The organism is Parasphingorhabdus sp. JC815 (assembly GCF_040717415.1).
Taxonomy (GTDB): Bacteria; Pseudomonadota; Alphaproteobacteria; order Sphingomonadales; family Sphingomonadaceae; genus Parasphingorhabdus.
Map to the genome: position 1 here is coordinate 230,687 of NZ_JBFEFM010000004.1, position 100,727 is coordinate 331,413.

General features: G+C 52.5%; 100 protein-coding genes and 1 tRNA gene (1 of these 101 cut by a window edge). 43 read left to right on the forward strand and 58 right to left on the reverse strand.

Going from position 1 to position 100,727, the window contains the following annotated elements; all coding sequences use genetic code 11:
• Positions 1-135 carry the 5' portion of a hypothetical protein gene (locus AB1K62_RS11025; RefSeq protein ID WP_367003589.1) on the reverse strand. It extends 48 nt beyond the left edge of the window, so only the first 135 of its 183 coding nucleotides appear in the window; it begins with the start codon at positions 133-135; the stop codon falls past the left edge of the window.
• Positions 136-204: 69 nt separating this feature from the next.
• A complete protein-coding gene (locus AB1K62_RS11030) occupies positions 205-1,542 on the reverse strand; it encodes an isoprenylcysteine carboxylmethyltransferase family protein (protein ID WP_367003590.1) in 1,338 nt (445 codons plus the stop codon).
• A gap of 156 nt (positions 1,543-1,698) precedes the next feature.
• Between AB1K62_RS11030 and AB1K62_RS11035 the strand changes: the two genes are divergently transcribed.
• Positions 1,699-2,904 (forward strand): PQQ-dependent sugar dehydrogenase, encoded by a 1,206-nt coding sequence (locus AB1K62_RS11035; protein WP_367003591.1) that lies wholly within the window; start codon positions 1,699-1,701, stop codon positions 2,902-2,904.
• A 103-nt stretch (positions 2,905-3,007) separates the two neighbouring features.
• On the opposite strand, the gene AB1K62_RS11040 is transcribed toward AB1K62_RS11035, so the two are convergent.
• Positions 3,008-3,868 carry a DUF1499 domain-containing protein gene (locus AB1K62_RS11040; protein ID WP_367003592.1) on the reverse strand — a complete coding sequence of 287 codons (861 nt, stop codon included), beginning with the start codon at positions 3,866-3,868 and terminating at the stop codon, positions 3,008-3,010.
• A 173-nt stretch (positions 3,869-4,041) separates the two neighbouring features.
• On the opposite strand from AB1K62_RS11040, the gene AB1K62_RS11045 reads away from it, so the two are divergent.
• From AB1K62_RS11045 to AB1K62_RS11060, 4 genes are all read left to right on the forward strand, one after another.
• Positions 4,042-4,566 carry an N-acetyltransferase gene (locus AB1K62_RS11045; RefSeq protein WP_367003593.1) on the forward strand — a complete coding sequence of 175 codons (525 nt, stop codon included), beginning with the start codon at positions 4,042-4,044 and terminating at the stop codon, positions 4,564-4,566.
• Positions 4,567-4,659: 93 nt separating this feature from the next.
• Positions 4,660-5,220 (forward strand): DUF1285 domain-containing protein, encoded by a 561-nt coding sequence (locus AB1K62_RS11050; protein WP_367003594.1) that lies wholly within the window; start codon positions 4,660-4,662, stop codon positions 5,218-5,220.
• A 56-nt stretch (positions 5,221-5,276) separates the two neighbouring features.
• On the forward strand, positions 5,277-5,828 hold the full coding sequence (locus AB1K62_RS11055) for a CoA pyrophosphatase (RefSeq protein ID WP_367003595.1): 552 nt from the start codon (positions 5,277-5,279) through the stop codon (positions 5,826-5,828).
• Positions 5,825-7,036 carry a CCA tRNA nucleotidyltransferase gene (locus AB1K62_RS11060; protein ID WP_367003596.1) on the forward strand — a complete coding sequence of 404 codons (1,212 nt, stop codon included), beginning with the start codon at positions 5,825-5,827 and terminating at the stop codon, positions 7,034-7,036. Before AB1K62_RS11055 ends, AB1K62_RS11060 begins: the two co-directional genes overlap by 4 nt.
• A gap of 66 nt (positions 7,037-7,102) precedes the next feature.
• On the opposite strand, the gene AB1K62_RS11065 is transcribed toward AB1K62_RS11060, so the two are convergent.
• The 3 genes from AB1K62_RS11065 to AB1K62_RS11075 form a co-directional block, all read right to left on the reverse strand.
• Positions 7,103-8,221: a diguanylate cyclase gene (locus tag AB1K62_RS11065; protein ID WP_367003597.1), complete on the reverse strand. Its 1,119-nt coding sequence runs from the start codon at positions 8,219-8,221 to the stop codon at positions 7,103-7,105.
• Between the two features lie 194 nt (positions 8,222-8,415).
• Positions 8,416-10,689: a DNA topoisomerase IV subunit A gene (gene parC / locus AB1K62_RS11070; RefSeq protein ID WP_367003598.1), complete on the reverse strand. Its 2,274-nt coding sequence runs from the start codon at positions 10,687-10,689 to the stop codon at positions 8,416-8,418.
• Positions 10,690-10,731: 42 nt separating this feature from the next.
• The gene (locus tag AB1K62_RS11075; protein ID WP_367003599.1) at positions 10,732-11,172 is read right to left on the reverse strand and encodes a hypothetical protein; all 441 of its coding nucleotides are present in this window, start codon (positions 11,170-11,172) and stop codon (positions 10,732-10,734) included.
• A gap of 190 nt (positions 11,173-11,362) precedes the next feature.
• Here AB1K62_RS11075 and purC point away from each other — a divergent pair, with 190 nt between their 5' ends.
• From purC to purQ, 5 genes are all read left to right on the forward strand, one after another.
• The gene (gene purC, locus AB1K62_RS11080) at positions 11,363-12,142 is read left to right on the forward strand and encodes a phosphoribosylaminoimidazolesuccinocarboxamide synthase (RefSeq protein WP_367003600.1); all 780 of its coding nucleotides are present in this window, start codon (positions 11,363-11,365) and stop codon (positions 12,140-12,142) included.
• 164 nt (positions 12,143-12,306) lie between these two features.
• Positions 12,307-13,548, forward strand: coding sequence for a transferrin-binding protein-like solute binding protein (locus AB1K62_RS11085; RefSeq protein ID WP_367003601.1), 1,242 nt, complete (start codon positions 12,307-12,309; stop codon positions 13,546-13,548).
• A 10-nt stretch (positions 13,549-13,558) separates the two neighbouring features.
• Positions 13,559-14,989 carry a surface lipoprotein assembly modifier gene (locus AB1K62_RS11090; protein WP_367003602.1) on the forward strand — a complete coding sequence of 477 codons (1,431 nt, stop codon included), beginning with the start codon at positions 13,559-13,561 and terminating at the stop codon, positions 14,987-14,989.
• A gap of 128 nt (positions 14,990-15,117) precedes the next feature.
• A complete protein-coding gene (purS, locus tag AB1K62_RS11095; protein ID WP_367003603.1) occupies positions 15,118-15,372 on the forward strand; it encodes a phosphoribosylformylglycinamidine synthase subunit PurS in 255 nt (84 codons plus the stop codon).
• Between the two features lies 1 nt (position 15,373).
• Entirely contained in the window at positions 15,374-16,027 is a 654-nt protein-coding gene (gene purQ / locus AB1K62_RS11100; RefSeq protein WP_367003604.1) for a phosphoribosylformylglycinamidine synthase subunit PurQ, read from the forward strand.
• A gap of 39 nt (positions 16,028-16,066) precedes the next feature.
• Here the strand turns inward: purQ and AB1K62_RS11105 are convergent, their stop codons facing one another.
• The 21 genes from AB1K62_RS11105 to AB1K62_RS11205 form a co-directional block, all read right to left on the reverse strand.
• Complete coding sequence (locus tag AB1K62_RS11105; RefSeq protein WP_367003605.1) at positions 16,067-16,606, reverse strand: AHH domain-containing protein; 540 nt, start codon at positions 16,604-16,606, stop codon at positions 16,067-16,069.
• Between the two features lie 184 nt (positions 16,607-16,790).
• On the reverse strand, positions 16,791-17,894 hold the full coding sequence (locus tag AB1K62_RS11110; protein WP_367003606.1) for an OmpA family protein: 1,104 nt from the start codon (positions 17,892-17,894) through the stop codon (positions 16,791-16,793).
• A gap of 182 nt (positions 17,895-18,076) precedes the next feature.
• On the reverse strand, positions 18,077-18,529 hold the full coding sequence (locus tag AB1K62_RS11115; protein ID WP_367003607.1) for a DUF2793 domain-containing protein: 453 nt from the start codon (positions 18,527-18,529) through the stop codon (positions 18,077-18,079).
• A 46-nt stretch (positions 18,530-18,575) separates the two neighbouring features.
• Positions 18,576-20,774: a phage tail protein gene (locus AB1K62_RS11120; RefSeq protein WP_367003608.1), complete on the reverse strand. Its 2,199-nt coding sequence runs from the start codon at positions 20,772-20,774 to the stop codon at positions 18,576-18,578.
• A gap of 16 nt (positions 20,775-20,790) precedes the next feature.
• Positions 20,791-21,234, reverse strand: coding sequence for a peptidoglycan endopeptidase (locus tag AB1K62_RS11125; RefSeq protein ID WP_367003609.1), 444 nt, complete (start codon positions 21,232-21,234; stop codon positions 20,791-20,793).
• On the reverse strand, positions 21,231-22,061 hold the full coding sequence (locus tag AB1K62_RS11130; RefSeq protein WP_367003610.1) for a DUF2163 domain-containing protein: 831 nt from the start codon (positions 22,059-22,061) through the stop codon (positions 21,231-21,233). The genes AB1K62_RS11125 and AB1K62_RS11130 overlap by 4 nt, the downstream gene beginning before the upstream one ends.
• Positions 22,058-24,409, reverse strand: coding sequence for a DUF2460 domain-containing protein (locus tag AB1K62_RS11135; protein ID WP_367003611.1), 2,352 nt, complete (start codon positions 24,407-24,409; stop codon positions 22,058-22,060). Before AB1K62_RS11135 ends, AB1K62_RS11130 begins: the two co-directional genes overlap by 4 nt.
• 112 nt (positions 24,410-24,521) lie before the next feature.
• Positions 24,522-24,986 (reverse strand): tail tape measure protein, encoded by a 465-nt coding sequence (locus AB1K62_RS11140; RefSeq protein WP_367003612.1) that lies wholly within the window; start codon positions 24,984-24,986, stop codon positions 24,522-24,524.
• The gene (locus AB1K62_RS11145) at positions 24,979-25,182 is read right to left on the reverse strand and encodes a phage tail assembly chaperone (RefSeq protein WP_367003613.1); all 204 of its coding nucleotides are present in this window, start codon (positions 25,180-25,182) and stop codon (positions 24,979-24,981) included. The genes AB1K62_RS11140 and AB1K62_RS11145 overlap by 8 nt, the downstream gene beginning before the upstream one ends.
• Before the next feature lie 129 nt (positions 25,183-25,311).
• The gene (locus AB1K62_RS11150) at positions 25,312-25,626 is read right to left on the reverse strand and encodes a gene transfer agent family protein (RefSeq protein ID WP_367003614.1); all 315 of its coding nucleotides are present in this window, start codon (positions 25,624-25,626) and stop codon (positions 25,312-25,314) included.
• Positions 25,619-26,026, reverse strand: coding sequence for a phage tail protein (locus AB1K62_RS11155; protein WP_367003615.1), 408 nt, complete (start codon positions 26,024-26,026; stop codon positions 25,619-25,621). Before AB1K62_RS11155 ends, AB1K62_RS11150 begins: the two co-directional genes overlap by 8 nt.
• 41 nt (positions 26,027-26,067) lie before the next feature.
• Positions 26,068-26,481, reverse strand: coding sequence for a DUF3168 domain-containing protein (locus AB1K62_RS11160; RefSeq protein WP_367003616.1), 414 nt, complete (start codon positions 26,479-26,481; stop codon positions 26,068-26,070).
• On the reverse strand, positions 26,478-26,696 hold the full coding sequence (locus tag AB1K62_RS11165; RefSeq protein ID WP_367003617.1) for a hypothetical protein: 219 nt from the start codon (positions 26,694-26,696) through the stop codon (positions 26,478-26,480). Before AB1K62_RS11165 ends, AB1K62_RS11160 begins: the two co-directional genes overlap by 4 nt.
• Positions 26,696-27,040, reverse strand: coding sequence for a head-tail adaptor protein (locus tag AB1K62_RS11170; protein ID WP_367003618.1), 345 nt, complete (start codon positions 27,038-27,040; stop codon positions 26,696-26,698). The genes AB1K62_RS11165 and AB1K62_RS11170 overlap by 1 nt, the downstream gene beginning before the upstream one ends.
• Entirely contained in the window at positions 27,037-27,579 is a 543-nt protein-coding gene (locus tag AB1K62_RS11175; RefSeq protein WP_367003619.1) for a head-tail connector protein, read from the reverse strand. Before AB1K62_RS11175 ends, AB1K62_RS11170 begins: the two co-directional genes overlap by 4 nt.
• Positions 27,580-27,945: 366 nt before the next feature.
• A complete protein-coding gene (locus AB1K62_RS11180; protein ID WP_367003620.1) occupies positions 27,946-29,157 on the reverse strand; it encodes a phage major capsid protein in 1,212 nt (403 codons plus the stop codon).
• Between the two features lie 142 nt (positions 29,158-29,299).
• Positions 29,300-29,695: an HK97 family phage prohead protease gene (locus AB1K62_RS11185; RefSeq protein WP_367003621.1), complete on the reverse strand. Its 396-nt coding sequence runs from the start codon at positions 29,693-29,695 to the stop codon at positions 29,300-29,302.
• Positions 29,692-30,000 (reverse strand): DUF6127 family protein, encoded by a 309-nt coding sequence (locus AB1K62_RS11190; protein WP_367003622.1) that lies wholly within the window; start codon positions 29,998-30,000, stop codon positions 29,692-29,694. Before AB1K62_RS11190 ends, AB1K62_RS11185 begins: the two co-directional genes overlap by 4 nt.
• Before the next feature lie 310 nt (positions 30,001-30,310).
• Positions 30,311-31,450 (reverse strand): phage portal protein, encoded by a 1,140-nt coding sequence (locus AB1K62_RS11195; RefSeq protein ID WP_367003623.1) that lies wholly within the window; start codon positions 31,448-31,450, stop codon positions 30,311-30,313.
• Positions 31,451-31,697: 247 nt separating this feature from the next.
• Entirely contained in the window at positions 31,698-33,134 is a 1,437-nt protein-coding gene (locus tag AB1K62_RS11200; RefSeq protein WP_367003701.1) for a terminase family protein, read from the reverse strand.
• Between the two features lie 49 nt (positions 33,135-33,183).
• Positions 33,184-33,732, reverse strand: a complete 549-nt coding sequence (locus AB1K62_RS11205) for a hypothetical protein (protein WP_367003624.1) — start codon at positions 33,730-33,732, stop codon at positions 33,184-33,186.
• A 681-nt stretch (positions 33,733-34,413) separates the two neighbouring features.
• On the opposite strand from AB1K62_RS11205, the gene AB1K62_RS11210 reads away from it, so the two are divergent.
• Complete coding sequence (locus AB1K62_RS11210; RefSeq protein WP_367003625.1) at positions 34,414-36,261, forward strand: P-loop NTPase fold protein; 1,848 nt, start codon at positions 34,414-34,416, stop codon at positions 36,259-36,261.
• A gap of 187 nt (positions 36,262-36,448) precedes the next feature.
• On the opposite strand, the gene AB1K62_RS11215 is transcribed toward AB1K62_RS11210, so the two are convergent.
• The 3 genes from AB1K62_RS11215 to AB1K62_RS11225 form a co-directional block, all read right to left on the reverse strand.
• Positions 36,449-37,114 carry a DUF6151 family protein gene (locus AB1K62_RS11215; RefSeq protein ID WP_367003626.1) on the reverse strand — a complete coding sequence of 222 codons (666 nt, stop codon included), beginning with the start codon at positions 37,112-37,114 and terminating at the stop codon, positions 36,449-36,451.
• Between the two features lie 250 nt (positions 37,115-37,364).
• Positions 37,365-39,161, reverse strand: coding sequence for a cyclic nucleotide-binding and patatin-like phospholipase domain-containing protein (locus AB1K62_RS11220; protein ID WP_367003627.1), 1,797 nt, complete (start codon positions 39,159-39,161; stop codon positions 37,365-37,367).
• The gene (locus tag AB1K62_RS11225; RefSeq protein ID WP_367003628.1) at positions 39,148-40,227 is read right to left on the reverse strand and encodes a DUF2855 family protein; all 1,080 of its coding nucleotides are present in this window, start codon (positions 40,225-40,227) and stop codon (positions 39,148-39,150) included. Before AB1K62_RS11225 ends, AB1K62_RS11220 begins: the two co-directional genes overlap by 14 nt.
• Before the next feature lie 194 nt (positions 40,228-40,421).
• On the opposite strand from AB1K62_RS11225, the gene AB1K62_RS11230 reads away from it, so the two are divergent.
• From AB1K62_RS11230 to AB1K62_RS11240, 3 genes are all read left to right on the forward strand, one after another.
• The gene (locus tag AB1K62_RS11230) at positions 40,422-41,993 is read left to right on the forward strand and encodes an alanine/glycine:cation symporter family protein (RefSeq protein ID WP_367003629.1); all 1,572 of its coding nucleotides are present in this window, start codon (positions 40,422-40,424) and stop codon (positions 41,991-41,993) included.
• Between the two features lie 12 nt (positions 41,994-42,005).
• Positions 42,006-42,587, forward strand: coding sequence for a YqaA family protein (locus tag AB1K62_RS11235; RefSeq protein WP_367003630.1), 582 nt, complete (start codon positions 42,006-42,008; stop codon positions 42,585-42,587).
• A gap of 123 nt (positions 42,588-42,710) precedes the next feature.
• The gene (locus AB1K62_RS11240; protein ID WP_367003631.1) at positions 42,711-44,099 is read left to right on the forward strand and encodes a glutamate--cysteine ligase; all 1,389 of its coding nucleotides are present in this window, start codon (positions 42,711-42,713) and stop codon (positions 44,097-44,099) included.
• A gap of 18 nt (positions 44,100-44,117) precedes the next feature.
• On the opposite strand, the gene dinB is transcribed toward AB1K62_RS11240, so the two are convergent.
• Positions 44,118-45,221: a DNA polymerase IV gene (gene dinB / locus AB1K62_RS11245; protein WP_367003632.1), complete on the reverse strand. Its 1,104-nt coding sequence runs from the start codon at positions 45,219-45,221 to the stop codon at positions 44,118-44,120.
• A complete protein-coding gene (locus tag AB1K62_RS11250) occupies positions 45,218-46,828 on the reverse strand; it encodes a pentapeptide repeat-containing protein (protein ID WP_367003633.1) in 1,611 nt (536 codons plus the stop codon). Before AB1K62_RS11250 ends, dinB begins: the two co-directional genes overlap by 4 nt.
• Positions 46,829-46,908: 80 nt before the next feature.
• Here AB1K62_RS11250 and AB1K62_RS11255 point away from each other — a divergent pair, with 80 nt between their 5' ends.
• Entirely contained in the window at positions 46,909-48,141 is a 1,233-nt protein-coding gene (locus tag AB1K62_RS11255; RefSeq protein WP_367003634.1) for a multidrug effflux MFS transporter, read from the forward strand.
• A gap of 102 nt (positions 48,142-48,243) precedes the next feature.
• Here the strand turns inward: AB1K62_RS11255 and AB1K62_RS11260 are convergent, their stop codons facing one another.
• From AB1K62_RS11260 to AB1K62_RS11290, 7 genes are all read right to left on the reverse strand, one after another.
• Positions 48,244-49,266, reverse strand: a complete 1,023-nt coding sequence (locus tag AB1K62_RS11260) for an SO2930 family diheme c-type cytochrome (protein WP_367003635.1) — start codon at positions 49,264-49,266, stop codon at positions 48,244-48,246.
• Positions 49,266-50,453 (reverse strand): parallel beta-helix domain-containing protein, encoded by a 1,188-nt coding sequence (locus AB1K62_RS11265; RefSeq protein WP_367003636.1) that lies wholly within the window; start codon positions 50,451-50,453, stop codon positions 49,266-49,268. Before AB1K62_RS11265 ends, AB1K62_RS11260 begins: the two co-directional genes overlap by 1 nt.
• Positions 50,454-50,546: 93 nt before the next feature.
• Positions 50,547-51,242 carry an amino acid racemase gene (locus tag AB1K62_RS11270; protein WP_367003637.1) on the reverse strand — a complete coding sequence of 232 codons (696 nt, stop codon included), beginning with the start codon at positions 51,240-51,242 and terminating at the stop codon, positions 50,547-50,549.
• Between the two features lie 127 nt (positions 51,243-51,369).
• Entirely contained in the window at positions 51,370-52,854 is a 1,485-nt protein-coding gene (locus AB1K62_RS11275; protein WP_367003703.1) for an NAD(P)(+) transhydrogenase (Re/Si-specific) subunit beta, read from the reverse strand.
• The gene (locus AB1K62_RS11280) at positions 52,851-53,147 is read right to left on the reverse strand and encodes a proton-translocating transhydrogenase family protein (protein ID WP_367003638.1); all 297 of its coding nucleotides are present in this window, start codon (positions 53,145-53,147) and stop codon (positions 52,851-52,853) included. The genes AB1K62_RS11275 and AB1K62_RS11280 overlap by 4 nt, the downstream gene beginning before the upstream one ends.
• 11 nt (positions 53,148-53,158) lie before the next feature.
• Positions 53,159-54,289: a Re/Si-specific NAD(P)(+) transhydrogenase subunit alpha gene (locus tag AB1K62_RS11285; RefSeq protein WP_367003639.1), complete on the reverse strand. Its 1,131-nt coding sequence runs from the start codon at positions 54,287-54,289 to the stop codon at positions 53,159-53,161.
• 12 nt (positions 54,290-54,301) lie between these two features.
• Entirely contained in the window at positions 54,302-54,424 is a 123-nt protein-coding gene (locus AB1K62_RS11290; RefSeq protein WP_367003640.1) for an aa3-type cytochrome c oxidase subunit IV, read from the reverse strand.
• Between the two features lie 190 nt (positions 54,425-54,614).
• Here AB1K62_RS11290 and AB1K62_RS11295 point away from each other — a divergent pair, with 190 nt between their 5' ends.
• Together AB1K62_RS11295 and AB1K62_RS11300 are read left to right on the forward strand one after the other, a co-directional pair.
• On the forward strand, positions 54,615-56,042 hold the full coding sequence (locus AB1K62_RS11295; RefSeq protein ID WP_367003641.1) for a sigma-54 dependent transcriptional regulator: 1,428 nt from the start codon (positions 54,615-54,617) through the stop codon (positions 56,040-56,042).
• Positions 56,043-56,215: 173 nt separating this feature from the next.
• The gene (locus AB1K62_RS11300) at positions 56,216-56,806 is read left to right on the forward strand and encodes a hypothetical protein (protein ID WP_367003642.1); all 591 of its coding nucleotides are present in this window, start codon (positions 56,216-56,218) and stop codon (positions 56,804-56,806) included.
• Positions 56,807-56,930: 124 nt separating this feature from the next.
• Here the strand turns inward: AB1K62_RS11300 and AB1K62_RS11305 are convergent, their stop codons facing one another.
• Both AB1K62_RS11305 and AB1K62_RS11310 read right to left on the reverse strand, forming a co-directional pair.
• Positions 56,931-58,307 carry a DEAD/DEAH box helicase gene (locus AB1K62_RS11305; RefSeq protein WP_367003643.1) on the reverse strand — a complete coding sequence of 459 codons (1,377 nt, stop codon included), beginning with the start codon at positions 58,305-58,307 and terminating at the stop codon, positions 56,931-56,933.
• A gap of 162 nt (positions 58,308-58,469) precedes the next feature.
• Complete coding sequence (locus AB1K62_RS11310) at positions 58,470-58,964, reverse strand: hypothetical protein (RefSeq protein ID WP_367003644.1); 495 nt, start codon at positions 58,962-58,964, stop codon at positions 58,470-58,472.
• Positions 58,965-59,102: 138 nt separating this feature from the next.
• On the opposite strand from AB1K62_RS11310, the gene AB1K62_RS11315 reads away from it, so the two are divergent.
• Genes AB1K62_RS11315 through AB1K62_RS11325 form a run of 3 tightly spaced genes read left to right on the forward strand, consistent with a single transcriptional unit; the run spans position 59,103 to position 61,945 of the window.
• Positions 59,103-60,554, forward strand: a complete 1,452-nt coding sequence (locus AB1K62_RS11315; RefSeq protein ID WP_367003645.1) for an FAD-binding oxidoreductase — start codon at positions 59,103-59,105, stop codon at positions 60,552-60,554.
• A gap of 51 nt (positions 60,555-60,605) precedes the next feature.
• Positions 60,606-61,385: a SapC family protein gene (locus AB1K62_RS11320; protein ID WP_367003646.1), complete on the forward strand. Its 780-nt coding sequence runs from the start codon at positions 60,606-60,608 to the stop codon at positions 61,383-61,385.
• 26 nt (positions 61,386-61,411) lie between these two features.
• Positions 61,412-61,945, forward strand: a complete 534-nt coding sequence (locus AB1K62_RS11325) for a cytochrome b (protein WP_367003647.1) — start codon at positions 61,412-61,414, stop codon at positions 61,943-61,945.
• A gap of 262 nt (positions 61,946-62,207) precedes the next feature.
• On the opposite strand, the gene AB1K62_RS11330 is transcribed toward AB1K62_RS11325, so the two are convergent.
• Complete coding sequence (locus AB1K62_RS11330; protein ID WP_367003648.1) at positions 62,208-63,128, reverse strand: N-formylglutamate amidohydrolase; 921 nt, start codon at positions 63,126-63,128, stop codon at positions 62,208-62,210.
• 117 nt (positions 63,129-63,245) lie between these two features.
• Here AB1K62_RS11330 and AB1K62_RS11335 point away from each other — a divergent pair, with 117 nt between their 5' ends.
• The 4 genes from AB1K62_RS11335 (at position 63,246) to AB1K62_RS11350 (ending at position 65,054) form a co-directional block, all read left to right on the forward strand.
• Positions 63,246-63,638 carry a response regulator gene (locus AB1K62_RS11335; protein ID WP_367003649.1) on the forward strand — a complete coding sequence of 131 codons (393 nt, stop codon included), beginning with the start codon at positions 63,246-63,248 and terminating at the stop codon, positions 63,636-63,638.
• Positions 63,639-63,681: 43 nt separating this feature from the next.
• Positions 63,682-63,756: transfer RNA gene (locus tag AB1K62_RS11340), tRNA-Val, on the forward strand.
• Positions 63,757-64,043: 287 nt separating this feature from the next.
• Positions 64,044-64,397 (forward strand): hypothetical protein, encoded by a 354-nt coding sequence (locus AB1K62_RS11345; protein ID WP_367003650.1) that lies wholly within the window; start codon positions 64,044-64,046, stop codon positions 64,395-64,397.
• Between the two features lie 45 nt (positions 64,398-64,442).
• Positions 64,443-65,054 (forward strand): hypothetical protein, encoded by a 612-nt coding sequence (locus AB1K62_RS11350; protein ID WP_367003651.1) that lies wholly within the window; start codon positions 64,443-64,445, stop codon positions 65,052-65,054.
• A gap of 75 nt (positions 65,055-65,129) precedes the next feature.
• Here the strand turns inward: AB1K62_RS11350 and AB1K62_RS11355 are convergent, their stop codons facing one another.
• Together AB1K62_RS11355 and AB1K62_RS11360 are read right to left on the reverse strand one after the other, a co-directional pair.
• On the reverse strand, positions 65,130-66,494 hold the full coding sequence (locus AB1K62_RS11355; RefSeq protein WP_367003652.1) for an FAD-binding protein: 1,365 nt from the start codon (positions 66,492-66,494) through the stop codon (positions 65,130-65,132).
• A gap of 188 nt (positions 66,495-66,682) precedes the next feature.
• Entirely contained in the window at positions 66,683-69,226 is a 2,544-nt protein-coding gene (locus tag AB1K62_RS11360) for a TonB-dependent receptor (protein ID WP_367003653.1), read from the reverse strand.
• A 562-nt stretch (positions 69,227-69,788) separates the two neighbouring features.
• On the opposite strand from AB1K62_RS11360, the gene gspG reads away from it, so the two are divergent.
• Together gspG and AB1K62_RS11370 are read left to right on the forward strand one after the other, a co-directional pair.
• Entirely contained in the window at positions 69,789-70,235 is a 447-nt protein-coding gene (gene gspG, locus AB1K62_RS11365) for a type II secretion system major pseudopilin GspG (RefSeq protein ID WP_367003705.1), read from the forward strand.
• Positions 70,236-70,394: 159 nt separating this feature from the next.
• Positions 70,395-70,724 (forward strand): cupin domain-containing protein, encoded by a 330-nt coding sequence (locus AB1K62_RS11370; protein WP_367003654.1) that lies wholly within the window; start codon positions 70,395-70,397, stop codon positions 70,722-70,724.
• A gap of 12 nt (positions 70,725-70,736) precedes the next feature.
• On the opposite strand, the gene AB1K62_RS11375 is transcribed toward AB1K62_RS11370, so the two are convergent.
• The 4 genes from AB1K62_RS11375 to rpmF form a co-directional block, all read right to left on the reverse strand.
• The gene (locus tag AB1K62_RS11375; RefSeq protein WP_367003655.1) at positions 70,737-71,711 is read right to left on the reverse strand and encodes a helix-turn-helix domain-containing protein; all 975 of its coding nucleotides are present in this window, start codon (positions 71,709-71,711) and stop codon (positions 70,737-70,739) included.
• Between the two features lie 267 nt (positions 71,712-71,978).
• Complete coding sequence (locus AB1K62_RS11380) at positions 71,979-72,950, reverse strand: beta-ketoacyl-ACP synthase III (RefSeq protein WP_367003656.1); 972 nt, start codon at positions 72,948-72,950, stop codon at positions 71,979-71,981.
• The gene (gene plsX, locus AB1K62_RS11385) at positions 72,947-73,990 is read right to left on the reverse strand and encodes a phosphate acyltransferase PlsX (RefSeq protein ID WP_367003706.1); all 1,044 of its coding nucleotides are present in this window, start codon (positions 73,988-73,990) and stop codon (positions 72,947-72,949) included. Before plsX ends, AB1K62_RS11380 begins: the two co-directional genes overlap by 4 nt.
• Before the next feature lie 69 nt (positions 73,991-74,059).
• A complete protein-coding gene (rpmF, locus tag AB1K62_RS11390) occupies positions 74,060-74,239 on the reverse strand; it encodes a 50S ribosomal protein L32 (protein WP_367003657.1) in 180 nt (59 codons plus the stop codon).
• Between the two features lie 216 nt (positions 74,240-74,455).
• Here rpmF and AB1K62_RS11395 point away from each other — a divergent pair, with 216 nt between their 5' ends.
• Positions 74,456-74,890 (forward strand): MAPEG family protein, encoded by a 435-nt coding sequence (locus AB1K62_RS11395; protein WP_367003658.1) that lies wholly within the window; start codon positions 74,456-74,458, stop codon positions 74,888-74,890.
• Between the two features lie 5 nt (positions 74,891-74,895).
• Here the strand turns inward: AB1K62_RS11395 and AB1K62_RS11400 are convergent, their stop codons facing one another.
• Complete coding sequence (locus tag AB1K62_RS11400; protein ID WP_367003659.1) at positions 74,896-76,470, reverse strand: DUF389 domain-containing protein; 1,575 nt, start codon at positions 76,468-76,470, stop codon at positions 74,896-74,898.
• A gap of 225 nt (positions 76,471-76,695) precedes the next feature.
• Between AB1K62_RS11400 and AB1K62_RS11405 the strand changes: the two genes are divergently transcribed.
• Positions 76,696-77,466: a sulfite exporter TauE/SafE family protein gene (locus AB1K62_RS11405; protein ID WP_367003660.1), complete on the forward strand. Its 771-nt coding sequence runs from the start codon at positions 76,696-76,698 to the stop codon at positions 77,464-77,466.
• An 87-nt stretch (positions 77,467-77,553) separates the two neighbouring features.
• Here the strand turns inward: AB1K62_RS11405 and acnA are convergent, their stop codons facing one another.
• A complete protein-coding gene (acnA, locus tag AB1K62_RS11410) occupies positions 77,554-80,232 on the reverse strand; it encodes an aconitate hydratase AcnA (protein ID WP_367003661.1) in 2,679 nt (892 codons plus the stop codon).
• 247 nt (positions 80,233-80,479) lie between these two features.
• Between acnA and AB1K62_RS11415 the strand changes: the two genes are divergently transcribed.
• Together AB1K62_RS11415 and AB1K62_RS11420 are read left to right on the forward strand one after the other, a co-directional pair.
• Complete coding sequence (locus AB1K62_RS11415; protein ID WP_367003662.1) at positions 80,480-82,648, forward strand: SEC-C metal-binding domain-containing protein; 2,169 nt, start codon at positions 80,480-80,482, stop codon at positions 82,646-82,648.
• A 121-nt stretch (positions 82,649-82,769) separates the two neighbouring features.
• Positions 82,770-83,126 (forward strand): hypothetical protein, encoded by a 357-nt coding sequence (locus AB1K62_RS11420; RefSeq protein WP_367003663.1) that lies wholly within the window; start codon positions 82,770-82,772, stop codon positions 83,124-83,126.
• On the opposite strand, the gene AB1K62_RS11425 is transcribed toward AB1K62_RS11420, so the two are convergent.
• The 5 genes from AB1K62_RS11425 to AB1K62_RS11445 form a co-directional block, all read right to left on the reverse strand.
• Positions 83,042-83,767, reverse strand: coding sequence for a FliA/WhiG family RNA polymerase sigma factor (locus tag AB1K62_RS11425; protein WP_367003664.1), 726 nt, complete (start codon positions 83,765-83,767; stop codon positions 83,042-83,044). The two genes, AB1K62_RS11420 and AB1K62_RS11425, sit on opposite strands and share 85 nt — an antisense overlap.
• Entirely contained in the window at positions 83,764-85,923 is a 2,160-nt protein-coding gene (gene flhA, locus AB1K62_RS11430) for a flagellar biosynthesis protein FlhA (RefSeq protein ID WP_367003665.1), read from the reverse strand. Before flhA ends, AB1K62_RS11425 begins: the two co-directional genes overlap by 4 nt.
• A gap of 144 nt (positions 85,924-86,067) precedes the next feature.
• Entirely contained in the window at positions 86,068-86,376 is a 309-nt protein-coding gene (locus tag AB1K62_RS11435; RefSeq protein WP_367003666.1) for a hypothetical protein, read from the reverse strand.
• Complete coding sequence (flgM, locus tag AB1K62_RS11440) at positions 86,373-86,684, reverse strand: flagellar biosynthesis anti-sigma factor FlgM (RefSeq protein ID WP_367003667.1); 312 nt, start codon at positions 86,682-86,684, stop codon at positions 86,373-86,375. The genes AB1K62_RS11435 and flgM overlap by 4 nt, the downstream gene beginning before the upstream one ends.
• 111 nt (positions 86,685-86,795) lie before the next feature.
• On the reverse strand, positions 86,796-87,296 hold the full coding sequence (locus AB1K62_RS11445) for a flagella basal body P-ring formation protein FlgA (protein WP_367003668.1): 501 nt from the start codon (positions 87,294-87,296) through the stop codon (positions 86,796-86,798).
• Positions 87,297-87,657: 361 nt separating this feature from the next.
• On the opposite strand from AB1K62_RS11445, the gene AB1K62_RS11450 reads away from it, so the two are divergent.
• The 13 genes from AB1K62_RS11450 (at position 87,658) to AB1K62_RS11510 (ending at position 97,643) form a co-directional block, all read left to right on the forward strand.
• On the forward strand, positions 87,658-87,993 hold the full coding sequence (locus AB1K62_RS11450) for a flagellar basal body protein (protein WP_367003669.1): 336 nt from the start codon (positions 87,658-87,660) through the stop codon (positions 87,991-87,993).
• Positions 87,994-88,410 (forward strand): flagellar basal body rod protein FlgC, encoded by a 417-nt coding sequence (gene flgC / locus AB1K62_RS11455; RefSeq protein WP_367003670.1) that lies wholly within the window; start codon positions 87,994-87,996, stop codon positions 88,408-88,410.
• Entirely contained in the window at positions 88,410-89,042 is a 633-nt protein-coding gene (locus AB1K62_RS11460) for a flagellar hook capping FlgD N-terminal domain-containing protein (RefSeq protein ID WP_367003671.1), read from the forward strand. Before flgC ends, AB1K62_RS11460 begins: the two co-directional genes overlap by 1 nt.
• A gap of 36 nt (positions 89,043-89,078) precedes the next feature.
• Positions 89,079-89,909 (forward strand): flagellar hook-basal body complex protein, encoded by an 831-nt coding sequence (locus AB1K62_RS11465; protein ID WP_367003672.1) that lies wholly within the window; start codon positions 89,079-89,081, stop codon positions 89,907-89,909.
• 18 nt (positions 89,910-89,927) lie between these two features.
• Positions 89,928-90,674 carry a flagellar basal body rod protein FlgF gene (gene flgF / locus AB1K62_RS11470; protein ID WP_367003673.1) on the forward strand — a complete coding sequence of 249 codons (747 nt, stop codon included), beginning with the start codon at positions 89,928-89,930 and terminating at the stop codon, positions 90,672-90,674.
• 29 nt (positions 90,675-90,703) lie between these two features.
• Positions 90,704-91,492, forward strand: a complete 789-nt coding sequence (flgG, locus tag AB1K62_RS11475; protein ID WP_367003674.1) for a flagellar basal-body rod protein FlgG — start codon at positions 90,704-90,706, stop codon at positions 91,490-91,492.
• Between the two features lie 11 nt (positions 91,493-91,503).
• A complete protein-coding gene (locus tag AB1K62_RS11480) occupies positions 91,504-92,193 on the forward strand; it encodes a flagellar basal body L-ring protein FlgH (protein ID WP_367003675.1) in 690 nt (229 codons plus the stop codon).
• A 13-nt stretch (positions 92,194-92,206) separates the two neighbouring features.
• Complete coding sequence (locus AB1K62_RS11485) at positions 92,207-93,331, forward strand: flagellar basal body P-ring protein FlgI (protein ID WP_367003676.1); 1,125 nt, start codon at positions 92,207-92,209, stop codon at positions 93,329-93,331.
• The gene (locus AB1K62_RS11490; protein ID WP_367003677.1) at positions 93,328-93,663 is read left to right on the forward strand and encodes a rod-binding protein; all 336 of its coding nucleotides are present in this window, start codon (positions 93,328-93,330) and stop codon (positions 93,661-93,663) included. The genes AB1K62_RS11485 and AB1K62_RS11490 overlap by 4 nt, the downstream gene beginning before the upstream one ends.
• Positions 93,660-94,991: a flagellar hook-associated protein FlgK gene (gene flgK, locus AB1K62_RS11495; protein WP_367003678.1), complete on the forward strand. Its 1,332-nt coding sequence runs from the start codon at positions 93,660-93,662 to the stop codon at positions 94,989-94,991. The genes AB1K62_RS11490 and flgK overlap by 4 nt, the downstream gene beginning before the upstream one ends.
• A 14-nt stretch (positions 94,992-95,005) precedes the next feature.
• Complete coding sequence (locus AB1K62_RS11500) at positions 95,006-95,821, forward strand: hypothetical protein (protein WP_367003679.1); 816 nt, start codon at positions 95,006-95,008, stop codon at positions 95,819-95,821.
• An 89-nt stretch (positions 95,822-95,910) separates the two neighbouring features.
• Positions 95,911-96,774: a flagellar motor stator protein MotA gene (gene motA / locus AB1K62_RS11505; RefSeq protein ID WP_367003680.1), complete on the forward strand. Its 864-nt coding sequence runs from the start codon at positions 95,911-95,913 to the stop codon at positions 96,772-96,774.
• A 2-nt stretch (positions 96,775-96,776) separates the two neighbouring features.
• Entirely contained in the window at positions 96,777-97,643 is an 867-nt protein-coding gene (locus AB1K62_RS11510) for a flagellar motor protein MotB (RefSeq protein ID WP_367003681.1), read from the forward strand.
• Here the strand turns inward: AB1K62_RS11510 and AB1K62_RS11515 are convergent.
• The 3 genes from AB1K62_RS11515 to AB1K62_RS11525 form a co-directional block, all read right to left on the reverse strand.
• Positions 97,640-99,049, reverse strand: a complete 1,410-nt coding sequence (locus AB1K62_RS11515) for a HAMP domain-containing sensor histidine kinase (RefSeq protein WP_367003682.1) — start codon at positions 99,047-99,049, stop codon at positions 97,640-97,642. The genes AB1K62_RS11510 and AB1K62_RS11515 overlap by 4 nt on opposite strands.
• Positions 99,046-99,762 (reverse strand): response regulator, encoded by a 717-nt coding sequence (locus AB1K62_RS11520; protein WP_367003683.1) that lies wholly within the window; start codon positions 99,760-99,762, stop codon positions 99,046-99,048. Before AB1K62_RS11520 ends, AB1K62_RS11515 begins: the two co-directional genes overlap by 4 nt.
• A 103-nt stretch (positions 99,763-99,865) precedes the next feature.
• On the reverse strand, positions 99,866-100,486 hold the full coding sequence (locus AB1K62_RS11525) for a hypothetical protein (RefSeq protein ID WP_367003684.1): 621 nt from the start codon (positions 100,484-100,486) through the stop codon (positions 99,866-99,868).
• Between the last annotated feature and the right edge of the window lie 241 nt (positions 100,487-100,727).

Below are 100,727 nucleotides of genomic sequence, written 5' to 3' on the forward strand. Positions count from 1 at the left end.
GACTGATTCCTCACTGCGGGTAAGAGCTTTTGCTATGGCCTTCAGGGTCATACCCTTTTTGGCAAAGCCATGCAGCTTCTGGATTTCTTCACTGGTCCATGGTTGCTTGTGGCGCTCAAAATGTTCTTTTCCCATAACCCGCCTTTATCACAGTCTTGGGAAATATTGCCAATAATATAGCGTCGATCAATGATCAGCCGCATATCACTCGGCAGGCTGTATTTCCTGCCCCTTGCCTGCCCCCACAGGTGGCCACCAGCCAATTTTTACCTTTAGCCAGTTTATTGCGCGCGGAATCGGGGCGTTGCGGTCCATCCACTCGGCATATTGCTTATAAGCGGGATCACTAAGCAGATGCTTTTCCTCAGTCTTTGCCCGCCAAAAATAAACACCGCTGACCACCGCCATAATCACTGTATTACGCACCATATCGGTCAGGCTATTCGATGTCGCCAGAAAGGGTAGCGTTGCAAGCCACCAATAGATGTTTTTGGCGACATAGGCGGGGTGCTTGGTAAACCGGTAAGGACCGTGGGTCAGAATACCACGATGTGTAAGGTTGGAAAAACGCAAACCAAAAGCAACCGTCGACCAAGCATAGACCGCGGTAAGTATGACCAGCATGCCTCCCCAAATAGTCAGAATAGTCTGATGCCCTGCAAACCAATAAGCCCAGTCAGCCGTGTTGACATGATAATCAAGCGGACCGTCCATGAGGATGAAGGGCGGATAACAGATTAAAGCTGCGACCCATCCGGCAAGATAAGGATTGGCCGTCCGGATATGCGAGTCTAGCGGCTTCATGGTAAGCAGATAACCGACCGTGGCAAACTGCACATCGACAACAAACATCGCTATGATTAACCAGCGGGCGATGGCAACCGGATCGTCGATGATCTGCGCTATATCAAGCCGGATAAGCTCGCCAAACCCGCCGGGCAAAATGGAAATCATGAACGCGAGGAAAAAGCCTTTCACCCCCCATGCGCGTAAGTGGTGATAGATTTGCTCCGGCTCATAAGCACGGACCAAATTCCTGTGCCCCATGGCGATAACGAACTGCCCGAAATGCCAGGCACCGTCACGCGGCTCGACAATTCGCCGGTCCATCCACATCACATAGGGCACAGACAAACCAAGGAGAAACGGGGCGACAGCCTTCATCACGGTCATTGAAAATTGATATTGCCCTGTCCAATACCAGCGGCCAACGCAATAAATGGCAGCAATAATCGCCCATGTAATCCACAAACCGGCCAGCTTGGCGACGCTGGTATCAAATGTCTGTTTTAACGGCTTGGGATTATGCCAATCTATACCGGTAGAAGCACGCAGATGGACTTTATCATAGAGCAGCGACCAGATCACCATTGGCACCGCGCAGGCGAGACAGGCCGCCAGAGCAGAATAAGGCCCGTCCATAGCATATTGCCGGGCGATCATGATCCACAATATCAACCCGGTTAGACCTGCCACTCCCACGCCGCCGGAAACCGCGGATTGTGAACGCGGATCTTGGGTATCAGATTGGCGTGCAAACATGAATTGGCCTTAACCGGAAATAGTAAGCAACCCGTGAACGCAGGGATTTTTGACCCGAATATTCTAGGAAATCTGCATGCTATCCGCTATATTTCCATCAAAAGGGTCCACGGGCAACTTATTGGATCGACATATAAATTTGTTATGGGAACAAAAATGAGGAATTATACACTCGTCGCCGGGTTAGCCATTGCCCTTGTCGCTTGTAATAATGGCAATGATGCTCAGGCCATACAGGGCACCGAGGAAGAGGCGCACGCTTTAGCAGATATTTCCCCGGTTGATCGCAAAGCATTTCAGGAAACTATAGTCGCCAGTTTTGATGAACCATGGGCGATGACCTTCCTGCCTGATGGCCGGATGCTGGTTACAGAGAAAAAGGGCAAATTGCTTCTCGTCGATCAAAAAGGCCGGAAAACACCGGTCGGGGGTGTTCCAGAAGTGGACTATGGCGGGCAAGGCGGTTTTGGTGATGTCATATTGGCTCCCGACTTTGAAACAAGCGGACGGATTTACCTCAGCTGGGTTGAAGAGGGGGAAAAGGATATAAGAGGAGCAGTTGTAGCATATGCAGACTTGAGCTTACCGCCACTCCCTTCAAAAGATAGCGAACCTGATGACGCGACAAACACAGCGAAAATTTCCAACATCAACATCATCTGGAGCCAGAAGCCGAAAGTCACCGGTCGTGGTCATTTCTCGCATCGCATGACATTTTCGCCGGACGGCAAATATCTGTTTATCGGATCGGGAGATCGCCAGAAATTTGATCCGGCACAGGATATGTCCAGCAATCTGGGAAAAATTATCCGTCTTTTGCCCGATGGCAGCATCCCGCAAGACAATCCATTTGCCGATCAGGAAGATGCGCTTGCGGAAATATGGTCACTGGGACACCGCAATATCCTTGGCATAGCCTTTGATAGTGAAGGCAGGCTGTGGAATCAGGAAATGGGGCCAAAGGCAGGTGACGAGCTAAATCTGGTTCAGCGCGGAGCCAATTATGGCTATCCGATTGTTTCTGAGGGCAACCATTATGATGGCAAGGAAATCCCGAACCATGATACCCGCCCTGAATTTGTTGCACCAAAACTCTCGTGGGACCCGACAATTGCCCCATCCGGCCTGATATTTTATTCCGGCGATCTTTTCCCGTCATGGAAAAACAGTGCCTTCATTGGCGGACTGGCAAGCGAGGCCATTATTCGCGTATCGTTTGACGACGGAAATGTGAAAGAAGCCGAGCGCTTCGCCATGGGGCAACGTATCCGCGAAATTGAACAGGGACCAGGCGGCGCTCTGTGGGTGCTGGAAGATGCCCCGGGCGGGCGGCTGATCAAACTGACTCCTGCTAAACGATAAGACGGATATACTGTTTTGCGGCGCATGATCCGAAGTTCCTGTTGGCCGGAAACCTTTATTGCCCAAAAACCCTAACGGCCTGTAATCTTATCGGCCTGAAATCTTATTGAGAAGCCGTCGTTGTAGTGCCGGAAAGGTCGCTTAAAAACTGACGCACATGTTTTGCGTTGACGCCATAATCATGGACACCGACCCGTGACACCGAACGCATATCTATGATGCTGGCCTCTCCGTTTTCGGCAGGGCGTGCGCGGATGACGATGTCATTCTTGAATCGGAATAAAGAGATGGTCGCCGTTGCCTCCAAATGGCCGGATACAGGATCGGCACGAACCACTTCCCATCCGCGATCGTCCGCCAGACGTTTTGCTTTTTCGATGACTTGCGGCACCGGCTGATTAAGCCGGACCGAACGAATGTCCGGATAGGCGCGTTGATGCAATATTGCCCAGCGTTGACGCGGGTTCATACCGCGCATTTTATTGTCATCTGCACCGGGGATTTTGTCCAGATTATCAGAGCGCAACTTCAAGGCAGAAAATTGTGGCGGATCAGCCAGATCTGTAGTGATGTCATGGATCGCGGGCAGTGATATTCTTGTGACTATATAGCTCCCCAGATATCCAATAAAAACAAGCGAAACGAAGATACCAAGTCCCAACAGTGGCCAACGTGTTTTGCGTGCCTTGCGCCGGTCCCATATAATCCCGATGACAGCTAGGCTCAGCGCGACAAGCGCCATCACTCCCGTCCACGGCAAAATCGCTAGCCCGCTATCCACGCTCCACAGACCGATGCCAGAGCCAAAAGCAGCAGTAAAAAACACAATAACTGCAAGCACGGCCAGAATCAGAACGATCCAGCCTTTCGGATCTTTACGTAAAACAGCCAGTTTCCTGATCACCGCTCCGCTTTTATCCGCCTTGTGACCGCTTTGTTGTGGCTGCTCTTGGTGGCTGTTCACGCGCGTAACTCCCCGATATATAGCTATGTTTTATACATACTGCCATCATAGTGCAATCGGCATGGTGCGCGCTGCTTCCTTGCGTGTATTGATGCGCTCGACAGCGTCGGCCAATGGCGTTAAATGCCCTTTTCAAGACGATAGATTCCTCTCCATAGAACTGGACCAATAATTTGACGACGATCATCCCGCTTGCCGAAATCGACCCGGCCCTGGTCGAAGACTTGCTCGACGCTGCCTTTGGCAAGCAGCGCACCGAGCGTACGGCATATAAAGTGCGCGAAGGCACGGACATGCTGGAAGGATTAAGTCTGGCAGCGGTCAATATGGCGGAAAATATATTGCTTGGCTCGCTCCAGTGTTGGCCAGCGGCATTGACCGATGATGCGGGCAAGAAACACCCGATGATCATGGTCGGCCCGGTCGCGGTTCATCCTGAATGTCAGCGTCAGGGCATTGGCCAAGCTCTGCTTACCGCATTGATCAAGGAATTACACGAAGATGAAAGCCTGCCATTGGTGATGATTGGCGATCCGGCCTATTATGATCGTTTCTTTGATTTCTCGCCAGAACGGACTGGAGGATGGACACTCCCGGGACCATGGGATCCCGAGCGGCTGTTAGTACGCGCGCCAAAGAATGTGGTGCTACCTGAAAAAGGTAAACTCGGGCCGTGGAAAGCCAATAAAGCAGCATGAAGCGCGCGCATATCCTGTCCTGAGCACCCTTAGCCTGTTAGCGCGTTTTAGCCGCTACTTTACAGGTCAGCTTATTCTTAATAGGCATTTATTATGCCTTACACACCGCCGCCCGAACTTGCCGATCTATCCATTTCCGAAATTGCGGAGATGGTTCAAACGCAAAAATTACCGCCCGTCGATCAGTGGGAACCGAATGAAACGGGGGACAGCGAAATGCGTATCGACGCCAACGGTGTCTGGTTTCATCAAGGTTCACCGATAAACCGGCCAGCTATGGTGCGCGCATTTTCTACCTTGTTAAGACGAGAAGCCGATGGCGGTTTTGTTTTGGTTACGCCCTATCAGAAGCTTGATATTTCGGTGGAGGACGCACCGTTTATTGCGGTTGAAATGGAAAATGAGGGGAACGGCAGGGACCGCAAAATGGCCTTTCGGCTTAACACCGATCATCTGGTAATCGCGGGAGAAGAAAACCCGTTGCGCTTTCCTGCTGATGCTCCCCAACCTTATGTGCGGGTTCGCGGCGGGCTGGAAGCCAGATTGTCCCGGCCAGTCTATTACGAACTCGCCGAATATGCTTTAACCGATAATCTCGACCCCTTTGGACTTTGGAGCAACGGTGCATTTTTCCCGATTGATAAGCCGGTATGACAAATTCTTCTGATCTGAGTATAAAAATTTCACAAGCACTGCGAAGCGGCCACGCTATGGATTTGGATCAAAGCTTACTCGATGAGCGTGATTTGATTACCGACATGAATAGCCTGCGTAGCGCGGCGGTGCTGATTGCAATTACCGACCGGCCTGACCCTGGCGTGATTCTGGTCCAGCGGCCTGATTATATGCGTAATCATCCGGGCCAGATCGCTTTTCCCGGCGGCAAAGTTGACCCTGGTGACAAAGACACGACACATGCGGCCTTGCGCGAAGCACAAGAGGAAGTCAGCCTTGATCCCGCGCTCGTTGATGTAATCGGCCCAACCGACCCCTATCATTCAGGAAGCGGCTATAACATCCAGCCGATCGTCGGCGTAATCCCGCCCGACCTGCCTCTGGTTTCGTGCCCCGAAGAAGTGGACGACTGGTTTGAAGCGCCGCTTGATTTCATTTTTGACCCCAAAAACCACCATGCCCATGTCACCGAGTGGCGCGGGGTAGAGCGCGAATATTATGAAATTAACTGGCAGAATCGACGCATCTGGGGAATCACCGCGGGGATTATCGTTAATCTGTCGAAGCGGCTGGATTGGCTTTCATGAAGCTGCCGGACGCCCGATGGCATCAGCGGCAATCGCTGCAAAAACTGGTCGCCGCGCTTGATAGCAAGACCGGCATGATCCGTTTTGTGGGTGGCGCGGTGCGTGACAGCTTGCTGGGCGTAGCAGTAAAAGATGTTGATCTTGCGACAATTTTGAAACCTGCCGAGGTTATGGAGCGACTTACAGAAGCCGGGTTCAAGGTCATTCCTACTGGCATCGACCATGGGACTGTTACCGCTGTCACCGAAGATGGCCCGGTAGAAATCACCACGTTGCGCCGTGATGTCTCCACAGACGGACGGCGGGCGACGGTGGCTTATAGCGATGATTGGAAAGAGGATGCCGCACGGCGCGATTTCACGATCAATGCGTTGTCTGCTGACCCGGGAACACTGGAAATTTATGATTATTTCGACGGGCTGGATGATCTGGAAGCCCGTCAAATCCGCTTCATTGGCTCAGCACAGCAACGGATTGCCGAAGATCATTTACGGATCATGCGATACTTCCGCTTTGTCGCCCGTTTTGCCGACGAAAAAGTGGACGAAGACGCTTATGCCGCGTGCGTGAATGCCGCCGCGAGCATCCAAGCCTTGTCACGCGAACGGGTCGCCGATGAACTGATGAAGCTGCTCGCCACATCCAATCCGGTGTTTGCAGTTGGAAAAATGCTGGAAGGCGGTATTTTCAACCATGTTTTTGCTGGAGCGGATGACGATGCCGCTACATTACTCGATAGACTTGTCCGACGCGAACATGCCTGTGACATTGCTCCCACCGCCATTAGACGGCTGATCGCCCTGCTCCCCAAAGTTACGGACAAAGCGAGCAAGATTGTAACCGGATTAAAATATTCAAAAAAGATTCGGCGCGCTGTCGCAGACCGATTGAGCGAGCAAAATCCGTCCGCAAGGGACATGCAAGCTATCGCTTATCATTATGGTCCAGAAACCGCGCAAGACATCGCTCTGCATTTCGCGGCTGATACAGACCTTTGTGCATGCCTGAAGGCGCTGGAAGACTGGCAAACGCCGATATTCCCGATTTCCGGCGGCGACCTCATCTCCATGGGGTTAAAGCCCGGCCCGATTGTAGCGAAAACATTGGCCAAGGTGGAAAGGGCATGGATTGCCGAAGGCTTTCCCGATTATGAGCGGGTGATACAATTAGCCAAGGAAGCCATTTCACCGGCTTCATCCCATCATTGAGATACTGGAACACTGGCTTGCGTAACAAGCGGAGTGACTGGTTTCAAAGATGAAGTTCAAAAGCCATCAATGAACAAATTCATCTTCATGGATCACAACCTGATTACGACCGTTTCTTTTAGCCAGATATAAAGCGGAATCTGCTCTTCGAAGCATAATCCGGGGATCTCGATCACCTGCAAGCGAAGCAATCCCTGCGGAAAAACTTACCGTTCCAATCGCTTTGTTCGTTTCCCTATTCATGAAATTATGCTCGCAAAGTTCCGCTCTTACATTGTCGATAATCTCGAAGACTTCGTGCGCGTTTTTATCAAGAAACAGGACAACAAACTCTTCTCCCCCATGCCGTGCGAGATGACATTTACTGTCAGACATGCTGTCCAGGCATTTTGCCACGCGCTTAAGAATCCTGTCACCAACTTCATGGCCGTGATTGTCGTTTATCAATTTGAAATTATCGATATCAATAAAGGCTACGGTCAAAGGCTCGAATGCTTCCTGCGAACGTAAAAGTGCATCTTTCAGATGGTCTTCAAATGCCCACCGATTAGGCAAACCAGTCAGCTGATCTGTCTCTGCTTTCTGTGTCGCATCATCCAGTTTGTTCCGCATTTCAGCAATTTGTGTTTCGGCGTCTTTTAATTGTCTTTCAGCTTCTTCAGATTTTTCAACAATTGCATTTGTCAGACTGATTAACGTCCTCAACTGGCTTTGATTGCCTTCCAATTGATCAAAACTCTCGACTTCCTGTTCCAACGCGCGGCTATAGTGACGATTATCGCTACGGTTATCAGAAATTATTTTATGTCCGGTTCGCAAAGCGCGCTTGCCGTTCGTAATCAGCTCGGACAATTGCGATGAATCGCCACCAATTAAATAAGTTTTGGTCAGCTGTTTAACTAATGAGGTCGGTATACATCCGTGTCTCTCGATCATTTCATCTACGGCCAGACAAAGTTGAAAACTCGCGCCATATTTATATTCCCAGGCGAGCTTATAAGCTTCCGGTGTCGGCTCAAGCTGAACAGATTGCAGAAAATTGGAAATCTCTATTAACTTGTCGTTATATAAAGGCTCCGGTTCCGGATCAGGCTTCCTCCTATTAAAGGATTCAAGAAACCATCGGCCAATATTAAACGTGTCTTTTACGGGACGATCGACTTGAAAATGAGTTTGAGTTGCCATTATTATCCGCCTTTCTAATCAGAAAGAGTTACGGCACTTTGATTTGACAATTAAGGCAATGGTTAATTGAACCGGAAACAGAACCGCAAAGAGGACCGTTTTCCCCAGAACAGGCGCAAGCGCACTTAGCTTAGTAATAACCGTGTTTTTTAAACAACTTATCAGGTCGATAAGCTGAGTCTATCTGCACTGCGTCAATCAAATTTTCCGGTTTTGGGGAAACCCGTCGGTGGCAAGCGGCCTGCTGCTCCGCGGGCGACACGCCACATGGTCAGGTCGTTTTCAGTGCGCGTGCGCCCGGTTTCACCGCCCATGGGCCAGCTTAAACCCTCTTCCAGTTTAAAAACGGTCGCGTCCGACAATCCGCCATCTTTATAGCGTTGCAGCATCACGCCCTGCCCTTTGGCCATTTCGGGCATTTCGGACAGTGCAAATACCACCAGCTTACGGTTTTCGCCAATCGCTGCAATATGGTCCGCGCCTTCGGGCACAGGGCGCACAACCAGCAATTTGGCATCGCCTTTCAAGTTCACGACTTGACGCCCTTTTTTGGTTTCTGCGACCACATCGGCAATATTGGTAATGAAACCACGGCCCCAGGTAGAAGCGATCAGTAATTTGCCCTTCATGTCCGCAACCATCAATGCAATCGGCTCGGCGCTTGGATCCAGATCGACCATCGATCCAACCGGCTCACCAAAGCCGCGTGCACCGGGCAGCTTGTCCGCGCCCAATGTATAGAAACGCCCGTTGTCGCAGCACATGAGCAGCTTGTCCGTCGTTTGTGCATGGAAAGCAAACTTTGGCCCGTCACCTTCCTTGAACTTGAATGATTCGGAAGCGCTGAGGTCTGCATGACCTTTCATCGCCTTTATCCAGCCGCGTTTGGACATGATCACCGTAACCGGCTCTTTCTCGATCATCGCTTCCAATGGTATTTCACGCGCCGGTGCAGCCTCCACCAGTGTCGTACGGCGTTTGCCAATTCCGGTATCCTCGGCATAAAGTTTACGCATGGCAGCAAGGTCTTTTTTCAACCGCGTTTTTTGCCGCGCGGGGCTTTCGATCAGGCTTGCAAGCCCTTCGCGTTCTTCTAGCAATGTATCCCGCTCGGTCCGCAGCTCCATTTCTTCAAGTTTGCGAAGCGAACGCAAACGCATATTGAGAATTGCTTCGGCCTGACGGTCGGTAAGCTTAAACTCATCTATCAACATGGGTTTAGGCTCGTCATTATTACGGATAATCTCGATCACCCGATCAAGGTTAAGATAGGCAATAATATAGCCTTCAAGCAGTTCCAGCCGCGCATCAATCTTGTCCATACGATGCTGCGAACGGCGCACCAACACTTCGATCTGGTGGACAATCCAATGTTGCAGAACCTCGGTGATGCCCATGACTTTGGGCGTGCGGTCCTTGTCGAGAACGTTCATGTTCAACGAGAAACGGTTTTCCAGATCGCTCATCCGGAATAATGCATTCATCAGGTCATCGGGGTCAACTGTGCGGGTTCTGGGTTCCAGAACGATGCGAATCTGTTCATCCGATTCGTCGCGAATATCGGCCAGTATCGGCAATTTTTTGTCTGCTATAATCTGGGCAATCTGCTCGATCAGCTTGCCCTTTTGCACCTGATAAGGGATTTCGGTTACGACAATCTGCCACGCACCGCGCCCTTCGGCGTCTTCCTTTTTCCACTTGGCCCGAACACGCATCGCGCCGCGTCCGCTTTCATAGGCGGCATCAATAACGGATTTGGGATCAACGAGCGTTCCCCCGGTGGCAAAATCAGGCCCTTTGATAATCTCCATAATCGCGGCATGTTCGGCGTTTGGCGTGTCGATCAACAGCGTCGCCGCGTCGATAATCTCTGCCACATTATGCGAGGGGATACTGGTCGCCATGCCCACCGCGATACCGCTAGCCCCGTTGGCGAGCAGATTGGGGAACAGGCCGGGCATGATTTCCGGCTCTTCATCTTCACCATTATAAGTCGGCTTGAAATCTACCGTGCCTTCGTCAAGCCCGTGCATCAGCTCAATCGCCGTGCGGGTCAAACGAGCCTCGGTATATCGGTAGGCAGCGGCATTATCCCCGTCTATATTGCCGAAATTGCCCTGCCCGTCGACCAAGGGGTAACGCATGGCGAAACTCTGCGCGAGGCGGACCATAGCGTCATAGACCGACTGGTCACCATGGGGGTGATATTTACCGATCACGTCACCCACAACGCGCGCGCATTTCTTATACCCTTGTGAAGGGTCAAGTTTTAACAATCGCATCGCCCACAACAGCCGCCGATGCACAGGCTTCAGGCCATCACGCAGATCCGGCAACGACCGCGCGGTAATCGTAGACATGGCGTAGATCAGATACCGCTCGGACAGGGCCGCATCAAAGGGCGCGTCAACAATCGAGTCAAATTCGTCTTCTGGCGCCGATTCAGGCGCATCGGTTACATCATTCATGTAAAAAGCGATAGCAGGGTCGATTTAGCTTGTAGAGAGGGATTATTTATTCAACCACTCTTTCGGCAAAACGACACTCTCCCGTTCATTGTCCCAAATGATACTCATGATCCACCAGCGGCTGCCGTCATTCCACAAATGCACCATATTCACACCGCGAAACTGGATTTCCGGATGTCTCGGAGTTTCGCGCGCTTCATAAGTGGAAAAGACATGAGCAATCTGACCGAAAACATCTGTTTTGCGGCCAATTTCAATCTCGTAAAATGAGCGCCCTTCAAGCATCGGAACCGTCGCTTCGACAAATTCGTCAAAATTGAACGTGTAAGCGACCGGCTTGTCCTGTTCGATACGGGTGCGGGTGATCAGCGCGCGGGGATGATAGATTTCACGGTCACGCTCCCAGTCCTGCCCGCCCGGCGGCCCGGAAATGCTCTCGTAAAGAGTGTCCATGACTTCATTTATTGTGTCATATTTGGCCAAAACCCGTTCCTTTTTAACGCGCAATCTTTTGCTCTCGGATAGCTACAATCCTTTGCTGGCAGAGGATAGATTGCACCGGCTTCAGCTTTGGCTTATAGGGACAAATCGGTGCCCCGATTGGTTCGAATGTTTTTGATTCGCGCGGTCGGGGCTTGTTTTTTGAAGCTTCTTCCTGAGTTAGGAACCCATTATGTCCCGTCGCCGCCAAATCTATGAAGGCAAGGCCAAGATTCTCTATGAAGGACCGGAACCTGGCACAATCATCCAGTATTTCAAGGATGACGCCACAGCTTTCAATGCAGAGAAAAAAGGCACGATCAGCGGCAAAGGCGTGATCAACAACCGTGTGAGCGAGCATATTTTTACCATGCTCGGCAATATTGGTATCCCCAGCCACTTCATCCGCCGTTTGAACATGCGTGAACAATTGGTCAAACAGGTGGAAATCGTTCCGATCGAAGTCATAGTGCGCAACGTCGCCGCCGGTTCATTAACCAAGCGTCTTGGTATTGAAGAAGGCACGCCGCTGCCGCACACCTTACTGGAATATTGTTACAAGGATGACGCGCTTGGCGATCCGCTCGTGGCCGAAGAGCATATTGCCTGTTTCGGATGGGCCACACAGGAAGAAATGCAGGATATCTCCGCAATGGCTATCCGCATCAATGATTTCATGGCGGGTATGTTTGCCGGAATCGGCATTAAGCTGGTTGATTTCAAACTGGAATTCGGGCGGCTTTTTGATGGTGATTTTTCCCGCATCATATTGGCCGATGAAATCAGCCCGGATGGTTGCCGCTTGTGGGATATCGAGACGAATGAAAAGCTCGACAAAGACCGCTTCCGTCGTGATCTGGGCGGGGAAGTGGAAGCTTATCAGGAAGTCGCGCGGCGGCTTGGCCTGTTCCCCGAAGGCGGCCCGAGCGAAGTGCATGACCTGGACAGCGAACGGAAAAAACGCGGCAAATAATCCCGCGTTCTCGCCCTCGCGCTCATCAGATGTGTTTATATCCGCAGATGGAACCGGACGAGCACTAAGCTGTGCGTTATAATTACCGGTAATGGTTTACGCGAATTTAACCATTAGACTGATAACACCGCCTTCACTCAAAAATCATGTGAGGGTTTTGTCCGATGCGCCTTTTGATCCTGTTAGCCAGTACAACGATGCTTGCCGCGTGCGGCGGCTCCGGACCGCAATCCGTAGGTAGCATCGCACCTCCAACCGGTGGAGGCTCAGGCGGGTCTGATGGAAGCGGACAAAGCCACACGTTCGTTAATCCGACGGAGCCGAAAACCTATAAGGGGGTTGGCAGCACACATAGCTATAAATATTCGGTCGAAAATGCAGGCGCAGCAGGAGCAGCGCAAGACGGCCAACTTTATCAAGGCAATGCCACCACTGTCCGCGATTCCAATCTTACCATTAAATATAACCCGCGCGATGCCATCTTCGACGTCAGCTTCGCCAATAATTTAGCAGGAACTGCCAGTCCAGTCCGGTTTCAGGATCCACTGCACCGCACCGATTTCGGCGGCGTGATTGAACCCCAAATCGGCACGCCCGATCTGGAATCAGCTGCATTTGGACTGCAAGGAATCAATTATCTTGAGGCGGGTTCTTCCAGTAACATACGCATCAGACCCGGCGGCGAATTTATTTTCGATCTGATCAATACTGCCGAACCTGGTAGCTATAACCAGACCACCTTCTTTTATCAGACGCCCGGGACCGAAACCCAATATGTAACATTTGCCGGATATATGCGTAATAGCGCTGGCCTGGAGCAAATAGAAATCACCAATCCTGACGGCAGTACAAGTATCGTCTTGAATCAGGCAAATACATTCGAACGCGGCGCCTTGGCCTATGGTGAGGTCTCAGCAAACGACCGTGTCCCTACTAGCGGGACTGGTTCGTTCGAAGGCGCAATGCTGGCGACTATGGTTTTCAATGACCAACCTGACATATCAGGCAACACTGACACTTATTTCCAATGGATCGCCGGACGCGCAGCAACCGAAGTTGATTTCAGCACAAATACATTCTCTCTTTCACTCGATGGCACGGTTGGTGCGCCTTTGTTTGATGGCACAAGCGGTATTCATAGTGTCCGCGAAGACGCCCGTTTCCAGGCCAATGGGTCAGGCCAGATTGATCTGGTCGCCGCAGGTGGTTTCCTTGGCCAGTTTAATGAAGCGTGGTTCGTCAATCCCGGCGGCAACCGTCTTGATGTGAACATTGTCGGTTCTTCCGTAGACGGCGCCTTCTATGGTCCGAATGGTGAAGAGATCGGCGGTGGATACCGCATCGTTGGCGGTACTCCGGATGAACGGATCGACATTTTGGGGACATTTGTCGGCAAAGGAAACTAGGAATCCGGCCATGACAATGCCGGTAAAAACCATAAAAGCTCTCTTCATCTGCGGGGGGCTTGCCATGTCACTATATATTACCCCGGTATCAGCCGAAGATAGGGCAGACGCCGAAACGACTATCAGCGCGGCTGTGCCAAAATGTGATGACACCGGGACTTGTCATTTCCAGATCACACCGGCGCAGTTGCTGGCGCAGGCCGAAGCTTATGTTCACGCCAAACAATATGACCGGGCTCTGCCGCTTATCGACGCTTTAAGCCAGGTTCCCGCAATGCGTATGCAACAGCAATTTCTTTCCGGATATATTGCCGTTGAAACAGGTGATCTTAAGGGGGCTATCTCGAACTTTCGTACCATACTCGATGACAACCCCGGGCAAACGCGTGTGCGTTTGGAGCTGGCACGGACATATTTGATGAGCGGCAAAGAAGCCAGCGCCGACTATCATTTCCGGCTCGCGCAAAATGATGATAATTTACCAGACGAAATTGCCCGCACGATCCGCAACACCCGTAGCATATTACGGGACCAGCGGGTTTGGCGGTTCAGCTTTGATTTCGGCTTTGCGCCCGATACCAATATCAACGGTGCGACCAATGCCGAAACAGTTGATGTCAATTTCGGAGCAATTTTTCCGCTATTGGGCGATGCCCAAGGCCAATTAGAGCTTGATGAAAATGCCAGACAGAAATCCGGCATCGGTCAGATCGCCGGTTTTTCTGGAGGTGTCCGACTAAAAGCAAGCAATAAGCTGGCTTTTTTATTTGATGCAGATAGCAAGCTCATCAATTATCAGGGCCAAGCCGCTGATGATATTGTGGCACAGATTGCTGCTGGCCCCGAAGTTCGCATTGCCCGTTATGCCAGCGTTTCACTTCAGGCTGTGGGGCTGCAACGCTGGTATGGCGGCAGTTTGGCGACCCGTGAATATGGTGCGCGAATCGGTTTTCAGGCTGCTCTGAGCCAAGGACAGCGGATAGGCATCGAACTGGATGGGCGCAGGACGGACTCGAAATTAAACGATAGCTTCAGTGGCTGGCAGCTGGGTGCCAATGCGACTTATGAACATTTGATCGGCAAGTCGCTCATTGCTTCGGCCAGCTTGTTCACACGGAGGGATTTGCTTAATTCCGACGGCTATTCCAGCATCAACTATGGCGTGAATCTGGGCATAGGTGGAGAGCTGCCATTGGGGCTGAACGCCGGGGTATCCGGCAGTATCAGCCGATCCACATTTGACGAAGCTTTACTGCTATATTCCACTGCGAAACGGAAAGACTGGCGGAGCTTTGCGCGTGCCTATATCGGCAGCCGCCAGATTAAGCTTCTCGGTTTCTCGCCATCTGTCGACTATAATTATTCCCGGGTCGATAGCAATTACGGCCTTTATAAAATGGACCGGCACCGCGTGAATTTCAAATTGGCGAAATTTTTCTAGGTTTGAACGGGACTTGAGCCAATTCAGCCGTTGGTACTGCAACCATCCCTTGCTCCTTTTGCAGACAACGTTATAGGAAAGCACTATAGGAAATAGCCATACTGTCGGCCATTTGAAAAGCGAGATTCATGAAGATAAGAATTTTTGTGACACTGAAAAACGGTGTCCTCGACCCACAGGGGAAAGCCATTCATCACGCACTGGAAAACCTTGATTTCAAAGGTGTGAATGATGTGCGCGCCGGTAAACTCATCGAACTGGATGTTGATGAGAGCACAACAGACAGCGACATTGAAAAAATGTGCACGAAGTTGCTCGCCAATACGGTCATCGAGAATTTCGAGATTCAAAAGCTGACCGAACAGACTATAGAAAAATCCTGATATGAAATCTGCTGTTCTCGTTTTCCCCGGCTCTAATTGCGATCGCGATATGGCGGTTGCGCTGGAGACAGTGACAGGCAAGAAGCCAGAGATGGTATGGCATGGCGACAGCGCTTTACCGGATGTTGATATTATCGCCTTGCCGGGCGGTTTTTCTTATGGCGACTATTTGCGTTCTGGCGCAATGGCAGCGCGGTCCCATATCATTAGTGAAGTTATAAAGGCCGCTGACAAAGGTGTAAAAATCCTGGGTGTCTGTAACGGGTTTCAGGTTCTAACCGAAATCGGTCTATTGCCTGGCGCGTTGATGCGTAACCAGAATATTGAATTTATTTGTAAAGATGTTCCCTTGATCGTCGCCCAGAACCGTTCAGTATTTACTTCCGCTTATGAAGAGAATGAAACGATTACCATTCCGGTTGCCCATCATGATGGCAATTTTTTTGCGGATGAAGCGACGCTGGATAGTCTGGAAAATGAAGATCGTATCGCTTTCCGCTATGGTGAAAATATTAACGGATCAACCCGTGATATTGCCGGAATTTTGAACGCCAGTGGAAATGTTCTTGGCATGATGCCGCACCCTGAACGCGCTATTGATCCTATACATGGCGGGACAGATGGATTGAAACTGTTTGAGGGCTTATTGGGTTAAGGCTCACAAGGGACGCATTAACAATTTGAGAGCTGTTAACTATCTTTTTATCGGCGGCCATTGGGTTGCCATATAAAGCGCATCAACACAGCTATCCAGCTCGGCAAAATCCGATGACGAAAGTCCGGGATCTCTTCGGTTCAACCGGAATACCGGCAAGGCTGATCCTACAAGAGCCTTACGCAATACCAGTTGGAGGATTCTTATTCTCAGACGAAAGAACACTATGCGCTGGACCTGATTGTCGATCTGGTTACTGAGCCGGATGATATGGAGCAATCGCTCAATGACCAGCTCATTATAGCGTGGATGCGGCCCGCGGTGCAGCGGATAGCCGGTTTGAAGCGCCATTTGCTCGTCAGATGGTAATAAAACACCGTTTTTTTCGAAATTGTCGAAATCAAATCCGCTCTGATTGCTATCGGTGTCACGACTATTGCAGCTGTCTCCACCCATTGCATTCAGCGGTTTGTTAATTTCCGGGATCGACGCCGCTTGTAATGGAATCAAATGGTGCCGTTGGTAACGGGGATTATAACCATCGCCGTTTTTCCGGTTAACCATAGAAAAACGCATCATATCCTCCCGACAGAACAGCATATAATCTATGCCGTCATCGGAACGATATAAGCGCTTCATGTAGATTATTGATTGGTAACAATGGTTTAGGCTGATTTATCCTTATTCCGGATATAGATGCGGATTCCAGACAAAAAAAGGGCCGGTCCGAAGACCAGCCCTTTTCTTTATATCAAAATTGAAATTAGTTTCCTGAACCAGGACCATACATAATTTCAACACGACGGTTCTGTGGCTCACGAACACCATCGGCAGTATCAACGCGTGGGCGTGATTCACCGAAGGCTTCGCTGGAGATAACACCAGCGCCGATACCGCGTGATTCGAGATATGCCCGAACCGAAGCGTTACGACGTTGAGACAGACCAACGTTATAGCTTGCAGGACCAGATTTATCAGCGTGACCCGCCAACATAACCTGAGCCGAACCACAGTCACCATATGCTGTAATCGCGTTATCCAGAACTGTAGCAGCTTCTGGTGTGATGTCTGACTGATCAAAGTCAAAGAACACAATATACGGTCCAGGTGCACATTCCGCAGCAGGTGGCGGAGGAGGTGGTGGTGGTGGTGGAGGTGGTGGTGGAGGCGGTGGCGGTGGTGGTGCCGCTGGTTCGCCGCCAAAGTTGTAGATCAAGCTACCCAGGATGGAGTGGGTACGCAAACGCGTGCTCACATCTCTGCCATTCTGGTCTACAAGATCAATCTTGTCAGCATTGAAGAAGCGATACTTCAAACCAACGTCCCAGTTGCTGCTCAGAGGAGCGCGGACACCCGCAATCGCCTGCCATGCAAAACCGGTATCCGAATCATCAAGATAGGGACCAGCGAAAATATTGGTGATCTCGGTACGAGCTACACCAACACCGCCGCCGACAAAGCCTTGAATGCCGTCATCATCGCCAAAGTCGAGCATACCATTGAGCATGAAGCTCAGAGCATTAACTTCACCGTTAATATCCGTTGTGCCAGTGAAGGTACCTGTTCCATTTGGATTTGTTGGAATCCCTGGTGCACCGATCTGAACAGAATCCGCTGATGCTGCTTTATAGGCAATTTCCGTTTCCAGACGAAATCCGCCGAAGTCATAACCGACAATACCGTCAAAATCATAACCAGCGTCATGATCAACTTTTGACGCATTATTAAATGTACCGATGTCGGATTCAATATCCTCAACCAGCATCGCGCCGCCTTCTACGCCCACATACCACTGGCCATCACGGGCCAGAGCAGGTGAAGCGAGAGCCGTGGAGGCAAGCGCCAGTCCTATGGCAAGCTTCCGCATTTATATTCCCCTTCTCATTTAGGTTCTGAATTCACGCCGCTTTGTACCCCGTCACTATAATCAGTGCAAGCGCACAAATTGCAGAACTGTTGCGAAAATGTCGCCATTTTCGTGATTTAGCCGAAAATCATGCCTCTCAATTGTGGTAAATCGGGAATATTTCCAATGAAATCAGAATCAAATCAGATGATTTGAGGTAAAATTCCAGCCCTTCTCAATAGGTCGAGAATCGAATCAATTGCCAAACGGGCCTCCGGATCAATTGTCGTACCGCCGGTCGGTGCATCTATCTGGCTCGGAAAATGCCAGACAGCATTGCGATATATAGCTGGGCTATTGCTGCCTGATATAATAATCCGCATAGATTCCTGTGGCTTGATGAAATGCCAGCCACCGCCGGACCAACCTGCAATCCGACCGGCCTTGCCGCTCCATCCGGAAACAGGAGCAGTCCCGACCAGCCAACAATCGCCCTCTACCGGCTGCAAAATATCCGGATCATTAGTCACGGCCTTCACCACCGGATTTATCAAAAAATCCAGTAACAGCAATGCGTCATTATGGAATAATTCCTTATGGGCCTGCCCAACAGCTAGTAATGGAAGGCCAAAACGCGAGGTTTCCAATGTTGTCATATCATAGTCCTTAAATTCATCTGTAATATTACCAGGGAATAGTTGGTCATATTTCCACGGCCAGAGTCAGCGGATCGGAAATATTATGCTGGCCGATCTGCCGGACATCCACCGTCAGACTTGAAAGACCCTGATCCCGATACGCCTGAACAGTGGCTATAGAGAGGAGCAACGCTGGCTCAGCGGGCTCGGCGACAATCTGGCCGTCGATCATCACGCGATATTTTTCTGTTTCTTCCGCCAGCGGTATTTCCACATAATCCGGCCACATCAGCCCGCCCCTCGATCGGCGTGTCCAGCCGATTTCAAGGCCGCCGTTCTGATGAAATACTGCACGCGGATGGACGGGGGACCATGGTTTTAATGCCCGGCCCGGCTCATCAATGGAGCGAAATACCGGGCTTTCATCTCCCCGGCCAAGCGCGGACAGGGTTACAGGTTGGAACGGTGTATAATGGCGGGCATCAATTTCCGTCAGTTCGCCATCTTTTAACAGGACAAAATCTTCACCCGGCAAATGCTCGCCCATCTCCGTTTCGGTTCCCGCTAACCCCCTTAGCAGATAGGATAAAATGTAGCGGTTATTGCCAATCGGCATGGCATAACCAAATTGCACGATCTCACGCCCGATGGCGGCAATGTTATGACCCGCGAGCAGTTGGTTGTGGTCCGCATCACCCAGCGTCATTCTCCCATTATGCATTTGCACCAGCAGTGTGTTTTGCCGGTCGATGACATGCGGTTTGCTGCTACCCAGCGGGTCCGGTGCTGTCCCGATAATTGCGGGGGCTGGTATCTGTCCGATATACTCACTGGTTACACCATCTGCCTGGGTTATAAACAATTGTGCATGGCGCCATCCCGCATCTCCAGCCGCAGCGGCATAGAGCCGGGAACTTTCGGAAACCTCGCTCGGCGCACCCAGCGCAAAGGGCAGATCAACCAGCGTCAAACGCGTTTGCCCTGCCAGCAAATCCTTTTCCCTTATGGGGCGGCCATTATCTGTTCCTGTCGCAACATCCGGCAATATGCTCCCCGCTTTTGACAGCATCAGGGCGATACTGCCCCTGCTCATTTCCCATTGCCTCACCCGCCATATATCGCCGCTGTCATCCCATTGGACCAATGCTCCGGGCGTCAACACCGTCGCGCTACGCTGGACATGCAATTTTGCCGTGCTGCGCTCCTGATAGAGCGTCCATAATCTGGCTTGAGCAATATTTTTGGCCTGTGCCGCACTCATAGCAGCGGGAAAATCATGATTGATGATCACCCGGCTTCGCCCGGGCCGGAACGCATTTTGCATGCCGGATTGATAATCCCGCCCCGGGTCATAATAGCGCAAGGCCTGTTGCCTTGCTATTTTGGTTTCGGGTAAAATCTGCGATTCTGGCCGCTCCACGGCGCGGCCATTCTGGTTGGATAGGATATAACTATTTAGCGCTATTGCAGCCGCTTGCGGATCAAATTGACGCGGTTTTGCATGGATAGTCCCTGACACAGACGGGAAGGATAGTGAAAAACTGTCGCTTATCGCGGTTAGTGCATCCCGGCGGTCTTGACCCGCCGCAGCAAAGCCGTGAAGAGTCTCATCGCCAGAAGCCGTAATCGAACCACCGGATATATCATCGATTATCGTGCCGAGGCTGACCACGCCGTCATCGGCAATAACCTCAAACGTCAGAGACGGGATACGATTGCCATAATCGCTCAACTCCATATCCTCAAACACAGCCAGCGCCAGACCCCGATAGGCCGGAGTTTTGCCCGCGCCTTCTGCGCTGGCTATCAGGCCATCAGGTGCCTGATCTTCGTCGCCAGTGTAAAATCGGAATCCGGTTTCGGTCTTGAAATCCCCGGCGCTACCCCGGAATATTTTTCCATCAGCCCAAATCCGGCCAATGCTTTTCACTTTCCGGCTGGACAATGCCACCGCCAAAGACGTGGAATAGCTATAGGTCGTGCTTTTGGGACGGCCTTTGCCACCGCCGCTCGACTGGCGTGTTTCTTTAAGGTCGGTTGCCCAGATGACGGTTCCAGCGACGCGCATTTTGCCGTAAAGTCGCGGTATTTGTGATCCATAGCTGGAGGTTTGCACTGCCAGTTCCTGTAACCGCGGGCCTTCACGGCCTTTGGGTTTGAACAGGATATTCTGGTCAATTTGCTGTCCCAGCATCGCGCCCAGCGCGCCGCCAATCGGTCCACCGAAAGCCGTGCCAACAGCCGTCAAAACCAAGGTCGCCATCTAGCTCTCCTATAATTTAGGCCAATATTCTGAATAGTTTAATGACCGGCCATGGGGCCGGACCGGGGGTAAAAACGACGCGCCCCAGTCCGGCATGGGCATGGACAAATCCGTCTGACACCCGCACCATGAGATGCCATTGCACCGGACTGGGCCGCGCCAGCACAATGTCTCCTTCGCATAGCGGTATTTTGTCGTGCCCCACATCGCGGGACAGGACTATAAACCCCGCCCGCTCCATCACCGCCACTATCTGCTCCGCGCTACCACCGCGGATCGAATAGCCGGTAGGAACTTCGCAAGAGACATCTGCTGCGGCCAGACATTGCGCGACAAGGCCGATACAATCCAGACCATGATCGGCGCTGCGCCCGTGCAGGCGAAAATTACTGCCGCATAGTTGCAATGCTCTTTCGGCGATAATCTCTGCGGGCATCTCTGGCCGATTTAAGCCCATCATGCTCCTGGATAGCGGGTAAGCAGATCATTGCCCGGTAGATGGGGTTCCCCGCGAAAATTGATGCTGTTGGCAAAACGGTCGCGGCAGGTGGCAAAATTTTTGTCACATCCGGCGGTCAACACCGCTTTATCGCCAATGGAAACGGGCTGCGCGGGTTGATCTGTCAACCGGATATTATTGCCCGCGCCGCTGATAATCGCAAAGCCCAGCCCGCAATTTTTGCCGCTCAGCCAGCGTAATTCTCCATAAGAATAATCAGCGCCCTGCCCGCCAAGCCCGGCAAATTCCAGATGCGGGTCCATAATTGCGGTCACGGCCAATTCGGCCCGGTGCAGGGCGAGACTGACCTTGCAGGCCCGGTCCCCCAATCGCGCGCGGCACGTAGGGGATGTTAGCGGCGCAATCGCTTCGTCGAGAAACGATGTGCCGCCCAGCATCTCGACCCTAAACGCATCACCGGTGCGGGTGATCTCGCCAAATTCGCCGCTGACCAGATGAAGCGGATCAACATCCGGACTTTCCCAGTTGACCAGCGACATGTGCAGCCGCGCCCCGTTCCAACGGCCCGCGATCAAATCCGCCTCGGCAATCGCCGTGCTGGTCATCACCCCCTCAATATCCACGCTGTCTACATCCAGAGAATCCGACAGCGCGATAGTGGAAGGCACCATTCCCGGCGCTGCGCGATAGCGCAAATTATCAATCACCAGATCACGGTCATGCGAGACAAAACCTAATGTCACACCGTCTGCCCGCTCCAGCCGCCACGCATAGCAGCTGGTGGTCAAAAGCTGGTCCAGCCATGTTGCACTTCCCGGCACGTTCATGGCGCATCCCGCACTTCGATCAAGGGAACCTCGGCAATATCACCGGCCAGAAACGTGCTGGCGCTCATGTCGATCCGGTCGCTGGCGAAACGGACAGGAACATCAAACAGGAAACCGGCGGTTATCTGGCTGTTAGCAGCGGGCGGCAGGTCAAAAATTATTTGCCCTAATGGACCAAGTGTCCAATTGCTGGCGAGCATCCCATTGACGGCGACAAGAACGGATGATGGCACCGGCCTGGTAATCAACCGCGTTTGCGCGCCAGCTTCATAGGTTTTTACCAGTTGGAAACTGGCTTTCTCGCCATCTCCTGTCCCGATAATCTGGTCCATTGCCGTTGGCGGGGCGTCCGGATTTTCTGCCATATCGTTGCTGCTATGATCATAGGGATCGGTAAAACGAAACGCCTTTGCTGCCCCTCTCCGCGCCCGGAAAAATGCGATCAGGCTGCGTAATTCCTCTTCCGATCGCACACCCGGCCCGGCATCAAATTGCAGCCGCGCATCGGCCCAGTCGCTATTGCGTTTTTCATGGCCCGAAAGCGTGGTGATAATATCAGTCGAAAATTGCGGTGACACCATCGCATTGCGCCCGATAGAAATCGGAAATTGCACATCGTCAAAAGCGTCCATTTCATCCTCCTGTTCGTGAAAAAAGGTAAAACCGTCGCGTGCCACCTGCGGCAGTGCCCAGATGAAGGTTTCCGGCGTGCCGCGTCTTTGTGCCGCGGCAATGGCATCGACCATATTGGCCCAGATGAAGCGCGTATCGCTGGTCAGGACAAATCCGGCAAAATAATGCTGTGCGCTCGCCGGATAACCCAGCCGCTGGGTCGTCAGATCAATGCCGCGCTGCGTTGCAGCATGATTACCCGCAATCACCCAGTCATAATCCTCCAGCTGCAAAATATCGAAGGCCGGACTGGCCCAGCCCACTGGCAGATTGGCGCGTTTCGCCTCTGGTGCTGTCTCGTCCAATATGCTTGGTAAATAGGCAAGGAGCAGCGTTTCAACCGGCGCGCCTAACGCTTCGTCTTTTACCGCCGCCATCAAATCTGCCGTGGATTGCGCCAGCATTGCTCCGGCTTGATCCAGCATCGCATTTTGCACCGCGGTTTTCGGGCCTTTAATATCCGCTATGCTCACCAGAGCAGCGCCAAATTCCGCCTTCGCCGCCGCGTCATACAAGCAGATACGCCCGTCGGGCATGGTCCACCACCACGGCTCACCCACCTGAAATTTTATCGCCGTTCCGGCATCACGGGCAATGGCGGTAAAAGCGCGCGCGACCGCTTGTAAATAGGCCATGGCCGCTGGCTGGGCGGGGGAAAGAAGAGTCGATGGAGGGTCCCATCCGGTCAGGGCCGGATCACCATTTTCCGCCCGCTGCTTCCACGCGCTCCAGCAATGGGCATCGAACAATTCATAGGACAGCGAAAATATGATGGTGAAATCCATCGCTTTTGCCCGCACGGCCAGATCGCGGTGCCAGACGGTGCAAGGCTGGTTAATCGCGGCAAATTCTTCGCCGGGCTGCGGCGCGGACAAGCTGGCATATAGTCCGGCCCCGCTGGTTTCGAGGCGGAAATAATGGCTCATCCCGACATAATGGTTGATCGCCCCGCGGTAGCCGAGGCTACGGATAGAGCGTAGCAGGCGTTCGGGCGTCTGGTTGAAACTGTCATCATAGCCGCTCGCCATCGACAGACCGTTTTCCGGAACCATGACATCGCCAATTTCCAGCACCGCGCCGCCGCCATCGGCCTTGATGCCGCTCATCTCTACCCAGCCGTTACGGGGGGCGGGAAGCCGCGTTCCTATGCCGTCATAATCGGGCGGCATGATGGAAATGAACAGGCGGTCAATATCATGCGGATAGACCCGCTCCGCCTCCCCCGGCAGCATGAACCCGCCGTCCAGCGCGGAAAATTCAAGGTTTATCTGCGCGTCGGTCGGCGTTCCGCTGGCATAGTTCCACAGCCGGACATACCAGTTTTTGGGATTGCCCAGCGCATCGCGCCCCTCAATCGTCAGCGTCGGACCATTGATTTGATCTAGCGCCATAATCCCCGACGAGCGCCAGCGGAATTGCAGGCTGAGCCGCGCATAATCGGCGCAAGTTTCATAAGCCAAAAGAGGATGATCGAGCGTGTCTTTCGTGTCCCAGATCAGCCCGGCCAGATCATCGCTATTATAGAACACCGCATCAACACGCAGGGCGTCAGCCGCCGTCGTCACCACCGAAGCCATAGCCGGACGCGGGAAATTGACGGTCCAGAAACGCGGATCAAACCTTTGGATAAAATCCGTTTGTTGTCCTGTGCGCTCGCTCGCTAACCAGAAACCCATGATTACCCCTCCTTGTGGACCAGAGCGCTGCGTACGGCGCGCGCGACCTGTCTGCTGGACCGGCGCACCTGATCGGGCGCACTGGCGTGGCCATTGTCCGATATGTTGATAGTCAGACGGATGTCGGGCTGAGCGGACGTTCCGTTACGCTCACCCGCCCCGATGATGTGGGCACAAACAGCTCCGGCCCCTGCTCCCCCACCATATAGGCGCGGCCACCCGTCACCGGCCCGCCCGTCGCGCGGCCCGGTGCGCCCAGCGCCGCGCCCAGTAACGATGTTCCGATTCCCAGCAGGCCGCCGCTCTTTGCACCGCCAAGCAAACTGCCCAGACCGCTGCTGATCGCGGCCTCCGCAATCTCTGCCATGACCGACAACGCGGTATTTTTCAGATCCTGAAGATCCAGCGAACCTCGCCGGATAGCGCGACCCAGGCTGGTTTCCAGCGCGGAGCCAGCGCGTTCCATCCCGCTCGCCAGCGGGCCATCAAGCTGCCCCTTCATATCCGCCACATCTTTTGCAAATCCGGCTGTATCAGCGCGCACGGAGATAATCAGCCGTTCGATTTCTTCATCCATTTTCAAGGGTGTCTTTCAGTTTTTCCATTTCGGATTTGTTAAGCGGTCGGGCGCTATCACCAGCCGGAGACAAAGCCGTTAGGATGGCGGCCAGTTCAGCGGGCGTGGCGTGCCAATATTGGTCCGGTGTCCAGCCAATAATGGCAGGGACAACCCCGGCCAGTTGCGCGGCGCAGGTGCGAAAATCATGGCCCATAAGACCGTGCTCCGCACTTGATGCGGAGGCCACCTATGTGTTGTGCTCCGCACTTGATGGGTTGCCTGGAGTAGCTGCCAAGCCCCCTCACTGTAAATTCCGCATCAGGTGCGGAATACAAAGACACGATCACCGCCCCTGCAATATCTGTTTGAGCAGGATTTTGAGCGCAGGCGTCATCCCCGCCAATCCCTTCGCCATCATCGCTTCGTTACATTGCGCGCGCGTCAGATCGTCCGGACGATCCCGGATAACATGCCAGAAAAGCGCGGCCATTTCGGACAATAACAGCCGCCCGTCTGCGGCCCGCTCGACCAGATCGAATAGCGATCCCAGTTCCTCTTCCGCAGCGACCAGCGCGGCGAAACTAGGCCGCAAGACCAGATGGTAGCCGTCCAGCACCAGCTCCGCCTCGCCCCTGATAGCATTACCCCGATCAGACATTGATCACCGCGCCAGAGCTTTCGAGGCTAAGCGTATACGTCCGCTCACCGTTATAATCGCCGCTATAATCCAGCCGCGTGACCAGAAAATCGCCGCGCATTTTATCGCCGCCTTCAAAGCTCAGCTCATAAGCGTCGATCACGCCGCCGAGCGCGTGGTTTTTAATCCGGGCCTCCGCTGCCGAGCCGGTAAACACGCCCGCTCCCGACACCGAGACAGACCGCACCCCCGCGCCCGACAAAAGTTCGCGCCAGCCGCCGCTGTCTTTGTTGGTAATCGCCACCGGCGCGCCATTGACCGACAATTGCGTCGTACGCAGGCCGGCAATGGTGGAATAAGCCACCGGATTACCGCCATCGCCAATTTTCAGAAGAAATGAATTACCGTTTTCTGCTGCCATGATCATGGTCCTTTTTTTGATTGTGTGTGTTTTTTATGGCCTCAAGCGCCGGGCGCGGGCTTCTGCAAAACCCTCGCGCGATATTCGATCAAGCCGTTCCACGGGCTCACCGCACTGCGAAGCACTCTTGCGCGGCGAAAGCCGAAGGTTACGACTTGCCAGCCCCCGCCATCCGCCAGCCCGCCGGCCAGTGCATCCTCCACCAGTGCCATCACGCGGTGCAGCCGCTCTGCGCTTGTGCCATCGTCATGCACGCTCAGCGCCAGGCTTAATTCCCGGCCCGTTCCGCCCTTAAAGCTCCAATCCAGCGCCGGTCCGGTGGCCATCGCGATATAGGGGAAATCCGCACGCGGTGGCGGGCCGTCGTAAATGCCGGTAATCACGCTCATCAGCGGTTGATGCGCGTTCAGCGCGGCGATCAGGCATTGCTGGACCGCTTCTACAGCGCCGCTCACCGCATACCGCGCAGCAAAAATGCTACGTCGCGCAAGCCGCTGTGACCGGCCATTTCGCGGTGCAAGCCCTGTCCCGAAACAGTCACGCCCTCACTGGTTTCAGTGACAGAAAGGGAAGAATCCAGCTCCGCAACCAGCGCCGTCTTGACCTCTGCTCTGGCTTGCTGTGCTGCTGTCTCTGCCAATATCTCCGCCTTTTGTTTCAATTTTTCCATCAGCCTGTCTCCTCGGCTTGCAATAAGGTTTTCGGTATGAAGCGATGATCGGCGGCCACGCTACGCACGTGCATTTTACGTCCCGCCCAGAACAGGTAATCTCCGGGCAAAATCATATCCGTTTGACGCAGCATGAAGCCCCATCGCGGCATCGCCGTCCGGCTTTCGCTCATGGCTTCCTCTCCGGTTCCCATTGGCTCTGCCGCCGCGCGGAAAGTGCCGATCACATCGCGTGCCAGCCCCGCTGATCCGGAGGCATCGCGCTGCATCGAGGGGCGTTCTATGCGGATATTCTCGCGCAGCAGGCCGCTAAATTCCCCGCTGCCAGATTTCCCGCCGCTCATGCCAACCGCATCCGGCGGTGCGGACGCCACAGTGCGGTGATCGCGCTTGGCGGATTACCCGTTTCGCCGTCACGATGCGTATACAGATAACCCGCCAGCCGCACCGCGCCGTGGCGCAGGGTCGCCGGAACTGTGGCCCAATCCGCCGCCAGCCCCGCTTCATAAGTCACCGCAATCCGGGTCACATTACTGACCGGATGCAGTTTTACCCAGCCACTGCCATCGCTATCAATATCCATCGCATAGGCGGAGGCAGGCAAAACGGTCGCCGCGCCATCGGGCGCCACCGCCTCGACCAGCGTAATCGCCTGCACCGGGCGTTTGGACAGTTTCTGCCACTCTCCGCGCACCGGCATCCGGTCTGACACCGGGCGGGCAATCAGCATCTGTCCGATGAAATTTTCGCACAAATGCACCGCGCTAGACAACATCTGGGCAATCGCGGCGTCATCTTCGCCATGGTCAAGGCGCAGGAAACCCTTGACCTCCTGGATTAACTCTACCGGCATAGCGGGCAGGTTTTCGGGTTGGAAGCTCATGGATCGGGCGTCCTTTCTGTTTGGGTTGTAGGTGTTTTTTATGAACTCAAGCGCCGGGAGTTTTTTATTTAACCTCAAGCGCCGGGCGCGGGCATCCGCCCGCTTGGCTACGCGCCAATAAGGCGCGGCGGCCAGTCGGCCTTGCCTCGCTGCGCTCGGAGGGGTGAAAGTTCTATAGGTTGCACTCTAGCACGCCATATCGAGGGAGCGCCAGTCCGACGCGAAGCGGAGGCAAGCGCAACCGCGCGCCCGAGCTTATGCGAGGAAAGCCAAGCAGGCGGATGCCCGCGCCCGGCGCCTGAGGTAAAATAAAGACTCGGTCCAATAAAGACTCTCCCCTCCCTTTTAGGGAGGGGAGAAATCCCTTTAACTCACGCTAAACTGCATCAGTTTGATCGCTTCGCTGTTCATCACCTGACCGCTCACGCGCTTGGTGGCATAGAAATGCACGAAGGGTTTATTGGTGAACGGATCGCGCAATATGCTGGTCGCGCTGCGTTCTGCGATCAGATAGCCTGAACGGAAATTACCAAATGCGATCGACAGGCTGTTCGCCGCAACATCTGGCATATCTTCCGCTTCAACCACCGGATAACCCAAAAGCGTATCCGGCTGACCCGAAGCCAGTGACGCCTGCCACATAAATGCGCCATCGGTGGTTTTCATCTTGCGGATTTGCGCCAGCGTGCTGCTGTTCATTACAAAGCTCGCCCCCTGCCGATAAGCGGGTTTCAGCGCGTGGACCAGATCGACCAGTGCGTCCTCCCCATCGGCTGCGGCAAACCCGCCTGCCGCGCCTGAGGGAACATATTGCAGCGTTCCAAAAGCGCGAATGTCATCGGGCTCCGCCGTGACAAGAGCGTTCAAAAAACCGCTTGGTTGATTGACGCCCGAACCACCGACAAAGGCCGCCCCCTCGGCAGCGGCAAATTCGCGGGCAATTTCATCGGCCAGCCACGCTTCGACATCAAAGGCCGCGTCATCCAGCATAGACTGCGATGCCGCCGGATTGGCATAAAGCTCGCCGCCCGGAGGAGCAATTTCATTGAAATTGGGCGTGTTGGTTTCTGGCCGACCAGCGGTTTCGCTCACCCATCCTGACGGCGTTCCGCCATTGGTGACAAGTTTGCGGTATCCCGCGCTGCCGGTTTGCACCACAGTAGCAATCGAGCGAATAGGCGAAATATCTTTCAGCGTCCGGCCAATCAGCGCATCAATTTCACGCGGCACGGCAAAGCCGCCTTCGGGACCGGAGGCACCGGTAAAACTTTTCAGTTCAACCCCGGCATGGTCGCCCCGGCGCAGATATTTGCTGACAAAATCATGCGAAGCGGAAGAGCGCATGCCTTTCACCCCGTCTGTATTTCCCGACAGAACAGGCCGCGCCGATACCCGCGAAATTTCTGTCATCTGGGTTTTCAAGCCATCCACATCGGTACGCAAATCAGCAATGGCCTTGCCGTGTTGCTTGAACTGATCCTCGGTTTCCTCCTTTACTATTTCCGCATCGAACGAGGCTTCCAGCGGATCGGCTTTTACCTCAAGCGGGGTCGAAATGGCAGTGTTAGAAGTTTTCATAATATTCCTTTCTTGTGGGTAATAAAAAGGCCGCCCGAAATGGGACGGCCTGTTGTTTGTGCTCCGCACGTGATGCGAAAGTTGGGATGGCTGTCACGCCCGCTTACTCTGGACTCCGCATCACGTGCGGAGAACGGCGCGTTCAGTTGATCAGATGCACTCGCGCCAGCGGCTGCATCGGGTGCGTCACCAGCGATATTTCCGCAACGTCCAGCGCCTCCAATATGCGCGGACGCCGACCCGCCGAATGGGTCACGCGATAGCCAAAGCTAAGTCCCCTCACCGCGCCGTTCACCAGCATTTCCGCAGCTTCCCGCCCTGCTCTGGTCGTTGAAAAACTACCAATAACGCGAAGGCCGCGACGGTCTTCGCGGGCATAATCAATGCTGCCGATGCGTTGCAAAGGGCTGTGCTGCCACAACAGCGGGAGTATCTGCCCCTTACTTAGCGCGCCAAACGCACCGGGCCGGATAATATCCCCGCCCCGGTCGATATGGTTGAAAATCGCGGCATATCCGGCAAAGCGCACGGCGGTCATGCGACCAGATTCCCGAAACCCAGCCGCATCGCAATACTGACTAACAGCAACGCAAGCACCCCGCGCACGGCCCAGGTAATCGCCGCTTTCCACGCGCTCGCCTTTGCATCGCGCCACGCCCGTAACAATTCGCGCAGATCGTCAATATCATCCTGCGCCGACGGATCGGCCAATCCCAAACGGTCAAGCACACGCTTTGCCCCGCTATCGGTCGCCTCCTCCACAATCGCGCGGAGCGTGACAAGATCAGCCCCATCGCCTTCCGCCTGCGCCACCAGGCGGGCGAGCATTTCATCATTTTGCATTGATTTTTCCTTTTTTTAGACCGAGTTTTTTTGGACCTCAAGCGCCGGGCGCGGGCATCCGCCCGCTTGGCTTTCCTCGCATAAGCTCGGGCGCGCGGTCGCGCTTGCCTCCGCTTCGCGTCGGATTGGCGCGACCTCGAGATGGCGCACCAGGGCGCAACCTAAAGAATATTCACCAGTCCGAGCGCAGCGAGGCAAGGCCGCCAAAAATATACTGGCGTCCGCCGCGCCTTATTGGCGCGTAGCCAAGGGCGCGGATGCCCGCGCCCGGCGCTTGAGGTAAAATAAAGAATCCCCCTCACACCTACCCTCACTCGATCCCCAGCATCGCTCTTTTCTCTTCTGGCGACAGGAAATCCGCCTCGCTTACCCGCTTCCACAGGCTCGCCCGGTCTTCGGACAGCGCGGGGATCTGGTCGCGGTCCACCCTCATACGCGTATCATCCCACCACGCGCCCAGCGCGGCGGATAGCGCTTTCAATATCTTGCCCGTCATCGGCAAAATCGTCAGCCGGATCAGCGCGCGGTTGGCTTCGCGGTAATTGGCGTAGCTATTATCGCCCGGCAGGCCGAGCAGCATCGGCGGCACCCCGAAAGCCAGCGCAATTTCTCGCGCAGCCGCGGCTTTGAGCGCGACAAAATCCATATCCGCAGGGGTCATGCTCATCGACTGCCATTTCAGGCCGCCTTCGAGCAGCATGGGCCGACCGGCATTGCCCGATCCGGCAAAACTTGCCTCCATTTCTGCGCGCAGCCGGTCAAACTGCTCTGTGGACAACACTCCGCCATCGGGCCCGGGGTCAAAAACCAACGCGCCCGATGGCCGCGCGGCATTGTCGAGCAACGCTCTGTTCCACTGCGCTGCTGCGTTGTGAACCGCCACCGCTTTCGCCGCCGCGCCCAGACAGCCCAGCCCGTAATGGTCATCGGTTGGATGGAATGTCTTGATATGGATGATCGCAGGCCTGCCCATGGCATCAAGCGCGGGAAAGCGCGTCTGATGTTCCCCGGCGCGATAGAGATACGCCACCGGCCAGCCGGTTTCATCCGCTTCAACCGAGATCCGGTCGGGGCGCAGCGTATAGAGCGCATCCGGCCTGCCATCCGCTCCGCAAATCACCTGCACATAGGCATTGCCGTGCAGCATCAGATGCGCCGCGAGCGTTTCGAGCAGCGATTGCCCTTCGTTATCCGCCGCGATCAGGCCCGCCAGCGCGTCATTCATCGGCGCAAGCGGCGCATCTGCCACCGCTTCGGCCACAATCCGCACAGCGCGTTGCGCTACCGGATTTTCGGCATAGGCTTCGCGCACCTGCTCCACATAAGAAGAAGGCGCTCCCCCCGAAAAAGAAGCGCCCCCGTAAGCGGCGATATATGACCGCCCCAACGGCGGCCGCAATGACCCGCCCCCGCCTTTTAAGGCAAGGGAGATATTATCCCATAGTTTCATGTTAATTTCCTTTTTTTTGTACCTCAGGCGCCGGGCGCGGGCATCCGCCCGCTTGGCTTTCCTCGCATAAGCTCGGGCGCGCGGTCGCGCTTGCCTCCGCTTCGCGTCGGTTCAGCGCTCCCTCGAGGTGGTACACCAGTCCGAGCGCAGCGAGGCAAGGCCGACTGGCCGCCGCGCCTTATGGCGCGTAGCCAAGGGCGCGGATGCGCCCGCCCGGCGCCTGAGGTTAAATAAAAAAATCCCCCCCCTAGACCCGCACTCTCGGTTCGCGTCTCTTGCCCAGTAACAATTCCGTCAGCGCATAGACCAGCGCGTCTGCGCGATCGGGGGAGCGGCCCGGCCCTTCATAGCTGCCGCCGATCAGCAACCCGCACATCTCGTCTTCCAGCCGCGCAAAACGGCCAGCGTGCATCACCCGCCCCGCTTCATAAAGCGCCGCGACAGGTTCCGCCCGTGCCACCTTGCCGCGCGATGCGTGGACCAGCCGCACGGGCAACGCGATGTTCGCCGCGTGCAGGACCGATTTCACCATGTCACCGCCCTGATTGGCCTCCGCCACCACGCGGTCGGCGCCCCATTTTTCGGCCGCATGAGCCACCGCCCTTGCCCAGGTTTCGGGGCTGGGCTTTTCGGCGCTATGATCGGCCAGAACCACGGCGCAATTATCCGCGCGCAGCCCGGCGACAATTATCCCGCACGCATCGCCCGTTTTCGATGCCGGCGGGTCCACGCCGATAGCTATCCGGGTTAATGCCTTAAGCCCCTCCCCTTCAGGGGAGGGGTTGGGGTGGGGAACAAGGGTAGCGTGGGGAACAAGGGTAGCGTGGGGAACAAGGGTAGCGTGGGGAACAAGGGTGGCGTGGGGAACAAGGGTCGCGTGGGAAGCAGGGGAAGCGGTTTGGACTGCCCCACCCCCATCCCCTCCCCTGAAGGGGAGGGGGGAAGCCCGGCACGCTTCAATCATCGCCCGTGTCCACAAAGCGCCTTCCAACTCCTCGATCAGCTCACCGTCCAGTTCCTGACGCCCCAGCCGTGTTTCGCCGTAATCCGCTTCCATCACTTTGATAAACGCCGCCGGCAGGTTCATCACATTATCCGAGGTTCCGCCGCGCGTAATCACGACGCCCTTGTCATTGACCAAGCCGCGCACCAGCGGCACGGGCCGCGGGGTGGTCGTCGCCGCGATTTTCGGCGCACTGCCCAGCCGCAATCCCATTTTCAGGTTATCCCAAGCCGCCTGTGCCTGACCGGCATTATTAACCCATTTGGCAATTTCATCGCACCACGCATGGCTATGTTGCGGCCCGCGCAGCCCTTCTGCCTCTGCGGCGGAGTATAAATAAGCCTCTGCCCCGCCCGGCCAGCGCAACCGTTTCAGCGATGGCTCCCACACGGGCCGGTTTTTTGGTGGCGCAATGGAAAGCAAGCCGCTCTCTCCCTCCACCATCACCATTCGGGTTTCGGCAAAATTCGCGCCAACCAGCGCAAATCGCGCACTGCCATCGCTCTCGGCAATCCCGCGCACCCATTCCGCTCCGGCGCGGGTCTTGCCAAATCCGCGTCCCGCCATGATCAGCCACACGGTCCAGTCACCTTCCGGAGCCAATTGCTCATCCCGCGCCCATTTGTGCCAACTGCGTTCATATAACAGCCGGTATTGCGGCCCCATTTCCTTAAGGAACATCTCCCGCTCATCGGGCGGCAGCGCGTTGATCTGCTTTACGGTAATGACATCATCTTGCATCGCCCACGCCTTTCGCGCCGATAGCGCTGCTATCAATACACTCCTGTTTCCGGCGCTTTTCCGCCTGATAGGCACGCAGCCGCTCGTTCACTTTTTTCAGCTTTTCATCCAGCGTATCGCGCACTGGTTCCGCCCGGGCCTCCGCCTGGGCCGCCGCCTGCTCCGCCCGCACCAAAGCCACAGTTTCCCGGTGCAGGCGCAGCAATTGCAACGCCATTTTATTATCATAATCCCGCACTTTGGCGACTTTCTTCCCATGATAATAAATCGTGCGCTTTACCCCTTTGCGCGCGCGGTCCAGCATTTCCATTTCCAGCAGCTCATAACCGGCGGCCAGTGCCTTTAACCACGCCGCCGCAAAATCAGGATCTTTCTCCCTCCACAAATAGAGCGTCGAATTGGGAATTTTTGCCTTCTTTGCCGATTTTTTAACACTGGAATTGCGCGCCAGATGTTTCAGAAAAACCGCCCGCCTTGTCGTAAAATGGTCCCCGCGCGGGTCCAGATCGTCTTGGGAATCTTCAGATGCTTCGGCCATATCTATCCTCTCGCCCGGATCACCATCCGGACATAAAAAAGGCCAGACGCGCCAAAACAGGTCGTCCCCAAGGGACCAATCCTGTTCCAGAGCCGCCCGGCCCGAATCACAATTTCTCGATGTTCCTGATATGTACCCAAACAGCGTGACAATGTCAAGCAGTTTGTGCCTATTTGGTTATTTTTATTAGAGCGACCTAGCCAGCCATAGTCCCATCATCTAGCCACAGTGCCATCATATAGCACTGTCATTGGCCCCTACCCCAAACTCGTCATCCTGAACTTGTTTCAGGATCCATTGCGAGGACATAAAAACCTGTTTGTATGCGAAATGTAGGAAGCCAATACATAGTGGTGAAACAAATATTTAGAGAAGCAGTTCTTTTTCATCACTCGTGTCAACGGGTGCTATGCCACGGGTTTCAACGCTGGGTCCTGTCTGTCTGGTATCGACCCAACTTCAGTCATTCGGGACGCAGCTTCTCGTTCCCTAAATCGGTCATTTAGCGGGATACACTGCCGCGCTCCGCCACCTGCGCAAGGCGTCATCGTATCCTGCTATTCTATATTATAGCTTCCGAGCAGTCCGATTTGCCCAAAACTGCTAAAATCGTATCATAGGATGTGAAATGAATAATTTCGTTCTATACCAAATAACATGAGACAATTACTGAGCCGAATCATGGGGGAAAAGGGCATTGTGCCGGAAGCCGACAAGCAAATCGCAAATGCTGTGCCAGATACTGCTCTTGCGAATTATCTCAGTTATTATTCAACCCTAGCGGCTCCAGGGTACGCCGTTCTGGTGACTGGCCCTTGGGGAGTTGGCAAGACACACCAAGTGAAGAAGGTCATACCGGAGACCAAGCGCTATTTCGTGAGTCTTTACGGGCTCGATAGCGTGAATGCCATTCATGACGCAGTTCTAGCGGCATGCATTCCGAGCCTTAAAGCTGGGGAGTATGTAGCTACCTTCGGTGAGGTGGGTAAAGCGATGGGCGATCATTACGCCCTCGCGGGCTTCGCCAATAGCGTCTGGAACACGTATCTCCGGCAACGCTTAAAGTCGGATCGCACTATCGTTTTTGACGACTTGGAACGAAGCCCCCTTCAAACAAAAGAGTTGCTTGGGGCTATCAATTACTACGTGGAACATCGCGGCTTCCGTGTCGTCGTGATCTGCCATGATGAACGCATTGCAGCTGAGATAGCCGAACTTAAAGAAAAGACATTCGGACATACCGTTCAGGCCGTACCGCAGACTGAGGCGGCATTCGACGCGTTCCTTGCAGATATTACAATCCAAACCGAGAGCACTTTCGTCTCGGGAAAACGATCACTAGTCGAAGAAATTTGGGCGCAATCCGGTCAGTCGTCTTTACGCATTCTTAAGCATGTCCTTAACGACATTGCCCGGCTCAGTGCAACATTCGACCCACGGCATCTCGCCAATCAAGATGCCATAGACCATGTTCTGCGGTTCTTCTGTGCCTTGGATATCGAGGTGCGTGCAGGGAATTTGAACCGAGATTTATTGATCAAGCGAATGGAGCAGGCTGTCTCGGAGAGAATGAAACGAGAGGCACCTAAAGAAGAGAAGCCAGTTAGTGCTATTGTTTCTCGATATGCCTCTTCCGATCTTACCGGCACAATTCTGAGCGATGAGATCGTTGAGGCGACGCTTATCGAAGGTCGATTTGATCCCGAGCGCATAACTGCGTGGTTGGATCAAACTCAGTACTTCATTAAGGCGTCAGATGCGGCTCCGTGGCAGATCGTAATGCAGTTAGATGCACTGGACGACGATATCCTCAACGAGGGTATTGCTTTAATGCAGAGTCAGTTTGACGAACGCTCGGTGACGAATATAGGTGAGTTTTTGCACATAGCAGCGCTTCGTCTCATGATGGCCGAGCAGAATGTTTCCGGCCGAAGCATGGACGAAGAGACTAACCTTAGCCTGAAATATATCGACGACCTGTTATCCGAAGGTCGACTTCCTGCAGAATCATTAGAGTATGAGCCCTTTGATCGATTGTTCCAAGCTTATGGGGGATACAGTTATTGGACATCTGATACAACTAAGCCGCATTTCGATGAAATCTGTAAACATGTTAAGAATGCGCAGCAGCAGGCATTAAAGGATACATATCCAGACCATGCAAAAGAGATTTTACGCCTGTTAAAGGAAGAGCCTTCGTCAATCTACCAGACAATTTCACCATCCAACTATGAAACGAATCCCCTCGCACACATTCCGATCCTAGCTGAAATTTCCCCGAAATCCTTCGTAGATGCTTGGCTTGACGGGCCACGCAGTAGCTGGCAACTGACAATGTTGGCGCTCGACAACCGCTACGAACATGGGCAACTCGAACGACACTTACGTGATGAGCGGCCTTGGCTGATCGAAGTTGAACGGGAAATGGATGTCCGCATAGATGCTGCGGTTGGGCTCGACGCCTTTCGTCTGAAACGCATCAAACCAAATATATTCAATGAAATGCAGACCGCAGTCGAACCTAAGTGACTGTCTGAGCACGTGTCTGCATTCTTAGAATCCTCTCCGAAATTCGCCCTTCCGCTTCCCACCCAAAAGTTGACGCTAATTTAGCGGCACGAACTTTGACAAGCGCAATCCCAAAAATAGATCCTGAAACAAGTTCAGGATGACGAGGCATTTTTTAATCCGTCATTCCCGCAATAACCGTCACCCCCTACCCCAGTTCCGCCAGAACATCGCGGTAAACATCCGCTTTTTCATCCAGCGCCAGCCGCTCTGCGCGGGTCAGTTTTTTTGGCGTCGCCACCGGCTTTCCGGTCGCACTATCGAACAGCGATGATTGGCATAGCTCCGGTTTCAACCACGCGTTGATGGCGCGGGTCATTATGTCCCATAGCATCGCTGTCATACCCAAAATTCCCGCTTTTTTAAGCTTGCTTCTATCTCCCGCGCCCGATCGGGTGGCGATATGGTCGGCCTCTGCGCCCAATAATGCGTTGGTTTTTGCGCGGTCAAAGCCGGTGAGGATCAACGAGATAAAGCCGGAGCGACCGGAACCCAGCGTATTGGCAATCGGCGTGCGGCATTTTCCGCAATACCAGCGCAGCATGGATTTGCTGGTCAGATTGGCACAGGCGATCTGCTCACGCCCTTTGGTGATTTCAAATCGTGACAGGTCCGTCTGATAAACGGACGTTCCGGCATTATCGTCCAGCATCCATGTTTCATGGCCCAGATAGTGGGCAAAGACCTGACAATCATTGCAATGACAGACCAGCCGGCGGCCCCGCCGCGAGGATGCGTCATGCAACACGCCGTGAACAGCGCCACATTCGCATTGGAAATCAAGCGGTTGCGGGGGATTTGGTGTGGCGATCATTTGCGGTCCTTATACATATATATTACCGCCCCGCCTTTACAATCGGTTATCAATGTCAGAAATATTCGGGGCGGACTTCGTCCCGCGTCATGGGCGATTAGGTCGGGTCTGCTGAACGCAGACTTTCCTGCGGGGTTATTATTGGGAGATGCTTTTGCTTTCCGATAGTTCTGAGGTGCTTTCCGATAGTTTTGAGGCTGTCGCAGGACGTTTGCCGGAGGCGCCTAACAAATCATGAACCAGCCCACCGTCACCCCAAACCCCTTAATCCAGCGCTATCAATAACCTGTTTGGTGATATACTCCGCTGTCATTGCCGCCAGTTCGCGGCCCAGATGCCAGTCGAGTATCTGCATATCGGGGATGACCGGCGGGTTGACCAATATGTCATCCTCGCCCAGCATTTCCTTTGACGCCATGCGGCTTGCGACCACCATAGAGCGCGACATGATTTCGATGATCGAGGGAAACTCGGCCTCCCGCTTGCGCCGGAGCAGCACATCGCGCAACAAGGTCCAACGCCCGCGGATGTCATCATATTCCACCGGCGCGCGCCAGATCTCGTCCGGATCGCCCAGCGACACGACGATATTGGGGCCGGTTTTCAGTCCGTGCATGATCTTTACCGGCACATTGTCGAGCACGCCGCCATCGACCAATATATTTCCTGCGCGGTCAATAAATGGCGGCAAAATTGTCGGCAACGATCCCGATGCGCGGACAGATTCCCACAAGGGACCACGCCGGTGGATGTGCAGGCCGTTGGTCGACAAATTGGTAGAAACTCCAAAGAATCCAATGGGTTGGTCGGCAATGTCGGCGCTCCCGTAGCGCTGGCGCAGCTCTGCATCGAACACCGTCGGGTCGAGCAACGAGTAGAGCGGCAGGGTGAGCCGCCGCATCGCCTTTGCCTTGATGAACATGGCCTCCATCTGGTCCAGAGTCTCGTCCACACTAAGGCCGCTGGCAATCGCCGCGCCCATCGCGGCTCCGGCACTTGCGCCGCCGATGAAGTCAATCGGTATACGGGCATCGCGCAGCGCCTGAACCACGCCCAGATGCGCGCAACCAAGCGCCCCTCCGCCCGCCAGAACCAAGCCGATCGCACGCCCCGTCAGGAATCGCGCGACCTTCGCAAAGTCGCAGTCCCTGCCCTTTGCGCTGTCCAATGCAACATGGTGATGCAGCTTGGGATCGCGCGGGTCGATCCACGCCCCGCTATTGGCGATCGGATCAGTCGCCTTCTCGCGCACCAACAGCAACGTCCGCTGCGGCGCGGGAACCCAGTCCATCGCGGCGCGCTCCATCGCATTAGGCTCGGCATCGCAGGTGTCAGGCCGTCCCACCATGACCAGCCCATCGGCATTGCGGCAGACCTGCCTTCCCCACTTGTCGGCCCCGCTTCCGTCGATCAGGACATAGGCGCCCTTCGCCTCTTGCTGCGCCAACCACGCCTGATAGCCATCACCATCAGTTGCAGGGCAGCTATGTCTGTCCACGGCTATCACCGGCGTTTCGGGCTTTACAACCGCTTCAAACGCCGCTGTCAAACGCGGTAACAGCTCTTCTGGTAACGGGCTGTTCCCGGCGGGCAGAATGGCAATCACTCGCGGCGTGCTGCTTGACACCGATGCCGTGCGGGCAGTGGCGACTACGAGCCGCTGTGACACCAGCTTCAGCATCGCCTGAGTCAGCTCGGGATGTTCCTGTGCAATAGCGTCAAAGGCGCTGCGCGACACTTCCAGCACGGCCGAATCGCGAGTGGCAATCACATCGGCAGTGCGTTTGCCTCCAGCGAAGAAAGCCAGTTCGCCAACCGCTTCACCGGCCTCGATAAAGGCGACGATATGGAGCTTGTTGACCACCACGCGGAACCGTCCTGACTCGACAAAGTAGAGCGCACCAGCGTCATCACCCTGCGCCACCAATAGCTCACCCCCGCGGACAGGTTTGCGCTTTGACGCAGTCGCCAGCGCATCAAGCGCCGCGTCCGAAACTCCGGTAAACAGGGCATGACGTGCCAGATCAGGCCGATCAGCCAAAGACACAGATCAAACCACGGTCAGGCGGAACCTTGCCAGCAAGCATGTCCAGATAGGCGCTTTGTAAAGCCTCTTGCCCGGACAGATGTTCGACCGACAGATGATTTGCGACTTCTGTGACAAAGGCGGCAAACTGCTCATCCACCTTGGCGCGAAACGTAACCGGCCCGACTTCTTTGATAAGCGTTTCAGCCGCAGTTGGAGCAAAGAACAGCACCGGCTTTGGACCTTTCAGATCTCCTGCGCCATCGCGGGCGGTGACATGGGTTGCCCCGACCAGTGAACTGAACTTCAGATTCGAGTCCCAATGTGCATGAATAGCAGCCAACAGCTTGCTGTTCCCGGCGAAATCGACTGAGACTATCGGTTGATCGCTTACTGCCTTGCCTAGATCATCATAGGTTAAAACCTGATCATATAGTCCGGTCTGTTCAACGAAATCGCGGTTTGTCGGTGACGTTAGACCAATGCGTTTGATAGCGGGGCTAAGGTTACGGGTCACCGTCGCAAGGCCCAATGCGGTTTTCGACGATGCACTGGTAAGTAACACCGCTTCTGCGCCGTGCCAGTCATCCTTACGCATAACATCCTCGATCAGGAAGCTGGTCGTGAACAAAGGTTGATAAAGCGCCCGCTCGTCTTCCAGTTCCCCGGAATCTGTACCAAGTCGGTGATATTGATTATAGATGATCGCTAGCCCCTGACGGTGCTGTACACCATCCACAAAACCGGCATCAGAGAGATTCTCGGGCTTAACCACCAAATGGCTGGCCATCGGTAGATAGCCGTAAACCCGCTCCCCCTCAGCAATATCTGTATGGTTAGACTGGATCACTGTGGCGAACCCCCAGACCGGTACTATTCCCCAATCCCTATCACTGGTCGGGAAGAAGTTCCAGTAACCAAAGCCATCGCCAACCGCTGCATAAGTGATGTTATTTGCAGTTACTGCATATTTCTCGACCGCCATCAAAATCTCCCCTTTGGCAAGGTCCGGCGGCGGCAAATTGTGCCATTCGCTTTGAGAAAGATCGGTTTTCTTTACCCAGAGACTATTGATCCGGTCACCCATATGCACTGCTCCATCAGTTAAGAATCATGTTATTGTTCACGATTTTGCAAACTTATCATAGGCTTTCAAAATCATCTGGCAAAAGCATTTGCCAAAATTGACTTGGCTGCTAATTCTGTCGCGCTTGTAATTTAATTACAGCCCAAATCGGGTAATATATCAGCGCCAAAGTGCGCGAAACGGGGAGAAGTTCAGTGAGTACAGCACCAGTTTCCGGGTTTGAAGCTGCTATTGAACCAGTAACAAATATATCGGATTTCATCTGGGGCGGCACGTGGAACGGGGAAACGATACTGTCTATCGCTGGTCAACCTATCCCCCCGATGGTCATTGTATTGCTGGGTGCTGGCATCTATTTTATGATCGGCTTGCGCGGCTATCCCTTATGGCGTCTGTTTCCGTCTTTCGCAGCACTTTTCAAAAGATCCGGCAAGCAGGGCGCTGGAGAAATTTCTCCATTTGCGGCTCTGTCTACCGCTCTTTCCGGCCAGGTTGGTACCGGCAATCTGGCAGGTGTAGCAACTGCGATCACGCTGGGCGGGCCAGGAGCAATTTTCTGGATGTGGGTGACGGCTCTCTTTGGCATGGCGCTGGCTTTTGCTGAAGGGTCGCTGGCAGTGCGCTTTCGCGAACAGACCGCAGAGGGAGTCTACCGTGGCGGACCGATGACCTATATCACCATCGGTCTGGGACCAAAATGGGTCTGGTTAGCGGTTCTTTTTTGTTTGGGGGCTCTGTTCTCTGCACTTGTAACCGGCAATGGGATTCAGGCAAATAGCCTTGGTGACAGTGCCAATGAACTGTTCGGTGTTCCGGAATGGATTGGTGGCGCGGTTGCTGCTGTTGCAGTTTTTGCGGTAATCATTGGCGGTATCAAGTCAATTGGCCGTGTTGCCGAAACCATCGTGCCGTGGATGGCTGGTGCCTATCTGTTGATGGCGTTCATCGCATTGATAATCAACCTGCCTTACCTGCCCGAAACATTCTCGCGCATCTTTGCCGGTGCATTCGGTTATGATGCAGCAGCCGGTGGCTTTTTGGGCGGGATGATCATAATTGCCATTCGCGCCGGTGTAGCCCGCGGTCTATTCTCTAACGAGGCAGGGCAAGGTTCAACCCCGATCGCCCATGCTGTTGCACAGACCAATGATCCGGCTGCGCAAGGCCGCTTTGCCATGATGGGCACATTTATCGACACTGTCATCATTTGCACCATGACCGCGCTGGTCATGTTGACCGTGGCAGGAGACTTCACCGTGACCGATGCTAATGGTGTCAAACAGGCGGTGGAACATGCCTGGCAGTCCGATCTTGGCGGTTTCGCGATGACATCCGGGGCTTATGCAGCGGCTTTCCCGTTCCAAGTCTTTAACGTTCCTATCGGTACTTTGGTCGTCTCCATCGCGCTCATCCTTTTCGTGTTCACGACGCTGCTGACGTGGAGCTATTACGGTGAACGGGCGATCACCTATCTTTATGACCTACTACCCGGATCTACGCTTAGCGGTGAAAAAAAGCTCCATTTCGTGTGGCGAATTCTTTGGTGTGTCGTGATATTCTTTGGATCATTCGCGCCACTCGAACTGATCTGGCGGCTCGGGGATATTTCAAACGCGGTGATGACGCTGCCGAATATCGTCGCCCTGCTCGCCTTGTCCGGTGTGGTTTTTGCGCTGGCCAAGGGCAACCGCACTGCTGGCACCGACCATGGCCGGGAAACTCCTAAAGAACTGACACAGGAAATCACCGGTGCAGTAGGGCATTAAGGTTCTATATAAATGATCAAACGCCTTTATGACTGGATGCTCGACAAGGCCGGGCATCGTCACGCTAGCAAATGGCTAGCCGGGTTCAGTTTCACCGAATCGAGCTTTTTCCCGATTCCACCTGATGTCCTGCTTGCGCCCATGTGTCTCGCCAAGCCGGAAAAATCCCTGTGGTATGCCTTTATTTGCACCGTGGCTTCGGTTCTCGGCGCATTGCTTGGCTATGCCATCGGTTATTTTTTGTTCGAAACTATCGGTATTGCCATTCTCGAATTTTATGGCGTGACCGACAAGTTTGAACTGTTTGCTCAAAACTTCAATGAACAGGGCTGGATCGTTGTTCTGCTCGCCGGGTTCACGCCTTTACCATTTAAAATTATCACAATCGCTGCGGGCAGCACGGCAATGCCGCTCTATATATTGATCTTTGCGGCGATAATTTCCCGTGCCGCGCGATTCTTCATCGTCGCTATACTTCTGGGCCGGTTCGGCATGCCGATGAAGACATGGATCGACAGAAATTTTGCGCTCGCCACCACTGTTGGAGGCATATTATTCGTTGGTGGTTTTGCAGTAGTGCGTTGGCTCGTATGAAATCGTTGAATATCATGCGAATAGCGCAATTTTAATTTGATTCTGACCCCAAACTTACATTTCCTCTGGCTACAGAACAAAATATTTGTAGCGATATAATCGACACTTGCCTAAACACGGGTGATGAGCACCGGAAAAGTTTCAAAGAGCAATGATCCTGTGATTGAGGATATCAGCGAACTGATTGCACCCATGCAAAGCGGCGAGAAGCCGAAAGAGCAATGGCGCATCGGCACAGAGCATGAGAAATTCGTCTATTGTTCGCAGGATCATCACGCCCCCAGCTATGAAGAACCCGGCGGGATCAGGGATATACTCCTTGCTTTACAGGAGTTTGGCTGGACACCGGTAGAAGAAACCGGGCCGGATGGGAAACAACATGTCATAGCTATGTCTGGTGATGATGGCGCAATTAGCCTCGAACCAGCTGGTCAACTTGAATTATCCGGCGCTCCGCTCGAAAACCTGCATGAAACTTGCAACGAAACCGGCCGCCATTTGGAACAGGTTAAAGCGATTGGTGCAAAGACCGGCTCAGGGTTCCTCGGCATGGGAATGTGGCCAGACAAGACGCGCGCAGAATTACCGATCATGCCAAAAGGGCGCTATGAGATCATGGTAAAACATATGCCAACGGTCGGCAATCTCGGCCTGGACATGATGTTGCGCACCTGCACCATTCAGGTCAATCTCGACTATGCCAGTGAAGCGGATATGGTGAAAAAATTCCGTGTCGGTTTGGCGCTACAACCACTTGCCACTGCACTTTTTGCCAACTCGCCATTCACCGAAGGAAAGCCTAATGGCTTTGAGAGCTTCCGTAGCCATATCTGGTCAGACACCGATCCGCATCGCACCGGCATGCTGCCCTTTGTCTTTGATGAAGGTTTTGGTTACGAGCGCTATGCCCAATATATGCTTGATGTGCCGATGTATTTCGTTTTTCGTGACGGTAAATATATCAATGCGGCGGGCCTTAGTTTCCGGGACTTCCTGAACGGGGAACTATCGGTGCTTCCGGGTGAAAAACCGACCATGGCGGATTGGAATGATCATCTTTCTACCGCTTTTCCCGAAGTGCGACTGAAAAGTTTTCTTGAGATGCGCGGCGCCGATGGCGGCCCGTGGAACCGCATTTGCGCGCTTCCTGCTTTCTGGGTCGGCTTGTTATACGATCAAGCTGCACTGCACGCCGCATGGGACCGGGTTAAGCACTGGAACATGGAAGAGCGTGAAGAATTGCGTAACACAGTGCCAAAAATGGGACTTAACACGCCGCTACCGGATGGAGGCAAGATGCTGGATCTGGCGAGTGAAATACTTGACATTGCTTCGTCCGGCCTGACAGCGCGGAACCGTCTCAACACCAGCGGCGACAATGAAAGCGGCTTCCTCGACCCGCTGCGTGAGGTTGTGGCCCAAGGAAAGTCACCGGCGGCCCAGTTGCTTGATCGCTATCATGGCGAATGGAATGGCGATTTGTCACGCATCTATGATGAAATGAGTTTTTGATCACCCTGATCCCGCATATTAAAATTCAAATCTCGCCTGTGCAGCTGTCTCTACCGGCTTATTCCCAGCGTCCTCTTTTGGCAGATCAAGGTTTCCAAGCGTCAGGCCAAGCAGCCGCACTCCGTTTTCCACTGGCATGATACTGGACAGCAATGCGTGGCCTATATCGGCAAATTCGGACTTGCTCTCGACATTGCGTTCCAATGACCTCGACCGTGTTATCTGGCGAAAATCGGCATATTTGGCCTTTAATGTTACAGTCCGTCCCCTCGATCCGGTTTTCTCAATATTTTTCCAGACGATATCAATAATCTTATCCAGCGCATCTTCTAGATCACTCTCACTGACAAGGTCTCTACCATAGGTGCGTTCCCCGCCGACAGATTTGCGGATACGGTTGGGCTTTACTTCACGGTGGTCCACGCCGCGACATGCCCGATAAAGATAACCGGCAGATTTGCCAAAATTCTGGCGCAGAAACGCCTCAGACTGAGCGCGCAAATCCGCACCAGTGTGGATGTCGAGCGCCGCCATACGTTCAGCTGTTTTCGGACCAACGCCAAAAAAACGTCTGACAGGTAGTCCCGCGACAAAGTCTGCCCCCTGATGCGGCTTGATCACACATATTCCGTCCGGCTTATTCTGGTCCGAGGCGATTTTGGCGATGAACTTGTTATAGCTCACCCCGGCACTGGCCGTTAGTGCGGTCTGTTTCCTTATCTCTGCGCGTATCATTTCGGCAATGCGGGTTGCGTTACCTATGCCCATTTTGTCGTGGGTCACATCAATATACGCTTCGTCGAGCGACAGTGGTTCAACCAGATCGCTGTGCATCCGGAATATCGCGCGGATCTGCTGTGATACTGATCGGTAGACATCAAAGCGGTGCTGCACAAATATCAGGTCCGGACAGCGCCGTTTCGCCGTAACCGAGGGCATTGCAGACCGCACACCGAATTTACGTGCTTCATAGCTTGCCGCTGCGACAACTCCGCGCGCCGATGATCCACCAACGGCAACCGGCTTGCCGCGCAATTCAGGATGATCGCGCTGCTCGACGCTCGCAAAAAAAGCATCCATATCAATATGGATGATTTTGCGGATGCCCGGTTGCTCCGTCATCTTTCCTCTTCGGCGGCCTCGCGATACTGATCCATCAGCGCCGCCGGGACGGCCATTTTAACCATGGATGGAAAGCTTGCCCGCGCGCCGCAGCTTATATAATTCGGAGCATTGATCATCCCATCATTGGGCGTTGGCAATTCCTCATCAGTGCTCAATCTCCCATCATGGTAAATGTCTATCCGTCCGTCATAATAGCGCATAACCGGAACATTGCGGCTCTCATCGCCTTTGCGAGTCGTCAAACTGTACCAGCCAGTTACCGGATCAAAGCGCAATCCCCTGACATGCAGGCTGCACAAATGGGCATTGGCGCCTATAGCATCGCCGGACGCCTCAATACTGCCGTCTAAGTTGCGCCTGACCCACAGGCTGGAACGCGCTTCCTCTGCCAAAACCGGCACCAATTGAACATAGCTTGGGGACCGGGTTACATCGTCGCCCAGTGGCAAGACTTGCTCCAGAAACAACGCTTCTTCTCCGGGCGAAAGCCAATCCGACTCCCCTATCAGGCCGATCAATTGGCCAACACGACGGTCATAGGCCTGACGCAGACACTCGCCGGGATATTGATTGTCCGCGCAGCTATTGCGCTTTTGAAGCCATAGCTTTTGACTCTCGATTATCCTCCGGTCGCGCTTTCGAACTTCCTTGAAAAGCACCACCATCTGCCGGTCATACTCCCGCAGGTTGCGGTCCTTGCAAATTTCCTTCTCAATAGGGGTCAAGGAGCCACCACAATTGAAAGAGGGCGCGTCATTTTGCGCCGCTGTCAGCGCAGAGGCCATCATCGTCATCCATGTTTCCGGCAGCATCATGACTTTTTCATTGCCACCAGTCAGAAAGACCGCGCCCATCACACTTGCATCCCGAAAATTGGTCATTTGACGCGGGCTTATCACTGCCTGGTTTAAAATCGCGCCGGTCATATCTGCATGATAAAAGTCAAAACTGCTCCAGTCGGAAAAAGCGAGATTTGCACCTCGCGCGCTGATTCCGCTGCGTGAGAGTGGACAGCCATCAGACACTGTGATCCCGCAGCTAAAGCGAAAGCCGGTTAAGTTGGCACTATTCAAATTTAAGTTCTCGACATTTCCGTCCCATCCGCCATCCAGCTTGCCACTCGTCCAGTCTGCGCCCGTGGCATCGACTGCGGAAAAATTACTGCTACGGATCAATATGTCAGGCATTTTCGCACCCGACATATTGGCAGCTTCGAGATTAGAACCAATGAAACCCAGCCCCGGCGCGGTCGTTCTCGACCAGTCCGAATGGCTGAGGTCACTTTCGACAAAACAAATATTGGACAGATCCACGTCAGTGAATCTCCACCCGGAGAAATCACCGTCCCTGATTATAATCGTCTTGCTACCTGCATCCTGCGAATAGCTGGCAATCTGATCTGGTGAAGTGATCGCTGCGCCATCATGAGTTTTAAGGGCCGCGCCCGGATCCTCACCACCACTACCGTACAGGTCTCCTATGGCATATTGGCACCCCGGTACAGGAGGAATGGGTAATTGCGCCGTGGCAGAGACAACTGGAAACAGCATAGCCAGTAACAGCAAAAACACACGGGAATGACATGTAAACTTTATACTGGTCACGCTATTCTGGTAACTCCCAAACTGATGCGGTACTATTTTAATCTATAGCCACGATGAATATTAGTTGCCATAGCCCGCCGATGCAAAACAAGACGTTCCCCTTCCCGATCGGCCGGATTGAACTGGTCATCATGATGGCCAGCCTGTTATCGCTCAATGCTTTAGCGATTGATATCATGCTACCGGCACTGGGTCTGATTTCCGATGATTTTGGTTTGCGCAACGAAAATGACCGGCAATGGATGATCACATCCTATATTTACGGCATGGCTGTAGGGTCGATACTCTATGGCTCGCTGGCTGATCGATATGGCCGCAAACCGGTCCTGTTGGTGACTATCGCGATATATATCGGGTTTGGGATATTTTGCGCATTTAGCGAGAATTATAATCTGTTGCTAATCGCCCGCTTTGTTCAGGGGCTTGCCGCATCGGCCATGGGTGTGCTCGCCAACAGCATCATTCGCGACCGATACGAAGGCGATGCAATGGCCCGCACCATGTCAACCATCATGATGGTCTTCATGATCGTGCCCGTACTAGCGCCCATGGCTGGACAACTCGTGCTTCTTTTTGCCCCGTGGCAGGCGATATTCATTGTATTATCCACGTTTGGACTGGCTATTTTGATTTGGGTGATGATGCGGCTACCGGAGACGCTGAACCCCGCTGACAAGATAGAAATAAACATCTCCTCCGTTATCAACACATGGGGTAAAGTGGTGCGACACCGCAATTCTGTTGGTCATGTCATTGCCAGCGGCTTAATGATGGCACCCTTATTTGCGTTTATCGCCTCCGCCCAGCAAATTTTTGTTACCACGTTTAACGCCGGCGACATTTTCGTGTTTATTTTTGCTATTAACGCGATGGCAATGGCCGCCTGCAATTTTATCAATTCACGCATCGTTATACGGTTTGGCGCACGGCGGGTATCGCAAGTCGGCCTGATATTCTTTATTTTTTCCGCACTGGTCCATCTTGTCGTGACGTTGGCGGGATGGCTAACCTTACCGGTTTTCGTTGTCCTATTAGCCGCATCAATGGGCATGGTCGGCTTCACAGGTGCAAATTTCAGTTCGATCGCAATGCAGCCCTTTGCCAAAGGTGCTGGCGTGGCTTCTTCGTTTCAGAATTTCACACGAACGCTTCTTTCCGCCGCGATTGGCGGAGCAATCGGTCTGCATTTTGACGGGACGACTCTGCCATTGGTCACCGGCTTTGTGATTTGTGGCTGCGCGACGTTTCTCTTTATATTATGGGCCGAGAAAGGCGTTTTGTTTCGCCGCGTGCAAACTTCCGCGAAACGGTAGCGACTGGAAAACGGCAAGTGCAGCTGCTGAAAACTTCTCAACACGGCTGATATGAATGCTCTTCAGTAATGTAAAATAATCTGGTCGCGCAAAATAGCCGGATTACTTGCTATCCATTGCCGCGATCCACTCGCTCAACAGCGCCGCGCCCTCCTGATGAACCAATGACCGGCCCACTTCCGGCATTGCAACGCCGGGTTCCAGACTTTTCAATCGGTACAACATGATGCTCTCGTCCGGCTGGCCCGGCGCAATCGCGAATGAAAAACCGCCACTACCGCGCCCGGCGGCAACCGGACGTTTGCCGATACCAAGTTGAACGGGGGATTGCTCTTCATAGGTCAGAAATAGCCCTGAATTACTCGCCGAGCCCTGACGATTATGGCAATGGGCACAATTAATATCGAGATAGGCTCGCGCACGCGATTCCAGCGGCATTCCATCATCCATATAATCGGGTATCGCCGGATGATCTTCGACCGGAGTCTTAAGCATGTCATTGTCGGTTAACATGTCGAGCGTGTCTGGCGACAGGTTTCTCAGTTTTGGTCCAATAGGCTCCACCGCACCGGACAGTGAATGGCATTCCTTGCACTGGTTCTTGTTTGGCACGGCATAGCTAATATCACGCACAACATTGGACGGGTCGGTAAAACGTACCGGGATCCGCGTTCCCGCCACTTTTAACGTTGCCTCGGTCTGATCAGCATTCCAGACATAAGGCAACGCGATCCAGCCACCTTTGCGGTGCAGCATTACCCGGGTTTCAAGCAACCGGTCTTTCCCGTCAATCTTGTAACCAAAGCTTTTGATCAGTGCAGAACCGACCGGAAATTGTACGACACCCTTTTCATCAGCTACAGCCTGCTGTCCTTCGGGTATGTAAATATAGCGGTATTTTTCCGCATAGTCGCTGAACAGAGGACTGTTGAGCCGATATAGCCGAACGCCCCGATTCGGTTGCCATCCGGAAGCATCGGTAAAAAATCCGAACTCTGCCAGTTTTCGGGGCATGACATCTGCCATAATTACCGCATCGGCCACCTGTCCCGTCCGGTGAATTGGAGCGGCGCTCACCGCAAATCCGGCGGCGCACAAGGCAATAGCGGCAATCAGCAAACGCATTATTTGAGGCGCTCCTCCATCACAGCAGGAAGAACAACCGGCTGTAATGGCGCAGCGTTTTCAAGGCTGTTTTTATAAAGCGATGGCTTGGCCTCGCTTACCGGCTGTCCGACTTTTGTCAGACCAAGGCCAAGCACTGGCACTTCATCGCTGACAATCAAGCCGCGCCCCAGTTCATCATAAATAATCGCAGGTAACGCACCACCAAACGCAGCCGCCAATTGGGCCCCTCCATCAAAATCGGGCGCATATCCCGTGCGGCCATAAATATTGTCTGCAATATATACATCCCGCGGAGTAGGGTCATATTTGGGATCGTCAAATTTCTGCGTATAGGCGACCACCATCACATTGGTCGTGCCGTTGTTAATCATTGCATTATCAGTCACATGAACATTGCGATTGGCCATGACCATCACGCCGGTTCCCGCCGGGACGCCAGCAACAATATTGCCCTCCGGCGCAAAATTAGCGGTATTATTGTCAATAATCGCATTGCGCGCGACAAGCACGTTATGCCCCCCCATTTGCGGCAGGTTCGGCAGGTCAAACACTAAAATGCCGCCGGTATTCTTGTTTAACAGATTTTCGGTAACCTCGGCGTCATAACTATTTTCGATTTCAATACCCGCAACATTTTCAATCGCTGTATTGCGGCGGACAATGATGTTTTTCGACTGACCGACATAAATACCGGCATCCGAAGCGCCGCGAACAACGCTATCCTGCACCAATATGTCGCTCGCCTCCACGGGGTATATACCATAGGCGCCGTTGCTGGCTTTTGGTCCGCCGGTCCATTCTACGCGTACCGCATGATAGACAATCCGGTCGGCGCCCTTGGATTTAATCCCGTCGCCTTTGCTATCTTCAACCGCAAAGTCGCGTAGCACCACGTCGTCCGAAGTGACCAGCAACCCTTCTCCCGCGCCAAGCTGTCCGGCAAAGCTCAGAATAGTTTGATCCATTCCTGCACCGCGCACCGTTACCCTGTCCACATCAAGCGAGAGTCCATCGGTAAGCTCAAATGTTCCTGCGCCCAAAGTGACTACATCGCCCGGCTCGGCAAGGATCAACGCTTCCTGCAAGCGTTCCTGTGCGTCTGCGCCAGCCTCTACCGAAATGGTTTTTGCCAGCACTGGCATGCTAAAGCATAAGGCACTTACGGCCATTAACGTGCGGATCATATCTCTCTCCCTTTTGAGAGGGATAATGACGCAATTTAACGTCCTTGCCAAGGGCATTGACAATACTGTCAGTAATGACGCGATTTTACGGAGTTAATTTTCGGACAACATCCATTCGACGGCGGCGTCAGCATGGATCTCCATACTATCGTATATTGGCAGGATATTCGCCTTTGTGTCGACAATCATCGCTAATTCGGTGCAGCCCAGAACAATGGCCTCGACCTCTTGCTTTGCAATATTGGTCAAAAATGTTTTCATCGTGCGTTCCGAATCGCGTGACGCTTGGCTGAACATCAATTCTTCATAGATTATCCGGTCAATCTCCTCCGCCCGATTTTCGTCAGGTGGGCTGAGTGTGACACCTTTGGCGACAAGCCGCTTCCGGTAGAATCCCTCTGTCATAACATTGCGCGTACCGATCAGCGCTGCGTTTTTGACACCATTGGCCACCATCTTGTCACCGACACAATCCGCGATATGCAGGATCGGTACGCCTACTTCGGGTGCGACCTGTTCATAAATTTTATGCATCGCGTTTGAACAGATTAGGATTGCTGTAGCGCCTGCATTTTCCAGCCGCTTTGCCGACCGGATCATCAACCCTGCCGCCGCGTCCCAATCATCATCGGATTGCAGCCGTGCATAATCGCTGTAATTAACGCTTTCAATTGACAATTGTGCACTGGAAAAGCCGCCCAGACGGCGTTGGACTTCACTGTTGATCCGCCGATAATAGCTTTCGGTCGAGACCCATGACATGCCGCCGACTAGGCCAATCTTACGCATGGTCAATCACTTTCTGATCTGGATAGCGTCGCTTGTAAAGCCTGCTGCACCATATGGTATTGGAACACCGAATAGGCACTCCACCGGCAAGCCAATATTTTGGCCTGCCGGCTTCATTTCATTAATATCAAAGCGCTTTAACAATGTCCTCGCACATTTTTTTCGCATCGGACAACAGCATCATCGTCTGGTCCATGTAAAAGACTTCATTGTCCACGCCCGCATAGCCGACACCGCCCATAGAGCGTTTGACGAAGAAGATAGTTTTAGCCTTATCAACATCAAATACCGGCATGCCGTAAATGGGTGAGCCTTTATCGGTTTTTGCCGCCGGGTTTACAACGTCATTGGCACCGATGATGAAAGCAACATCCGCTTGCGCAAATTCGCTGTTAATATCCTCAAGCTCGAACACTTCGTCATAAGGAACATTGGCTTCTGCAAGCAGAACGTTCATGTGCCCCGGCATCCGGCCTGCGACCGGGTGAATGGCATATTTAACGTTCGCACCTTCTTCTTTGAGCATATCACCCATTTCACGCAGAGCATGCTGGGCTTGTGCTACCGCCATGCCATATCCTGGCACGATGATAACATTTTCCGCCTGTTTCATCATATAAGCTGCGTCTTCCGCACTGCCACGCTTCCACGGACGGTCGATCTTTTCGGCTCCGTCAGATGCTCCGCCGCTATCCGAACCAAAGCCGCCGGCAATCACGCTGATAAAGCTGCGGTTCATGGCTTTACACATGATATAGGAAAGGATCGCACCCGACGAACCAACCAGCGCGCCAGTAATGATCATTGCAGTATTGCCAAGTGTGAAACCCATGGCTGCCGCCGCCCAGCCGGAATAGCTGTTAAGCATCGACACAACGACCGGCATATCCGCGCCGCCAATCGGAATGATCAACAGGAAACCGATGACAAATGCAAGCACCACAATGGTCCAGAATATTACCGCGGTTTCAGTCGTAGGAAGGGTTGTGAAATAAGCGGTCAGACCGATAATTCCCAGCAACACACCGATATTAATGACATGACGGCCCGGCAGCATGATCGGCGCACCGGACATATTCCCGTTCAGTTTCAAAAAGGCGATAACAGAACCGGAAAAAGTAATCGCACCAATGGCGACACCCAATCCAAGTTCCACCCGGCTGACTGTCAATATCTCGCTATTGGCATCCAATATGTCAAAGGCACCGGGATTGAGATAGGCCGCGATACCGACTAGCACTGCTGCCATACCGACAAGACTGTGAAAAGCCGCCACAAGTTGGGGCATATCGGTCATTGGAATACGCCGGGCGATAACAAAGCCGATTACGCCGCCAATCACAATGGCCACACCGATTTCGGGTAAGCCGGCAATGTCATGGGTGATCAAAGTCGTCACCACGGCGATCAGCATACCGATCATACCATAGCGGTTACCCGCCCGGCTGCTTTCGGGGGAAGATAGCCCCCGCAATGCCAGAATGAACAATACGCCGGATATCAGATAAGCGACCGCCACCCATGGATTAACCGGTTCACCGGCTCCAGATGCGGCTAGTGCCGGCGTTGCGAGAAATAGCGCCGCTGCGCCCCCCAATAATGTGCGCATTATTTGCGCTCCTTTTTCTTGTACATTGCGAGCATCCGCTCCGTAACGGCAAAGCCGCCAAATATATTCACACTAGCCAGCACCACACCGACAAGCCCCAGCCATTTCGCGGCTTGACCGCCATCTGCCTGCGCCCCGGCTGCCGCCGCGATCAACGCACCGACAATGATCACCGAGCTAATCGCATTGGTCACAGCCATCAACGGCGTATGCAAAGCCGGTGTCACCGACCAGACCACATAATAGCCCACGAAACAGGCCATCACGAAAATTGAAAGAATTGAAATAAAGTCCATTTGAATTGCCCCTAGTTTGCCAGAAGGCGCTCGTGCACTATCTTGCCGTCTTTGGTTAGCCGTATGCCAATTGTCACTTCATCATCATCGGGCAACACAGGCCGCTTTGCCTCTTCATCCCAATAGGCGCTGAGGAAGTTATAAAGGTTCCGAGAGAACAGAGCCGAACTGTCCGCCGCCATGGTGGACGGCATATTATTGGCGCCGTAAATTTTCACGCCATGCTTTTCGACCACCTTGCCAGCAACAGCGCCTTCGACGTTGCCACCTTGCTCGGCAGCCAGATCGACGATCACACTACCTGTACGCATTGTTGCGATCTGGGCATCCGAAATCAAACGCGGCGCCGGACGCCCCGGGATCAGGGCCGTGGTAATCACAATATCCTGCTTGGAGATATGTTTGGATACCAATTCGGCCTGCGCCTTTTGATATTCCTCGCTCATTTCCGTAGCATATCCGCCGGTGCCCTCCCCCTCGATACCAGCGACATCTTCCACGAAAATCGGCTTTGCGCCCAATGATTTAATCTGCTCTTTGGTAGCAGCCCGCACATCGGTAGCCGACACTTGCGCGCCCAAACGCCGGGCCGTTGCAATCGCCTGCAAACCGGCAACGCCGACCCCCATGACAAAACATTTTGCGGCAGGCACAGTGCCCGCCGCCGTCATCATCATCGGGAAAGCGCGGCCATAATAAGATGCCGCCTCAATCACTGCTTTATATCCCGAGAGGTTGGACTGTGACGATAATATATCCATGGATTGTGCACGGGTGATCCGTGGCATGAATTCCATCGCCAGCGCATCTATGCCCAGCGCAGCATATTGGTCGATTCGTGCCCGTTCACCAAAGGGGTTAAGGCTGGCGACCAGCCATGCACCCTTTTTAATGGATTTAAGCGACTCGGGATCCGGTCCCTGTACAGCCAACACAATATCAGCGTCTTTCAACACTGCTGCGCGCGTCCCCATACTCGCTCCTGCGGCTTCATAATCCGCATCTGTAACCGAAGCAGACAAGCCTGCGCCCTTTTCCACCGCCAGAGTCGCGCCTAGTGCTGTGAACTTCTTTACCGTTTCCGGGGAAGCACTCACCCGTAGCTCACCGTCGGCGAGTTCTTTCAATACCGCTATTTTCAAGGATTATTCCAATCAGCTTATAAGAATGACAACCAAAAGCACCGCCAGAGCCGTAATGATCGAGGAGATCTTCAGCCAAGAGGTAAAGCCGCTATAAGTTTCTTCCGCCGATTTGATATTCTTATCAGACGCCATGATTCCTCCACATATTCGAACAAAGCTTGCGCTCGCTCTAAACATATATATCGCATCGCTCAAGGCCCGTATCCTAATTAGAGTGATAGAAAATAATATTTCGAGTGATTGAAAACACTAGTGGTTCTTAATCCGGTCTTTACCCCTCGTTGCTACAGAAATACTTCAATCTCGCAGCTATAGGGTAAAAATGGCGCAAAACAGCACAAAATTGTTGATGCTAATAGATGATGAACCGGCACAATGCCGGTTGATATCTGCAGTGGCATCGCGAGCGGGCTACCGCACAATTTTTGTACGGGATGCTGAAACCGCGATTGCGACACTCGGCACGCAGGATGGTATGATGCTCGACGCCATCATTCTGGATCACTGGGTTCCTGGCCCTGAATCCACGGAACTCATTGCCGAGCTGAAATCCCGCCGCCCGGCTCTGCCGATTTTAATGCTCACCGCCGATGCCTCGATTTCTGAAGCTGTTAATGCTGTGCGAGCAGGTGCGATCGACTATCTGATAAAGCCGGTCGCTCCGGAACAGTTGTTGCAGGCGCTGAGCGCAGCGGTGGAAAACTCCAAACAAGCCGGAGAATTGCAACCGCTTAGCGAAAAAATCTCCGCGCCGCTCGAATTTGAAGAAATTATTGGCTCCGCTCCCGCCTTTCGCGCAGCACTGGCGATCGCTGCCAAAGCCGCCCGCGCCCGTGTCCCGGTTCTTATCGAGGGGGAAGCCGGCGTCGGCAAAGAAGTCATTGCCGATGCTATTCACGCGGCAAGCCCGCGCGCCAAACAACCGTTTCTGAAAGTCAATTGCTCTGCCATTAGCGGCAATTTACTTGATTCCGTTTTATTCGGCCACGAAAAAGGCGCGTTTACTGGAGCCTTTGACCGCAAGATCGGACTGCTTCAACAGGCAGAGGGCGGCACGATATTTCTGGATGAAGTGGACCGGATTCCTCCTGAAACACAAGTCCGTCTGCTACGTTTTCTGAAAACTTCGGAAATACAGCCGCTGGGCAACCCCAATAGTTTCCAGATTGATGTGCGAATCATTGCCGCGACCAACCGCTCTCTGGAAGAGGAAGTCCGCAAAGAGCGGTTTCGCGAGGACCTTTACTACCGTATAAATGTCGTCCAACTCACTATCCCTCCTTTGCGCGATCGCGCCGGCGATATTCCAGGGCTTGCCCGGCATTTCCTGACGCGGCTTGCCTTGCAACCGGGATTGCGTAGTCTTGGCATTACCGACGAAGCGCTTAATTTACTCAGTAATTATCAATGGCCGGGTAATGTTCGCCAGCTACAAAGCGTTCTGTTCCGGGCCGCAGTAATGTGCGACCGTGATGCGCTGACCTGTGATGAATTTCCGCAAATTGCATCTTTTGTCGCCAATTCCGGCGAAACCAAGCCGCGTTTGCTCAATAATCAGGAAGGAATCGGCGTGACTCTATATGCCGAGGACGGCAATTTACGCCCACTGGAAGAAATTGAAGCCGATGTGATCCGTTTGGCCATCGGGCATTATCGCGGTCGCATGACAGAGGTAGCGCGCAGACTGGGAATTGGCCGCTCGACACTTTATCGTAAGCTAGCTGACCTTGGCATTGATAATGCGGCCTGACCGCAAATCCGTGACAGGACAATTGCTGCACAGGACTATATACGGCCCCCTAAAAGAATACGCCCCTAAAACATCTGGTGCATAGTATCTGGTCATCATGCTTGATCTTCCCGATCTTATGGTCCTAATCTTCCAGTTGATGTTTACTCCTCCACTCTTTAAGTCTGGCGAATATGACAATGTTGCAAAAATCATTCCCGCTCTGCACCGCCCTTTCTATGGCTTTGCTCCTGTCTTCTTGCGGTAAACAGGAAGCCGTCGATGACGTGCCGTCCAGCGAAGAACTCGCCAAAAAAGCGGATGAAGCCAGCAAAGCCATCCGGGATCAGGAAGATGCCGACGCTGCTGCCATAGATACATCCAGCATGACCAGCTATGCCAACCGTATGCGCGGTTTTACCATATTGGTCCCGAAAGACTGGACCGTTGACGAAGACGCCAGCGACAATGATGGTCAGACATTCAGCGATGCCCAAAATCAGGTGACACTGAAGGCAGGGTGGGTGGAAAATCTTGAAGATGCCGATTTGACTGATGCAGTCAAAGAACTGGAAAACGCCGGGAGTGGCGTGACTGGCGGATTTGTAACCGAAAATGAATATCGCGCATCCGGAACACTGGAAGACGGTCAGAAAACAGCTCGGCGTTTCTTGCGGAAGCCAGATGGCACGTTGATCAAAGCGGTGGTTCATTATCCGGCTGAAAAGGCCGAAACACTTGATCCGCTGGTCAAGCAGATATTGGATAGCCTGACGTTGCGCTAAGCGGATTGCACATTAGCTGATAAAAGCGAGGGCGATATAGACCCGCTCATTATCAAATTGTCAGCGTTGCGATGAAAACGATCTGAGAAAACGCTCCGAAAACCACTAATATTTGATACGGTGCTTAGCGATCCAGCTTCACTGCAAGAAAACCGGGAACTGGTCCGTTCCAGCCGTTATCGTCCTCAACCTCTGGCTTCGGGGACGGTTTAGCAGAGGCAGCCTGATGCTGGTCCTGTTTCTCCGCAGATTTCGATGGCCGTTTTTTCGCTTCACCGGATTGATTATCGGAACGCGGTTTAGCGGGTTTATCATCCTTTGCCCGATCAGATGACGATTTATTTGCTGACGGCTTTTTACCGCTCTGCTTTTTCTCTGGCTTGACCGATTTGCTGTCCCGCACCGGCAGCTTCATACCTGTCAGCTTTTCAATGCTTTCAACATGCTCGTCATCGCGCTTGGTCACAAAGGTAATAGCAACGCCGGTGGCGCCTGCTCTTCCGGTTCGGCCTATGCGGTGGATATAGTCGTCGGGATGCCAGGGAATATCGTAATTCACGACATGGCTGACTCCTTTGATATCCAGACCGCGTGCTGCAACATCCGAAGCGCATAATATGTTGATTTCACCGGATTTGAACCGATCCAGTTCGTCTAATCGTGAAGATTGATCCATATCGCCGTGAATTTGTCCGGCATCAAATCCGTCTTTACGCATTTGCTGGCACAGATCGCGCACTTCGGCCTTACGGTTACAAAAAATAATCGCGGTTTCGACGCCTTCATTGTCCAATATGCCATAAAGCAACTTGCGTTTCGCTTGCGGCGCAACATGGATGATGGATTGCTCAATAGATGTATTAGCCGTCGCTGGTCGCGATACTTCGATAGATTTCGGATTATTCAAAAACTGATCGGACAGTTTCTTGATCGGCGGCGGCATGGTTGCAGAAAACAGCATGGTCTGCCGGTTAGTGGGCAATTTAGAGCAGATTTGCTCAATATCGGGAATAAACCCCATGTCGAGCATCCGGTCTGCTTCATCAATAACCAGCAATTCACAGCCGGACATTAAAATCCGTCCACGCTCAAAAAGGTCCATCAGCCGGCCCGGAGTGGCGATCAAAACATCGACGCCTTTTTCCAGTGCTTTTACCTGATCTCCCATAGATACACCGCCGATAAGCAGCGCCATGCTGAGCTTGTGGTTCTTGCCATATTTCTCGAAATTTTCAGCAACCTGCGCGGCCAGCTCTCTGGTCGGTTCCAGAATGAGCGAACGTGGCATACGCGCCCGCGAACGGCCCTGCGCCAAAATATCAATCATCGGCAGCACGAAACTGGCCGTTTTTCCTGTTCCGGTTTGCGCGATGCCGATAATGTCTTTCATCATCAAAACGGACGGGATGGCCTGTGCCTGGATAGGCGTCGGTTCATCATAGCCCGCATCAGCGACAGCATTTAATAATTCATCAGATAGGCCGAGGTCGGCAAATTTCATAGTGTTTCCGGAAAATATGGATGCATGACTGCACGATCAAAAAGCCTGTAAAAGCCATTTGGGGAGATGGTGCGAAATGCCTCTTTTGTCAAGTTATCTAACATCTTCGGGCATTTTCAACTATTCAAAAAGAATAATTATAACGTCGCTGCCAGAACTGTGTCATTCTGGTACAAGTAAACGGAATCGGTCAATCTCACATTTCGCGCCTGTTCTCGAATGGAGAATATCCCGCCCAGAGCATATTTTGCCATCATCGGATTTTTCCATATAAAATCCAGAATAAAAACTTCTTCCCTGACATTTTTTCTTCAACCGCACTCGCACCATCTGGTTGTTTTTAGACACTAAATCCAGATGCCGGTCGCCAAAGCCGCGCACACCCAAAATGTTATTCATCGGCAAACATTTGCCAATTTTCTTTTCTTTATACCTCTGTGATAAAATGCTTTCCGCGAAATCTGCCATAATCGCTGATCTGACCGGGCGACGACGTGGAACCCGTATGATGACGCGTTTCTCGATTCGGACCTGTGCATATTCATGTTCGGTAGCGCCAACATAAACCCCCTGGGCTTTCACAGGAGGATCGGCAACAGGCAGCTCTGATGTGACCGGAGTCACCAATAGCAATGATGCAAAGAGCGAAAGACTCACCGAAAACCCCTAACTACCAACACTAGCCTATACCATCAGCGATTGAACAATGGATGAACTATCTTTTCTACAGTGATATTGGTGTTCGACCGTAAAACATTTATACATATAAGAATCTTTAGTATTTTGGAGTGAATAATGCCGGAAATGGCCAATGGGTTGAACAGCATGGCCGATATTGTCGGGCCGAAAGGGTTTACAAGTGCGCCCGCCGATATGGAACCATGGTTAACCGATTGGCGTGGTCGCTATACCGGCAAAGCGCTAGCCCTCATTTCTCCTGCGTCAACTGACGAAATATCCGCCATTGTCCGGATTGCCAATGATCACATGATTGCTCTGGTCCCGCAAGGGGGCAATAGCGGCATGGTTGGCGGAGCCACACCCGATACCGGAGGACAGTCTGTATTGTTATCGCTGCGACGGATGAACCGCATCCGCGATATTGATGCTGAAAATAGGCTAGCCATCTGTGATGCCGGAGTCATTTTGCAGAATTTTCACGACACGCTGGGCGAACATGGCCAGCGGTTTCCGCTGACATTGGGCGGCAAAGGGTCAGCAACCATAGGCGGACTGGTATCCACCAATGCCGGCGGCACTCAAGTTTTGCGCCATGGCACAATGCGCGCACTGGTCGCTGGATTAGAGGCGGTTTTACCTGACGGAAGCATATATGAGGGACTATCCGCCCTTAAAAAAGATAATAGGGGTTATGACCTGAAACAGCTTCTTATCGGCGGGGAAGGAACGCTCGGTATCGTAACGGCAGCAACGCTTAAAACCGTTCCGGCGCTCATCGACCGCTGTGTTGCATGGGCCGGTGTATCATCACCGCAGGCCGCTTATAAGCTGTTCCAATTTCTCAATAGCCGTGAAAGCCGCTTACTGGAGGGATTTGAAATAATCCCGCGGTCCTGTCTGGATGCGGTATTAAGACACATACCCGGCACCCGGACGCCGCTGGCGGAGGATGCGCCGTGGAACGTGCTGATTGAAATCGTTCGTGACCAGCCGGAAACCGCCGACCCGACAGCCGTTACCGAAGGGCTATTGGCCCAGGCTATGGAAAATGAGCTTATCCATGACGCAGCAATTGCTGCCAATGAAAGTCAGGCCGAGGCTTTCTGGAAAATCCGCGATTCGATTTCCGAAGCGGAACGTGCCGACGGCCTTGCCTTACAACATGACATCAGCGTGCCGGTAGCGCAGATGGCTGATTTTATCAGCGACGCTGGCGTGCATATTGAACAAGTCTTCCCCGGGACGAAAGTCGCTGCTTTTGGCCATATGGGCGACGGAAATGTGCATCTTCATGTGAAAGCTCCGAAAGAAGCCGGGACCGGGCCGCATTGGGTAGAGCAAGCGGCCAGAACTATCTCTCCGGTGGTCCATGATCTGGTAGTAGCCGCAGGCGGATCCATTTCAGCGGAGCACGGGATCGGCCAAACAAAACGCGATGAGTTGGAGCGGCTGGCCGGTGATGCCCGGATATTGACCTTACGCGCGATCAAAAGCGCACTTGACCCGAAGAATATAATGAATCCGGGCAAACTGGTTCCTCTTGCGTCAGAGGCTTCAGCCACTTAAAGCCGCTACAAGAAAAAGATTAGTCACACATAATATTTCGGAGATTTACCTATGGCCAGTGCGCCGCAAGCTCAAGCTCTACCTATGTTTTACAAAGATCTGGTGCCGCTCAATTCCAAAGAACATCGCGATTGGAAAGTCAAAGGGCTGGATAACGCATCATTCATGCAGCAACAGCACGCAATTCCTCTGACAGTTGACGAATTTGCCAATGCCGCGCGCAATTATCCGATTGTTTTTTCGATTGGTGATAATAGCGTTCCTCTCATCCTCATGGGACTTAACGAGGGCGTGAATACATTTATGGACGAAGAAGGCCGGTTTAATCAGCCTGCTTATGTGCCTGCCTATGTGCGTCGCTATCCTTTCATGCTTGCGAAGCTACAGCCTGATTCGGAAGAATTATCACTGTGTTTTGATCCCACGACCGAAGCGATTGGCGATTTCAAAGAAGGTGATCCCCTGTTTGAAGATGAAAAGCCTTCTGAAAACACAAAAAACATATTGGAATTTTGTGAACAATTCGAACAGGCTGGACAGCGCACCGGACAATTTGTCGAGGAACTGAAAAAACTGGATCTCCTTATGGAAGGCGAAGTATCAATACAGCAGACCGGCGTTGAAAAACCTTTTATCTATCGCGGTTTCCAGATGGTAAATGAAGAAAAACTCCGTGAGCTGCGCGGAGATGAATTACGCAAAATGAACCAGAACGGTATGCTGCCTCTGATTTATGCACATCTGTTCTCGCTCCAGATCATGCGGGAAGTATTTGCTAAACAGGTTGAAGCAGGCAAGGTTCCACAGGTTACGGAAGCACCTGCTATATAGATAACCGATGATCAGGAGGGGGAAATATGGTCCAGCGAAGCAGATATAGCAAAACGGCAATTTGGCTTCACTGGATCATTGCACTTCTTGTCATAACCAACATCGGTCTGGCCGAACTGACCGAAGATTTTTCCCGTGAAGCCCGCGGCCCCTATATGAATACGCATAAGGCTGTGGGTATTTCGATATTGTTCCTGTCGCTGGGTCTGCTGGCCTGGCGGCTAGGCAATAAACCACCGACATTGCCCGCCACTATGCCGGGCTGGCAAGTTCTTGCTGCACGGATCAGTCATATATTTTTCTATGTCCTCATGATCGGACTACCAATTGGCGGTTGGCTGTGGATGTCCACCTATCCAGCCCCTTTCAGTTATTTCGGCCTGTTCGATGTGCCGATGCTGCCAGTCGAAGGTCAAAAAGCACTGGGTGAAACATTGCATGAGGGGCATAAACTGGCCGGTAAGGCGATGATCGTCCTGCTTCTCATTCACTTGGCCGCAGTCATAAAACATCAATTTCTCGACAGGGACAATCTGATCCAGCGGATGTGGCCCTCCTGAACCGCTGTTTTTAGCTGCTTACGTAATAGAAACTGTTTCTTGCGAAACCATATATTTGTGAAGCCGTAACAAAAAATTTGTCCAGAGGCCTTGCAACTTTATAAGCAAAGGACCACATTATCAGTAGTGCTGATCCGCATCCCCCGATTAGGATCAGTACCGGCATTTTTTGAATGCCACCTCCCTGAACCTTGACCACCTCGCTATTTTAGCGGGGTGGTTTTTTTTGATCACTATCAACAATATCAGATAATTTCGCAGGCTATTCTGCGGCGAGTAAGAACCGGCCGTTCATTTGATCGGTTAACCGCATTGCCAGATCCGCGATTATATTCGCGACAGCAGATAGCCCGCTAGCCGGTTCCCGTAACAGGCTGTCCAGATAATAGCTGCGATCCACCTCCAGTTGAAGTGCATGAATATCATGCTCAATCTTGCTATGACGCTCTAGAATATAGCCCCCCGCATAGGGGTGGTTTAGCCGCGCCCTGACGCCCGATTGCTGTAGAAAAGCTAATGAAAGCTCTGAATAGCGGGAACCGGCGCTCTGGCCAAATCGGTCGCCAATAATCATATCCACGCCGTCCTGATCCTCTTTCAGTGGCGGCATGCTATGTAGATCAAGCAAAATAGCACCACCGAATTTTGCACGCATACGCTCTAATATTTCTGATATGCTTGCATGATAAGGCTCATGATAGCTATCCAGACGGCCGTTAATATCAGCCCATTGCCATTTGCGCCGCCACAAATTACCCGCGCCGTGCAACCGGCTTGGAACGACGCCCAGCCCTCCCCGCACTTTGCGGCTGGGCGCAGGTAACTGGCTAGAGGAAAGCCCCTCAATCATAGCGACATCTAATTCCGATGGCTTGCGATTCAAATCTATCCATGCCCGTGGTCGATGCGCGATAATGGTGGGAAATCCTCTGGAGATCGCCGAGCTTGCAAGCCGGTCGGCATAGCGATCTTCCAAGCGTAATAAATGCACAGCCGGAACCGCCAGATTGCTCATTATATCTTCGGAATAAACGCGTCCCGCATGCGGTACACTGATCAACAGCGGTAATTGCAAATCATCGACATTACAGGTGGTAAAATCCTCATCATCCCCGCCTGATGAGGGTAATATAATATTATCGCCGATATGATCCGCCATATGCTTCCATTTGTTAGACGGCATAATATCCTATAAAAGCTGCTGACAGAACCAAAATGTTAAGAGATTTGCACCTATAGTCCGGTTTAGGCATAAATGCCGTAGCTATTGAAGCAATATTGACAAGGGATTGCCCAACAAATGATCAGAATTCTCCTTGCGGAAGATGAACAGTCCATGCGTGAGCACCTGACACGCGCTCTGCAAAAGGCCGATTATGATGTTGTCGCGGTTGATCGCGGAACAGCTGCACTCCCCTATCTTGAACCGACGGAAAACGAATCGGAAAAGTTCGACTTGCTGTTAACCGATATTGTGATGCCTGAAATGGACGGTATCGAGCTTGCCCAACATTGTGCCAAAGTATCCCCCGATACGCAGGTCATGTTCATTACCGGATTCTCTGGCGTAACCCTGCGTGCCGGGGAAACGGTTCCCAAAGCCAAAATCCTTTCCAAACCGTTCCATCTGAAGGATCTTGTTTTGGAGGTGCAGCGGCTATTTGAGCCGGATAGCATCGGCGAACTCAATTAAGTCTTGCGCGCTGTCATAGGGCTGGCTAGACGGCCTACAGCGTGGGCGTATAGCTCAGTGGTAGAGCACTTCGTTGACATCGAAGGGGTCGGGAGTTCAACTCTCTCTACGCCCACCATGTTTCCAGACATTTAAGAATCACCAAGCAGGAAAACCGTGCCCGCCATGGGTCCGCGCACCATGCAACACCATTTTCGGTCACGCTAAACAATGGAATCCAATCGCTTGTGCTACCTGAATTAACAGGAGCTTTCGCCCTTATTTTCGGGATTATATTAGCGATAGTATATTGACGGCTTTAAGCCTCGATAACTGCAAGCAACTGAATAATATAGGAAAATAATTCCCGAGGTCGCCCATATCTTGAGCGTGGCCGATGCGAAACAAGGATAGGAGGCGGGGGATATGGCACTTAACAAGATATTTGATCCGATCCAGATAGCCGGATGTACGGTGCCAAATCGTGTCGTTCGTACAGCGCATGGCACCCGAATTGGCGGCGGCGTGATGAATGATGATCTTATCGCTTATCATGAACGCCGTGCCCGTGGAGGCTGTGGCCTTACGATTCTCGAGATTTTAGGGGTGCATGAAACCAGCCTCGGCCCGTTGAATATGATGGACCCAACCCTTGACGAAGGATATGCGAAGCTGATGAAGGCCGTCAATCCTTACGGGATGGCTATATTTCAGCAAATAAACATCGCTGCAAAATTGCCAACGCGCCATGGCATCGCTGACATTGCCGTCTGGCTTTAGCAAGAAATCTACCGGCATGGCGTGGATGTGCGCCTGTCAACTTTTATGGATAGAGATAAGATACTTGCAGAGGAGCCTGATGCTGTAATCGTTGCTACCGGCTCGCTGCCCCGTATGGATGGCATACAAAACAGCAATCCCGGCGAGCCTATGTCTGGATATGACTTGCCGAACATATTATCGAGCATCAGTCTACTGACCGAGGGCCGTAATTGGCAATGCTCAAGCGCCGTTATACTAGATGATACCGGCCATTATGAAGCTATCGGTGTTGCAGAATATTTGGTCGGAGAGGGTGTAGATGTAACATTCGTTACACCCTTCACAGCTTTTGGACATAAAGTTGAGGATGCTTTGCAAGTCGAGCCTGCACTTGAACGCATGGCAAAAACAGATGGCAAACTAAAGATTTTAACGCGGCACAGAATCAAGTCTATCTCTGAAAACACGGTTGAAATAGCACCAACATATGAAGCACCAACTATCGAAGTAGCGGGGGAATTAACTGTGCTTGTAACACCCAATATGCCGATGCGGAGTCTCTACGACGAATTACACGATTGCATAGACATGGTGACAATTGTGGGTGACGCAAATTCACCGCGAAATCTTCAAAAAGCGATATATGAGGGGCATATTGCTGCCCGAAATATATGAGCGCCCCCAAAGGAACCGGCTACGATTCTTGTGGTTTGCGAGCCAATAATGAACATCTTTATGTAGAAGGAAATATCAACTATTTCGCCGTGCTTCTTTCGTGGCTTCGACACCTGCTATCGCTCCGAAAACAATCGCATTGGTAATCGAATTTCCGCCGCCGATATAACGTTCTCCGAGCACGTTTCCGGTTGTTTCTCCTGCGGCATATAGGCCTCTAATCGGCTGACCCCGCTCGTCCAGCACCTGTGTCTGGCTATTGATACGCAGTCCTGTCGATGTCAGACAGATAATGGCCGGCAAAATTTCAACGGCATAAAATGGAGCCGTCTCTACGGGCTTCATTTCGTTATGATCCTTGAAGAACATGCTATCTTCACCGGATTTTATATCACGGTTATATTTATCATATGTAGCCGTGAGCGACCCTGGCCGAATTCCGCATTTTGTTTCCAGACCTTCAAGCGTGTCGGCCTGTATCACCTTGCCTGTCTTGATCTGGGCATCAATTTCATCAGCAATCCAGTTCAGGGAGATAATCCCTGCAGCAAAGGCATCTTCATATTGTTTGTTCGGTTTGGCCGTCCGTCTGGCTTCTTCGTCGAATATGGCAAAACAACTGCCGCCTGTCTGCGCCTTGATAACACCTGACATAACAGCATATTCGGCCATCTCGTTAATGAACCGCCGTCCTTCACGGTTCACATAAGTCAACCAGCCCGGAACAAAAACTTCCAGTTCCTTTTTGAAATCCGGCGTTGTTAACAATATGCCGCGGTTATAGCCGACAATATCGGCTCCCGCTTCCTGTCCCAATTGCAAACCATCCCCCTGGCAATGCGGGCTACCTATGTACCACGCCTTGTCGTGCTGCTCTGCTGCATCCGGATAATATTGATTGAGATAATAGGGGTTCGCGCCAAAACCGCCTGTAGCCAATATTACGGCATGGCTGGTAATGACGTCGCCGCCTACGCGCACGCCTGTCACCCGGCCATCCGGATCAATGACCAGTTCCTCCAAACGGCTGCCCAGAACGACGTCGATATTATTTTTACTCACTTCACGGTCAAGAACCTCGGCGATTTCTGCGCCTCTGCCATGTGCAGCATGACCGCGAGGAATACTCTCGACTCCGGAACTATAGAGACTTTCAGCAGGGAAGTTTACGCCCAATGTTTTTAACCACTCCAGCTTTTCTGCTGCATGGTCGCATAATTTCCGGGCAAGGGAGGCTTCAACCCGATATTGGTTGAGCGTCATATAATATTCGAACATCGCATCAGGCGTGTCATCGTCGATACCGCGTTCGCGCTGAACACTGGTTCCCGCAGCGTAATATACGCCACCTGACAGCGCGGTTGAACCACCCAGCTTGTCGTCTGCCTCGATTAACGCAACGCTTGCGCCTTCATTGGCGGCGTGGAGCGCAGCAGCCATGCCTGCGCCCCACCACCAACAATAATGACATCATAATCAGCTTGCTCACGCATCATAGCTCCCCTTCTTCATATGGCCGCTCCATCTTCAAATCATCGAAGACAGTCCGATTAAGATAGGCTGAAACCTGCATAGCGCTCCGCAGCTAGTGCTGATTTGGTCCTTATTGCTTAATAAAAGGCAGTTTCTTAGAATTTGAACCTGGCTTCTACAAAGACCTGTCGACCACGGTTTTGCGTGACAATCATATCATCACCTACCGGCAGCCCCAGCCCCGGTCCCGCCAGGAATGGACGGCCTTGGCTTGAGTTGGTCCAGATTTTATCGGTCAGGTTCACACCAACCAGTGACAATCTCCATTTTCCGTCTGGATGACCGACAGAAACTGATCCATCAACAGTCACATAGTCATCCTGTTTCAAATCGTTCAGCTTCTGTTGGCCGGTAAAATAAGAGCCGGTATATTGCAGGTTACCGTTCAAGCCGAGCTCGACGCTATTATTAAGCGGAACAGTCCAGTCGAAGGCGATATTACCCGCAAACTCAGGTGCCCGAGCCGCTCTGCGACCGTTCAGATCGGTTTCGTCCCCTGAATTAGGGATGCCGTCGGGATCAACGGTGATAAACTCTTTCGAGAATTTGGCATCGGTATATGCCATCGCACCGGAGAAATTAAGCCCGGATACCGGCGTTGCCCACGCCCATTCAACATCAATGCCTTTGGTGGTGAGCTGGCTGGCATTGAATGTTTCAAACTGAACCTTCGTCGCATCGAAATTCTGTACCTGTAGATCATCGAACACATAGTAGAAGCCTGACAGGTTGAATGTTACGGACCTGCTTGCAAACTGGCTCTTTACACCAATTTCACCGCCCTTGCCCGTTTCCGATTCAAACCGCAGCGAATCTGCAACCGCCTGACGAACGGCGGGATCGGGGCTGCTGAAGCCTAGCAAGCCAGCCGATGGCAAAGCGCTATTATCGATACCGCCGGATTTAAAGCCGGTCTTGAATGAACCATAGATATTGACGTCCGGTGTGGCCTGATAGCGGATGGACAGTTCGGGAGAGAAATTGTCATCTTTGAACTTGATCGGTCCCGAGAAAAAGCCGCTGCTGATAAAGGCGCCACCGGATGACAGTAACGTATGAACATAGGGAACCGAAATCCGGCTCGTCTTATTCTCTTCTGTCCACCGCAAACCGCCGGATAGCTGCAACTGATCGGTTATATCCAATGTTGTGCTGGCAAAGAAAGAAAGCGCTTCGGTTTTTGTGTTTTGCTTTTTGAAATAATCAAAAGTGTTACCCGTCACAGGGTCCGGTGCAACGAACGAAATTGGCACCACTTGCTGTGCTGTATTAAAATCAATATCGCGGGTTTCGTAAAATGCACCGACCATGAAATTGAACATGCCGTCAAAATCACTGGTCAAGCGCAGTTCCTGACTGAATTGCTCGGTCCTGTTGCGGGGGTTTCCTCCGCCAGTGGCTTGCGCGGAACCGGGGAAGTTGATTGCATCTAGAGCAGGCGCGATAGCGGCAAGAGGTGCACCGCCCGGATTAAATGCTGAACCAATACCGACAATGGAATAGCTGTCAAAATCATCCGCATCCAGATTGAGATAGCCAGAAACAGATGATAGAGTGAGATGGTCGGATAAATCCAGATCCCAGCTTAGCCGGCCAAGGAAAATATCCGTTTCGCCATAAGGCGTGCCTTTATAGCGCGTAGCGCCCCCGCTTCCATCAGGAAATTTCTGCACGAGAGCAGCAGACGGATCAGCCAACGGATATAATCCGTCATTAGCATTACAGCTTGCGCCAGAGGGTATAGCAACTGCACCGCCGAGCAAAACCACTTCATCTGCACGACCATTAGGACCACAATCAATATCTACGAAACCATTTGGGCCATCGTTTCTATTGCGGACATAGTTCATTTTAAGATTGGCATTGAAATTATAGGCCGGGTCCCATTGCAGTGTCACACGGCTGACAAATTCTTTGGTGCCACGCGACCGGTTCACTGCAGCTGTGCCGGGCTCCAATTTCACATATTTGTCGATATCAGTATATTGTCCGGCTATCCGGATGCCCAGGGTGTCGCTGATCGGGCCAGAGATATAGCCCCCAAAAACCGTGCCATTTTCCTCAAATTCGTAAGACGCTTTACCGCCTGCTTCCCAATCCTGCGTGGGATTGGCTGAGCGGACAGAAAATACGCCAGCAGACGCGCTTTTCCCAAAGAAAAGCGATTGCGGGCCTTTTAGCACATCAATCTGCTCGACATCAAAGAAACCGGCCTGCACCATCCGCATTGTGCTCACTTGAACACCGTCAAAATCAAAGGCGACGGCAGAATCAAACGCGGCTGAAATACTAGACGAGCCGACACCGCGCAGTGCAATCTGGCCACCGGACCCGGACCCGCCGGTTGATACGTTCAAAGCCGGAACGCGGCTGACAACATCCGCGACCTGGTCAACCTGAAATTTATCCAATGTATCGCCACCGATAGCGGTAACGGTAACCGGCACTTCCTGTAGTGTCTCCTGCTGCTTACGCGCTGTGACAGTAATGACATTACTGTCATCATATTCGGACATTTCCTGTGCATGGGCGGGAACGGCAAATCCGGCAAGAACCAGACTGGCGGCGGAACCCATCAATATTGCCCGAGCTGATTTGTTTAGAAAAATATTATTGCGGACCCTGGATTGTTTCATCATTTTCTCCCTCGAAAACAGCTCGGTTCAGATCCCGAGACTTGCAAGATTTTATTGTTGCTCTAAAATTTTTTGGTAGAAACTTAGGCTTCACCTATGAGATATCCGGCAAATAACCAGCTGCCAATTTGACTAGTTATCTTGGATAGTTGCCATGCCGTAAGAAATGCGGATGGTGGGGCTTAATAGCACCTATATATCCGGATAGTTTTTCCTGATTTTAAGCGGAGAAACATACAGACAGTGTAATTTCCAGTGATGTTAGCATCGACCAGTTTCTCCCCACTGACCCATCGGATGACAAAGATTGCGCCAGATTTCAGGCTCTGATCCGCTTATAAACTATGTCTCTTTTGAAATAAGCTCTCATCTACCACATCTTGACCGGACAAGGTTTGACCAAAAGAGGGTATAAGAATATCAGGGCCGGTAGATTAAAGGCATGATAATGATGAAGAATGAGAACCGCCTGACAAGGGACAAGCCATCCGTAACAAGGACAATGGACGAACAAAGCCATCGCCCTTTTAATGGCATGAACAGCAATGCTTTGGCCGGTGAGAGAATGACGCCTAATAATCCGGGGCTCCGGAAAATCCCGGCCAACGGATTTACACTTGTCGAGCTGATGGTCGTAATATTCATTCTGGGCCTGTTAACAACTGTGGTGGTCATCAATGTTTTGCCGAGCCAGGACCGCGCCATGGTCGAAAAAGCGCGGGCCGATATTGCAACGATCGGACAAGCTCTGGAAATGTACCGGCTGGACAATCTGGACTATCCATCTTCTTCCCAAGGGCTTTCAGCTCTTGTTTCCCCGCCGCAAGGCATGTCTACGACCTCGCGATACCGCCGCGGGGGATATATAAAGAAACTACCCCAAGACCCCTGGGGACAATCCTATCAATATGAAAATCCCGGACGTGAAGGCTCCGGCTTTGACCTCTATTCTCTGGGTGCAGACGGTGTGCCGGGCGGCGAGGATGACAATGCCGACATCTATGCGGATTAAATAAAGCATGATTTTATAAGCCGCAAACGCCTTGATCGAGACGCTTACTATCCCGGCATAAGCCCCCTTGGTTTTTTGTTTCAAGCTGCCATAATGTCAGGCACGCGGCATACCATTGCCTGTGATTGATGATGCGGGCAAAATATAAAGGAACATATTGTGGCACTCCATCACGCAAAACCGAATGAAATCGTTGACCTTGCTCCGCTAGGACCGGCCCTGACAGATGCCACGACGACCGCCATTACCAAAACAGATCAGTTTGAAGCCATTCGCCTGATTGTTCCTGCCGGCACTATAATTCCGCAGCATAAGGTGGATGGTGCAATCACGCTCCATTGTCTTGAGGGTCATGTCGAATTGGGCCTTGATAATTCATCGATCGAGTTAACCGCCAACGATTGGGTTTATCTTGAAGGCGGCGCACCGCACTCGGTTAAGGGAGTGAAAGACTCTTCCCTGCTTTTGACCATCCTGTTTAACGCCTGATATGATTGGCGCTTATGCGGCAACCGCTACCTTCAGGGCCATTCCGCGGCTGGGGGAGCGGCCATGCCACGCGGTATAGGCGCGGGTGAAGGCGCTCAGTTCACTGTACCCTAATTTAGTGGCGATTTCTGACAGCGAGCGCGTTCCCTCCAGAAAATAAAGCTGGCACGTATTCCGGCGCACCTGCTCCAATATTTGCCGGAATGACGCGCCTTCCATAGCCAGTTTCCGCCTTAAAGTCCGCTCTGCCATTCCGAATGTCTCCGCCGCAGCGTCAATGCTCAATCCCGAGCGGTCAAGCAGATGAAAGAGATAATGATAGCTAAGCCGGGATAAAGACGCAGGTTCGTCATCATTAAGCATATATGTGCGCGACTGGTAATCCGCCGCCTGTACAACTTGCCGGTTTGCTAAGGGATTGGGGAGATCCAGAAAACTTCGTTGCCATTCCAGACTGGTTTCAGACTGGCCGAACAGACAAGGTTTTTCTCCGTTATCCGATGCTGCACGGGTATTATTTCGCGTTACGGAACAACCGCGTGGCTGCTTGAATTGAAAGCGGGCGAGTGCAGCGTGTTGCTTATTCCCTTGTGCTACAAGGCCACCAATGTGGAACAATTGGCAAAAAATGATAGAAATAAAATCATTGGGGGCTTTGAGAGCCGGATCAACCAGCAGCCGGCATGTTGCCGGAGACTGCTTCCATTCGAGCAGCGGCTGGCTGAATCCGTTATTCACCGCTGACACCGCAGACTGCAAAACGCCTCCTACCGTATCCTCAAACAACGCCGCATAGCCAATATCGGAGAATCCGCTCGGCGTAATGCCGCGGCCAATGTCCAGATAGATATTATCCTGATCAAGTTCCTGTGCAGTTGCCTGACACAGGGTACTTACCGATTGTGCAGGAAATTTGCTTTGCGGACAGCGCAAATGCGTCTCGGTCTTATTAAGTGCGGATAAAAGCACCGGCTTTCGTGCGCCCATGTTTTGACAGCTACGATAAACCTCACTCAGAAATTGAGATGATACGCAAAAATTATCCAATCCAAAGTCCCCCCTTCGGGAGATAGGACTTGTGTGTTCAGAATCTCAATGGGCTTTCGATGAAGATGTAAAATTAGCGACGAACATGTATCATCGGGAGCGCCGTTTAGACAATTCCATGCTATTTGCCGCACATAAATATTTACACCTGACCGGACAAATTGACGCGAACCGATTGGGGATTACCCAAAGAATATTCGTCGGGGCTTAATAGCGGATAACGCTTGCACCCCAAGTAAATCCGCCGCCCATTGCTTCGAGTACCAACAGGTCGCCGGGCTTTATCCGTCCGTCCTGAACCGCAGTATCAAGCGCTAATGGCACAGATGCTGCCGATGTATTGGCATGTTGATCGACGGTTTTAATCACCTTTTCCGGCGCAAGTTTCAATTTCTTGGCCGTGGCATCCAATATGCGAGCATTCGCCTGATGCGGAACGACCCAGTCAATATTATCAATGGTTTCACCCGCTGCATCCAATGCTTCGGTCAGTACGGATGACAGGTTGACCACCGCATGGCGAAATACCTCCCGACCTTTCATGCGAAGTTTGCCAACGGTTCCGGTTGTCCCTGCTCCGCCATCAACATACAGCAACTGGTTATGCTCTCCGTCGGCGTGCAAGCGGGTAGCCAGAACCCCTTTATCCGTTTCTTCGCCGGACAGGATGATCGCACCCGCACCATCACCAAATAGCACACAGGTCGCCCGGTCTTCCCAGTCCAATATGCGGCTGAAAGTTTCTGCGCCAATCACGATAGCATTTTGTGCGCTGCCCGCGCGGATCATGCTTTCGGCAACAGACAAAGCATAAAGAAAACCCGAACAGACCGCCGCAACGTCAAAAGCCACGCCGCCATTACAGCCCAATTCATGCTGGACAATGGTTGCACTGGCCGGAAAAGTTTGATCGGGCGTTGCTGTCGCCACGATGATAAGGTCAATATCCTTGGCTGTCAGCCCCGAAGCATCAAGCGCCTTTCGCGCGGCCTCCGTTGCCAGACTGGATGTTGTTTCATCATCCTGCGCTATATGGCGAAACTTAATTCCTGTTCGCTCGACGATCCATTCATCGGTCGTGTCTACTTTTTCCGCAAGCTGCGCGTTGGACACTTTTGTCCGCGGCAAAGCGGAGCCGGTCCCTTTTATGACCGCACGGCGGGCGGTCTCAATAGTCATTTTGTTGCTGCCTCCGTCGGTGCAAGGGCGCTAATTTTTTTCAAATCTTCGCTGATACGTTCCAAAATACTATCCTCTACAAGCCGGGCAGCTACTTCTACTGCATTGGCTACGCCTTTTTCATCGGCACTACCATGGCTTTTTACCACAACACCGTTCAGGCCCAGAAAAACTGCGCCATTATGGTTGTTCGGGTCCAGATGTTCTTTCAGCAATTCCGTCGCTGGCCGGGAAATAAGAAAACCGATTTTTGATCGCAACGAGCTTAAAAAACTCCGTTTCAGCAAATCCGTAACGAATCGCGCTGCGCCTTCAAGCGCTTTCAGCGCAATATTGCCGGAAAAGCCGTCTGTCACAATCACATCAACATCGCCGGTGGATATTTTATCGGCTTCGATAAATCCTTGAAAATCCATAGCCAGCCCGGTCGCATTTTTCAATGCGTCCGCTGCATCTCTCAGCACCCCTGTGCCCTTGCCATCTTCTGTGCCGATATTCAGCAGTTTCACCGCCGGTTTTTCAAAACCGTTCATGATCCGGCTATAGGCCGCGCCCATCACCGAAAACTGGACGAGATTGCTGCTATCACATTCGGCATTGGCGCCCAGGTCCAACATGACGACATCACTGTCCTTCATCGTCGGCAAAAGCGCTGCCAGTGCGGGGCGGTCAATACCGGGCATCGTGCGTAGTGCCAGTTTTGAAATAGCCATAAGCGCGCCGGTATTACCAGCGCTGACCGCAGCGCTCACGTCGCCGGCTTTTACCGCGGCGACGGCCATGCCCATCGAAGTTTTTTTGGACCCGCGCAAGGCTTGGCTGGGCTTGGCATCGCCGGAGATAACATCTTCAGCGTGTAAAATTTCAGAAGCAGCAGAGAGGTTCGGGTGATTTTTCAACGCTTCGCGAATCTCTGTTTCGTCACCGACGAACAGAAACTGGAAGCCTTCATGCCGGTGCCGGGCGAGTGCAGCGCCCGCGACCATTACGCGCGCACCAACGTCGCCGCCCATCGCGTCAATTGCGATCCGCGGCCTCATACCCACCGGTTCTTCCCCTTTATTAAATGTGTGATAGTCGTGAAGTTTAGTCGAATATGGCCAGAAAGGCTATAGATCAACCGCCATAACTTCCCGGCCATTATAATGGCCACAAGATCCGCACATATGGTGGGGACGCTTCAGCTCACCGCAATTGGAACATTCCTGATATGCTTCGACTTTCAAAGCATCATGGGAACGGCGCATACCGCGTTTGGACGGCGAAGTTTTTCTTTTAGGGACAGCCATTGCTAAGCCTGTTCATTAATTTCAAATTTCATAAATGTGACGATAAGCCAAACGCCGGATTTGAGCAAGCAACACTTCTATAAATCATAGAGAATCACCTTACTCATGCGATCAGCTAATTGCACGCGAAGAGGCGCGTATACCGATTTTCCTGTGCGTTGCAAGCATTGTGCGCTTATAGGCAAAGGATAATTATCACAGTTTAAGGGGGAAAGCATGATTTTACCGATTACTTTGACGGTTGCCGGCGTCGCTGCACTGATAAATATCTGGCTGATGATTCGCGTCGGTCAGGTTCGTACATCCGAAAAAGTCAGCGTCGGTGACGGCGGTAATGAAAAGGTCATCCGGCGCATGCGGGCCCATGCCAACTTTGGAGAAAGCCTGCCGATTGTGTTGATCCTTATCGGGGTTATAGAGCTGGCTAATGGCTCCCCTGCGTGGCTGTGGCTGGTAGGCGGGGTCTATATGCTGGGCCGGGTCGCCCATGGCATTGGCATGGATGGCGGAAAATTTGGCAAGGGCCGGATGATCGGAACAATATTGTCGCTTCTCATCATGCTCGGCCTTGCGGTTTATGCCATAACCATTCCATATTTTACGGATCCGGCCATAACCGCTTCGCCAATGACAACCGCTCTGGTGCAATAAGGGGGCTAGTCCCCCTGCGGGTCTGTTTCCTGCGGAGACAACCAGCGTAGCCGCACGGCTCCAGCCGCTCCGCCTGCGCCTGCTCCGGCATCGCTGATTGTAACGGCGTGGGCATCGAACAGCGCTTTACGGGCGATGGCGACATCTTCGGGTGATCCATAGGCTCCCACTGGTAATGCCACCCGCGCGGCGGCCCAACTTATCAAGGGAAGCTGCATAGCCGATTTGTCTGCAACAGAACCATCCTCAACCACCAGCGACGGCAGCTCTGCCGCTGGTGGCCTGATCTGGATGGACCATTCCTTGGCTTGATCCGCAATACGCTTTTCCAAGGCGTAATATGTCTCAAGCGTAGCGCCTTTCAGAGGCTTTGCCGACACAATAGCGCGTCGCTTTGCTGTATCAATTGTCACCTGATCCGCTGATACTCCCGCTACCAGTGCCAGATTTTCGCGCAGCTTGACCACCCGGATTTCAGCTTCCTGGGCCTGTTGCTGCGCCCGGGCTGCTGCAAGCTCAGCGCTGGCCGCATCGCTGCCCGTTTCAACCTTATATTGCTCAATCGCGACTGAAATAGGCCGCGAGAAAGTGCGGCTAAGCACGCGCGCACTTTGCTGTTCCGCATCACCGACTATCCGCGGGGTAAATACAGATGCGCTTACCAGAATCGGATCGGCATCAAAATCAATATCAATCTGTGAAACCCTTGCACGACTGCCAAACTGATCCTTGATATAGCCATTCGCCTGTCGCGATAGATTCGCTTCCCAGGCAATTTGCTGCAACGAATAGCCCAGCGGAATGGCAAGACCAATAAACACCACCACCATAGCGATAATCTGCATCTGCGATTGCCGCTCTGATAAGTTGGAACGAAACCCGTATAGCCGCGCCATGCCCGCAGCGGTCAGAGCTATGGTCATAAGGTTGGTGAAAAACAACAATAAAGCCCCGCCAAAGACGGACATATTAAGCGTTGCCAGCCCAAAACCGACGACAGCCAATGGCGGCATCAATGCTGTAGCAATTGCCACCCCGACAATCGTGCCCATGCGTCCGCGGATCATTGCATAGCCACCCGCCAAAGCAGAAAATAACGCAACCGCAAGGTCAAATAAATTGGGCCGCGTGCGGGAAGCAATTTCGCTAGTCACTGTCTGTAACGGCGAAAAGGCGACCACCATTGCTGCAAATAAAACGGCAACAATCGTTCCGAGAATCAGCGCCTTTGCGCTGTCACGCAGCCAGCTATAATCACCAATCGCGAGCGCAAATCCAGCGCCCATGATCGGCCCCATTAGCGGAGAAAGCAACATCGCGCCGATCACCACTGCCGGAGAAGAAAGCAGCAACCCCAAAATCGCGATACCCGCCGACATGCAGGTCATGAATGCATAGCGCGGCTTAAAGTCGCTATCTTCTTTCACGCTCTCGATAACCGCTTGCTGGTCCACGCCGGAACACACCACAACCCGCCACCAGCGGCGAAACAAAGCGATACTGCCTCTTACAGGTTGGAAGGGGCCTGCTTCAGCTGTGGATGCGGAAGAATCTGTCTCCGCCTGTGAACTATCATTCATCTGCTTCTAATAGCCGGTTAAGCCCCGCCCCGACAATATGGAAAGAACATGGCCCTTTTTGCCAATACGCCTTGATGAGGGAATAAGAGACCGCTGCCCTATCAAAGCACGACTGTGGCTGACAGCTATCTGGTCGCTGTGAAATTACGCAAATAGAACTGATCAGGGAAGCCACCCGCTATAATCATCCATTGCGCTTACCCGATAAATCGGTGAACATCCTGCATGATTGAAACACTTAATATCTGGCTCAACGCTCATATAGGTCTGGAATTGCTCCCGTTCCTTTCCGTTTGCCTTATCGTAGCCAGCGCCGCATTTGTTCGCGGTTTAACGGGTTTTGGCTATGCGATTTTATCGGTGCCGCTCATCAGCCTTGTTTCCGAGCCAGCAGTCGCAGTGTTGATGGCCATATTGATGCAGCTAATCATTGGACCTTTTGGCGTCAAACAATCACGCGGGGTCATTGACAGGCCGATGGTCACGAAAATAGCTGCCCTAGCCTGCTTGACCACGCCTGTCGGACTATGGCTCCTCGATATTGTCGCTGTTGATATTGCCAGAGTGATCCTCACCGCCATTGCTATTGGCAGTTTTTTCGCAATCATGATGAAACGCCCCCAAGCATTAAATGTTTCGCGGCTGAATGTCCTTATGGTCGGCACTATCGCAGGGTTGCTCAATGGCTTTGCCGCGATGCCCGGCCCGCCAATCGTGCTTCATTTTGTCCGCAAGCAAGTTGCGCCAGCTGTGTCACGAGCGTCAATGATCATGATATTTTTTGCCACTGCTGCCATGGCAACGGCAGTCGCCTTTTGGCGCGGCATGGTGGATAAGGAATTGATGGTTCTTACCGCAATGACATGTCCGTTGATGATTGGCGGAAATCATCTGGGCGCAAAATATTTCGGAGCAGTGTCCGAACCGGTCTGGCGCGCTATCGTTGCCGCATTGCTGGCGGTTTCGGCTATTGTGGCGCTGATCAAGCTGTTTTAACCGCGCGATCTTCTAACGTGCGCAAGATATATGGTCGGGGCATCGAGAATATGCCCCAACCATATATCAACTATTCTATAGCCCGGTTTACCCCGCCAAGTTCCGCAGCACATAGTGCAGGATACCGCCGTTCAGGAAATATTCCATTTCGTTGGCAGTATCAATCCGGCAGACTGTCTTGAAGGTCGTCGTGCTACCATCGGCGCGGGTCATTTCGACTTCCACGTCCTGTAATGGTTTCAGCGTCGCGACGCCTTTGATCGTAAAGCTCTCGCTACCATCAAGGCTAAGCGTCTCGCGATCGACACCCTCTGCAAATTGCAGCGGCAATACGCCCATGCCGACCAGATTGCTGCGGTGGATACGCTCGTAGCTTTCCACAATCACCGCGCGCACTCCCAGAAGGTTCGTGCCTTTCGCGGCCCAGTCGCGTGACGAGCCTGTGCCATATTGCTCACCGCCGATAACGACCAGTTCATTACCGTCGGCTTTGTGGCGCATGGCGGCGTCATAGATCGGCATGATCTCACCATTATATTTGGTGTAGCCACCTTCTTTGCCGTCGGCCATTTCGTTCTTGATACGGATATTGGCAAAGGTGCCGCGCATCATGACTTCGTGGTTCCCGCGGCGGCTGCCGTAGCTGTTGAAGTCCTGTTTTGCCACCTGATGATCGCGCAGATATTCGCCAGCGGGGGAATCCTCCTTGATCGCACCAGCGGGGGAAATATGGTCGGTGGTGATGGAATCGCCCAGCAATGCCAGCGTCTTGGCGTCAATAATGTCATCGACCGGAGCCGGCGTCATCGTCATGCCTTCGAAATAAGGCGGATTGGCCACATAGGTGCTACCCGCGCGCCACTCATAGGTGTCGCCTCCGGTCACATCAATGTCCTGCCACGCTTCATCGCCCTTATACACATCGGCATAGCGGCTGATGAACATATCGCGGTTTACCGCGCCGCCCATGGCCTCGTTCACTTCGTCATTGGTGGGCCAGATATCGCGCAGATAGACATCCTGCCCGTCGCTGCCCTTCCCGATTGGCGTTTCGTACATATCTTCGCGCACAGTACCGCGCAGCGCATAAGCCACGACCAGCGGCGGCGAAGCCAGATAGTTTGCCCGTACATCCTGTGACACGCGGCCTTCAAAGTTGCGGTTCCCCGACAATACCGATGCAGCGACCAGATCATTGTCGTTGATCGCCTTAGAGATCGCTGGCGGCAATGGCCCGCTATTCCCGATACAGGTCGTGCAGCCATAGCCGACCAGATTAAAGCCGAGATAGTCGAGATCATCGCTCAATCCGGCTTTGTCCAGATAGTCCGTCACCACCTGGGAACCGGGCGCGAGCGAGCTTTTCACCCATGGCTTGCGCTGAAGGCCAAGTTTACGCGCCTTACGCGCGACCAGACCAGCAGCAATCAGCACGCTGGGGTTTGATGTGTTCGTGCACGACGTAATCGCCGCAATCGTCACGTCGCCGTGGCCCAGATCATAATCCTCGCCTTCCACCGGAACCCGCTTATTCGGGTCTTTGCTGCCGAACACTTTGGTAATATCGCTGTTAAAGCTCTCGTCCAGCTCGCTCATCGAGACGCGCTGTTGCGGCAATTTTGGTCCCGAAAGCGATGGCACAACGCTGGTCATATCCAGTTCCAGCGTTTTTGAATAAACCGCCTCGACCTCGTCCTCATGGCGCCAGAAGCCCTGTTCCTTGGCATAGGCTTCGGTCAAGGCAATATCCGCCTCGCTCCGCCCCGTCAGCGCCAAATAATCCAGCGTCTTGTCATCAATCGGGAAGTAACCACAGGTCGCGCCATATTCCGGTGCCATATTGGCAATGGTCGCACGATCAGCAAGCGACAGCGCCGCCACGCCCGGACCATAAAATTCCACAAAGCTGCCAACCACGCCCACTTCGCGCAGCATCTGTACACAGGTCAGCACCAGATCGGTCGCGGTAACCCCTTCGGCCAGCTCGCCGGTCAGTTTGAACCCGACCACTTGCGGGATCAGCATCGAAACCGGCTGGCCCAGCATCGCGGCTTCTGCCTCAATCCCGCCAACGCCCCAGCCGAGCACGCCCAGACCGTTAATCATCGTCGTATGGCTGTCGGTGCCGACACAGGTATCGGGATAAGCCACTTCAACTCCGTCAGCGTCTTTGGATGACCAGACAGCGCGCGCGATATTTTCCAGGTTCACCTGATGGCAAATGCCGGTTCCGGGCGGCACAACCGAGAAATTGTCAAATGCCTTGGAGCCCCATTTCAAAAACTCGTACCGCTCCATATTGCGTTGATATTCAAACGCCACGTTATTTTCAAAAGCCTGCGGCGTGCCAAATTCGTCCACCATGACAGAGTGGTCAATCACCAGATGCACCGGCACCTGCGGGTTGATTTTCTGTGCATCCCCGCCCAGCGAGACAATCCCGTCGCGCATCGCCGCAAGGTCAACCACCGCCGGAACGCCGGTAAAATCCTGCATCAAAACGCGCGCCGGACGATATTGAATTTCCGCCGGAGACTTTGCTTCCTTTTGCCAGTCAACCACCGCCTGAGCATCTTTTGCTGCAACCGTATGCCCGCCATCTTCAAAGCGCAGCATATTTTCGAGCAGCACTTTAAGCGTATAGGGAAGCCGCGAAATATCGCCCAGCTTCTCCGCCGCCTTCGCGAGGCTGTAATAGGCATAATCCTTCCCATTAACCGAGAGGGTCGAGCGCGTGCCCAGCGAGTCTTGTCCGGTGGTGGTCATAGTAACGTAGCTCCGTATCAAAAATTATTGTGCCGATACAACCTGTCCGCCAGAGAAATGGCGGAGGGGAGCAGGCATAGCAGCGAATGAATCAAAGTTCGAGAGGGCTTTAGCGCAGGGGGGGGCGGGGTGCAATGGGGTGGGGGAGCGGTCCAAGCAATTAATCAATCTAGATTACCTTAAGCTCAAAGTCCATTATCAAAGACTTAATAGTAGCATTAGTTAATAAAATAAACTACATGGAACTATGAATTTATTAGACGAATCAACAAGATCAGAAAAAGAAATATTTGATGAATTAGAAAGCCTTTGCAGTAGCCCTGGTTATATACATGTGCTCGCTTACATTTCTTATCGTGACAATCTAGTCACGTTTAATGGCGCTCTATCTGATGATGATGTATCGAATTCCTATGTCAAAGAACGAACAATACGGACCGAATTTTCTACTTTGATGGGATTGATGATTAAACATCCTATCGATTTCAACGTACCTCCCCCCGAAGAAACAGAAAAAATGATAATACGGACGGAAGAACTGCTTTCCGAGCTGCATAATTGCTTAAAGCAACCAATGATTACACGCATGGCAGAGCAGTTCAAATATATTCAAAGTGGTTCAATTGTAGAGCCTGACAATCCATTTAAATATGGAGATGTATTTCGTGAAGCAATATTTTACGGTGGAGAATCTGCTTATAGCTTTCAATATCGTGATTTTGCTAAGTTGCGCTATCTTGGTGATAATGATTGGCTTCAAAACAATAAAGGATTTTGTATCGAAGACGGAAAAGCAATAGCTACCGCTATTGCAAAAATACCTGTGCAAAATCTTAATAAATTTCTTGAATATGCTAAAAATACTCATCCAGATTTGTGGACTTATCTACCATTATTTACGTTTTCATTAGATGAAGTAGCAACCTTATCTAAAGTCCCATTGAAAACCACGGCTAAAGTACTTGATGCTTTTACAATAAAAGATACCCCAACTAACAAGAAATTCATATCTCTTAGCGATTTCAATCTTGCGAATGCATTTCCTGTTATACATACTGAAAATGGCGATTATGTATCATTGCAGTCATATGGACTCGTTGAAGCAATTTACGACTCACCATTTTATTGGATGGCAGCAGATAAGAACTATCGAGAGACTGCGTTCTCAAACAGAGGTAAATTTACAGAAAAATTTGTAGCCGATAGACTGGCTACTGTTTTCAGTGAAGCTAACGTCCATAGTAACGTCAATATCAAAAAGGGTGGAAACATCGTTGCTGAGATTGATATATTAGTTACGTTTGCTGATCGAGCACTGGTAATCCAGTGTAAATCTAAAAAATTGACTTTAGAAGCCCGAAAGGGAAACGATCAGCAGTTGCACGATGACTTCAAAAAGTCAGTTCAAGCCTCCTACGATCAGGCATATCTTTGTTCAAAATTTTTAAATGACCCCCAAGCTAAGTTTGTTGACGATAAAGGCAATGAATTAAGCACCCATCAATACAAAGAAATCTATCCAATATGCGTCGTCTCTGACCATTATCCTGCTTTAACAGTTCAAGCTCGTGAGTTCCTACTATCTCAAACAAATAACAATATTCTGAATCCCTTGATCACTGATATATTTTTGATTGATGCATTGGCCGAAATGCTTGCGAGTCCACTGCATTTTTTAAGCTACTTGAATAGGCGCGTGAACTACGGTGAGCGGATTTCTACAATCAACGAACTTACAATTCTGTCATGTCACCTTCGGCAAAATTTGTGGATTAGCACCGATATCCAAATGATGACGCTTGACGATAGCATTGCCATACCTCTGGATACAGCAATGACCGTTCGACGTGAGGGCCTCTATGGCGAAAGAACACCTAAGGGCATCCTAACCGAGTTTAAGGGAACTATTTATGATCGTATAATCCGCTCTATTGAACACCGGCCAGATCCTAATCTCATTGATTTAGGTTTCATGCTACTCACTCTGGATAGTAAAACAATAAAGCAAATTAACGATGGAATTTCTTTGATTACCCGTCAGTCAAGGAACGATAATAAGCAACATGATATTAGCTTATGCTTTGATGATGGGAAATCAGGCCTGACGGTACATTGCAGCAGATTGTCGAATAGCGAGGCATTTGAAAAGCTTAATCGGCATTGTAGATTACGAAAATATGCTCAACATGCTCACAGCTGGTTCGGCTTGGTCGTCAGAGTCGAAGATGGATTGCCAAAGTTTGGTGTCAATTTGTCGTTTCCTTGGAAACAAAATAGCAAGTTCGATCAAGCAACTAAGGGAATGGATACTACTGGAGCTAAAAGCCTCAATGGAATAAACTCTAAGAGTAAGGTCGGTAGAAACAAACCTTGTCCATGTGGAAGTGGGCTAAAGTTTAAGAAATGCTGCATATAATGATAGAATTTGGGGTGATCACTGATTAATTTTCTTACTCCTTTTCTTACAGTCACTGCCTTTTGATAAGCCTACCGAATTAAAAGAGCATATCGGGAACAGCGAAAGAGTAGAACCTCTCATGCAGGACGACAATCAAAACTCCGAACATTCCTCCAATTTGCCTGCCAAGCGCACAGATGGTGCGGTGCCTAAGCCTTATCGAGTACACCATGATGGCTGGACGGCGGAGCGGAAGACGGCGTTTATTGATGCACTGGCCCGTACGGGTTGCATCCGGGATGCGTGCCGGGTGTCGGGAATCAGCTCTACCAGCGCTTATCGCTATCGCAGGCGCGGCAAAGCGGGCCGCGACCTGATCCGCCATGATGAAGCGATAACAGAGAAGGCCTATCAGGGCGCAAGCAGCCGGTGTAGCTTTACCAGCGCGGCTTTCTTTATCTGGCACACACGCGACGCGCCGATGTTCAGGGTCTGACCGATCTCCTCAAGGTTCATTTCCTCGATAAAATATAATTGCAAAATCATCGCGTCCCGCTCTGGCAGGGCGTCGATCCCGGCGGCTAGCTGGTCGCGTTGTTGGAGCCGTTCTGCTCGGTTATCCGCCGTTTCTGCGGGGTCGGCGAACCACATATTCTGATCCGAATAGACCGCCTCCATCGATTCAAGATCAACCGAGCGCGCCTGATCCGCGGCCATGCGGAAACTGTCCTGATCCATGCCCATCGCCGCGGCCAGTGCGCCTTCATCGGGGGCATGGCCAAGCTGCTGCGAAAGCTCGTCCTCCGCCACGCGCAGCTTCTTCTGGAACGTCATCGCGGACCGGCTGACATGGCTGTCCTTGCGGAGCTGGTCAATCATCGCGCCGCGCACGCGCAGCTTGGCATAGTTGGTAAAGCCCAGGCCGCGATCCTCATAGCTTTGCGCCGCCTCAACCAGCGCAACCATGCCGATTTGCAGCAGATCCTCGACCTCGATCGCGCTCGACATCCGGCTGTGCACTTGCCAGGCAAGCTTGCGGACCAGCGGCAGGTGGCTTTCGATCAGCTGTTCCTGGCTCTTCAATGCCGGGCTGGCCCCATAGGTCAGCGTTGCAAGATTGGGGTCATGATGGCTCATGCCGGGTCCTTTCTGTAATTGGGTGTTTGCGTCTCCATCTGTTCCAGACGCCCATCAACGACAGCGACAACTTCCACCGCTTTGTCATCGGGCAACTCTTCAAAAGACAGAACCGGCGTTTCGGGAAAAGCCGGCTTCAGCAATTTCAACAACGTGCGCCGCGCAACAGGAGAAGTCACAATCGCAAAGCGGCGTGCGTCCGCCATGATTGGCCGCGCCGCTTCCTCAACCGAGGTGACGATCTTCTGCGCTAACTCTGGTTCAACAGGACGGGATGCACCGCCGCCCATCTCGATCGCTTGCGCCAACAAGGTCTCAAGCTCGGCTCCTAATGTGATGACCGGTAACGGCATGTTGATCGGAACCAGCGCCTGAACAATCAGCGAACCGATCCGGCGCCGCACCCCGTCAACGATATTGTCCAGCGAAGGCAGATCATTTGCGCCGCTCTTGGCCGCTTCATCAGCGGCAGCCTGCACCATTGCTTCGCTAAGCCGGCGGAAATCCTTGAGCGGGACAGCTTCTTCTAGCAGCGAACGGCAAATCGCCGTGATCTGATAAAGGCTAAGCGGCTTGGGAGTCAGTCCCTCGACCAGTTGCGGCGCCGTCTCTTTCAGGTTGTCGAGCAAGCTTTGCGCTTCATCCATGCCGAACAACTCATTAGCATTGAGTGCGACCAGATGGTTGAAATGGGTCGCAATCACTGTCGGCGCATCAACAACCGTATATCCGGACACGACGGCTTCGCTGCGCTTGTCAGGTGAAATCCATAAGGCATCCAGACCAAAAGTCGGATCTTTGCAGGCCTGCCCCTTTACCGGAGCACTTATATCGTCACTATCAAGGCCACCGCTGTCCAGCGCCAACAAGTCTTCAGGCCATGCCTGATCTTCACCCAAAGTCACGCCCGAAATCAAAATCCGGTAGGCGTTGGGAGCAAGGGACATATTATCCTTTACACGGACCAGCGGGATAACAAAGCCAAGCTCCCGCGACAATTGCCTCCTGATTCCGGTTAGCCGCTGCATCAACGGCGCGCCTTTGCGGTCATCGACCAGTGGCACCAGTCCATAACCAATTTCTATGCCGAGGACGGCCCCGTCGGTGACATCGCTCCATGCGATATGGTTTTGTTGCTCTGGTATTTGCGTTGGCGGTGCATCCTCCTCGTTCTTGGCCCGCCGCGACATCTGCCACGAAAACAGCCCTGTCAGCGCAGCAATCGGTAGAATGATGAAATGCGGCATGCCTGGTAACATACCCATGATAGTCAGGATTGCTGTGACCGGTATCCAAGCCTTGGGATTGCTAAACTGGCTACCAATCTGCCCGGATAAATCCATTGGCGAGGCCACACGGGTTACTATGGCAGCAGCGGCGATTGACAATAATAGGGCAGGAACCTGTGCCACCAGCGCATCACCTACGGCCAGCAGGACATAAGTTTGGGCCGCTTCTCCAACGGCCATCTCGTGGCTGACTATGCCCAAAATCATGCCGCCAATAATATTGATGATAAGGATCAGCACACCCGCAACAGCATCACCCTTCACAAATTTCGATGCGCCGTCCATTGACCCGTAAAAGTCAGATTCCGTCGCCACGTCCTGACGCCGTTCCTTTGCCTCTACCGGCGAGAGCAAACCGGCATTAAGATCGGCATCAATCGCCATCTGCTTTCCGGGCATTGCATCCAGCGTGAAACGCGCCGTGACTTCTGACACCCGCCCTGCGCCTTTGGTAATCACCACCAGATTGATTATCATCAGAATAGCAAACACAAAGATGCCAACCACATAATCGCCGCCGATAAGGAAGTTACCAAACGCTTCGATAACCTGACCAGCCGAATGCGGCCCGGCATGCCCCTCCACCAGCACCACTCGTGTAGAAGCCACATTTAGCGCCAATCGCAATAAAGTGGCGAACAGGAGTACGGTAGGAAAACTAGAAAAGTCCAGTGGCTTGGCAGCATTTAGCGCGACCATCAACACCGCCAGCGCAATAGTAATATTGGCAATGAAGCCAATATCCAGCACAGTTACCGGTACCGGTAATATCATGAAAATGACGAGCAATAAGGTTGCGACCGGCAATATTCCAGCTTTGGCAGTATCGCCTATTCGTGCTTGCTGGCTTGATATAAACGCTAGCATGAGAGCAGCTTGCGCGGACAATAAGTTAATTGTTTTTGCGTCATAGATTATCCCAAAGTCTGTTTGGAATTATCTGAGCAAAGCCCGTGCCAACCGGTCTCACTATCGCAAGAAAATCAACAAACCACCCGTAAAATGGCCGATTTATCTATGTTTACTATAGGTTTGGGTTACGCCCGTGCCCAGCGCCCGTGACAAATTAATGGCGCGTTGTTGGTTTATATCTGTCAATTTATTGACCCTGTAGCGCGCAGCCTCAATAAGTTTTGACAGAGTAATTAACTGGCTTCTGATTGTGGTCTCTTCATGCCATACGCCTGCTTCTTCTATCTCTTTGACCATTGGCCGGATCATCGCAGCAGCCTGTAGAATTAGCTCCGGGTCTTGCCCGTCCAGAGCATCAATCAACTCCGCGAACCCCTGTTCAAGACGATAAATCATATCGCCTGTCATAAAAACCCGCCGCCCGACCGGTCGAATTCCATCATCGCATCCGCAATCGCGGCGGAATCAACCGGATAATGCCCTTTTACGATTGCAGTGCGAATGGCAGTAATATGTTGCATGTCGATCGGCATACCATGTTTCACCATATGATCTATGGCTCCGGTCAGAGAGCTGGCCTTACTGTTCTGGCCAACATTTACATTATGCCGATCTGAATGACCCGTTCTGTCCAATGAACGAATATCGAAACGCCCTGCTTGAGATGATTGGCTTTTGATCGACTGATTGGCGTTTATAATCATTTTATCTATCACGGATATCTCCTTGATTTGCATATTTGCTTTATAATACGGGTTCGCGGTACCGGGGTTTAGCACCAGTAAAAATAAAGCCGCTTTGTATGAAGCCATTTAGTATGAGGCCATTTAGTATGAGGGAAGCGCGACCCGTCCTTCTCCGGTTACTTCTGCAAGAATTGGACGGGCTCTTCGAGCAGCGCGAACCGGTATAAGATCGCCCAGACCTCCACTGCGATCTGCCTGCATAAGCCGCGAAATCATGAATCCGTGCTTCTCCACCACCAGCAGTACCGGCTGTCCACGCTTTACCATCCGTTCTGATCCCGTGCGGTGGCCCGGATTGACTTCGTCGGCCAATGGCACTGAAATGCGCCAATCAAGTGGTTCGCACCGTATGAGAGCCAGGCTCTCGTCTCGTTTTTCGAAAACCGGCGCTGCTAGACATTTTTTTAGCTTTAACCGCCGGTCAATGCCATACCGCGCGCCGCCAGTCACACCTTGCGGTTTACCCAGAAAATCCTGCAATTGCTGTTCAAGCGCCGAGAGATTTTCCACGTCCTGACCCTGCGCCGGGGAGGCGATCAGACATAATGACCCGCACAGTACGTATATCTTCCTTATTAGCATATTTGCTCCTTAACATTCTCATCTCTGTAAGAAGCAAAGCACGTGCCATAAGGTAATCGAACATGATGCAGAGTGGAATCGCACATGGAATGAGGCCGTTAGCGGCTCGGTTGCAGACCATATTTGTGAACCAACTGTTTTGGAGTGACAAGAAAATGGCGCCGAACGCCAAATAACTGGCGCATATTTTTGACGCTTGGGACGATTTATATCGAGAAAAGCGCTAAATTTCGCGGAATTTTGACTTTGGCACACGCCTTGCGAAGTCATTGAGTACGAACGAAAGTCAGGCGCTCTATTCTTCCAAACGGACGCCGCAAAAGCATATTTTACTTCGCAAAATGGAGCATCGGTTCCGCATATGGATAAAATTTTCGGTATATATGGAGACGCGCTCACACTGCGCGAACGACGAATGAACATGCTGGCATCCAATATCGCCAATGCAGCGACACCCAATTATAAAGCGCGTGACCTGAATTTTGGCAAAGCTATGGCTTCACTGGCGGACGGCGATGCGCTGGATAACAGCCATATCGGTTACCGTGTGCCGCTTCAACCTGCGATGGATGGCAATACGGTGGAGCTTTCTACCGAACAAACACAGTTTGCCGAAAATGCGGTGCAATATAGCACGGCATTATCTTTTCTGAATGGCCGGATTAACACGCTACGCCGCGCGATGACGGGGGAATAGATGCCCGGTTCAATAAACAGCCCGATGAACATATTTGACGTTGCCGGGCGCGCCATGGCCGCTCAGCTAACGCGGCTCAACACCACCGCCTCCAATATGGCAAATGCCAGATCTGTCGCGAGTAGCGAAGCCGATGCTTTTCGCGCGCTCAAACCGGTATTTCGCACCCATGCCAGCAGTCCTGACATGGCGACGGTTGATGTCGAACGCATTGTGCAGTCCGATACTCAGCCAAAAAAACGGCACGATCCAGCCAATCCTATGGCTAATGCCGATGGCTATGTTTGGGAGGCCGGAGTCGATGAACCGACCGAGATGATCGAGATGATCGAAACTGCCCGGCAATACCAGAATAATGTTCAGGTCTTGCAGACTGCAAAATCATTAATTTTGGAAACCATCAGAATGGGGGAATAATGATGATGATATCCGCTTTAACACCGACGGTAACTAGCGCAGGCAATAGCTCATCAAACAACAATCTTGATCAAGCAGCATTTCTGCGTCTGATGACGGCTCAACTTAAAATGCAGGATCCGTTTGAACCGCTGGACAGCAACCAGATGGTCGGCCAGATGGCGCAATTTTCTACCGTTGCCGGGATTGAGGAAATGAACGGCTCTTTGCGTAAACTGTCGCAAAACAGCAGACTTGGCGATGCATCAAACTGGCTGGGCCGCAATGTCCTGTTGCCCGGTAATATAGCTATTCCCGACGATACAGGGCAATATGCTGGGGAGTTTGTCCTGAATGCTGACGCAGCAAATTTGTCGATAGATTTCCTCAATCAAGCCGGAGAGATTGTTCAAGCAATCGAGCTGGGCAAACAAACCGCCGGACCGATAGCATTTGAATGGGATGCAGTAGACGGCAAAGGACAGCCACTAGATTTTGGCGTGCTTAAGATACGGGTGAATGGCGGGGATATATCCAACCTGTCATCCTGGACGACCGTAGACGCGGTGCAGTCTCCCGCAGATGCCGCCAACGCGCGCCTTTTAACCCCGCGCGGTGAATTCGCAGTCTCGGACGCTATCCGGCTTAGTTAACAATCACTTCCACAGTCTTTTTTCAGGAGAAATCACATGTCTTTCTATACCTCGCTATCCGGCCTTAAAGGCGCGCAAACCGACCTTTCGACCATATCCAACAATGTAGCCAATGCCGGGTCGACCGGGTTTAAACGCAGCCGCGCAATTTTTGGCGACCTTTTCGCCGCTGCGCCAACCCAGTCGACCAAAACTGTCGCCGGTCAAGGCGTCCGGCTGAACGGCATTACCCAACAATTTTCTCAAGGCACGCTGGAAGGCACCGGCAAAACACTAGACCTTGCCATAGCAGGTGACGGTTTTTTCGCGGTGCGCGGCCAACCACCGCGCGAAGAACTTAGCTTTACCCGTAACGGCGCATTCGGGGTCAATGTTAACCGCGAAGTGGTCGATACATTAGGCAGTAAAGTGCAGCTTTTGCCCGTTGACGTAAACGGCAATATTCTCTCCACAGCCATTGTCGACATGATTGACTTCACGCTCCCCGAATTTGACCCTCTCGATCCCACTGCCGCTTTAGCGAATATTACCATCGACAAAGCTGGCCTTGTCACCGCCACTTATGCAAACGGAAATACTGGTAACCTGGGGTCGATAGCCATGTCATCCTTTACCAATGTAGAAGGTTTGCGCCCCATTGGTGACGCCCATTGGCAAGCAACCGGCGAGAGTGGCAATCCACAAATCAATGCAGCCGCCACAGGTTCTCTGGGCGAAGTTCGTTCCGGTACTCTGGAACGTGCCAATGTTGACCTGACCGAAGAGCTTGTCTCGCTCATCGGGGCGCAGCGTAATTTTCAGGCCAATGCACAAGCAATTGAGACCGCTAATACGCTGACCCAGACGATTATCAACCTTCAGGTCTGATAGCTCAGGGAACAAAATATGGATAAGATGATCCACAGCAGCCTTTCCGCCATGCAAGGTATCATGGCCCGGCAAACGGCTATAGCCAATAATATGGCCAATGCCGGCACAACCGGCTTCCGGGCAGAAATCGTCAATGCAAAAGCAAGGCATCTTTCCAGCGAGCAATTGGACAGCCGCGCCATTGCATATGAACGGGTTTTGGCGGCTGACCTTGCCCCGGCATCTGTGACCGCTACCGGACGGGCGCTGGACATTGCGCTAAACGGGGACGCTATGCTGTCGGTTCAGGGCAGCGGCGGTGAAACCGCCTATACACGGCGCGGCGATTTACAGCTCAGCGAAACCGGCCTTGTCACTACCGGGGCCGGTGATCCGGTTCTGGGCGAAAACGGGCCGCTTATCCTGCCGCCTGCTGATAAAATTAGCATAGCGAAGGATGGCGGTGTCTGGATAATGCCGCAAGGCGGGGTTGATGGAGAGATGCAGCAGGTTGACCGGCTGGCACTCGTTTCCTTCACCGGCAGCGATATTGTCAAAGGCAATGACAATCTGTTCCGGGTTCGCGGCGGTGGTACATTGCCTGCCGATGCCGACGCGCAGGTAACCGCTGGATCGCTGGAAGGGTCTAACGTCAATATGACTGCATCACTGGTCGATATGATCGAAGTCAGCAGGGCATGGGAAACACAGGTTAAATTGCTGACCACGGCAAAGGATCTCGACACAAGCGGAGCCAGCCTGATGCGCTTGCCCAATATGTAGGGCCGCAGATTAGATGAGAGGAATAAACTATGAGTAACGGAGCCTTGCAGGTCGCCCGTACGGGACTGGACGCGCAGAATAGCAAAATGCGTATCATCGCCAATAATCTGGCGAACGTGAATACCACTGGCTTTAAACGCCAACGTGCCAGCTTTGAAACTTTGGTGTACCAGCATAATATTACCCCCGGCGCGCCGTCCGATGCACAAAATCAATATGCTATCGGGCTGTCGCTGGGTACGGGTGTCGCGCTGCAAGGGACAGCGCGTATCGAAACACAAGGCCCATTGCAAACTACCGGCAACGCGCTTGATATTGCCATAGAAGGCTCCGGTTATTTTCAGGTGGAAATGCCCGATGGCCGGATCGGCTATACCAGAGCAGGAAATTTCAGCCGGACCGCGGAAGGGACTATTGTCACCGCAGGCGGCCTGCCGCTTATCCCGCAAATCCAGATACCCGAAGGAACCACCGGGCTTTCCATTGGCAGTGACGGTACCATTTCTGCTGCGCTGGCGGGAGAAACGGAAATATCCGAGCTGGGAGTGATAGAAACGGCTTCATTCGTCAATCCGGCTGGCTTGAAGCCGGTGGGAGACAATTTGTTGGTCGAGAGCGAAGCCAGCGGAAACCCACAGATTGGCGCCGCCGGACAGGATGGTCGTGGACGTTTGCGAGCAGGCACGTTGGAACAATCCAACGTCAATATTGTCGAGGAATTGGTCGATATGATCGAAACCCAGCGCGCTTATGAAGTGAACAGCAAGATGATCTCCGCCACTGACGAGATGCTGCAGTTTGTGAATCAGCAATTGTGAGCGGTTACGTGATGAAAAGCAGTCCGAGAAACAACAAGCTGGTGAAATCCGGGGCCGTCATACTTGCCATCTTTGCATTATCAGCCTGTTTTGGTGGAGCCAAGGATGGGCCGCAGCCCGGTTTTGAGCCTGTTTTCGCGCCCGAAAATACCGCTATTTCGCAAAATAACGGCGCCATATTTCAGGCTACAAACGGCTATGCTGCGCTAACTAGCGGGATGCGCGCTGCCATGGTGGGGGATGTTCTTACGATCCAGCTTGTCGAGCGCACAACAGCAAGCAAAAGCAACAGCGCATCCACCAGCAAGAGCGGAGGCTTTGGCCTATCCCCACCCACAACCGGGCCGTTGGCATTTTTTGACCCCAGCGACATAAATATTAGCGGCGATCAGTCGTTCTCTGGATCTGGACGGGCTGCACAGACAAACAGCCTGTTTGGTGAAATCAGTGTCACGATTGCGCGAGTATATCCCAATGGCACCATGAAAGTGAAGGGCGAGAAATTGCTAAACCTGAACCGCGGAAAGGAATATATCCAGATGACCGGTATCGTGCGTCCAGCCGATATCAGTGTGGATAACCGTATATTATCCTCCCGGGTAGCCGATGCAAAGATCAGCTTTGCCGGTTCCGGAGAAATTGCCCGCGCCAGCAAACAGGGATGGTTGCAGAAATTCTTTTCCACCATTTCACCTTTTTAGCCAGATGAATATTATGAAGATCCGTTTGTCATCCTGTTTCTCCAGAATGCTGTTCGGCATGGCGATGGTTGCGGTGCTGTTCTCGACAAATCCAGCGGACGCCGCACGTATAAAGGATATTGGTACTTTTCAAGGTCTACGCACCAACCAGTTAACCGGCTATGGTGTGGTCGTGGGGCTGGCCGGAACGGGTGATGATAATCTCGAATATGCCACTCAAGGGATTAAGGGCACGGTTTCACGATTTGGACTAACGCTACCGCCGGGCGTAAATCCCACCCTTAAAAATGCAGCAGCCGTTATTGTTACGGCCGAACTGCCGCCCTTTGCCAAGCCGGGGCAACGGCTGGATATTACTGTATCGGCGTTAGGCAAAGCCAAATCCTTGCGCGGCGGAACATTGATTATGATGCCCCTGCGCGGTGCTGATGGGCAGATATATGCCATGGCACAGGGCAATCTGGCGGTCGGAGGCCTTGGTGTTGAAGCCAATGATGGTTCGCGGACATTGATCAATATTCCCAGCGCAGGGCGAATTCCGGGCGGCGCGACGGTAGAGCGCAGCGTCATGACCGGCTTTGCCAATACGCCAGACCTGACATTCAATCTTGCTGAACCGGATTTAACCACTGCATTACGCGTAGCCGATGCCATTAACAACAAGTTGGGGGCCGCTACTGCCATAGCTATTGACGCCGTATCTGTTCAGATCCGTACCGAAACGGGTGCGGCAAATCGTATAATGCAAATGGGTCTGATCGAGAATATCGAGGTCACACCTGCAAAAGCACCCGCCCGTGTCATCGTAAACGCCCGCACCGGTACAGTCGTTATCAATGACATGGTCCGCATCACTCCGGCAGCGGTCAGTCACGGCAAGCTGACCGTCAAAATCCAAGAAAATCCGATGATTGTTCAGCCCGCACCGTTCAGTAAAGGGAAAACCGCCCTCGAACCGGATAGTGACATAGTGGTTGAGGAACAGGACGCTCCGATGTTCAACTTTAATCGTGGTGCCTCTCTGGCAGAGATAGTCGAAACGATCAACGCAATCGGTGCCACGCCGGGCGATCTAGTCGCAATATTGGAAGCCCTGAAACAAGCCGGAGCGATGAAAGCGGAGTTATTGATCCAATGACGAATTCAACAGCAGCAGCGTCGATCGGTACCCCCTCTTCGTTACAGCCACGCGTATCTACGGAGCGAAAAGATCTGGAACAAGCCGCACAGGCTTTTGAAGCGATATTTGTGCGTAGCATGATTGGTGCCATGCGCCAGGCCAGCCTTGGAGACGATCTGATGGGTAATAATGGCAGCGACCAATTCCGCGACATGATGGATGCCCGCGTAGCTGAAGAAATGACCAAGAGTAATAGCGCCCATATAAATGGGGCGCCGAAAAAAGGGCCACCTACAAAGGGTCTGGGCATTGCTGACATGCTGATCACACAATGGAAGGACAGATTATGAGCGATATATTTTCCATCGGCCTATCAGGCATCCGTGCTTACCAACAGGCCCTGTCAACGGTTTCGTCCAATATCAGCAATTCAGAAAATCCCAATTATGTGCGCCGTGATCTAAGGCTTGGCGAACTGGGTTCAACCGGTGCAATCAGTCCTTATTACATCAATCAGCTTAATTCCGGCGGTGTCGACGTGAACGGGATTGCGAGGGCAGCCGATCCTTTTCTGGAAGCCAATGTCCGTTTGACCGGAGCATCGCTCTATGGCGCGGAAACGCGGGCGCGCTGGATGGCAAATGTTGAAACCACCCTGAATGATAGTGACCATGGGGTCGGGGCCAAACTGACTGCGCTTTTTGCCATGGGTGAAGAACTGGCCGGATCACCGTTTAATAGCATATTACGCAACCAGTTTATCAGCGATATTGATTCCGCTGTTACGGTTATCAACCGGACTGCGGACGATCTTGCGACCGTGTCGGGCCAGATTATTGGTGCGGCGCAGCAAGAAGTGACCACGCTTAATGAGGCGCTGGATAATCTCGCCGAGACCAACATTAGTCTACGCGCCGCTGCTGACGGATCAATAAAACAGGCAGCTTTGCTGGATCAGCGTGACACTGCGCTTGCCGTGATTAGCGAACGTATGGATGTAACAATCAGCTTTGCCGACAAGGGTGTCGCAAATATCGACTATGATGGGCAATCAATGGTTGATATTGGTCAGGTCAATTCTGTGTCGGTTGCGGTTGGCGGTGATGATAGCATCGGGCTGGTCATCAATGGAGCGGCTGTGACCGCCCCCTCGCGCGGATCGTTAGCCGCTCTGGTTTTAAGCGCTGACACCAATATAGACCGGCGCACGGAACTCGATAATCTGGCTACCCAATTTGCCGCTGATGTAAACGGCTGGCAGGCAGCCGGGGAAACAGATGGCGGGACAGCAGGCCCGGCGCTTCTTGACGCCACGGGCGGGGCAGCAGCATTGATACTGCTTTCCGATGATCCGGCCGACCTGGCACTCGCTTTGCCGGGCGGACCTGCCAATGGCAATATCACAAATTTCGCGGCTCTGCGCGGACCGGCTGGCGTTGAACAGGCGTGGACGAATATTATCGGCGCGCAAGCCATTACAACCTCATCCGCACAAAACGAAAATGTCGCCGCCATGACGCAGCATCAGGCCGCGCGTAATGCACGCGACAATCTTTCTTCCGTTAATCTTGACCGGGAAGCCGCTGATCTTCTGCGTTTTCAAGAGGCTTATAACGCCTCTGCCCGCGTCATTCAGGTTGCCCGCGAAACCATGCAAAGCGTTCTGGCTATATTCTAGAAAAGGAATTTCTGATGCAATCCGTGAATCGAATCCGGCCATCCAATGATGTTCTGCTACAACAAGAACTCGCACAGCGCATTGCCGACCGTCAGGAACAAATTGCTACAAGACGGCGGATCGACCGCCCTTCGCAAGACCCCGCCGCATGGGCTCAAATTTCCGATACCGCAAAGGTACAGGCCAATATGGGAGCATGGCTACGCAATATTGATCGCGGACTGTCTATCGCAGGGCAGGCGGATGCAGCTATGTCCGAAATCAATACCCAATTATCCAGAGCAACCGAACTTCTGGTTTTGGCCAGCGGCGACACGGTATCCCTAGATGACCGGGAGACTATTGCTCAAGAAATCGAAAGCATCGGGCAAACTATTACAAGTTTGCTGGATCAGGAAAATGCGTTCGGACGCCCGTTGTTCAGCCTCAATCCGCCACTGGAGATACCGATTGATGAAAATGTGACTGTCAATGCAGCGCCATCCAGAGCAGAATTTGCCGCACTGGAACCCTTACTCATCACTATCGCAAACACCATTCGCATAGGCGATGCAAATCAGCGCAGTAATTTGCTCAACCCGCTGAGTTTACAAAGCAGTATCACAGCCAATATATTGGGCAATCATGGCATAGAAACCGACAGGTTGCTGCAGGGCGCAGCTCGGCTTGAGGACCGCCGGATTGACATAAGCGAATATCGTGCATCGCTGGAAGAAACCGACCTGACCCTTGCCATTACCGAGGTACAGAATCTGCTTATCAACCTAGAAGCAGCGCAGGCGATATATACCCGGATCCAGCAATCCTCCCTATTTGACCAAATCCGCTAAAAACCTGCCGGATCGATCCGTTTTATGAACAGGGCGGATGGCTGCGTAGTGCAGGAAACCGGCCCGAAAATCTTAGACAGGAATCATGAATGTTTGCAGCGATCGGTATCGTCATCCTCTTGGTCATGGTCTTTGGGATATTCACATTTTCCGGCGGTGATATTGGTGCGGTCATGCTCGCGCTGCCCATTGAAATGGGAATAATCTGCGGAGCTGCTATTGGCGGCCTGATAATCGGCAATAATATTGCTGGTCTCAAAGCCATATTGGGCGGAGTTGTGCAGGTTTTCAAAGGGCCGCAATATGGCAAATCCGACTTTCTTGATTGTATCTTTCTCGTCTCTAAACTGATGAAAATATTACGCGCAGATGGTCCCTTGGCATTGGAGCCACATATTGAAGACCCGCAAGCATCGTTGATATTCGCTGAATATCCCCATCTCTTGGCCGATAAAAAACTGATCGCCCTGATTTGTGATACGCTTCGGCTGGTGGTGGTATCATCCGGCACGCTCGACACACATGCGGTTGAAGAGGTGATGGATAACAGCCTCAAAACCAACCATGATGAAGCCATTGCTCCCGTTAATAGCCTTCAGAATCTGGCTGACGCTTTGCCTGCGCTGGGTATTGTCGCAGCGGTTCTTGGTGTGGTTAAAACCATGGGCGCAATTGATCAGCCGCCGGAAATCCTGGGCGCCATGATCGGTTCTGCTCTGGTTGGGACATTTTTGGGTGTGTTGCTGGCTTATGGGCTGGTTGGCCCGATGGCTAGCCGTGCGCGGCAGGTCATCGAAAGTGACGGAGCGATTTATCATGTCGTAAAACAGATAATCATCGCCTCACTTTATGGTCATCCACAGCCATTGGTAATTGAGGCTGCACGCTCCGGTTTATTACAGGTCAACCAGCCTGCCTTCTCCGATGTGTTTGACGGAATACGCGGGAATTAAATATGGCGCGCGGTAACAATATATCCAATCAAAGACCGATAATCGTCAAAAAGATTGTTTCTGCGCCCCCCGTTGTCCATCATAACGGGGCATGGAAAGTGGCCTATGCCGATTTCGTTACCGCAATGATGGCATTTTTTCTGCTGATGTGGTTGATAAGCTCAACCGACGAGGCAGGGCGAAAGGCGCTGGCAGAATATTTCACACCGACACTGGTCGAAATGAAAAAGAATAATGCTGGCGGGAAGGACTTCTTTGGCGGTAATTCAATTCTTTCCGATCAGGATTACCGTGACAGCGCCGGACAGATCGGAGCGCAGGCAATCCCCACTCCCAAAGACAGTAGCGCCGCCAGTAACATGGGTTTCAAATCCCTGAAGCATCAGGACCGGGAAGAGTTCGAAAAAATAAAACAGCGCGTTGCAGCACGGCTCAATAAGGATCAGTCGCTTAGAAAGCTGAACAAAAATATCCGTTTCACCGAAACACGGGAAGGCTTACGGATAGAATTGATTGATGAATCCGATTTTTCGATGTTCGCGCTTTCGACTGACACATTGCTGCCTCCGGCACGCCGGTTGCTGGTCGAAGTAGCCAAAGCCATTCGGCCCGTGTCCAACCCCTTGATGGTAAGGGGGCATACCGATGCGCTGCCATTTCCATCCGGACGCACGATGAACAACTGGATGCTATCCACCGCACGGGCCGAGGCAACCCGCAAGGCGCTTGAGCAAAACGGGATCGAGGCGCAAGCATTCGCCCGGATTGAAGGGGTCGCAGACCGGGAGCCCTATGCCCCGAATGATATTTATGATCCGCGCAATCGCCGGATCTCCATTACATTGGGCTGGCAAAAAACACCCCGCTAAGACTGAAGTATCAGCGAAGCTCGCAAGCCTCCTTCAGCACGGTTTTCAAGCACCACATCACCGCCATGATCCCGGGCTATTGCACGCGCCAGCGTCAACCCCAATCCCGATCCGCCGGTTTCGCGGTTGCGCGATTGCTCGGCGCGAACAAACGGATCAAACATAGCGGGAATCCTATCATCCGGAATGCCGGGACCGTCATCATCAATATGGATCACCAGCTTATCATCAGGTTTATTAACTGTCTTATCCACAGAGATAACAGCTTTCCTGCCATACTTCACAGCATTGCCGATTAAATTGCGTAAAGCCCGCCGGATAAGTGTCGCGCGGATATCAGCCGTTATCCGCTCGCTCCGTGTGAATGAAACATCCGCGCCCATGTCATTATATTCGTCTGCAACCGTTTCAATCAGAGCGCTGATATCGGTTTTCTCTGCTGTTTCCTTGGATCTACCCAGTCGGGATAGCGACAGAATATCGTCCAGCGTCCGGTCCATATCGTCAATCCCGGAAATCATGCGGTCGCGCTCATCGTCATCCTCGATGTTTTCCACACGAACACGCAGCGCGGCCAACGGAGTGCGTAGGTCATGCCCGATCGCCCCGAGCATGACATCTTTTTCATCCAACATCGCCCCCACCCTTTCGTTCATTTCATTAAAGGCGGCGATGAGATGTTTTGTATCTGGCGGTCCGATTTCTTTAATCAGTGCACGCGAACCCGGTGTAAAATTTTCAGCTGCTTGTGTAAGAGCTTTTAACGGACGCGATATATAGCGGCCCAGCCAGATGAGCGGGATCAGCAATATCAGATATATAACCACCGTCTGAAACAGCAGTGATCTGATAAGCCGGGGATTATTATGTCGAATGGCCGATGCGATATTCAGCCATTTTCCATCCTTAAGTTGAGCGGAAATGATAATGAAACCGTCAATTTTATCGGATTCTTTGTGATACCCGACAGACCTTAACCGCCGCCGCTCTCCGCGCATACCAATAACGCTGTTCTTCATATTGAGCGGAAGCGTATCAACCCGTGCGACTTTTACTGCCTGCAAATTAACACCCAAATTCTCAAAAGCTCTAGCAGCTCGCTCTTCTGCGACGGACAAACGCTTGTGTCCCGCACCAAGGGCACTTTCTTCGGTTACGCTGGGTCGATATCTTCGGAATCTCGCAGTTCCGTCGCGCCGGTAACGGGGTTTTCGAAATCCCCGTTCGTCAATCCGTTCAATTTCACCTGCAATCCGGACGACAGCAGAAACCGATGCTTCTACCATCTTTTGATTCTGCGCTCCGCGATATAATAATGCGATATTGATCGCCTGGGCAATGAGCAGCGTAAAAGCGACCAGCGCCAAAAGCTGCCCTACCAGATTTTTAGGGAGCAACCGTTTCATAATGTTTTAACATCACCCGCAAGAACATATCCGCCACCCCACACAGTTTTGATTATTTCCGGGTTTTTAGGGTCGGCCTCTATCTTGCGGCGCAGGCGGCTAATCTGATTATCAACGGCGCGGTCAAAAGCATGCGCCTCACGCCCTTGGGTAATGTCGAGCAATTGATCACGGTTCAGCACCTGGCCGGCTCGCGAAAGCAATGCCAAAAGCATCTGATATTCGCCGCTAGACAGCGGAACCGTTACGCCCTCATGATCGGTCAAACTGCGTTGATCAGTTTTTAATGTCCACCCGGAAAACTGGTAAATAGTCCCGCTTCCCGGTTGCAAACCATTCCCATTAGTGGTTCGCCGCAGCACGACTTTTATCCGTGCGACCAATTCTCGCGGACTAAACGGTTTGGTGATATAATCATCTGCGCCCAGTTCCAAGCCAACGATGCGGTCCAGTTCTTCGCCTTTCGCGCTAATGAAAATAACAGGTATTTCGGTTTTGTCGCGCACATGTCGGCAAAAGCTAAGGCCATCTTCGCCGGGCATCATGATATCGAGCAAAATTATGTCAAAATTAAACGCGTTCATCACCGAACGCGCCTGACTTGCGTCGCTGGCCTGTTGAACACGAAAGCCTTGTTTTGTTAGATATTCAGCCAATGGCTCCCGCAATGTGGCTTCGTCATCAACTAAAAGTATATGCGTCTGTCCTGACATAAAGCAGCCCTAACACAGGTTGGCCGAAAAAGAACGGACCACCGGCTGTCAAAGGGGGGAGGGATGTTGCCGGTGATCCGTTCACAAAAGAGTGGTTCAGGGATTAACCGCCTCTTTTATTCCGTTTCGCGCGTCGTTCATTGCGATGTGCATCACGGGCGGCCTTGCGCTCTTGGGCGGTGACTATGCCGTCGCCGTTCGTATCTGCTTTGTCATAACGCGCCATTGCCGCCGCTTGAAATTCGGCTTTGCTTATCACTTTGTCACCTTTCATGATCTGGTGCATCATGCGCTTGCCTTTGCGGCCTTCTTTGCCCCAATGTTTTCCGCCATGCTTGCCACCGCGCTTGCCGCGCATATTTTGTAGTTCTTCGGGGCTCAACATACCATTGCCGTCAACATCAGCGCGCGCAATGCGTGCCGCTTTACGTTTGGCGCGATAGGCATCCATTTCCGCTTGGGAAACGCCTCCGTCACCATTGGTATCCATTGCTGCGAAACGCTGTGCACGGCGGGCTTCATGGTCAGCTTTGGAAAGCTGACCATCCTTGTTCACGTCCATTTTTTCCCACCGCTTCTCCAATGCAGCGGTCATTTCAGCGCGAGTTACCTGACTGTCATTATTGGTATCAGCCCGCATCAGGCCTTTGCCCGGGGCCGCAATTGCAGTGCCGCCTGCAACCAAAAGCGCTGCTGCGCTGGAAATCAAAATTGTCTTTCTCATAATATTCATCCTTGTCCATTCAATATGGAAGACGATCCTTGTTGGCCGCCATGAACATCGTTCTAAAGGCAATATGTCCCGCAAGTTTGTCAAAACAGGATAAAATTGTCGCAAATTGTATCAACTGCTGCGAACCGTTCATTTAATAGAAAGTTTGCGGCAATGTGTCGTAAGATCGCTCAATACTCGAGATCAACAGCTAAGCCGGTGCAAAGCATGATTATGATTTCAGGATTATATC

Excerpts from the sequence above, each read along its gene's own strand:
- AB1K62_RS11030 (WP_367003590.1), bottom strand. The coding sequence starts at position 1,542 with ATGTTTGCACGCCAATCTGATACCCAAGATCCGCGTTCACAATCCGCG.
- AB1K62_RS11035 (WP_367003591.1), top strand. The coding sequence starts at position 1,699 with ATGAGGAATTATACACTCGTCGCCGGGTTAGCCATTGCCCTTGTCGCT.
- AB1K62_RS11050 (WP_367003594.1), top strand. The coding sequence starts at position 4,660 with ATGCCTTACACACCGCCGCCCGAACTTGCCGATCTATCCATTTCCGAA.
- AB1K62_RS11055 (WP_367003595.1), top strand. The coding sequence starts at position 5,277 with ATGGATTTGGATCAAAGCTTACTCGATGAGCGTGATTTGATTACCGAC.
- AB1K62_RS11060 (WP_367003596.1), top strand. The coding sequence starts at position 5,825 with ATGAAGCTGCCGGACGCCCGATGGCATCAGCGGCAATCGCTGCAAAAA.
- AB1K62_RS11065 (WP_367003597.1), bottom strand. The coding sequence starts at position 8,221 with ATGGCAACTCAAACTCATTTTCAAGTCGATCGTCCCGTAAAAGACACG.
- parC (WP_367003598.1), bottom strand. The coding sequence starts at position 10,689 with ATGAATGATGTAACCGATGCGCCTGAATCGGCGCCAGAAGACGAATTT.
- purC (WP_367003600.1), top strand. The coding sequence starts at position 11,363 with ATGTCCCGTCGCCGCCAAATCTATGAAGGCAAGGCCAAGATTCTCTAT.
- AB1K62_RS11085 (WP_367003601.1), top strand. The coding sequence starts at position 12,307 with ATGCGCCTTTTGATCCTGTTAGCCAGTACAACGATGCTTGCCGCGTGC.
- AB1K62_RS11090 (WP_367003602.1), top strand. The coding sequence starts at position 13,559 with ATGACAATGCCGGTAAAAACCATAAAAGCTCTCTTCATCTGCGGGGGG.
- purS (WP_367003603.1), top strand. The coding sequence starts at position 15,118 with ATGAAGATAAGAATTTTTGTGACACTGAAAAACGGTGTCCTCGACCCA.
- purQ (WP_367003604.1), top strand. The coding sequence starts at position 15,374 with ATGAAATCTGCTGTTCTCGTTTTCCCCGGCTCTAATTGCGATCGCGAT.
- AB1K62_RS11105 (WP_367003605.1), bottom strand. The coding sequence starts at position 16,606 with ATGATGCGTTTTTCTATGGTTAACCGGAAAAACGGCGATGGTTATAAT.
- AB1K62_RS11110 (WP_367003606.1), bottom strand. The coding sequence starts at position 17,894 with ATGCGGAAGCTTGCCATAGGACTGGCGCTTGCCTCCACGGCTCTCGCT.
- AB1K62_RS11115 (WP_367003607.1), bottom strand. The coding sequence starts at position 18,529 with ATGACAACATTGGAAACCTCGCGTTTTGGCCTTCCATTACTAGCTGTT.
- AB1K62_RS11120 (WP_367003608.1), bottom strand. The coding sequence starts at position 20,774 with ATGGCGACCTTGGTTTTGACGGCTGTTGGCACGGCTTTCGGTGGACCG.
- AB1K62_RS11125 (WP_367003609.1), bottom strand. The coding sequence starts at position 21,234 with ATGATGGGCTTAAATCGGCCAGAGATGCCCGCAGAGATTATCGCCGAA.
- AB1K62_RS11130 (WP_367003610.1), bottom strand. The coding sequence starts at position 22,061 with ATGAACGTGCCGGGAAGTGCAACATGGCTGGACCAGCTTTTGACCACC.
- AB1K62_RS11135 (WP_367003611.1), bottom strand. The coding sequence starts at position 24,409 with ATGGGTTTCTGGTTAGCGAGCGAGCGCACAGGACAACAAACGGATTTT.
- AB1K62_RS11140 (WP_367003612.1), bottom strand. The coding sequence starts at position 24,986 with ATGGATGAAGAAATCGAACGGCTGATTATCTCCGTGCGCGCTGATACA.
- AB1K62_RS11145 (WP_367003613.1), bottom strand. The coding sequence starts at position 25,182 with ATGGGCCATGATTTTCGCACCTGCGCCGCGCAACTGGCCGGGGTTGTC.
- AB1K62_RS11150 (WP_367003614.1), bottom strand. The coding sequence starts at position 25,626 with ATGTCTGATCGGGGTAATGCTATCAGGGGCGAGGCGGAGCTGGTGCTG.
- AB1K62_RS11155 (WP_367003615.1), bottom strand. The coding sequence starts at position 26,026 with ATGGCAGCAGAAAACGGTAATTCATTTCTTCTGAAAATTGGCGATGGC.
- AB1K62_RS11165 (WP_367003617.1), bottom strand. The coding sequence starts at position 26,696 with ATGGAAAAATTGAAACAAAAGGCGGAGATATTGGCAGAGACAGCAGCA.
- AB1K62_RS11170 (WP_367003618.1), bottom strand. The coding sequence starts at position 27,040 with ATGAGCGGCGGGAAATCTGGCAGCGGGGAATTTAGCGGCCTGCTGCGC.
- AB1K62_RS11175 (WP_367003619.1), bottom strand. The coding sequence starts at position 27,579 with ATGAGCTTCCAACCCGAAAACCTGCCCGCTATGCCGGTAGAGTTAATC.
- AB1K62_RS11180 (WP_367003620.1), bottom strand. The coding sequence starts at position 29,157 with ATGAAAACTTCTAACACTGCCATTTCGACCCCGCTTGAGGTAAAAGCC.
- AB1K62_RS11185 (WP_367003621.1), bottom strand. The coding sequence starts at position 29,695 with ATGACCGCCGTGCGCTTTGCCGGATATGCCGCGATTTTCAACCATATC.
- AB1K62_RS11190 (WP_367003622.1), bottom strand. The coding sequence starts at position 30,000 with ATGCAAAATGATGAAATGCTCGCCCGCCTGGTGGCGCAGGCGGAAGGC.
- AB1K62_RS11195 (WP_367003623.1), bottom strand. The coding sequence starts at position 31,450 with ATGAAACTATGGGATAATATCTCCCTTGCCTTAAAAGGCGGGGGCGGG.
- AB1K62_RS11200 (WP_367003701.1), bottom strand. The coding sequence starts at position 33,134 with ATGTTCCTTAAGGAAATGGGGCCGCAATACCGGCTGTTATATGAACGC.
- AB1K62_RS11205 (WP_367003624.1), bottom strand. The coding sequence starts at position 33,732 with ATGGCCGAAGCATCTGAAGATTCCCAAGACGATCTGGACCCGCGCGGG.
- AB1K62_RS11210 (WP_367003625.1), top strand. The coding sequence starts at position 34,414 with ATGGGGGAAAAGGGCATTGTGCCGGAAGCCGACAAGCAAATCGCAAAT.
- AB1K62_RS11215 (WP_367003626.1), bottom strand. The coding sequence starts at position 37,114 with ATGATCGCCACACCAAATCCCCCGCAACCGCTTGATTTCCAATGCGAA.
- AB1K62_RS11225 (WP_367003628.1), bottom strand. The coding sequence starts at position 40,227 with ATGGGTGACCGGATCAATAGTCTCTGGGTAAAGAAAACCGATCTTTCT.
- AB1K62_RS11235 (WP_367003630.1), top strand. The coding sequence starts at position 42,006 with ATGATCAAACGCCTTTATGACTGGATGCTCGACAAGGCCGGGCATCGT.
- AB1K62_RS11240 (WP_367003631.1), top strand. The coding sequence starts at position 42,711 with ATGAGCACCGGAAAAGTTTCAAAGAGCAATGATCCTGTGATTGAGGAT.
- dinB (WP_367003632.1), bottom strand. The coding sequence starts at position 45,221 with ATGACGGAGCAACCGGGCATCCGCAAAATCATCCATATTGATATGGAT.
- AB1K62_RS11255 (WP_367003634.1), top strand. The coding sequence starts at position 46,909 with ATGCAAAACAAGACGTTCCCCTTCCCGATCGGCCGGATTGAACTGGTC.
- AB1K62_RS11260 (WP_367003635.1), bottom strand. The coding sequence starts at position 49,266 with ATGCGTTTGCTGATTGCCGCTATTGCCTTGTGCGCCGCCGGATTTGCG.
- AB1K62_RS11265 (WP_367003636.1), bottom strand. The coding sequence starts at position 50,453 with ATGATCCGCACGTTAATGGCCGTAAGTGCCTTATGCTTTAGCATGCCA.
- AB1K62_RS11270 (WP_367003637.1), bottom strand. The coding sequence starts at position 51,242 with ATGCGTAAGATTGGCCTAGTCGGCGGCATGTCATGGGTCTCGACCGAA.
- AB1K62_RS11280 (WP_367003638.1), bottom strand. The coding sequence starts at position 53,147 with ATGGACTTTATTTCAATTCTTTCAATTTTCGTGATGGCCTGTTTCGTG.
- AB1K62_RS11290 (WP_367003640.1), bottom strand. The coding sequence starts at position 54,424 with ATGGCGTCTGATAAGAATATCAAATCGGCGGAAGAAACTTATAGCGGC.
- AB1K62_RS11295 (WP_367003641.1), top strand. The coding sequence starts at position 54,615 with ATGGCGCAAAACAGCACAAAATTGTTGATGCTAATAGATGATGAACCG.
- AB1K62_RS11300 (WP_367003642.1), top strand. The coding sequence starts at position 56,216 with ATGACAATGTTGCAAAAATCATTCCCGCTCTGCACCGCCCTTTCTATG.
- AB1K62_RS11305 (WP_367003643.1), bottom strand. The coding sequence starts at position 58,307 with ATGAAATTTGCCGACCTCGGCCTATCTGATGAATTATTAAATGCTGTC.
- AB1K62_RS11315 (WP_367003645.1), top strand. The coding sequence starts at position 59,103 with ATGCCGGAAATGGCCAATGGGTTGAACAGCATGGCCGATATTGTCGGG.
- AB1K62_RS11320 (WP_367003646.1), top strand. The coding sequence starts at position 60,606 with ATGGCCAGTGCGCCGCAAGCTCAAGCTCTACCTATGTTTTACAAAGAT.
- AB1K62_RS11325 (WP_367003647.1), top strand. The coding sequence starts at position 61,412 with ATGGTCCAGCGAAGCAGATATAGCAAAACGGCAATTTGGCTTCACTGG.
- AB1K62_RS11330 (WP_367003648.1), bottom strand. The coding sequence starts at position 63,128 with ATGCCGTCTAACAAATGGAAGCATATGGCGGATCATATCGGCGATAAT.
- AB1K62_RS11335 (WP_367003649.1), top strand. The coding sequence starts at position 63,246 with ATGATCAGAATTCTCCTTGCGGAAGATGAACAGTCCATGCGTGAGCAC.
- AB1K62_RS11345 (WP_367003650.1), top strand. The coding sequence starts at position 64,044 with ATGGCACTTAACAAGATATTTGATCCGATCCAGATAGCCGGATGTACG.
- AB1K62_RS11350 (WP_367003651.1), top strand. The coding sequence starts at position 64,443 with ATGGATAGAGATAAGATACTTGCAGAGGAGCCTGATGCTGTAATCGTT.
- AB1K62_RS11355 (WP_367003652.1), bottom strand. The coding sequence starts at position 66,494 with ATGGCTGCTGCGCTCCACGCCGCCAATGAAGGCGCAAGCGTTGCGTTA.
- AB1K62_RS11360 (WP_367003653.1), bottom strand. The coding sequence starts at position 69,226 with ATGATGAAACAATCCAGGGTCCGCAATAATATTTTTCTAAACAAATCA.
- gspG (WP_367003705.1), top strand. The coding sequence starts at position 69,789 with ATGACGCCTAATAATCCGGGGCTCCGGAAAATCCCGGCCAACGGATTT.
- AB1K62_RS11375 (WP_367003655.1), bottom strand. The coding sequence starts at position 71,711 with ATGGGCGCACGAAAGCCGGTGCTTTTATCCGCACTTAATAAGACCGAG.
- AB1K62_RS11380 (WP_367003656.1), bottom strand. The coding sequence starts at position 72,950 with ATGACTATTGAGACCGCCCGCCGTGCGGTCATAAAAGGGACCGGCTCC.
- plsX (WP_367003706.1), bottom strand. The coding sequence starts at position 73,990 with ATGAGGCCGCGGATCGCAATTGACGCGATGGGCGGCGACGTTGGTGCG.
- rpmF (WP_367003657.1), bottom strand. The coding sequence starts at position 74,239 with ATGGCTGTCCCTAAAAGAAAAACTTCGCCGTCCAAACGCGGTATGCGC.
- AB1K62_RS11395 (WP_367003658.1), top strand. The coding sequence starts at position 74,456 with ATGATTTTACCGATTACTTTGACGGTTGCCGGCGTCGCTGCACTGATA.
- AB1K62_RS11400 (WP_367003659.1), bottom strand. The coding sequence starts at position 76,470 with ATGAATGATAGTTCACAGGCGGAGACAGATTCTTCCGCATCCACAGCT.
- AB1K62_RS11405 (WP_367003660.1), top strand. The coding sequence starts at position 76,696 with ATGATTGAAACACTTAATATCTGGCTCAACGCTCATATAGGTCTGGAA.
- acnA (WP_367003661.1), bottom strand. The coding sequence starts at position 80,232 with ATGACCACCACCGGACAAGACTCGCTGGGCACGCGCTCGACCCTCTCG.
- AB1K62_RS11415 (WP_367003662.1), top strand. The coding sequence starts at position 80,480 with ATGAATTTATTAGACGAATCAACAAGATCAGAAAAAGAAATATTTGAT.
- AB1K62_RS11420 (WP_367003663.1), top strand. The coding sequence starts at position 82,770 with ATGCAGGACGACAATCAAAACTCCGAACATTCCTCCAATTTGCCTGCC.
- AB1K62_RS11425 (WP_367003664.1), bottom strand. The coding sequence starts at position 83,767 with ATGAGCCATCATGACCCCAATCTTGCAACGCTGACCTATGGGGCCAGC.
- flhA (WP_367003665.1), bottom strand. The coding sequence starts at position 85,923 with ATGCTAGCGTTTATATCAAGCCAGCAAGCACGAATAGGCGATACTGCC.
- AB1K62_RS11435 (WP_367003666.1), bottom strand. The coding sequence starts at position 86,376 with ATGACAGGCGATATGATTTATCGTCTTGAACAGGGGTTCGCGGAGTTG.
- AB1K62_RS11445 (WP_367003668.1), bottom strand. The coding sequence starts at position 87,296 with ATGCTAATAAGGAAGATATACGTACTGTGCGGGTCATTATGTCTGATC.
- AB1K62_RS11450 (WP_367003669.1), top strand. The coding sequence starts at position 87,658 with ATGGATAAAATTTTCGGTATATATGGAGACGCGCTCACACTGCGCGAA.
- flgC (WP_367003670.1), top strand. The coding sequence starts at position 87,994 with ATGCCCGGTTCAATAAACAGCCCGATGAACATATTTGACGTTGCCGGG.
- AB1K62_RS11460 (WP_367003671.1), top strand. The coding sequence starts at position 88,410 with ATGATGATGATATCCGCTTTAACACCGACGGTAACTAGCGCAGGCAAT.
- AB1K62_RS11465 (WP_367003672.1), top strand. The coding sequence starts at position 89,079 with ATGTCTTTCTATACCTCGCTATCCGGCCTTAAAGGCGCGCAAACCGAC.
- flgF (WP_367003673.1), top strand. The coding sequence starts at position 89,928 with ATGGATAAGATGATCCACAGCAGCCTTTCCGCCATGCAAGGTATCATG.
- flgG (WP_367003674.1), top strand. The coding sequence starts at position 90,704 with ATGAGTAACGGAGCCTTGCAGGTCGCCCGTACGGGACTGGACGCGCAG.
- AB1K62_RS11480 (WP_367003675.1), top strand. The coding sequence starts at position 91,504 with ATGAAAAGCAGTCCGAGAAACAACAAGCTGGTGAAATCCGGGGCCGTC.
- AB1K62_RS11485 (WP_367003676.1), top strand. The coding sequence starts at position 92,207 with ATGAAGATCCGTTTGTCATCCTGTTTCTCCAGAATGCTGTTCGGCATG.
- AB1K62_RS11490 (WP_367003677.1), top strand. The coding sequence starts at position 93,328 with ATGACGAATTCAACAGCAGCAGCGTCGATCGGTACCCCCTCTTCGTTA.
- flgK (WP_367003678.1), top strand. The coding sequence starts at position 93,660 with ATGAGCGATATATTTTCCATCGGCCTATCAGGCATCCGTGCTTACCAA.
- AB1K62_RS11500 (WP_367003679.1), top strand. The coding sequence starts at position 95,006 with ATGCAATCCGTGAATCGAATCCGGCCATCCAATGATGTTCTGCTACAA.
- motA (WP_367003680.1), top strand. The coding sequence starts at position 95,911 with ATGTTTGCAGCGATCGGTATCGTCATCCTCTTGGTCATGGTCTTTGGG.
- AB1K62_RS11510 (WP_367003681.1), top strand. The coding sequence starts at position 96,777 with ATGGCGCGCGGTAACAATATATCCAATCAAAGACCGATAATCGTCAAA.
- AB1K62_RS11515 (WP_367003682.1), bottom strand. The coding sequence starts at position 99,049 with ATGAAACGGTTGCTCCCTAAAAATCTGGTAGGGCAGCTTTTGGCGCTG.
- AB1K62_RS11520 (WP_367003683.1), bottom strand. The coding sequence starts at position 99,762 with ATGTCAGGACAGACGCATATACTTTTAGTTGATGACGAAGCCACATTG.
- AB1K62_RS11525 (WP_367003684.1), bottom strand. The coding sequence starts at position 100,486 with ATGAGAAAGACAATTTTGATTTCCAGCGCAGCAGCGCTTTTGGTTGCA.